The 115,343-nt window shown below is 69.2% G+C and carries 99 protein-coding genes and 1 pseudogene (1 of these 100 only partly in view); 49 read left to right on the forward strand and 51 right to left on the reverse strand.

Going from position 1 to position 115,343, the window contains the following annotated elements:
• Window positions 1-357, forward strand: the end of a protein-coding gene (locus FHR38_RS20090; RefSeq protein ID WP_184536123.1) for a 3-hydroxyacyl-CoA dehydrogenase family protein. Its footprint begins 492 nt before the window's first position; the window shows 357 of its 849 coding nt (coding positions 493-849); its start codon lies beyond the left edge, outside the window; the stop codon is at window positions 355-357.
• An 87-nt stretch (window positions 358-444) separates the two neighbouring features.
• Here the strand turns inward: FHR38_RS20090 and FHR38_RS20095 are convergent, their stop codons facing one another.
• Complete coding sequence (locus FHR38_RS20095) at window positions 445-684, reverse strand: hypothetical protein (protein WP_184536124.1); 240 nt, start codon at window positions 682-684, stop codon at window positions 445-447.
• Between FHR38_RS20095 and FHR38_RS20100 the strand changes: the two genes are divergently transcribed.
• The gene (locus FHR38_RS20100; RefSeq protein ID WP_184536125.1) at window positions 665-1,558 is read left to right on the forward strand and encodes an arginase family protein; all 894 of its coding nucleotides are present in this window, start codon (window positions 665-667) and stop codon (window positions 1,556-1,558) included. The two genes, FHR38_RS20095 and FHR38_RS20100, sit on opposite strands and share 20 nt — an antisense overlap.
• A 35-nt stretch (window positions 1,559-1,593) precedes the next feature.
• Here the strand turns inward: FHR38_RS20100 and FHR38_RS20105 are convergent, their stop codons facing one another.
• Together FHR38_RS20105 and FHR38_RS20110 are read right to left on the reverse strand one after the other, a co-directional pair.
• Entirely contained in the window at window positions 1,594-2,436 is an 843-nt protein-coding gene (locus FHR38_RS20105) for an ABC transporter permease (protein WP_184536126.1), read from the reverse strand.
• On the reverse strand, window positions 2,433-3,296 hold the full coding sequence (locus FHR38_RS20110; RefSeq protein ID WP_184536127.1) for an ABC transporter ATP-binding protein: 864 nt from the start codon (window positions 3,294-3,296) through the stop codon (window positions 2,433-2,435). The genes FHR38_RS20105 and FHR38_RS20110 overlap by 4 nt, the downstream gene beginning before the upstream one ends.
• A gap of 106 nt (window positions 3,297-3,402) precedes the next feature.
• Here FHR38_RS20110 and FHR38_RS20115 point away from each other — a divergent pair, with 106 nt between their 5' ends.
• Window positions 3,403-5,460, forward strand: a complete 2,058-nt coding sequence (locus tag FHR38_RS20115) for an ethylmalonyl-CoA mutase (RefSeq protein WP_184536128.1) — start codon at window positions 3,403-3,405, stop codon at window positions 5,458-5,460.
• A 64-nt stretch (window positions 5,461-5,524) separates the two neighbouring features.
• On the opposite strand, the gene FHR38_RS20120 is transcribed toward FHR38_RS20115, so the two are convergent.
• The 3 genes from FHR38_RS20120 to FHR38_RS20130 form a co-directional block, all read right to left on the reverse strand.
• Complete coding sequence (locus FHR38_RS20120; RefSeq protein WP_184536129.1) at window positions 5,525-5,821, reverse strand: DUF1540 domain-containing protein; 297 nt, start codon at window positions 5,819-5,821, stop codon at window positions 5,525-5,527.
• 50 nt (window positions 5,822-5,871) lie between these two features.
• Window positions 5,872-6,783 (reverse strand): polysaccharide deacetylase family protein, encoded by a 912-nt coding sequence (locus tag FHR38_RS20125; RefSeq protein ID WP_312882296.1) that lies wholly within the window; start codon window positions 6,781-6,783, stop codon window positions 5,872-5,874.
• Between the two features lie 241 nt (window positions 6,784-7,024).
• Window positions 7,025-7,642 carry a DUF4126 domain-containing protein gene (locus tag FHR38_RS20130; protein WP_184536130.1) on the reverse strand — a complete coding sequence of 206 codons (618 nt, stop codon included), beginning with the start codon at window positions 7,640-7,642 and terminating at the stop codon, window positions 7,025-7,027.
• A 131-nt stretch (window positions 7,643-7,773) separates the two neighbouring features.
• Here FHR38_RS20130 and nucS point away from each other — a divergent pair, with 131 nt between their 5' ends.
• Together nucS and FHR38_RS20140 are read left to right on the forward strand one after the other, a co-directional pair.
• Window positions 7,774-8,433, forward strand: coding sequence for an endonuclease NucS (gene nucS / locus FHR38_RS20135; protein WP_184536131.1), 660 nt, complete (start codon window positions 7,774-7,776; stop codon window positions 8,431-8,433).
• Between the two features lie 74 nt (window positions 8,434-8,507).
• Complete coding sequence (locus tag FHR38_RS20140) at window positions 8,508-9,965, forward strand: DUF2786 domain-containing protein (protein ID WP_312882297.1); 1,458 nt, start codon at window positions 8,508-8,510, stop codon at window positions 9,963-9,965.
• Here the strand turns inward: FHR38_RS20140 and FHR38_RS20145 are convergent.
• The 3 genes from FHR38_RS20145 to FHR38_RS20155 form a co-directional block, all read right to left on the reverse strand.
• Window positions 9,936-10,595, reverse strand: a complete 660-nt coding sequence (locus tag FHR38_RS20145) for a methyltransferase domain-containing protein (RefSeq protein WP_184536132.1) — start codon at window positions 10,593-10,595, stop codon at window positions 9,936-9,938. The two genes, FHR38_RS20140 and FHR38_RS20145, sit on opposite strands and share 30 nt — an antisense overlap.
• Before the next feature lie 538 nt (window positions 10,596-11,133).
• Window positions 11,134-11,319 (reverse strand): DUF397 domain-containing protein, encoded by a 186-nt coding sequence (locus tag FHR38_RS20150; protein WP_184539962.1) that lies wholly within the window; start codon window positions 11,317-11,319, stop codon window positions 11,134-11,136.
• Entirely contained in the window at window positions 11,316-12,095 is a 780-nt protein-coding gene (locus tag FHR38_RS20155) for a helix-turn-helix domain-containing protein (protein WP_184536133.1), read from the reverse strand. The genes FHR38_RS20150 and FHR38_RS20155 overlap by 4 nt, the downstream gene beginning before the upstream one ends.
• A gap of 336 nt (window positions 12,096-12,431) precedes the next feature.
• Between FHR38_RS20155 and FHR38_RS20160 the strand changes: the two genes are divergently transcribed.
• From FHR38_RS20160 to FHR38_RS20170, 3 genes are all read left to right on the forward strand, one after another.
• Complete coding sequence (locus FHR38_RS20160; RefSeq protein ID WP_184536134.1) at window positions 12,432-12,572, forward strand: hypothetical protein; 141 nt, start codon at window positions 12,432-12,434, stop codon at window positions 12,570-12,572.
• 202 nt (window positions 12,573-12,774) lie between these two features.
• Window positions 12,775-13,017: a hypothetical protein gene (locus tag FHR38_RS20165; protein WP_184536135.1), complete on the forward strand. Its 243-nt coding sequence runs from the start codon at window positions 12,775-12,777 to the stop codon at window positions 13,015-13,017.
• Window positions 13,010-13,315 (forward strand): hypothetical protein, encoded by a 306-nt coding sequence (locus FHR38_RS20170; RefSeq protein WP_184536136.1) that lies wholly within the window; start codon window positions 13,010-13,012, stop codon window positions 13,313-13,315. Before FHR38_RS20165 ends, FHR38_RS20170 begins: the two co-directional genes overlap by 8 nt.
• Window positions 13,316-13,604: 289 nt before the next feature.
• Here the strand turns inward: FHR38_RS20170 and FHR38_RS20175 are convergent, their stop codons facing one another.
• Window positions 13,605-15,104, reverse strand: a complete 1,500-nt coding sequence (locus FHR38_RS20175) for an aldehyde dehydrogenase family protein (protein WP_184536137.1) — start codon at window positions 15,102-15,104, stop codon at window positions 13,605-13,607.
• Between the two features lie 264 nt (window positions 15,105-15,368).
• Between FHR38_RS20175 and FHR38_RS20180 the strand changes: the two genes are divergently transcribed.
• Window positions 15,369-15,989, forward strand: coding sequence for an FHA domain-containing protein (locus FHR38_RS20180; RefSeq protein WP_184536138.1), 621 nt, complete (start codon window positions 15,369-15,371; stop codon window positions 15,987-15,989).
• Window positions 15,990-16,099: 110 nt separating this feature from the next.
• Window positions 16,100-17,890: a 3-hydroxyacyl-CoA dehydrogenase family protein gene (locus FHR38_RS20185; protein WP_184536139.1), complete on the forward strand. Its 1,791-nt coding sequence runs from the start codon at window positions 16,100-16,102 to the stop codon at window positions 17,888-17,890.
• A gap of 251 nt (window positions 17,891-18,141) precedes the next feature.
• Here FHR38_RS20185 and FHR38_RS20190 read toward each other — a convergent pair whose 3' ends face one another.
• Window positions 18,142-19,242: an FG-GAP-like repeat-containing protein gene (locus FHR38_RS20190; protein ID WP_184536140.1), complete on the reverse strand. Its 1,101-nt coding sequence runs from the start codon at window positions 19,240-19,242 to the stop codon at window positions 18,142-18,144.
• Between the two features lie 147 nt (window positions 19,243-19,389).
• Between FHR38_RS20190 and FHR38_RS20195 the strand changes: the two genes are divergently transcribed.
• The gene (locus tag FHR38_RS20195; RefSeq protein ID WP_376771490.1) at window positions 19,390-19,716 is read left to right on the forward strand and encodes an Rv1322 family protein; all 327 of its coding nucleotides are present in this window, start codon (window positions 19,390-19,392) and stop codon (window positions 19,714-19,716) included.
• 127 nt (window positions 19,717-19,843) lie between these two features.
• Window positions 19,844-20,665, forward strand: a complete 822-nt coding sequence (locus FHR38_RS20200) for an alpha/beta hydrolase (protein ID WP_184536141.1) — start codon at window positions 19,844-19,846, stop codon at window positions 20,663-20,665.
• Between the two features lie 46 nt (window positions 20,666-20,711).
• Here the strand turns inward: FHR38_RS20200 and FHR38_RS20205 are convergent, their stop codons facing one another.
• Genes FHR38_RS20205 through FHR38_RS20230 form a run of 6 tightly spaced genes read right to left on the reverse strand, consistent with a single transcriptional unit; the run spans window position 20,712 to window position 27,292 of the window.
• A complete protein-coding gene (locus FHR38_RS20205) occupies window positions 20,712-21,761 on the reverse strand; it encodes a glycosyltransferase family 2 protein (RefSeq protein ID WP_184536142.1) in 1,050 nt (349 codons plus the stop codon).
• Window positions 21,758-22,807, reverse strand: coding sequence for a glycosyltransferase family 2 protein (locus FHR38_RS20210; protein WP_246446659.1), 1,050 nt, complete (start codon window positions 22,805-22,807; stop codon window positions 21,758-21,760). The genes FHR38_RS20205 and FHR38_RS20210 overlap by 4 nt, the downstream gene beginning before the upstream one ends.
• Window positions 22,801-23,643 carry a glycosyltransferase family 2 protein gene (locus FHR38_RS20215; RefSeq protein ID WP_184536143.1) on the reverse strand — a complete coding sequence of 281 codons (843 nt, stop codon included), beginning with the start codon at window positions 23,641-23,643 and terminating at the stop codon, window positions 22,801-22,803. The genes FHR38_RS20210 and FHR38_RS20215 overlap by 7 nt, the downstream gene beginning before the upstream one ends.
• Entirely contained in the window at window positions 23,640-24,992 is a 1,353-nt protein-coding gene (locus FHR38_RS33285) for an O-antigen ligase family protein (protein ID WP_184536144.1), read from the reverse strand. Before FHR38_RS33285 ends, FHR38_RS20215 begins: the two co-directional genes overlap by 4 nt.
• 24 nt (window positions 24,993-25,016) lie before the next feature.
• Window positions 25,017-25,910 carry a hypothetical protein gene (locus tag FHR38_RS20225; protein ID WP_184536145.1) on the reverse strand — a complete coding sequence of 298 codons (894 nt, stop codon included), beginning with the start codon at window positions 25,908-25,910 and terminating at the stop codon, window positions 25,017-25,019.
• 41 nt (window positions 25,911-25,951) lie between these two features.
• Complete coding sequence (locus tag FHR38_RS20230) at window positions 25,952-27,292, reverse strand: glycosyltransferase family 4 protein (protein WP_184536146.1); 1,341 nt, start codon at window positions 27,290-27,292, stop codon at window positions 25,952-25,954.
• 343 nt (window positions 27,293-27,635) lie between these two features.
• Here FHR38_RS20230 and FHR38_RS20235 point away from each other — a divergent pair, with 343 nt between their 5' ends.
• Together FHR38_RS20235 and FHR38_RS20240 are read left to right on the forward strand one after the other, a co-directional pair.
• Window positions 27,636-30,476 (forward strand): NIDO-like domain-containing protein, encoded by a 2,841-nt coding sequence (locus tag FHR38_RS20235; protein ID WP_184536147.1) that lies wholly within the window; start codon window positions 27,636-27,638, stop codon window positions 30,474-30,476.
• A 290-nt stretch (window positions 30,477-30,766) separates the two neighbouring features.
• Window positions 30,767-33,583 carry a PQQ-dependent sugar dehydrogenase gene (locus FHR38_RS20240; protein WP_246446661.1) on the forward strand — a complete coding sequence of 939 codons (2,817 nt, stop codon included), beginning with the start codon at window positions 30,767-30,769 and terminating at the stop codon, window positions 33,581-33,583.
• Here FHR38_RS20240 and FHR38_RS20245 read toward each other — a convergent pair.
• The 4 genes from FHR38_RS20245 to FHR38_RS20260 are packed head-to-tail and all read right to left on the reverse strand — an operon-like array spanning window position 33,564 to window position 38,365.
• Window positions 33,564-35,117, reverse strand: a complete 1,554-nt coding sequence (locus FHR38_RS20245) for a lipopolysaccharide biosynthesis protein (RefSeq protein WP_184536148.1) — start codon at window positions 35,115-35,117, stop codon at window positions 33,564-33,566. The genes FHR38_RS20240 and FHR38_RS20245 overlap by 20 nt on opposite strands.
• A complete protein-coding gene (locus FHR38_RS20250) occupies window positions 35,117-36,055 on the reverse strand; it encodes a glycosyltransferase family 2 protein (RefSeq protein ID WP_184536149.1) in 939 nt (312 codons plus the stop codon). The genes FHR38_RS20245 and FHR38_RS20250 overlap by 1 nt, the downstream gene beginning before the upstream one ends.
• 13 nt (window positions 36,056-36,068) lie before the next feature.
• Window positions 36,069-37,274: a class I SAM-dependent methyltransferase gene (locus FHR38_RS20255; RefSeq protein ID WP_184536150.1), complete on the reverse strand. Its 1,206-nt coding sequence runs from the start codon at window positions 37,272-37,274 to the stop codon at window positions 36,069-36,071.
• On the reverse strand, window positions 37,271-38,365 hold the full coding sequence (locus FHR38_RS20260) for an NAD-dependent epimerase/dehydratase family protein (protein ID WP_184536151.1): 1,095 nt from the start codon (window positions 38,363-38,365) through the stop codon (window positions 37,271-37,273). Before FHR38_RS20260 ends, FHR38_RS20255 begins: the two co-directional genes overlap by 4 nt.
• 179 nt (window positions 38,366-38,544) lie before the next feature.
• Between FHR38_RS20260 and FHR38_RS20265 the strand changes: the two genes are divergently transcribed.
• From FHR38_RS20265 to FHR38_RS20285, 5 genes are read left to right on the forward strand one after another with little or no spacing between them, the layout of a single operon-like run.
• On the forward strand, window positions 38,545-39,774 hold the full coding sequence (locus tag FHR38_RS20265) for a class I SAM-dependent methyltransferase (protein WP_184536152.1): 1,230 nt from the start codon (window positions 38,545-38,547) through the stop codon (window positions 39,772-39,774).
• A complete protein-coding gene (locus tag FHR38_RS20270; protein ID WP_184536153.1) occupies window positions 39,774-40,589 on the forward strand; it encodes a glycosyltransferase family protein in 816 nt (271 codons plus the stop codon). Before FHR38_RS20265 ends, FHR38_RS20270 begins: the two co-directional genes overlap by 1 nt.
• On the forward strand, window positions 40,589-41,236 hold the full coding sequence (locus tag FHR38_RS20275; protein WP_184536154.1) for a PIG-L deacetylase family protein: 648 nt from the start codon (window positions 40,589-40,591) through the stop codon (window positions 41,234-41,236). The genes FHR38_RS20270 and FHR38_RS20275 overlap by 1 nt, the downstream gene beginning before the upstream one ends.
• The gene (locus tag FHR38_RS20280; RefSeq protein ID WP_184536155.1) at window positions 41,233-42,534 is read left to right on the forward strand and encodes a polysaccharide pyruvyl transferase family protein; all 1,302 of its coding nucleotides are present in this window, start codon (window positions 41,233-41,235) and stop codon (window positions 42,532-42,534) included. The genes FHR38_RS20275 and FHR38_RS20280 overlap by 4 nt, the downstream gene beginning before the upstream one ends.
• The gene (locus tag FHR38_RS20285) at window positions 42,534-43,862 is read left to right on the forward strand and encodes a Coenzyme F420 hydrogenase/dehydrogenase, beta subunit C-terminal domain (RefSeq protein ID WP_184536156.1); all 1,329 of its coding nucleotides are present in this window, start codon (window positions 42,534-42,536) and stop codon (window positions 43,860-43,862) included. The genes FHR38_RS20280 and FHR38_RS20285 overlap by 1 nt, the downstream gene beginning before the upstream one ends.
• A gap of 19 nt (window positions 43,863-43,881) precedes the next feature.
• Here the strand turns inward: FHR38_RS20285 and FHR38_RS20290 are convergent, their stop codons facing one another.
• The 6 genes from FHR38_RS20290 to FHR38_RS20315 all read right to left on the reverse strand — a co-directional run bounded on the left by FHR38_RS20290 (window position 43,882) and on the right by FHR38_RS20315 (window position 53,664).
• On the reverse strand, window positions 43,882-45,195 hold the full coding sequence (locus FHR38_RS20290) for a hypothetical protein (protein WP_184536157.1): 1,314 nt from the start codon (window positions 45,193-45,195) through the stop codon (window positions 43,882-43,884).
• A gap of 269 nt (window positions 45,196-45,464) precedes the next feature.
• A complete protein-coding gene (locus FHR38_RS20295; RefSeq protein WP_376771419.1) occupies window positions 45,465-46,640 on the reverse strand; it encodes an AI-2E family transporter in 1,176 nt (391 codons plus the stop codon).
• Between the two features lie 282 nt (window positions 46,641-46,922).
• Window positions 46,923-48,878 (reverse strand): coiled-coil domain-containing protein, encoded by a 1,956-nt coding sequence (locus tag FHR38_RS20300; RefSeq protein ID WP_184536158.1) that lies wholly within the window; start codon window positions 48,876-48,878, stop codon window positions 46,923-46,925.
• Between the two features lie 228 nt (window positions 48,879-49,106).
• Complete coding sequence (locus tag FHR38_RS20305; RefSeq protein WP_184536159.1) at window positions 49,107-50,354, reverse strand: DivIVA domain-containing protein; 1,248 nt, start codon at window positions 50,352-50,354, stop codon at window positions 49,107-49,109.
• Between the two features lie 448 nt (window positions 50,355-50,802).
• Complete coding sequence (gene ccrA, locus FHR38_RS20310; protein WP_184536160.1) at window positions 50,803-52,209, reverse strand: crotonyl-CoA carboxylase/reductase; 1,407 nt, start codon at window positions 52,207-52,209, stop codon at window positions 50,803-50,805.
• Window positions 52,210-52,584: 375 nt separating this feature from the next.
• Window positions 52,585-53,664 (reverse strand): TIGR03621 family F420-dependent LLM class oxidoreductase, encoded by a 1,080-nt coding sequence (locus tag FHR38_RS20315; protein WP_184536161.1) that lies wholly within the window; start codon window positions 53,662-53,664, stop codon window positions 52,585-52,587.
• Window positions 53,665-53,783: 119 nt separating this feature from the next.
• Here FHR38_RS20315 and FHR38_RS20320 point away from each other — a divergent pair, with 119 nt between their 5' ends.
• The gene (locus FHR38_RS20320; protein WP_184536162.1) at window positions 53,784-54,644 is read left to right on the forward strand and encodes a phytanoyl-CoA dioxygenase family protein; all 861 of its coding nucleotides are present in this window, start codon (window positions 53,784-53,786) and stop codon (window positions 54,642-54,644) included.
• A 74-nt stretch (window positions 54,645-54,718) separates the two neighbouring features.
• Here FHR38_RS20320 and mce read toward each other — a convergent pair whose 3' ends face one another.
• A complete protein-coding gene (gene mce / locus FHR38_RS20325; RefSeq protein ID WP_184536163.1) occupies window positions 54,719-55,216 on the reverse strand; it encodes a methylmalonyl-CoA epimerase in 498 nt (165 codons plus the stop codon).
• Window positions 55,217-55,320: 104 nt separating this feature from the next.
• Here mce and FHR38_RS20330 point away from each other — a divergent pair, with 104 nt between their 5' ends.
• The gene (locus tag FHR38_RS20330; protein WP_312882579.1) at window positions 55,321-56,526 is read left to right on the forward strand and encodes an acetyl-CoA C-acetyltransferase; all 1,206 of its coding nucleotides are present in this window, start codon (window positions 55,321-55,323) and stop codon (window positions 56,524-56,526) included.
• Between the two features lie 41 nt (window positions 56,527-56,567).
• Complete coding sequence (gene meaB, locus FHR38_RS20335; protein WP_184539973.1) at window positions 56,568-57,560, forward strand: methylmalonyl Co-A mutase-associated GTPase MeaB; 993 nt, start codon at window positions 56,568-56,570, stop codon at window positions 57,558-57,560.
• Window positions 57,561-57,617: 57 nt separating this feature from the next.
• On the opposite strand, the gene FHR38_RS32375 is transcribed toward meaB, so the two are convergent.
• Window positions 57,618-57,944: a transcriptional regulator gene (locus FHR38_RS32375; protein ID WP_184536165.1), complete on the reverse strand. Its 327-nt coding sequence runs from the start codon at window positions 57,942-57,944 to the stop codon at window positions 57,618-57,620.
• Window positions 57,941-58,498, reverse strand: a complete 558-nt coding sequence (locus FHR38_RS32380) for a hypothetical protein (RefSeq protein WP_184536166.1) — start codon at window positions 58,496-58,498, stop codon at window positions 57,941-57,943. The genes FHR38_RS32375 and FHR38_RS32380 overlap by 4 nt, the downstream gene beginning before the upstream one ends.
• Before the next feature lie 232 nt (window positions 58,499-58,730).
• On the opposite strand from FHR38_RS32380, the gene FHR38_RS20350 reads away from it, so the two are divergent.
• The 4 genes and pseudogenes from FHR38_RS20350 to FHR38_RS20365 all read left to right on the forward strand — a co-directional run.
• Window positions 58,731-59,201: an Asp23/Gls24 family envelope stress response protein gene (locus FHR38_RS20350; protein WP_184536167.1), complete on the forward strand. Its 471-nt coding sequence runs from the start codon at window positions 58,731-58,733 to the stop codon at window positions 59,199-59,201.
• 139 nt (window positions 59,202-59,340) lie between these two features.
• Window positions 59,341-61,029: a coenzyme B12-dependent isobutyryl-CoA mutase large subunit gene (gene icmA, locus FHR38_RS20355; RefSeq protein ID WP_184536168.1), complete on the forward strand. Its 1,689-nt coding sequence runs from the start codon at window positions 59,341-59,343 to the stop codon at window positions 61,027-61,029.
• Window positions 61,030-61,246: 217 nt separating this feature from the next.
• On the forward strand, window positions 61,247-62,188 hold the full coding sequence (locus FHR38_RS20360; RefSeq protein WP_184536169.1) for a tetratricopeptide repeat protein: 942 nt from the start codon (window positions 61,247-61,249) through the stop codon (window positions 62,186-62,188).
• A gap of 139 nt (window positions 62,189-62,327) precedes the next feature.
• Window positions 62,328-63,347: pseudogene (locus FHR38_RS20365) on the forward strand (arginase family protein); the annotation flags it as partial.
• A gap of 116 nt (window positions 63,348-63,463) precedes the next feature.
• On the opposite strand, the gene FHR38_RS20370 reads toward FHR38_RS20365, so the two are convergent.
• Window positions 63,464-65,428, reverse strand: a complete 1,965-nt coding sequence (locus FHR38_RS20370; protein ID WP_184536171.1) for a penicillin-binding transpeptidase domain-containing protein — start codon at window positions 65,426-65,428, stop codon at window positions 63,464-63,466.
• A gap of 320 nt (window positions 65,429-65,748) precedes the next feature.
• Here FHR38_RS20370 and FHR38_RS20375 point away from each other — a divergent pair, with 320 nt between their 5' ends.
• Complete coding sequence (locus tag FHR38_RS20375) at window positions 65,749-70,833, forward strand: NAD-glutamate dehydrogenase (protein WP_184536172.1); 5,085 nt, start codon at window positions 65,749-65,751, stop codon at window positions 70,831-70,833.
• A gap of 64 nt (window positions 70,834-70,897) precedes the next feature.
• Here FHR38_RS20375 and FHR38_RS20380 read toward each other — a convergent pair whose 3' ends face one another.
• Together FHR38_RS20380 and FHR38_RS20385 are read right to left on the reverse strand one after the other, a co-directional pair.
• On the reverse strand, window positions 70,898-71,623 hold the full coding sequence (locus FHR38_RS20380; RefSeq protein ID WP_184536173.1) for a class F sortase: 726 nt from the start codon (window positions 71,621-71,623) through the stop codon (window positions 70,898-70,900).
• Window positions 71,607-72,944, reverse strand: a complete 1,338-nt coding sequence (locus FHR38_RS20385; protein WP_184536174.1) for a putative sodium/potassium/calcium exchanger — start codon at window positions 72,942-72,944, stop codon at window positions 71,607-71,609. Before FHR38_RS20385 ends, FHR38_RS20380 begins: the two co-directional genes overlap by 17 nt.
• 551 nt (window positions 72,945-73,495) lie before the next feature.
• Between FHR38_RS20385 and FHR38_RS20390 the strand changes: the two genes are divergently transcribed.
• Complete coding sequence (locus tag FHR38_RS20390; protein ID WP_184536175.1) at window positions 73,496-75,241, forward strand: glycoside hydrolase family 6 protein; 1,746 nt, start codon at window positions 73,496-73,498, stop codon at window positions 75,239-75,241.
• Window positions 75,242-75,313: 72 nt separating this feature from the next.
• Here the strand turns inward: FHR38_RS20390 and FHR38_RS20395 are convergent, their stop codons facing one another.
• The 3 genes from FHR38_RS20395 to FHR38_RS20405 all read right to left on the reverse strand — a co-directional run bounded on the left by FHR38_RS20395 (window position 75,314) and on the right by FHR38_RS20405 (window position 77,389).
• Window positions 75,314-75,685 (reverse strand): hypothetical protein, encoded by a 372-nt coding sequence (locus FHR38_RS20395; RefSeq protein WP_184536176.1) that lies wholly within the window; start codon window positions 75,683-75,685, stop codon window positions 75,314-75,316.
• A 140-nt stretch (window positions 75,686-75,825) separates the two neighbouring features.
• Window positions 75,826-76,737, reverse strand: a complete 912-nt coding sequence (locus FHR38_RS20400; RefSeq protein ID WP_184536177.1) for a hypothetical protein — start codon at window positions 76,735-76,737, stop codon at window positions 75,826-75,828.
• A 10-nt stretch (window positions 76,738-76,747) separates the two neighbouring features.
• Window positions 76,748-77,389, reverse strand: coding sequence for a hypothetical protein (locus FHR38_RS20405; protein ID WP_246446664.1), 642 nt, complete (start codon window positions 77,387-77,389; stop codon window positions 76,748-76,750).
• 181 nt (window positions 77,390-77,570) lie between these two features.
• Here FHR38_RS20405 and FHR38_RS20410 point away from each other — a divergent pair, with 181 nt between their 5' ends.
• The 12 genes from FHR38_RS20410 (at window position 77,571) to FHR38_RS20465 (ending at window position 90,889) form a co-directional block, all read left to right on the forward strand.
• Window positions 77,571-78,011 (forward strand): Fur family transcriptional regulator, encoded by a 441-nt coding sequence (locus tag FHR38_RS20410; RefSeq protein WP_184536178.1) that lies wholly within the window; start codon window positions 77,571-77,573, stop codon window positions 78,009-78,011.
• Window positions 78,008-79,519 carry a catalase gene (locus FHR38_RS20415; protein ID WP_184536179.1) on the forward strand — a complete coding sequence of 504 codons (1,512 nt, stop codon included), beginning with the start codon at window positions 78,008-78,010 and terminating at the stop codon, window positions 79,517-79,519. Before FHR38_RS20410 ends, FHR38_RS20415 begins: the two co-directional genes overlap by 4 nt.
• A gap of 332 nt (window positions 79,520-79,851) precedes the next feature.
• A complete protein-coding gene (locus FHR38_RS20420) occupies window positions 79,852-82,407 on the forward strand; it encodes a sensor histidine kinase (RefSeq protein WP_312882301.1) in 2,556 nt (851 codons plus the stop codon).
• The gene (locus FHR38_RS20425) at window positions 82,407-82,832 is read left to right on the forward strand and encodes a roadblock/LC7 domain-containing protein (protein ID WP_184536181.1); all 426 of its coding nucleotides are present in this window, start codon (window positions 82,407-82,409) and stop codon (window positions 82,830-82,832) included. Before FHR38_RS20420 ends, FHR38_RS20425 begins: the two co-directional genes overlap by 1 nt.
• Window positions 82,819-83,217: a DUF742 domain-containing protein gene (locus FHR38_RS20430; protein ID WP_184536182.1), complete on the forward strand. Its 399-nt coding sequence runs from the start codon at window positions 82,819-82,821 to the stop codon at window positions 83,215-83,217. Before FHR38_RS20425 ends, FHR38_RS20430 begins: the two co-directional genes overlap by 14 nt.
• Window positions 83,198-83,800, forward strand: a complete 603-nt coding sequence (locus FHR38_RS20435) for a GTP-binding protein (RefSeq protein WP_184536183.1) — start codon at window positions 83,198-83,200, stop codon at window positions 83,798-83,800. Before FHR38_RS20430 ends, FHR38_RS20435 begins: the two co-directional genes overlap by 20 nt.
• A gap of 146 nt (window positions 83,801-83,946) precedes the next feature.
• Window positions 83,947-85,008: a lactonase family protein gene (locus FHR38_RS20440; protein ID WP_184539975.1), complete on the forward strand. Its 1,062-nt coding sequence runs from the start codon at window positions 83,947-83,949 to the stop codon at window positions 85,006-85,008.
• A gap of 167 nt (window positions 85,009-85,175) precedes the next feature.
• Window positions 85,176-86,990 (forward strand): substrate-binding and VWA domain-containing protein, encoded by a 1,815-nt coding sequence (locus FHR38_RS20445; protein WP_184536184.1) that lies wholly within the window; start codon window positions 85,176-85,178, stop codon window positions 86,988-86,990.
• A gap of 207 nt (window positions 86,991-87,197) precedes the next feature.
• Complete coding sequence (locus FHR38_RS20450; RefSeq protein WP_184536185.1) at window positions 87,198-88,679, forward strand: sugar transferase; 1,482 nt, start codon at window positions 87,198-87,200, stop codon at window positions 88,677-88,679.
• Between the two features lie 269 nt (window positions 88,680-88,948).
• Window positions 88,949-89,920, forward strand: a complete 972-nt coding sequence (locus FHR38_RS20455; RefSeq protein ID WP_184536186.1) for a trypsin-like serine peptidase — start codon at window positions 88,949-88,951, stop codon at window positions 89,918-89,920.
• A gap of 75 nt (window positions 89,921-89,995) precedes the next feature.
• On the forward strand, window positions 89,996-90,199 hold the full coding sequence (locus FHR38_RS20460; RefSeq protein WP_184536187.1) for a hypothetical protein: 204 nt from the start codon (window positions 89,996-89,998) through the stop codon (window positions 90,197-90,199).
• A 183-nt stretch (window positions 90,200-90,382) separates the two neighbouring features.
• On the forward strand, window positions 90,383-90,889 hold the full coding sequence (locus FHR38_RS20465) for a DinB family protein (RefSeq protein ID WP_184536188.1): 507 nt from the start codon (window positions 90,383-90,385) through the stop codon (window positions 90,887-90,889).
• A 3-nt stretch (window positions 90,890-90,892) separates the two neighbouring features.
• Here FHR38_RS20465 and FHR38_RS20470 read toward each other — a convergent pair whose 3' ends face one another.
• On the reverse strand, window positions 90,893-91,450 hold the full coding sequence (locus tag FHR38_RS20470; protein ID WP_184536189.1) for a hypothetical protein: 558 nt from the start codon (window positions 91,448-91,450) through the stop codon (window positions 90,893-90,895).
• A 109-nt stretch (window positions 91,451-91,559) separates the two neighbouring features.
• Between FHR38_RS20470 and xylA the strand changes: the two genes are divergently transcribed.
• Together xylA and xylB are read left to right on the forward strand one after the other, a co-directional pair.
• Entirely contained in the window at window positions 91,560-92,765 is a 1,206-nt protein-coding gene (xylA, locus tag FHR38_RS20475) for a xylose isomerase (protein ID WP_184536190.1), read from the forward strand.
• Window positions 92,762-94,207: a xylulokinase gene (xylB, locus tag FHR38_RS20480; protein WP_184536191.1), complete on the forward strand. Its 1,446-nt coding sequence runs from the start codon at window positions 92,762-92,764 to the stop codon at window positions 94,205-94,207. Before xylA ends, xylB begins: the two co-directional genes overlap by 4 nt.
• A gap of 69 nt (window positions 94,208-94,276) precedes the next feature.
• Here xylB and FHR38_RS20485 read toward each other — a convergent pair whose 3' ends face one another.
• A complete protein-coding gene (locus FHR38_RS20485) occupies window positions 94,277-95,020 on the reverse strand; it encodes an SDR family NAD(P)-dependent oxidoreductase (RefSeq protein ID WP_184536192.1) in 744 nt (247 codons plus the stop codon).
• A gap of 84 nt (window positions 95,021-95,104) precedes the next feature.
• Window positions 95,105-96,040: a DUF2332 domain-containing protein gene (locus FHR38_RS20490; RefSeq protein ID WP_184536193.1), complete on the reverse strand. Its 936-nt coding sequence runs from the start codon at window positions 96,038-96,040 to the stop codon at window positions 95,105-95,107.
• Between the two features lie 182 nt (window positions 96,041-96,222).
• On the opposite strand from FHR38_RS20490, the gene FHR38_RS20495 reads away from it, so the two are divergent.
• Window positions 96,223-97,656, forward strand: a complete 1,434-nt coding sequence (locus FHR38_RS20495) for an MFS transporter (RefSeq protein WP_184536194.1) — start codon at window positions 96,223-96,225, stop codon at window positions 97,654-97,656.
• A gap of 112 nt (window positions 97,657-97,768) precedes the next feature.
• Here the strand turns inward: FHR38_RS20495 and FHR38_RS20500 are convergent, their stop codons facing one another.
• The 5 genes from FHR38_RS20500 to FHR38_RS20520 form a co-directional block, all read right to left on the reverse strand.
• A complete protein-coding gene (locus FHR38_RS20500; RefSeq protein ID WP_184539977.1) occupies window positions 97,769-99,448 on the reverse strand; it encodes a glycoside hydrolase family 13 protein in 1,680 nt (559 codons plus the stop codon).
• A gap of 151 nt (window positions 99,449-99,599) precedes the next feature.
• Window positions 99,600-100,625 carry a LacI family DNA-binding transcriptional regulator gene (locus tag FHR38_RS20505; RefSeq protein WP_184536195.1) on the reverse strand — a complete coding sequence of 342 codons (1,026 nt, stop codon included), beginning with the start codon at window positions 100,623-100,625 and terminating at the stop codon, window positions 99,600-99,602.
• A gap of 56 nt (window positions 100,626-100,681) precedes the next feature.
• Window positions 100,682-101,647 (reverse strand): carbohydrate ABC transporter permease, encoded by a 966-nt coding sequence (locus tag FHR38_RS20510; RefSeq protein WP_184536196.1) that lies wholly within the window; start codon window positions 101,645-101,647, stop codon window positions 100,682-100,684.
• A gap of 1 nt (window position 101,648) precedes the next feature.
• On the reverse strand, window positions 101,649-102,701 hold the full coding sequence (locus FHR38_RS20515) for a carbohydrate ABC transporter permease (RefSeq protein ID WP_184536197.1): 1,053 nt from the start codon (window positions 102,699-102,701) through the stop codon (window positions 101,649-101,651).
• Window positions 102,702-102,770: 69 nt separating this feature from the next.
• Window positions 102,771-104,114: an ABC transporter substrate-binding protein gene (locus FHR38_RS20520; protein WP_184536198.1), complete on the reverse strand. Its 1,344-nt coding sequence runs from the start codon at window positions 104,112-104,114 to the stop codon at window positions 102,771-102,773.
• A gap of 280 nt (window positions 104,115-104,394) precedes the next feature.
• Between FHR38_RS20520 and FHR38_RS20525 the strand changes: the two genes are divergently transcribed.
• A complete protein-coding gene (locus tag FHR38_RS20525) occupies window positions 104,395-105,180 on the forward strand; it encodes a M23 family metallopeptidase (RefSeq protein ID WP_184536199.1) in 786 nt (261 codons plus the stop codon).
• A gap of 128 nt (window positions 105,181-105,308) precedes the next feature.
• On the opposite strand, the gene FHR38_RS20530 is transcribed toward FHR38_RS20525, so the two are convergent.
• Genes FHR38_RS20530 through FHR38_RS20545 form a run of 4 tightly spaced genes read right to left on the reverse strand, consistent with a single transcriptional unit; the run spans window position 105,309 to window position 107,084 of the window.
• Window positions 105,309-105,452, reverse strand: a complete 144-nt coding sequence (locus FHR38_RS20530; RefSeq protein ID WP_184536200.1) for a GPGG-motif small membrane protein — start codon at window positions 105,450-105,452, stop codon at window positions 105,309-105,311.
• A gap of 38 nt (window positions 105,453-105,490) precedes the next feature.
• Window positions 105,491-106,219: a metallophosphoesterase family protein gene (locus FHR38_RS20535; RefSeq protein WP_184536201.1), complete on the reverse strand. Its 729-nt coding sequence runs from the start codon at window positions 106,217-106,219 to the stop codon at window positions 105,491-105,493.
• Between the two features lie 10 nt (window positions 106,220-106,229).
• Window positions 106,230-106,499 (reverse strand): BON domain-containing protein, encoded by a 270-nt coding sequence (locus FHR38_RS20540; RefSeq protein WP_184536202.1) that lies wholly within the window; start codon window positions 106,497-106,499, stop codon window positions 106,230-106,232.
• A 12-nt stretch (window positions 106,500-106,511) separates the two neighbouring features.
• The gene (locus FHR38_RS20545) at window positions 106,512-107,084 is read right to left on the reverse strand and encodes a nucleotidyltransferase family protein (protein ID WP_184536203.1); all 573 of its coding nucleotides are present in this window, start codon (window positions 107,082-107,084) and stop codon (window positions 106,512-106,514) included.
• 187 nt (window positions 107,085-107,271) lie between these two features.
• On the opposite strand from FHR38_RS20545, the gene FHR38_RS20550 reads away from it, so the two are divergent.
• The gene (locus tag FHR38_RS20550) at window positions 107,272-107,970 is read left to right on the forward strand and encodes a dTMP kinase (RefSeq protein WP_376771491.1); all 699 of its coding nucleotides are present in this window, start codon (window positions 107,272-107,274) and stop codon (window positions 107,968-107,970) included.
• Here FHR38_RS20550 and FHR38_RS20555 read toward each other — a convergent pair.
• The gene (locus FHR38_RS20555) at window positions 107,961-108,653 is read right to left on the reverse strand and encodes an SDR family NAD(P)-dependent oxidoreductase (protein ID WP_184536205.1); all 693 of its coding nucleotides are present in this window, start codon (window positions 108,651-108,653) and stop codon (window positions 107,961-107,963) included. The two genes, FHR38_RS20550 and FHR38_RS20555, sit on opposite strands and share 10 nt — an antisense overlap.
• A 166-nt stretch (window positions 108,654-108,819) precedes the next feature.
• Here FHR38_RS20555 and FHR38_RS20560 point away from each other — a divergent pair, with 166 nt between their 5' ends.
• The 3 genes from FHR38_RS20560 to FHR38_RS20570 all read left to right on the forward strand — a co-directional run bounded on the left by FHR38_RS20560 (window position 108,820) and on the right by FHR38_RS20570 (window position 112,119).
• The gene (locus tag FHR38_RS20560; protein ID WP_184536206.1) at window positions 108,820-109,731 is read left to right on the forward strand and encodes a MurR/RpiR family transcriptional regulator; all 912 of its coding nucleotides are present in this window, start codon (window positions 108,820-108,822) and stop codon (window positions 109,729-109,731) included.
• On the forward strand, window positions 109,728-110,675 hold the full coding sequence (locus FHR38_RS20565) for an N-acetylmuramic acid 6-phosphate etherase (RefSeq protein ID WP_184536207.1): 948 nt from the start codon (window positions 109,728-109,730) through the stop codon (window positions 110,673-110,675). The genes FHR38_RS20560 and FHR38_RS20565 overlap by 4 nt, the downstream gene beginning before the upstream one ends.
• Window positions 110,676-111,117: 442 nt before the next feature.
• Entirely contained in the window at window positions 111,118-112,119 is a 1,002-nt protein-coding gene (locus tag FHR38_RS20570) for a sigma-70 family RNA polymerase sigma factor (protein ID WP_184536208.1), read from the forward strand.
• 92 nt (window positions 112,120-112,211) lie between these two features.
• Here FHR38_RS20570 and FHR38_RS20575 read toward each other — a convergent pair whose 3' ends face one another.
• A complete protein-coding gene (locus FHR38_RS20575) occupies window positions 112,212-113,174 on the reverse strand; it encodes a C40 family peptidase (RefSeq protein ID WP_184536209.1) in 963 nt (320 codons plus the stop codon).
• Between the two features lie 583 nt (window positions 113,175-113,757).
• On the opposite strand from FHR38_RS20575, the gene FHR38_RS20580 reads away from it, so the two are divergent.
• Window positions 113,758-114,282 (forward strand): DUF6232 family protein, encoded by a 525-nt coding sequence (locus tag FHR38_RS20580; protein ID WP_184536210.1) that lies wholly within the window; start codon window positions 113,758-113,760, stop codon window positions 114,280-114,282.
• Between the two features lie 22 nt (window positions 114,283-114,304).
• Here the strand turns inward: FHR38_RS20580 and FHR38_RS20585 are convergent, their stop codons facing one another.
• Window positions 114,305-115,168 carry a helix-turn-helix domain-containing protein gene (locus tag FHR38_RS20585; RefSeq protein WP_281384891.1) on the reverse strand — a complete coding sequence of 288 codons (864 nt, stop codon included), beginning with the start codon at window positions 115,166-115,168 and terminating at the stop codon, window positions 114,305-114,307.
• Window positions 115,169-115,343 lie beyond the last annotated feature (175 nt).

Consider the following 115,343-nt stretch of genomic DNA (forward strand, 5'->3'; position numbering starts at 1 on the left):
ACGGCCCGCGCCTTCGCCGAGGAGATCGGCAAGACCGTCGTGGTGGTCAACCGGGACATCGCCGGCTTCGTCACCACCCGGCTGATCACCGCCCTGGTGATGGAGGCGGTCAAGCTGGTCGAGTCCGGAGTGGTGTCGCCGGAGGACCTGGACATCGCCTGCAAGCTCGGCTTCGGGCACGCGATGGGGCCGTTGGCGACCACCGATTTGACCGGTGCCGACGTGCTGCTGAACGCCACCAAGAACATCTACACCGAGACCGCCGACGAGAAGTTCTTCCCGCCGGAGCTGCTCCAGCGCATGGTCACCGCCGGTGACCTGGGTCGTAAGACGGGCCAGGGCTTCTACTCGTACTGAGTTCGGGTCGCTGGTACCGCCCCTCGGGTCGCCCATACTGCTGGGGTCGCTGGTACTGCGCCTCGGGCCGGGTTGCCTCGGCTCGGCTCACCGCGCTGGCGATCGGGTACCCCTCGATTCTGGCTGGGGGTGCCCGATCAGGCCGGGGTGCCGGCGTCGAAGCAGTTGCCGGGCGAGCCGGATCCGGTTCGGGGAAACGACCGGCGGGCGTGCGGCGTCTGCGGCTACCGTGCGGGTGAGGTGTGTGGGCAGGTCGGCTACGACGACCGGGGCCGCCTGCTGTGCCTCGCTGGTGGGGGAGTCGAGCGTGCTGGAACTGGCGATCATCGAGGCGCCGTCGGTGCTGGGGCTGCGGCCCTCCGGCGTAGAGGACCTGCCGGCCGCGCTGCTCGACGCCGGTCTGCGGGACCTGCCAGGGGCGGTGGCGGGCGGCCGGATCGACGCGCCGGCGTACGACCAGAGTCGGGATCCCGAGACCGGGGTCCTCAACTCGCACGGGATCGCGCAGTACACCGTCGAGCTGGCTGATGCGGTGGCTGCGGTGCTGGCTCGTGGGGCCCTCCCGGTGGTCCTCGGCGGTGACTGCAGCATCCTCCTCGCCAACCTGCTCGCCCTACGCCGGCGCGGACGCTATGGCCTGCTCTTCGTCGACGGGCACACCGACTTCTACCAGCCTGCGGCGGAGCCGAACGGCGAGGCGGCCTCGATGGATCTCGCGCTGGCGACGGGCCGCGGACCGCAACTGCTCAGCGACATCGAGGGCCGTGGCCCACTGGTGCGGGACGAGGACGTCGTGGCCTTCGGCTTCCGTGACGGTGCGGAGTCGGAGCAGGCCGGGATGCAGCCGCTGCCACCGCAACTACGAACCATCGACCTCGCGGGGGTGCGCGGAGCCGGTGCGACGGCGGCAGCGCGGCAGGCAGTGGACTGGCTTTGTGCCGGACCCGGCTCCGGTTACTGGGTCCATCTCGATGTCGACGTCCTCGACGACGCGGTCATGCCGGCCGTGGACTACCGCCAGCCCGATGGGCTGACCTGGGCCGAACTGGAGACCGTACTGCGGACGGCGATGTCGAGCGGTCGAGCCGTCGGCCTCGACGTGACGATCTTCAACCCTCGCCTCGACCCCGACGGGCGAATCGCCGTACGTCTGGTCGAGTGCCTTCGCCAAGGTCTCTCAGCGCTGACCGACGGCAGCTGACCCTCAGCCCGGCCATATCCCGGCTGGCCCTCAGCTCAGCCGTCGCGGCGGGTGGTCCAGCGGAAGGTGAACAGGCACAGGACCAGCCCGATGACGCACCAGGCCGCCAGCATGATCGCGACCATGCCCAGTTCGTAGGAGCCGCCCGGTTCCTGGGCGCCGAACGAGGCGGGTAGGAACACCGACCGTAGCCCCTGGCACATCCACTTGAGCGGAAAGATGGCCGCGATCTGCTGCATCCAGCTGGGCAACTGGGTGAAGACGAAGAAGACCCCGGAGATGAACTGGAGCACCAGGGCGACCGGTGTCGCCGTGGCCGAGGCACCACGCCCGCTGCGGGCCAGCGACGAGAAGGCGATGCCGCAGAGCGTGCACGCGGTGATGCCGAGCAGCGAGACCCAGCCGAAGGTGAACCACTTGCCGGCCGTGTCGGGCAGTTGCAGGTCGAACAGCAGCACCGCGACCAGGAGCAGCAGCGCGATCTCGGCCACCCCGATGACCGCGACCATGACGACCTTGCCGGCGAAGTAGACCCACTTCGGCATCGGTGTGCCGCGTAGCCGCTTGAGCACGCCCCGGTCCCGCTCGATCGGGATCTGGATCGCCAGGCTCTGGAAGCCCACCGTCATCAGCCCGGTCGCGATCATGCCGGTGATGAAGTACTGGGTGTATCCCACCCCGCCGCCGATCTCGCCTTCGAAGATCGACGCGAAGATCAGGATCATGATGACCGGGAAGGCCATGGTGAAGACCACCGACTCCCGGCTACGCAGGAACTGCCGGATCTCCAACCGCCCCTGGCGCAGGCCGAGGGCGACCGGGCCGACCCGGCGGGGGGTGGTGGTCTGGCGCGACGGTGCCGCTGTCGTCGTACTCACCGGTGCCCAATCATCCGTAGGTAGACGTCTTCCAGCGTCGGACGGGTCACCGTGAGCCCGGGAATCTCCCCGTCCCCGCCGTCCGCCCGCAACCGCGCGGCCAACTCGGCCACCACCGCCGTCGGCGTATCGCTCTCCACCTGTTGCACCGTCCCGTCCGGGGTACGCCAGGAAACCGTCGCCATGGCGTTGTCCCGATCGCCCAGTGTGGCCGGGGTGGCCACCTGGACCAGCCGGCCGCCAGCGATTACCCCGACCCGGTCGGCGAGCGTCTCGGCCTCGTCCAGGTAGTGCGTGGTCAACACGATGGTGGTGCCACCTGCCGCCAGATCCCGGATCAGTTCCCAGAACTCCCGCCGGGCCTCCGGATCGAAGCCGGTCGTCGGCTCGTCGAGGAAGAGCAGTTCGGGCTGGCCGATGATGCCCAGCGCCACGTCCAACCGCCGCTTTTGTCCACCGGAGAGGGCGTGGGTGCGGGCGTCGGCCTTGCCTGCCAGCCCCACCCGATCGATCACCTTCTCCGGGTCGTCCGGCGTCGGATAGAAGGCCGCGAAGTGGTGTACCACCTCGCGTACGGTCAGCTCGTCGAACTCGCCGGTGCCCTGTAGTACGAGGCCGACCCGGGCTCGCCAGGAGGAGTCGGGTCGGGCCGGGTCCACCCCGAGCACGCTGACCTCACCGGCGTCACGGTGCCGGAAGCCCTCCAGGATCTCCACGGTCGTCGTCTTGCCCGCCCCGTTCGGGCCGAGCAGCGCGAACACCTCGCCCCGACGTACCTCCAGGTCGAGGCCGTCCACGGCGGGCTGTCCGGCGTACGACTTGCGCAATCCCCGTACGGCGATTGCGAGCTGGTCAGTCATGGGTCAACTATCCGCGTTGCCGGAGTCGGCACGGTAACCGGGGGTGGCCGCGAGCTGTGCGGTTTTTCACCGACTGATCTACTGAACGGTAACTTAGACTCCGGAAATGGACGAACGGATCGACGGTGCTCAGGTCGACACCGGCCGGTTGTCGGAGCGGGACCGCGCTGGCCGGCTGCCGGAGCGGGACCGACCCTGGGTGATGCGCACGTACGCGGGCCACTCGTCGGCGAGTGCGACCAACGCCCTGTTCCGGCGCAACCTGGCCAAGGGGCAGACGGGACTGTCGGTCGCCTTCGACCTGCCCACCCAGACCGGCTACGACCCCGACCACGAACTGGCCGCCGGTGAGGTCGGCCGGGTCGGGGTGCCGGTGTCCCATCTCGGCGACATGCGGACGCTCTTCGACGGCATTCCGCTGGCCGAGGCGAACACCTCGATGACGATCAACGCGACCGCGATGTGGCTGCTCGCGCTCTACGTGGTGACCGCCGAGGAACAGGGGGCCGCTGCCGACCGGCTCGCTGGCACCACCCAGAACGACATCGTCAAGGAGTACCTCTCCCGGGGCACGCACATCTTCCCGCCGGGTCCGTCACTGCGGCTGACCACCGACACCGTCGCCTGGACGGTGGGCAACGTGCCGAGGTGGAACCCGGTCAACATCTGCTCGTACCACCTTCAGGAGGCCGGGGCCACCCCCGTACAGGAGGTGGGGTTCGCCCTGGCCACGGCGGTGGCCGTGCTGGACACGGTGCGTGACTCCGGTCAGGTCCCGGCGGGTCGGTTCGGCGACGTGGTGCGCCGGATCTCCTTCTTCGTCAACGCCGGGGTGCGCTTCGTCGAGGAGATGGCGAAGATGCGGGCCTTCGCCGCGCTCTGGGACGAGATCGTCCAGACCCGGTACGGCGTCACCGACCCGATGGCTCGCCGGTTCCGCTACGGGGTGCAGGTCAACTCGCTCGGCCTGACCGAGGCGCAGCCGGAGAACAACGTCGCCCGGATCGTGCTGGAGATGCTCGGCGTCACGCTGTCCCGGGACGCCCGGGCCCGGGCCGTGCAGTTGCCGGCCTGGAACGAGGCGCTGGGCCTACCCCGACCGTGGGACCAGCAGTGGTCGCTGCGGTTGCAGCAGGTGCTGGCGTACGAGTCGGACCTGCTGGAATATCCGGATCTGTTCGAGGGGTCGCACGTCGTGTCGGCGCTGGTCGAGGAGATCGTGTCGGGGGCCCGGCGGGAGCTGGACCGGATCCTCGACCTCGGCGGCGCGGTCGCCGCGGTGGAGACCGGCTATCTCAAGAGCGCCCTGGTCGCCTCGCTGGCCAAGCGTCGCCAGCGGATGGAGGACGGCTCGGACGTGGTGGTCGGGGTCAACCGGTTCGTCGAGACCGAACCGTCACCGTTGACCGCCGCCGGCGCCGAGGCGGTGCAACGGGTCGATCCGGCGGTGGAGGTGGCCGCTGCTGTCGCCGTACGCGAATGGCGGGCCGGACGGGACGCGGAGGCCGTTGCCGCGGCACTGACCCGGCTGCGGACCGAGGCCGCGTCCACCGCCAACCTGATGCCGGCCACCATCGAGTGTGCCCGGGTCGGGGTCACCACGGGCGAGTGGGCGGGGGCGCTGCGGGAGGTGTTCGGCGAGTACCGGGCGCCGACCGGACTGGCGGGTGGGGTTGCCCTCGGCGGCGGGGACGAGATGCTTCTGCGGTCGGTACGGGAGCGGGTCCGGCGTACCGCCGGGGAGTTGGGCACCGGACGGCTACGACTCCTGGTCGGTAAGCCTGGCCTGGACGGGCACTCCAACGGCGCGGAACAGATCGCGGTACGTGCTCGGGACGCCGGCTTCGAGGTGGTCTACCAGGGGATCCGGCTGACCCCGGCGCAGATCGTGGCGGCGGCGGTGGAGGAGGACGTCGACCTGGTCGGTCTTTCGGTGCTCTCCGGATCGCACCTGGCCGCCGTGCCGGCGGTGCTCGACGGGCTGCGTGCCGCAGGCCGGGCGGACCTGCCGGTGGTGGTCGGCGGGATCGTCCCGGCCAGTGACGTCACCCAGTTGCGGGCGGCGGGAGTGGCCCGGGTCTTCACCCCGAAGGACTTCGCGCTGACCGAGATCATCGACGAGCTGGTGACGGTGGTCCGGGAAGCGAACGGACTCGACGGGTGACACGGCCGAAGCGACGATCAGGACGGGCCGAACAACGCGTACGGTGGCCGACGGTCGACCGGAATCAGGATGGGTCGTAGGTCATGCAGTCGGCCATCGCCTGCTCCGGGCTGACGTCGATGGCCGGGGCGCGGCACTCGAGTTCGGAGTTGTGCCGGCAGTCGGACCGTTGGCAGGCACCGACCAGGGCGATCATCGTGTCGACCCCGCCCCGGGTCGGCATCTCGACGAAGGTGCTGCACTGCGCGTGTCCGTCCTCGCCTCCGACGCTGATGGCGAAGGCGTGGCAGCCGTCCTGGTTGTAGGAACAGCTCGTGACGGTGCAGGACTGGACTCGGGGCATTTCCAAAGCGGTGGCCATTTCGTCCTCCTTATGAGACTTACCCCGATTTTAGGCTGTTGTGAGCCTGATTACTCCGGAATCGTCGAGCCTCCCAGTACCTCGGAGAGGGGAGCGGGGGTCAGCCCACGCGCGCGCAGGCCGGCGAGGATATGCGGCAGCGCCTCGTCGGTCATCGCGGCGTTCGCCTCGGTGACGTGCATGATGACCACCGAACCAGGCTGCACCTTCGACAGCACGGCGTCGACGATCGGTCGCCAGGCGGAGGCGAACGGGTCACCGCTGACCACGTCGCCGTCCACCACCGTCAGCCCCAGCGGGGCAAGGGCAGCCAGCGCCCCGCCGTCGTGGCAGAGACCGGGGAAGCGGAAGTAGCGGGTCTGCCGACCACCGTATGGCTCGATGACGCGGAAGGTCTTCGCGACGTCCTCGGTCATCTGCCGGCTCGGCACCCGGGGCAGGTCGTAGCAGTCCGAGGTGAACGCCAGGTGGCCGTAGGTGTGGTTGGCCAGCTCGAACCGGGGGTTGTCAGCGAGGCGGCGGGTCAGGTCGGGATAGCGCTCGACCCACTTGCCGGTCAGGAAGAAGGTCGCCGGGATCTGCTCCCCTTCCAGCAGTTCGATGATCCGCAGGTTGGCGTACGACTTCACCCGGCCGGTACGCAGGCTCTGCAGCATCCCGTCGGTCATGTCGGCGTCGAAGGTCAGCGCGACGCGGTTTCCCGTACGTGGGCCGTGGTCGACCACCGGCGGTCGGGTGCCCGGCCGGGTGGCCCCCGGTGTGATGGCCGCCTGTGGGGACGGTGTGGCGTTACGGGAGGTGGTCGGGGCGGCGCCGGTCGAGTCGGCGGTGTGCAGGGTCGCCGCCGCAGGCGGGGTGGCCGAGGAAAAGTGCCGGACCAGGCCGACGATGAGGGCGGTGCCACCGGCCAGCGTCAGTACGAGGAGGGTGGCGAGCAACAAACGAGTCTTCTTCGCGGACACGCCGCCGATGATCGCAGTAAGAGGTCGTCGGCGGGGACCGTGCGGCGCGCGCTCCCTCCTTCGAGGCGGCCAGTCAGCCCCGGGCCCCGGCTCTCAGGCCGGGATTCCGCTTGCTCGGAGTCCGATTCCCGCCTACCAAGGCCGGGACTCCACCTACCAAGGCCGGGACTCCGCCTACCAAGGCCGGGACTCCGCCTACCAAGGCCGGGACTCCACCTACCAAGGCCGGAACTCCGGCTGCTCAGACCTGGAAGCCGGCTGCTCGGGCCGCCTGCCGTTCCCGCCGCCGCCGGCCCCGTCGCCGGAGCACCCAGATCAGGAAGAGCACGAAGCCGACCAGGAAGGCCAGCACCAGCACCGGCAGGACGATCGCGACCAGGGACATGACGACGCTGGTGGCATCCTCCGCCGTACTGGCGACCGGGGCACCGAACCCGGCCGTGGTTGCGTTGATCACGGGCCGGGCGACCGCCTTCAGCGCGTGTACGCCGAGGGCGATGAGCACTCCGACGACCACCGGCACCCACTGGCTGGAGGAGAAGAACTGCCCCGGGTCGGCGACCGTGACCGTCTCGGAGTTGACTCCCGCCCCGAAGGCGAGCCCACCCGCAGTGGGTCGGACCACCGTCTGCACCACGTCGTTGACGTGGTCGACGACCGGCACCTTGTCGGCGACGAACTCGACGACCAGCAGCACCGCCAGGATCATCATCACCCAGCCGTTCGACAGCCACTGCCAGCCGCTCGGCAACTCGACCAGGCCGGTGTAGCGGGCGAGCAGGCTCATGGTGAGCAGGGGGATGTAGGCGTTCAGGCCCGCCGAGGCGGCGAGTCCGGTTCCGGTGAGGGCTTCCAGCACCGTTTCAGAGTCTCATTCACCTGCCACCCCGACCACCGGACGGTGGCTCGTCGGTGCAACCAGGCGAGGGGCGACCCGCCGCGCCTCCGGGGTCGACCAACTGGCGAAGCAGGCTCGGCTACCCTCGTCAGGTGCGGTTGGTGATAGCGCGGTGCTCAGTGGACTACGTCGGACGGCTTGCGGCGCATCTGCCGTTGGCGACCCGGTTGTTGATGGTCAAGGCCGACGGATCGGTCTCCATCCACGCCGACGACCGGGCCTACAAGCCGCTGAACTGGATGAGCCCACCCTGCAAGCTGGAGGAGGCCCCCGGTGTCTGGCGGGTGGTCAACAAGGCTGGCGAGGAGCTGCGGATAACCCTGGAGGAGATCTTCCAGGACACGTCGTACGAGTTGGGCATCGATCCCGGGCTCCGTAAGGATGGGGTGGAGGCGCACCTCCAGGAGTTGCTGGCCGCCAGCCCGGAGACTCTGGGTGAGGGATTCACCCTGATCCGTCGGGAATATCCGACCGCGATCGGCCCGGTTGACCTGCTCTGCCGGGACGGTGCCCACGGGACGGTGGCGGTGGAGGTCAAGCGGCGAGGCGAGATCGACGGGGTCGAGCAGTTGACCCGCTACCTCGAACTGCTCAACCGCGATCCACTGCTCGCGCCGGTCGCCGGGGTGTTCGCCGCCCAGGAGATCAAGCCGCAGGCCCGGGTGCTCGCCGGGGACCGGGGAATCCGGTGTGTCGTGGTCGACTACAACAAGCTGCGGGGCATCGAACGCGACGAGTTGACCCTGTTCTGATCCGCGTGGGAACAGGAAACTGAGTCAACTGGGAACGCGAGTTTGAGCCGTTTGGGAACAGGAATCTGATCCGCGTGGGAACGGAAGACCCGCCGCGGCGAGCGGCCGGTAAGAAGGCGCGGGAGCCTCGGCACCGCCATCGCGAGGGGGCTTCGGCCGGTCACCGCGGGGAGGCTTCGGCCGGTCACCGCGAACGGTACGACGCGGCGACGGGTGGGACCACCGGCCAGCCGCCTCCCGAGGAGCGGCTGGGCGATCTGCTGCGCGATGCGGTGACCGCGCTCCGCAGCGGCTCGGTGGATCACGTCGAGCGGCGGTTGGACCAGTTGACCGTCGAGGATCCCGCCCTGGTCGATCCGGTGCTGGCCGACGCGTTCCAGCGGGTCGTCGGTCGGCTGTGGCAGTACGGTTGGCTTCCCGCCGACCTGGTCCGGGTCGTCCGACGACGGCACGGCAACCGCGCTGCCGACCTGGTGATCACGCAGATCGTCGCCCAACTACACGGCTATCCGGCGACGACGGTGCCGCAGCGGTGGCAGAGCCAACTGCGCGAGTGGGGGATCACCGTCGGGGCGCCGGCCACCACCGACCATCGGTTGACCGCGTGGTCCGGACGGCAGCGGCTGGACCGGTCGGAGGCGCTACGCGACGCGGTGAACGTACTCGCCGTGCTGACCGGGCTGCCGGAGATCGGGCGGATCAGCCCGCTCCCCGGCACCCTACCGCCTGGTCTCCCGGTGGCCGGTGCCGACCGGTCCGGTGCGACCACCGCTCGAGCGATCGACGAGCGGGTGCTGGGCCGGGTCCGAGGGCTACTCGCCAAGGCCGAGTCCACCGAGTTCCCACAGGAGGCGGAGGCGCTCTCCGCCAAGGCACAGCAGTTGATGGCCCGGCACAGCATCGACCACGCCCTGCTGGACCTCGGGACGGATGGCGCACCGCGCCGGACGGTGGGTGTGCCGGACGGGACGGGTCACCAGCCGCTCGCCGTCCGGATCGGTGTCGACTCTCCCTACGAGCAGGCCAAGGCGCTGCTGTTGCAGGAGGTGGCGGCGGCCAACCGGTGTCGATCCGTGTGGTCCGGCGAGTTCGGCTTCGCCACGGTGCTGGGGTTCCCGTCCGATGTCGAGTCGGTGGAGCTGATCTACACCTCGTTGCTGGTGCAGGCGACGGCAGCGATGGTGCGGGGCGGATCGCGGGGTGGTTCCACCGGCCGGTCGTACCGGCAGTCGTTCCTCCAGGCGTATGCCGTCAGGATCGGGCAACGGCTGCGGGACGCCGCCGACGCGGCCCGACGCGAGGCGGTGGATGCGGCCGGGTCGGACCGGCTGCTTCCGGTGCTGGCCGCTCGGGAGGACGTCGTGCGGGAGACCGTCGACGCGATGTTTCCCGGGATCGTCGAGCGGCGAGTGCGGGGCAACGACGCAGCCGGTTGGGCGGCGGGTACGGCAGCAGCGGACCGGGTCGCGTTGGCCGACCGGTCGGCGGTCACCGGAGCTTCGTCAGGCGGCGGGGGCGATCGCGATCAGTGACTTGGGCAGCCCGGCCAGGCGTTCGACCCGGATGCGCGACTCGGGAAAGTAGTGCCGCATCTGCGTCTTGTCCACCAGTTCGGTCCAGAGCACCTGCTTGAGGGCACCGTCAAGGCTGCGAGCCGGGGTGTGGGCCAGTGGCCACCGGCGCGCCAGCGTCGTACGGATCCGGACCGGTAGGAACTGCATGCCGGGGGCGATCCAGTGGGGCTCGATGGGGAAGTAGCGGTAAGGCGTCTGCACCCAGTGCGCGTCGGCCAGCAGGTGCACCGACTCGGCGAACCGGAGCCGGCGTTCGTGCCCACCGACGTGCTCCAGGACCGAGTTGGAGAAGACCAGGTCGTAGCGGCGGTTGGTGATGCGTGCCGGCAGGGCACAGGCGTCACCATGGTCGACCTCAGCCCACTCGGGTATCTCGGCCGGTACGGGCTCAAGGTTGACCACGTGGACGTGCTTGGGGCGGACCGTCGCCCGCGCCCAGGTATCCACCCGCCCGCCGAGGTCGATGATGGACATCTGGGCCAGGTCCGGGAAGGTCTCCGCCAGCCACCCGGCTCGCCGTTCTCGCCGCCGGCCTCCCCAGGAGTCGGCGCCGTCAACCAGGCGAAACCGCAGAGCGTGTATCCCCACTGGACGGAATGTAGTGGGTGGGGCGTCCCAGTGCCATGTCTAAACCGGCGTTTTGCTCAGGATGATCGGCCACTGTCGGGTCCGGTCCGGTGACCGGCTCCTCCGGGGGCGTGTCGATCCCGAAGGCGGCTACGTCGAACTGGTGGGCGGTGATGCCGTCCTCCCCGTGCCCGTCTACGGCCGGCATCCGCGACTGGCCCGCCGCCGGCGCTCGTACCTGGTCGGCATCGCTCTCCGCTGAGGCCGGTGTGTGAACATCTGTTGCTGCTGGGGGGGGCAGCAACAGATGTTCACAAAGGCAGAGGTGCGAGCGGTGCCGCGGAGGGACTGATCAAATCGTGTACGGCTCTGCACGCGCTCGGCACGTCTGTGCTGTTTGCGGCAGCCGGCAGCCGGCACCCGGCACGCGAAAGCACCCCCGCACCGGTCGCCCGGTGTGGAGGTGCCTGTCGTTTCACACCCCGGATGGCGATCTTCGCGAAACGAGGACTGCTCATAGTGGAGTGACCGGTGTCGCCCTCCGGCCTCCGAACGGTGCTCAGCGCTGCGTTGCCATGAACCCTATGAACGACCGCCAGGCCGACGGGTTGAAGGCCAACGTTCCGCCGTCGCGGTCCTTGGTGTCCCGTACCAGCACGACGCCGGGCAGGTTGTCGGCCACCTCGACGCACGTCGATCCGCCGTTGTCGCTACGGGTGGACTTGCGCCACAGGGCGCCGGTCATGTCCATGATGTCGCCGCTTCCTTGATCAACGCTGCTGATGACTCACGTGGTAACGCTTCACTACGGATGCTCTCCCACCGTAGATCGAGCCTATCAATGTCAACCTGATCCGTGACCACGCCTGCGCGCAATGGGGTATCCACATGTCCTGCGTCGCCGGTCTTACCCCTTGCCAGGATGAACCCACCTGCAAGGCCAGCGTGTATACCCTCACCTGGGACAACATGGATTGCGACATGCGGAAAATCCAAGCAGGACAACAGTCGCTCGCACTGCCGGCGCATGATGTCGCGGCTTCCCGCACGTCGTCGGAGCACGCCGCCGTCTATGACGGCAATGAACTGGGGTGGCGAGTCGTCATTGAGGATCGATTGCCGTTCCATCCGTGACGCTGTGCGTTGCTCTACCTCGTCATCCGTCAGAAGACGACTGTGCGACAGCACTGCCCGAGCGTACTCCTCGGTTTGCAGCAGTCCAGGCACAAGCAGGGGTTCGAACCATCTCAACACGCGGGCCGCACGCTCGATCTCGATCCATTCTTGCAGCCAAACAGGGGTAGTCCCGTCGCTCACCAAGTCCTGCCAGAGCGCGACAAACAGACCGCCCGTCTCCAACGCGGCGTCTAGATCCTTCAGGTACCCCTCTTTCGGCGGTTTGCTGCCGGTCTCGATTGCGCTCACGACCGTGTCCGAGACGTAGATGCGCTCTCCGAGTGCCTGCTGAGTCAAGCCGGCCGCGATCCTCCGCTTACGCATCTCGCGAAGCAGAAATTCCATCGGCGAAATTCCCACACCTTCCTCGCTTTCCCGCGTTGCTCCCCGTCGGTTTCTGGCATTCCGTGATCGTCGAGCAAGGCTTCCGAGCGTAGTCGTCCACGCACCAGCATGTATCTATCGGATGTTGGCGCATCGCATCCGATCGGGGGCCACAGCTATCTCTCCCCCGTGCTGTGGTCCCTGTCCTATCTCCAGGTAGAGAGGACTGTCGCCATGCTCTACGGCCGACCGATATCCCTGATCGAGCACCGTCGTGACTGGCGTACCTTGGGCCGGCGCTGTGTGTGCGGTCTGCGATGGCCCTGCCCGGACCGTCACCCGTTCCCGGGCGAAGGGATGCCTCGGGTAAGCGCCGCCTTCCCGGTGTGCTGGAACGCCCCGACCACGCTGTTCGACCCGATCAGCCGGGCCGGCAGCCTCACCCGTGCCCAGAACCGCGGTGCCCAGGGCTACCGTCCCCGCCACGGTGCCCAGTAGTGATCCGCCGCCCGCCCATCTGCCTGCCCCGCTCCCGCTCCCGCCCCGACGAGATCGGACACGGCACCTGCCAGCGCGACCGACGCGGTTACCGAGGCCGGTTCCGGGCCGCACGCCCCTGCGGATGCCCATACCGACCATCGACAGCCCCTGTCTCCGCTCGCCGCCGACCACGGCCGATAAGCGGGAGGCTGGTCTAGTCATGCGTCCGCACGCTGGCGAGGTGTTCCGCGTGACCCGACAGGCGAGTGTCCAGTTTGCTGCGCCAATCCTGTTTCGGGTGATCCGTCCCCACGACTGGCCGACCTACCAGGGCTGGATATGGCTCGACGGCTACCAACTCGACGCGACCGGCGACGCCGTCGAGCGCCGATCGATCTTCGTACGCATCGCCGGACTACAGCCGGTCCCACCGCGTCGCGCCCAGGGGGATCTCCGTGGATGAGGAAACGTTCACCACCCATGCCGTACTCACCGCGTGGATCGATGAGCGTGTGCCGGTGGGCACCCTGATCGCGCTACCGGGCACCTACTACACACCCAGCGCCGGCCCACTGTGGCTGGAGGTTGACCATGTTGGGCTGATCACCCGGGCAGGCAAACGTACGTACGTGCTGGTGTCCGGCTGGGACATGACCGCCCGCGCCCGTGGCCAGCAGGTGCCCCGCGAGGTCTTCGTACGGCTCGACGCGCTGCATGTGCCCGGTGTAGTGGTGCACCCCGACCGGGAGCTTGAGCCGTGACCACACCGCACACCCCGATCCGCCCGCTCTGGATCTGCCGCAACTGCGCCGGCCCATGGCCGTGCGGCGCGGCCCGCCTGCAACTGTTCCGTGAGTTCGCCGACGACCGGATCGGGCTCTGCGTCTATCTCGCCAGTCAACTCGAGCATGCCCTAGTTGACCTTTGTCCCACGCCTCCCGCACTCATCCACGGCCGGATTCTCGGTTGGGTGCCTCCGATGGATTCCTATCGTCCGCGACTGAGGAACCGTGATGAACGGTTACCGTGACGCGTCCCTGGGTGACGTGGTCATCGCCCGTACCGGAGCTTGATCACCTTGACGATCCGATCCACCTGGGCGGGGGTCCGCTCGAAGGTCATCGCGGGGAGCAGGGACCGTGCCCGACGCCGGGTGATGGCCTTGGCCCGACCGAACTCGCGCAGTCCGTCGTCGCCGTGGATCCGGCCGAATCCGGAGTCGCCGACGCCACCGAACGGCAGGGAGGAGACGCCGACGAAGCTCATCACCGAGTTGACCGCCGCCATCCCGGAGCGCAGCCGGCGGGCGAGGTCCAGTGCCCGGCGGCGACCGAAGACCGAGCCGCCGAGGCCGTACGAGGTGGCGTTGGCCAGCGTCACCGCCTCGTCGGCGTCCCGGACCCGGGTGATGGTCAGGGTGGGGCCGAAGGTCTCCTCCCGTACGGCGGACGAGTCCTCCGGCACGTCGACCAGGACGGTCGGATGCACGAACGGGGGCTGTACGGCGTCCGGCCCGCCCAGCACCGCCCGCCCACCTCGGGCGACGGCGTCGTCGATGTGCCGGCGGATGATGTCGATCTGGCTGGGCATGGTGATCGGCCCGAGGTCCGCCCCGTTGCCCGCCCCGACGGTCAGCCGGCCAGCCTTCTCCACCACCTTGGCGACGAAGGCGTCGTGCACCGAGTCGACCGCGTAGACCCGCTCGATGCCGATGCAGGACTGGCCGGCGTTGGTGAGGGCACCCCAGACACAGGCTTCGGCCGCGGCGTCCAGGTCGGCGTCGTCGTCGACGATCATCGCGTCCTTGCCGCCGGCCTCCAGCAGCACCGGGGTCAGGGTCTCGGCGCAGGTGGCCATCACCTTCTTGGCGGTGGCCCCGGAGCCGGTGAACGCCACCTTGCCCACGCCCGAGCGGCACAGCGTGGCACCGACGTCACCGAAGCCATGGACCGCCTGGAGCACCGGGTGCTCCGGCACCACCTCGGCGAAGGCGTCGACCAGCCACTGACCGACCGCCGGGGTGTACTCGCTCGGCTTGAAGACGACGGCGTTGCCGGCGGCCAGGGCGTACGCGATCGAGCCGACCGGGGTCAGCACCGGATAGTTCCACGGGCCGATCACCCCGATCACGCCGTACGGCTGGTATTCGAGGTGGGCGGCGAACTCGGCGACGACGAGCCGGGAGCGGACCCGGCGCGGGCCGAGCACCCGGCGGGCGTTGCGGGCCGCCCAGTCGATGTGTTCGATCGCGGAGACGGTCTCGACGATGGCGTCGGCGATCGGCTTGCCGCCCTCCCGGTGGGACAGGTCGGCGATCTCCTCGATGCGCTGCGCCAGTAGCGCCCGCCAACGCAGTAGTCGCTCTTTGCGGCCGGAGTGGCCCAGTTGTGCCCACCACTCGGCCGCGTCGCTGGCCCGACCCACCGCCCGGCCGACGCTGTCGGCGTCGGCCACCGGGAACCGGCCGGCCTCCGCGCCGGTCGCCGGGTTGGTGGAGACCAACTCGCCATCCTCGATGACCGGAATCCCGGGGGCATGCGTGGCCGTCATGTGCGAAGTCTAAACCCGAAAATTACTCACCGGTACGCTCTGGGCTCGCGGCCCGCCGGTGCGACCGGGCTCGCTTTCGCCTCCGCTGATGACTACGTTAAGGCAGCGAACGGCTACTCATGGTCCGCCGAACCGGTAGCGGGATCTGCCCGACAGCATGGGCAACTTGGTACTGCGGTGCGTGGAAAACGCTGCGGGACGGTGGAAGGGTGCTTTCGGGGACCGGTGCGCGGACGGTTGGCGCGGGAGGCAGTGAACATGCCCATGGCGGACGAGATTGGCCTGTCGCCGCTGCTGACGGTGGTCAGCGGCGCACTGCGGGGCGCGAGCTTCCGGTTACGGTCGGGGCTGACGATGATCGGCCGGGGCGAAGAGGTCGACATTCGCATCGACGATCGTCGGGTCAGTCGACGGCATGCGACGGTGAAGTTGGTCGGCGGCCGGGTGCTGCTCAGCGACGCCGCCTCGACCAACGGCACCTGGCTCAACGACCAGCGGATCTCCGTTGTGCGGGAGGTACGCGACGGGGACCGGATCCGGATCGGCGGCGTCGAGCTACGGTTCTTCGACCCGGGCTCGGCTCCGACCGACCCAGTCGGCGCGCTGAGCTATCGCTCCCTGGTGGCCCCGCGCGCTCCGTTGGCGGACGAATCGGTTGCCCCGTTGGCGGATGAGCCGGTTGTCCCGCACGCCCCGTTGACGGGCGAGCCGGTCGCCTCGCGCTCCCTACTTGCCGACGCGCCAGTGGACGGGCAGACCGCACGGGCGTTGCGCGCCCCGACCCAGGCGATCGTCGCCCGTCGGCCCGGCCGGCTGCTGCTGGTGTTGGGCGGGGGAGTCGTACTCGTCGGTTGGGTGACCTGGGCCTATCTGATCTTTCAGTAGACCGGTGAAATACCCCACCGCATCTCGACATCTCCGGCGCACATGGCAGACTCGCCCGCATAACTTAGCGGCCGTTCACTCGGCTGCTCCGAGTAAGCGGGAGGCCAGCGGTGGCACGCGAGTTCGGCAGCGTCGGCGTGGTCGGGCTGGGCACGATGGGTGCCGGCATCGTCGAGGTGTTCGCGCGCAACGGCGTCGCCGTGGTCGCGGTCGAGATCAGCGAAGCGGCCCTGGACCGAGGTCGAGCCAACCTCACCAACTCCACCGACCGGGCGGTCGCCAAGGGCAAACTCGCCCCCGAGGCGCGGGACGCGCTGCACTCCCAGGTGACCTTCGCCGTCGGTCTCGACGCGTTACGCGAGGTCGATCTCGTCATCGAGGCGGTGCCTGAGCACCTCGACCTCAAGCAGCGGATCTTCGGCGAGCTGGACCGCATCTGCAAGCCCGAGGCCATCCTGGCCACCAACACCTCCTCGTTGAGCGTCACCGAGATCTCCGTCGCGACCCACCGACCCAACCAGGTCGTCGGCGTCCACTTCTTCAACCCGGCGCCGATCATGAAGCTGGTCGAGGTGATCCGGACGGTGGTCACCGAGCCCGAGGTGGTCGCCGACGTCGAGGCGCTCTGCGCCCGGCTCGGCAAGGTCGCCGTCACCATCAACGACCGGGCCGGTTTCATCGCCAACGCCCTGCTCTTCGGCTACCTCAACCGCGCGGTGGGGATGTTCGAGTCGCGGTACGCCAGCCGGGAGGACATCGACGCCGCGATGAAGCTCGGCTGCGGCCTCCCGATGGGGCCGCTGGCACTGATGGACCTGATCGGTATCGACACCGCGTACGAGATCCTCGACACCATGTACCGCCGGGGTGGTCGGGACCGCCGGCACGCCCCGGTGCCGCTGATCAAGCAGATGGTCACGGCGGGACTGCTCGGCCGCAAGTCGGGCCGCGGTTTCTACACCTACGAGAAGCCCGGCTCGCCGGTGGTCGTACCCGACGACCAGACGCCGAACTCGACGCCGGCCGAGGCCACCGACGCCGCCCGCGCGATAACCAAGGTCGGGGTGGTCGGCTCCGGGACGATGGCCACCGGCATCATCGAGGTCTTCGCCCGCGCGGGGTACGAGGTCGTCTCGGTGACCCGGGGTGCGGAGAAGTCCGCGAAGGTCTGCGAGTCGGTGAAGACCTCGCTCAACAAGGCGGTGGTACGCGGCAAGCTCGCCGAGGCCGGTCGCGACGCGGCGCTGGGCCGGGTCACCTGGTCCGCCACGCTGGACCACCTGACCGACGTCGACCTGGTGGTGGAGGCCGTGGTCGAGGAGCTGAGCGTCAAGAAGGCGCTCTTCGCCAGCCTCGACGAGATCTGCAAGCCCGGCGTGGTGCTCGCCACCACGACCTCGTCGCTGCCGGTCATCGACATCGCCATGGCCACCCAGCGCCCGGCGGACGTGGTGGGCCTGCACTTCTTCAACCCCGCCCCGGTCATGCCGCTGGTAGAGGTGGTCCGCACCATCCGCACGTCGGAGGAGACCGTGGCGACCGGGCGGGCGGTCTGCACGGCGCTGGGCAAGACCGGCGTGATATGCGCCGACCGGTCGGGGTTCGTGGTGAACGCGCTGCTCTTCCCGTACCTCAACGACGCGGTGAAGATGCTGGAGGCGAACTACTCCACGGCAGACGGTATCGATCACGCCATGAAGCTCGGCTGCGGTTACCCGATGGGTCCGTTCGAACTGCTCGACGCGGTCGGGCTGGACGTGTCGCTGGCCATCCAGCAGGAGCTGTACCTGGAGTCACGGGAGCCCGGGTTCGCCCCGGCGCCGCTGTTGGAACACCTGGTCACCGCCGGCTACCTGGGCCGCAAGACTGGCCGGGGATTCCGCGACCACACCAACCGCTGACACCGTCCCGCCGGAGAGCCGCCGGTGAGCCGCCGGGCTGGCCCGTCCGAGCGCGCTGAACCAGTTCGGTCCGGCTGGCTGGACCGGCCCGTCCGAGCGCGCTGAACCAGTTCGGTCCGGCTGGCTGAACCGGCCCGTCCAAGCGCGCTGAACCGGCCCGGTTCGGCTGGCCGAACCAGCTCGGGAGGCCGGTGTCTCCGTCGACATCGAAGACGCCAGCCTCCCGATGGTCGGCTTCCCCTGCCCGGCCGTCAGGGCCGGACGGTGACGTTCACCGTGGCGTTGCTGGTCCGGCCGTGCTCGGTCAGCCGGTAGACGAACCGGTCACTGGTGGCCTTTCCGGAACTCGGCGTGTAGAGGACCTTCCGGTCGCTGGTCACCCGGACCGTGCCGTGCTGCGGTGCCGTCACCACGCTGATCTTCGCCTGCGTGGTGGCGTAGTCGTTGTCGAGCACGGCGATCTTCGTCTTGCGACTGCCGTTGATCGAGACCTTGTCCCGGACCGCCCGGGGGGACTCGGTGAACGTGGCGTCCCCGTTGCCCAGGTAGTGCCGGACCTCGTCGCTGCCGTTGTCGGTGACGATCAGGTCGGGCCGGCCGTCACCGTTGAGGTCCTGGGTCTCCACCGACCAGTAGTTCTCGCCGGGGACCTCCCGTCGGATGTGATTCTTGGTGCCGTCGTCCCGGATCACGACCACGCCGCTGGCGGCGTCACCACAACCCTCGACGTACGAGATGACCACGTCCATCGCGCCGTTGCCGTTGAAGTCGGCGAGCCTGAACTGGGGCCACCCGGCGCACCACCTGACCGGACCGGGCGTCAGCCCGCCGCTCGAGGTGTTCAGGTAGGTGACGAATCCCTCGCCCTGATCGGTCCACTGGTAGACGTCCTGCCGTCCGTCGCCGTTGAAGTCGGCCAGTCCGATGTAACTGGGCTGGTGGATGGCGTCGAAGCCGGCCGCTGGCTGGTAGTTGCGCAGCACCAGCAGATCGTGGTCGGCCGTTGGCGGTCGCCCGGCGAACCACGCCAGCACCAGCTCCGTCGAGCCGTCCCCGCCGAGATCGACCGCGACGCCGAGGTCCGGACAACTGATCGGGTCGGTGCCGGTGTCCTCGAGATAGGTGTACGTCTTCGGAGACTTGTAGCCACCGCCGCGCTTGCCCAGCTCGACCTTGACCACGCACCGGTTCGGCTGGACGACGCCGAGCGAGGCGCGGTCGCGTAGTCCGTCGGCGTTCAGGTCGCCGTACATCGGGTCACCGACGCCGCCCGCCCATGCGGCCGGAGCTGCCCCGACAGCCACGGCCATTGTCACCACCACGACCGTTGTGGCGATGCGCTTTCCCCACATGACGCGCCTCCTCAGCGTCTCCCGTCCAGTCTCCATCTGCTGGCGCTAGGGCAACGTTAGTGCGATTTGTGGTTATCTAGCCTGTTCTGACCGTGATCCGACAAAGGCGGTAAAGGATGATGTTGAGTGCCCCGTACCCTGGAGAACGTGAGCCCGCGTCGTAACCGTCCACGTCAAGCAGAGATCCCGCCGCTTGCCAGCGAACGGGCCCGACAGGGCGTGGAATCGGTGCAGTCCTGGCGCGACGGCGAGTGGCAGGTACGCGGCATCCCGGGCGGTGGGGCGGTAAAGACGTACCGCTGTCCCGGCTGTGACCAGGAGATCCGGCCGGGCGTGGCGCACGTGGTGGCCTGGCCGGCGGATGGCCGGGGCGACCTTACCGATCGCCGACACTGGCACACCGGTTGCTGGCGGGCGCGGGACCGGCGGGCCCCCGGGATCCAGCGCTCCCGCAACGCCCCCCGACACGGCTGACCATCACCCCCGGCCCGGCGGTGCTGGTGCACGTCAAGCAGGCGGGGCGGATGCAGCATTCGGGATCTTCGTCACGCTGTTTCGGCCCCGGCTGACGTTCCGGCTGGATCAGGGCGAGACTGGAGCGGTGAGCACCGCCATCCGCGCCTCCTCCATCCTGCCCGGCAACCGGGAGGACATCGAACTGCACACCGCCGACGGACTGCGTCTGGTCGGGGAACTCGCCCGGCCGGTCGACCGGGACCCGGTCGGCACGCTGATCTGCCTGCATCCGCTGCCCACCCACGGCGGAATGATGGACAGTCACGTCTTCCGCAAGGCGGCCTGGCGGTTGCCCGCCCTCGCCGACCTCGCCGTCCTGCGCTTCAACACGCGGGGCACCAGCAGCGTGCGGGGCACCAGCGAGGGGGAGTTCGACAACGGAGTCGGCGAACGCTACGACGTGGCAGCCGCGATCGAGTACGCCGAGTTCGCCGAACTGCCCAACCTGTGGCTGGTCGGCTGGTCCTTCGGCACCGACCTGGCCCTGCGGTACGGCTGTGACCCGACGATCGCCGGGGCGATCCTGCTCTCGCCCCCGCTGCGCTACTCCACCGACGACGACCTGGCGGTCTGGGCCGAGACCGGTAAGCCACTGACCGCACTGGTGCCCGAGTTCGACGACTACCTGCGACCGGCCGAGGCGCGACGGCGGTTCGCGTCGATCCCGCAGGCCGAGGTGATCGGTGTGCCGGGTGCCAAACACCTCTGGGTCGGCAACGCCGAGACGGTGCTGGACGAGGTGGTCCGCCGGGTCAACCCGACGGTGCCGGTGCCCCTGCCCAACACCTGGGACGGTCCGATGGAGACCGGTGACGCCAGCGCCTACGCCGATCGTACGGTGGCGGCGTTCGCCGACCGGCCGGTCCCCGGGCCAGCACAGTCGCGAGCTGGGACCGAAGCGGAATAGACGGCAGCCGGTCGGCTCGGTCGGTACCGGGACCGACTTGGAGTAGTCACGACGTCTTCGCCGGCGGTCCGGGCGCGAGATCTGCGCCCGACGGGACCGTCGGGATCTCCCCGTCCGGCTTGCCTGCGACGATTCCCACGTCCGGCTTGCCTGCGACGATGCCCACGGGCGGCAGTTGGGATACCGGCGGCCAGCCGGGTAGCCAGTTCCGCCGTTGCGCCCACACGCCCCGCCAGTAACCGGCCCGACCGGTGAGCCGGGCGCCCAGCGCGCGAATGGCGATTCCGGTGGCCAACAGCGCCCGACCCAGCGCGGCCCGGGGCCGAGACCAACGAAGCCGTAGGTAGGTCGTCTTGCCGCGTAGCACCATGACCCGCTTGCCGACGCTTGTCGACGACGCCCCGCCGACGTGTCGTACCTGGGCGGACGGCACCAGGGCCGGGCTCGCGCCATGCTCTGTGGCGCGGGCGCAGAAGTCGATGTCCTCGCTGTACATGAAGAAGTCCGGGGCGAGGCCACCGAGTTCGGTGAAGAACGCCCGTTCGATGAGCAGCAGGCAACCGGATGCGGCCGGTACCGGGCCGCCGGTCGTGCGGTCCAGTCCGGGCAGCTCCTCCGGGTTGGTGAGCGGGGAACGACGAAACACTGTGGACAGTCCGGTAGCGAAGCAGACGTACGCCCAGAGCGACGGCAGGGCGAAGACCGACCGTCCGTCGTCCGTACCGTCAACGTGCAGCGTCCGGCCGGCGTAGATCCGATGTGCCGGATGGGCACGGGCGAACCTCACCAGCTCGCCGAGTACGTCCCCGACCGGCTCGGTGTCCGGGTTGAGGAGCAGCAGCCAGTGCCCGGTGGCCCGCGCCGCGCCCACGTTGACCGCCCGCGCGAAACCGACGTTGTGGGCCAGCCGGACCACCCGGACATCGGGGAACGCGCCGGCCACGGCATCGGCCGAACCGTCGGTGGATGCGTTGTCGACGACGATCACCTCGTACGACACGGTCGGACGGGACGCCCGCAGCATCGACAGCGCCCGCAGGATCAACTCCCGGGTCTGGTACGAGACGACGATCAGGCTCACCGCCGGCGGGGTCATCGGGTGCCCCCGCCGGCCATCGTCCGGCTCGACTCGTCCCGCCCCCATGTCGTCCCGGCCGGCGTCCGTCGGGCCGATGCCTCGGCCAGCAGGGTCAGCGCCACATAGCAGGCAGCGGCCGGTAGCAGCCACGGGCGGGGTAGCACCACGTGGACCAGCCAGGAGCCGCCCCGACTGGGGTGTGCCCGGCTGTCCATGGTGCGTAGTGCCGCGTTGCCGGCTCGGACTCGGGCCAGTCGGCGCAGCAGGTCGCGGGTCCGCATCGGACTCTCCGAGGCTGCCCCGGCCGAGGCGACCTCGACCCGCTCACCCACCTGGTAGATCGAGTCGAGGTAGAGGTCGTCGGCGAAGGTCTCCGGGAACCGCTCGAACCGCTCCCGCCCGGCCCGGGACACCGCGATCACCCCTCGGCCGATCAGGGCGTCTCGAAAGACCGGCAGCCGGCGGTTGATGGCGTAGTAGGCGCGTACCAGCAAGGGCCGGCCGGTGGTGACCACCACCCGGCGCGGGGCCACGGCGAGCGGGGTGGGGTGGTCGCCGGCTTCCCCCGGCGAGGATCCTCCGGATGGCGTGTCGACACCCGGCGGCCGGAGTGCCGCCGCGAGTGCCCGTGCATCGGCGGTGCCCAACTGGATGTCGGCGTCGAGGTAGATCCGCGGAAATCCGGTGGCCGTTTGATCGCCCGCGTTCAGTGCGGTGGCCTTGGACGACGCGGGTAGTTCGACCACGGTGACCCCGGCGAAGGAACGGGCCACCGACGCGGTGCCGTCGGTGCAGCCGTTGGGGACCACGACGACCTCGAACTCGCCCGGCTTGGCATCCTCAAGGAGCCGGCGTAGGCACGAGCCGAGCACCGCTTCCTCGTTGTGTGCCGGGACGACCACACTGATCGGCCCGCCGTCCGCCCTGCGGACCGAAGTCCTGTCCACCTCGCCGTCCGAAGCCCGGCCCGGTCCACCGAGCGAGGTCGCGTCCGACTTGCCGGCCGAAGCCATGCCCGCCCCGCCGGCCGAAGCCCTGCCCGCCCCGCCGGCCGGGGTCACCATGGGGCCCGCCCGGTCAGGGCGAGCCGGATCCGGCGGGCGGCGGTACGGCGACGCAGCCGCCAGCCCCGGTATTCGCGCAGGTCCAGCGAGGCGGCCTGGACGACCCGGGCCGAGTGGCGCATCTGTTCGGTCCACTCGGCGATGGTGGTGACGCCGGTCCGGCGGGCGGACAACGGTCGACGGGCCATGAAGTCGGCATCGGTACGGTAGATCGTGCGTGGACTGCGCGGGTCGTCCATGTGGTCCTCGCGCAGGAACGGGTGGTACCACCCGTTGATCCAGCCGTGCCGGGCAGCCCGCAGGCACCAGGTGCTGAACGAGTCGTCGTCGCCGAGCTGGCCGGTCTGTCGTACCATCTCGCGTTTGAGTAGGTAGCCGCTGCCCTGGACCCAGTGGTTGCGTAACAGTTGGTGCCCGCCCGGATAGTCGGCCAGCTTCGCCGCGATCAGCGTCTCGTCGGCGTCCTCGTCGGGGAACCGCCAGGTGCCGACGACCCCGAACCCGGGCACGTCGTCGTGGGCCTGCCGGAGTTTCTCCAGCCAGCCGTTCTCCGGCAGGCAGTCGTCGTCGACCTTGCTCAGCAGGTCGCCGGTCGACTCCTGCCACAACCAGTTCGTCGGTGCGTTCAGCCCGGCGTTGACCGAACTGTGGTGGAAGCGGTGGACCCGGGGGTGGTCCAGGTATTCCTCGACCGCGTCGAGCGTGGGTTGGTCAGTGCCGTTGTGCCACAACCAGACCCGGGCGTCCGGCGGGCAGGTGGTGAGCAGGTGAGGCAGGGAGAGCCGGACGTACTCCGGCCGGTCGTAGGTGATCATGAGAATGTCGATCCCGGTCACGGCGCCTCGCTCTGGTTGACTCGCTCCGCCCGGGTCACCCGCCACAACGCGCCGGCGAGCCCGAGCAGGAGATGCACGGTGAGGAAATAGGTCGAGAAGTAGAGGGCGTCGAAGGTGAAGGCGGTGACGGCGGCGACGCCGAGCGACACCGCCAGGACGGCGGCCAGGTCCCGGTCGCGGGGGCGCAGCGCGAACCGGCGGACCCGACCGGCGACCACGACGCCGAGCAGGAACAGCAGGGCGAGCCCGGCCACGCCGACCACCCCGGTGCTGACCAGGGTGACCAGCCACTGGTTGTCGAGCAGTTGGTATAGCTCCGGCAGCCAGGTGCCGAGCCCTCGGCCGAACCAGAGCCGCTCGCTGATGTAGGGCGCGACGAACTCGTAGTCCTCCAGCCGACCCCGCACGCTGGGGTCGTTCTCGCCGGCGAAGATCAGTGCCCGCAGGGTGGCGAGTAGCCCCGGCCGGACGACCTGGATCATCGCGGTGAGGAAGAAACCGATCACGAGTACGTTGAAGGTCGTGCGCAGCGGCCAGATCAGGACGAACAGCAGGATGGCGGCGGCCAGCGCCAGCACCCCGGTGCGGGAGAGCGAGATCGGGATGACCCCCGCCTGGATGATCGCCAGGGTGCCGTAGATCTGCCGGTTACGCCGGCTGGACGAGAACCTGGCGTAGTGGATGGAGACGATGAGACCGATCACCATCAGCACGCTGAACTCGATGTAGTGGCCAGCCGTCCCGGCGACCCGGACGAGGCCACCCCCACCGCGGTTGTCGAAGCCGATGAGGTCCCGCTGGAACATCAGCACCGGAGGCAGCTTGAGGTAGTTTGTCAGGTCGATTCGGAGGATGAACTGGCTCAGGGCGAAGAGCGCCATGACGGTGGCGCCCCAGGAGACCCAGCGCAGGACGTGGTCGATCCGCTTTCGGGTGAGCACCCCGTCGGCGGCGGCGAGCAGCACGCCGGCTCCGGCGAACGCCATGAGTACCGCGCGGTGCAGGCCGTTGGACTCCAGGCCGGGCATGCCCCGCGACTGCGCCGCGATGTACGACGTACCGATGGTGACCAGGTAGATCGCGATAGCCCAGCGCATCGGCTGACGGCCCCTGGTGACCAGTGCCGGGTGCAGGCGGCTCAACCCCCACCAGACGAGCAGCCCGAAGCCGAGCATGATGCCCGGCTTACCGAGGTCGCTCAGGGGCGGGAAGATCAGCCGGGACGGCAGCAGGTAGGCCAGCATGACCGCGATGACGAGGCCGGCGGTCGCGTCGGGAAAATGGTGTACGGCGGGGGTTATCCCGTCGTAGACGGTGACTGATCTCCGGGTGGAGAGATAGGTCGGCACGTCGCCCGCATCCTCAGCGCGTCGTCATGGGGTGGTCGAGTCCTCGACCGGCCCGCGGACCGTGGAGAGCAGGATCGTGTCGTCGGACTGTTGAGGCGGACCCGGGTCCGGGGCGTTTCGCGGACTGTTGGTGTCGCGGTTGCTCGTCCGGGCGTCGACCGCCGGTGTGACGGTGGCATCGGGTCGTGGTCGGGCCGACGGGGCGTGGGATTGGACGGTGGGGCTCGGCCGGCGGGACCCGACGGCCGCCTGCCCGCTGTTCCAGTTCAGCGGGGTACGGGCCGCCCGTTGGCTGTTCTGCCGTGCGGTGGCCCGGCGTCGCTGGAGGGCGTCGTAGCCGACCGCCGCCGCGGTGGCCAGCAGCAGGCCGATCGCCCCCACCACGATCTGCGCACGGAGCACATTGGACCGCGACTGGATGATGTTCAGACCTGGATCGAGGATCTCGGTGGTGATCTGCTCACCGGCCCGGGGCCGGTACTCGGCCTGCTTGCTGGCGACCACGTCCTCGATCAGCTTGGTCACCGAGGTGACCGTCGCCAGGGCGCTGGCGTGGGTCGACGCCGTGACCTCGATGGTCAGGATCGAACTGCGGTTGACCAGGCCGATCTCGTAGCTCGGGTCGCCACCGGCGGCCACCACCTGGGTACGCGCGTCGTGCGCGGAGACGGCGATCTGTACGGCCTGGGCCATCGCGTTCTCGCCGACGCGCAGCCACGGGTTGCCGGGTTGCGGGCTGGCGTTGGGCGCGGGTGCGGTGGCGGTGGTGGGCGGAACGAGCAGGACGGCCGCCTCGGTCTTGTATTCCGGCTGGATCGAGGCGCCGAGCACGAGCGCCGCGCCAAGGGTCAGGACTATCACGGGTGCCGTGACGTACCACCGCCGAAACATGAGCTTCAGCAGGTCGAGAAGGTCCATGGTGCTGACCCCTTCGCAAGGCGCAGGTGAGCTGTCGGGATTTAGTGGGACCGGCCCGAGAGCGGGGACGCGGCATCAACGTCGTCACTGTACGCGACCGAACGGTGACCAGCCTCGTGTCGTGGGAGCAATTGGTTCCACAGTCGGATGTACGACCGGACCTGGTGGTCCCAGGCGAGTCGCTCGACGAAGCGGCGGCGACCTGCCACTCGCATCGCGTTCCGGGCCGGTGCGTCGTCGAGCAACTGGTCGAGCGCCTTGGCGAACTCGTCGGGTCCCCCGGTCGGCAGGTAGCTGGCGGCCGATCCCGCGGTACGTCGGGTCTCCAGCAGGTCGACCGCGACGACCGGTACGCCCCGAGCGACGTATTCCACGGTCTTCGCCATTGTGGACAGCTCGGCCATTCTGGTTGGCGCGTCCGGTTGGATTGCCAGCGTCGCGGACCGCAGCAGCGTGTCGACCTCGGCGGCGTCCAACCATCCGGTGAACCGCACGACGTCGGCGAGACCGCGCTCGGCGGCGAGTCGACGAAGCTCCGGCAGGCAGTCCCCGTCTCCGGCGATCGACAGTTGCCAGTCGTCCGCGCCGCGTAGTGCGACGAGTCGCTCGGCGGCGAGGACGGCGACCTCGACGTGGTCCTGCGGGTTGATCACACCGAGGTAGACGATCCGCTTGGTCCGACCGGCCCGCTGAGGGCTACTGGGCACGCCCGGAGCTCCGGGCGATGTCGGCCCGCTGGTCCAGTCTCGGTCGTCGGTCGGCCCGAAGTCGATTCCGGTGGCGTCAACCTCCGCGATGGTTGGACCGTTGCGGACCACCACGACCCGGTCCGGATCGCAGCCGCCCCGGCTGATCGCCAGGTCCCGGTACGACTCGTTGGTGGAGACGACGGCTGAGGCGCTTCGCCAGGATGCCTTCTCCAGCAGGCGCAGGATACGCAGCACCACCGGATTTGGGCGCCCGGTCTTGCACTCGTACAGTTCCGGGCTCAGGTCGTGGTGGTCGAAGACGAACGGGCGGCCCAGCAGCCGCATCAGGAGACCCGGTATCCAGAAGATGTCCGGCGGGTTGCAGGCCTGTACGGCGTCGACCCGGTCGCGCGCCATGATGCCGACCAGTCGTGCGGTGACCGCGGTCAGCGCCCAGGTGAACTCGGCGGCGAAGGAGAGTAGTCCGGATCCGGCGAGTGGCTGGGGAAAGGAATGGATCCGGCTGGTCCTGGTGCCGGGGACCAGCCGTGGCCGGTCTGGTCCACGGGGGCAGATGACGCTGACCCGGTAGCCGGCCGCCTCCAGTGCCTGGCACTCTCGGATCACCCGGCGGTCCCGCTCGACGGGCAGATTGACCACCACGATGACAATGTGCGGGGATCGGTCGACCATCAACTGCTCCCATCCCGCGACAATGTCCTCTGCGAGACTGCGCTACCGAGGCGCGTGGGGCAAGGATGCTGATTCGCGAGTGTTGTCGGCTTGTTTACATGACGAAACCTGGTCGGGGGATTGCCGATTCATTCGATGATCTAAATGTGAATGGGTCTCTCGGTTCGGCGTGTCAACACCTCCCGAGGTCAACCTACTTCGATTGCTTACCTTCCGGATTTCCTGCCAGTAAAGACATGTCGCTTTCCCCTGGCCAACTGGTTAGCCTGTGCCTGCCGCCGTTGGCGGTCACCGGTGGCCGGCGTGGACCCCTGCCCTCGCCGCGTCTCTGGAGGGGTGGAATATGCGCCTTCGCCGTGCGTTCCGGCTCTTTTTCACAGTCGCTCTGCTCGTCACTATCGTCGTACCGCTGCGGGTTCCGGCAGCGGCTGCGGTGACCCTGCCCAACGGTTTCCAGGAACAGGTCGTCTTCAGTGGTCTCCAGCAGCCGACAAACATCGAGTTCGCGCCGGACGGGCGGGTGTTCGTCGCGGAGAAGAGCGGTCGGATAAAGATCTTCGAAGATCTTGCCGACAACAGCCCGACGCTCTTCGCCGACCTCTCCCGCAACGTGCACAACCAGTGGGACCGGGGACTGCTCGGGCTGGCCCTGCCTCCCGACTTTCCCGCCACGCCCTGGGTCTACGTGCTCTACACCTACGACGCCCCGCCCGGTCAGACCGCCCCGGTCTGGAACGACGTCTGCGGGGACGCCAACAACGGCCGATGCGTCGTGACCGGGCGACTCTCCCGGCTCCGGGCCAGCGGCAACGTCATGACCGGCGACGAGCAGGTCCTGATCCACGACTGGTGCCAGCAGTACCCCAGCCACTCCATCGGTGACCTCGGTTTCGGAGCGGACGGCATGCTCTACGTCAGCGCGGGCGACGGGGCCAGCTTCAGCGCCACCGACTACGGGCAACTCGGCAACCCGGTCAACCCGTGTGGTGACCCGCCCGGTGGCGCGATGACCCCACCGACCGCCCAGGGTGGCGCACTGCGCTCCCAGGACGTACGCACCACCGGCGATCCGACCGGACTGGATGGTGCCGTGTTGCGCCTCGACCCGGCCACCGGTGCCGCCGCGCCGGGCAACCCGCTGGCCGGCTCCGCCGACGTCAACGCCCGCCGGATCGTCGGGTACGGCCTGCGCAACCCGTACCGGCTGGCCATCCGGCCGGGCACCAACGAGGTGTGGCTGGGGGACGTCGGGTGGAACGCCTGGGAGGAGGTCGACCGGCTGGTCGATCCGACCGCCGCCCCCACCAACTTCGGCTGGCCCTGCTATGAAGGCGCGGGCCGGATGTCCAGTTACGACAACGCCAACCTGAACCTCTGCGAGGCCCTCTACAGCGGGGCCGGCCAGACGACTCCGTACTACACGTACCACCACAGCGCCGAGGTGGTGCCCGGGGAGAACTGCGCCCAGGGCGGTGACGCGGTATCCGGGCTCGCCTTCTATCCCGGCTCGGGTGGCACCTATCCAGCGGCGTACGCGGGGGCGTTGTTCTTCGCCGACAACTCGCGGGGCTGCATCTGGGCGATGCGGCCGAGCAGCCCCGGTGGCCTGCCCGCCCCGGGCAACATCGAGGCGTTCGGACAGGCCGCGGCGAGCCCGGTCGACCTCGCCATCGGCCCCGGTGCCGAGCTCTACTACGTCGACCTCGCCGGCGGCACGGTCCGCCGGATCCGCTACTACCCGGGCAACCAGCCGCCGGTGGCCCAGATCGAGGCCACACCCACCAGCGGACCCGCCCCGCTCACCGTCGACTTCGACGGCACCGCCTCCACCGACGCCGATCCGGCAGATGTCGGCCGGCTGACCTACCGCTGGGACTTCACCAGCGACGGTACGGTCGACGCGACCACGCCCACCGCCCGGTTCACCTATCCGGCCAACGGCCACTACACCGCGACGCTGACCGTCACCGACACGCTCGGTGTCACCGCTACGGCGACGGTCGAGATCCAACCGGGCAACAGCGCGCCCAGCGCGGTGGTGGACACGCCGACCAGCCAGACCCGGTGGCGGGTGGGGGACCGGTTGACCTTCTCCGGGCACGCCACCGACCCACAGCAGGGAACGGTGCCGCCGTCCGGCCTGTCCTGGCGGCTGAGCATGCGGCACTGCGAGTCGGTGGACAACTGCCACACCCACCCGCTCCAGGAGTGGCGGGGAGTGACGACCGGCTCGTTCGTCGCGCCGGACCACGAGTATCCGTCCCATCTGGAGCTGGAGCTCACCGCCACCGATGAGGAAGGGCTCACCGACACGGTGGTCCGCCGGTTGGACCCGGCGACGGTGGAACTCGACTTCGCCACCGATCCACCCGGCCTCCGGCTCAGCGTCGGGCCGTCGACGGCGGTCACCCCGTTCAGTCGTACGGTGATCGTCGGCTCGACCAACACGGTCAGTGCGCCGAGTCCGCAGAGCGCCGACGGTCTCACCCACACCTTCGCCAACTGGTCCGATGGCGGTGCCGGCACGCACGTGGTGATCGCCCCGGCGACGTCGACGACGTATACGGCGACCTACACCAGTGCCCCGGGTTGTGCCGACGCCGCCGGCTACACCTGTGCGACGACCACCGCCCGGCCGTTCGTGCCGGCGGACCAGACGGTGCTACCGCTGACCGGGGACGACGCCGCGACCCGGGTCGACCTGCCGTTCGGCTTCCCGCTGTACGGGCAGACCCACACCGCGGCCTGGGTCTCCACCAACGGGTTCCTCTCCTTCGTCGAACCGGAGGGGCCGTCCGCGGTCAACACGACGGTGCCGAGCGTCGACCGACCGAACGCGGCGCTCTACCCGTTCTGGGACGACCTGGTGGTACGGGACGACTCCAGTATCCGGACCGCACTGGTCGGTACGGGAGCGGAGCAGCGGCTCGTGGTGGAGTGGCGCAACATCGGCCTCTACGGCTCCACCTCGGCGCGGATCACCTTCGCGGTGGTGCTGGCCCCGGACGGCGAGGTGACCTTCCACTACGCCGACCTGAACACCAAGGGGCGGGAACGGGGTGACTCGGCGACGGTGGCGATCGAGGACGGCACCGGTGCGGTGGCGTTGAGCTACTCGACCGACCAGCCCAACCTCCGCAACGGCACCGCCGTGATCTTCACTCCACCACGGGGTACGCCGTAGTCGTGGTCGAGTCCCCACGGCGGGGTACGCCGTAGTCGTGGTCGAGCCGCGTACCAGGGGCCGGGTGGGCGAACGGAGCAGCCCGCCCGGCCGCCCGGCCTCCCGCGTCCTACTGAGTGGTCGTTAAGTCTGGCTGGTCGGACGACCACGCACGGTCCGCCAACTGACAGCGGGTTCGTCACCCGGCCCCGATGCTGTGACCAGGCAAAACGCGCCGAATTCGAGGGCGGCGCGGGCCGGGGGGATGGGGGGCGACCATGTCGCGTGCGGTACGACGAACACTGTCAACGATGCTGGCGGTCGTCCTCGGTGGGACCATGACGGTCGGGTCACCGGCCGGCGACGAGCGGCCGGCACAGGCCACCCCACCGGCCGGGTTCACCCAGCAGGTGGTCTTCTCCGGCCTGACCCGACCGACCAAGCTGGTCTTCTCGCCAGACGGGCGGATCTTCGTCGGGCAGAAGAACGGCATCATCAAGGTCTTCGACGGACTCTCCGACACCACCGCTACGGTCTTCGCTGACCTCCGGTCCAACGTCTACGACTTCGAGGACCTGGGGCTGATCGGGCTGGCCCTGGCCCCGGACTTCCCCGCCGACCCGTGGGTGTACGTCAGCTACAGCTACGACGGCATGATCGGCGGCAGCGCGCCGACGTACAACGATGCCTGTGCGGCGATCGGCAGTTGCCCGGCCAGCAGCCGGGTTTCCCGGCTCCGGGCTGACGGCAACGTGATGACCGGGACCGAGCAGGTGCTGCTGCACGACTGGTGCCAGCAGATCGAGAGCCACTCCATCGGTGACCTGGCCTTCGGTCCGGACGGCGCGCTCTACGTCACGGGCGGGGACGGGGCGTCGGGCACCTTCACCGACTACGGTCAGGCCGGCAACCCGACCAACCCGTGTGGTGACCCGCCGGCACCGATCGGTGGGGCGATGACCCCGCCCACCGCCGAGGGCGGCGCGCTGCGGTCGCAGGACGTCCGTACCCCGGCCGACCCGACCGGGCTCTCCGGAACGTTGATCAGGATCAACCCGACCACCGGGGCCGCGTTGCCGGACAACCCGTGGGCGAGCAGCGCCGACGCCAACACCCGCCGGATCGTGGCCTACGGGCTGCGCAACCCGTACCGCTGGGCGTTCCGACCGGGCACCAGCGAGGTCTGGTTGGGCGACGTGGGGTGGCGTGTCTGGGAGGAGATCAACCGGATCACCGACCCGGCCGGCGGACCGGTGCGCAACTACGGCTGGCCCTGCTACGAGGGCAACGTCCGGCAGAACGGCTACCGGGCCGCCGGGCTTGAGCTGTGTAGCAGCCTCTACACCGCGCCCGCCGGTACGGTCACGCCCCCGCACTACACGTACGCGCACAGCCAGCAGGTCGCGGCCGGCGACGGCTGCCCGACCGGTGGCTCGTCCCCGTCCGGGGTGGCCTTCTATCCGCGCGGCGGCGGCAGCTACCCGCCGGAGTACGCGGGCGCGATGTTCTTCGCCGACTACGCCCGGGGTTGCATCTGGGCGATGCGGGCCGGTCCCGACGGGGTGCCGGACCCGGCCGACATCGTCGCCTTCTCGGCCACCGCCGCCGGGCCGGTGGACCTGGTCGTCGGCCCGGACAACGACCTCTACTACGTGGACCTGGCCGGCGGCAGCGTGCGGCGCTTCCACTACAGCTCGGGTAACCAACCGCCGGTGGCGGTGGCTCGGGCCACCCCGACGTCGGGCAGCGCCCCGCTCGCTGTCGCCTTCGACGCGACCGGCTCCACCGACCCGGACCCCGGGGAGATCCTGACCTATCGGTGGGACTTCACCGGTGACGGCACCTTCGACGCGACCGGAGCCACGGCGAACCACACGTACCCGACGGTCGGCACCTATCCGGCGAAGCTGCGGGTGTCCGACGCCGCCGGTAGGACGGACACCGCGACGGTGCCGATCATGGTCGGTACGGACGCGCCGGTGCCGGTGATCGACTCACCGACCGCCGCACTGAACTGGGTGGTAGGCCAGCGGATCATGTATTCCGGACACGCCACCGACCCGCAGGACGGTGAGCTGCCCCCGTCGGCGCTCTCCTGGCACCTGATCAACCGGCACTGCACCGCACCGGACAACTGCCACACCCACGTGGTGCAGGACATCGCGGCGAGCGCCGCCGGCTCGTTCCTGGCCCCGGACCACGAATATCCGTCATACCTGGAACTGACCCTGACCGCCACGGACAGCGGTGGACTGACCGCCAGTACGACGGTACGGCTGGACCCGCGTACGGTCAGTCTCACCCTGGCCAGCGAGCCGAGCGGGCTGCAACTCAACCTGGACGGCACCAACCTGACCACGCCGGCCACCCGGCAGGTGATCGTCGGGGCGACCACCACGCTCAGCGCCCCGGATCCGCAGGCGTACCGCAGCAGCAGCTACACCTTCGCCGGCTGGTCCGACGGGGGCGCTCGGACCCGGGTGCTGACCGCGCCGGAGACAGCGACGACCTACACGGCGACCTTCACCGGTGCCCCGGGTTGTGGGGACAGCTTCGGTTACACCTGTACGACGGTCGGCGGTGCCCCGTTCGTACCGGCCGACCAGACGGTGCTGCCGCTGACCGGTGACGAGGCACTGACCCGGGTGGAGCTGCCCTTCCCGGTCACCTTCTACGGTCAGCGCTACACCAGCGCCTGGGTGGACGTGAACGGGCGGCTGTCGTTCCAGGATCCGGGCCGCTCGTGGGGGGTGAACACCCCGCTGCCGGACCCGGCCGCCCCGAACGCCGCGATCCATCCGTTCTGGGACGACCTGGTGGTACGCGCCGACTCGTCGATCCGGACGGCGCTGGTCGGGGCCGCGCCGGACCGACGGTTCGTGGTCGAGTGGCGCAACATCGGGCTCTACGGCTCGTCGTCGGCGCGGATCACCTTCTCGGTGGTCATCGCGGAGTCGGGACAGATCACCTTCCACTACGCCGACCTGAACACCAAGGGACGGGAGAAGGGTGACTCCGCGACGGTCGGTATCGAGGACCCGACCGGTACGGACGCGACGCAGTATTCCGTGAACCAGCCGGTGCTGGTCAACGGCCGGGCGGTGGTCTTCACTCCGCCGGCACCCTAGGCGTGGTGACCTCCTGCGCCGGCTGGGTACGGCGGACGGCCCGGAGCCGGACGACCACCAGCCGGCGCAGTCGACGGTCGGTGCCCCCCAGCACCGTCGCGGCGATCAGGCTGGCGGACCCGCCCACCAGCAACAGGTCCAGCAGCGGGGGTCCGGTGGCCAACCCGAGCCGGTCGGCGGCCACCGGCACGACCACGGCGGCCAGGGCAGCCAGGGCCGCCGGCCCGGTCGGGGCGAGGAACCGGGCCACCGAGGCCCCCACCGCCCGGTGCACGGTGACCCAGACCGCCGCCGCGTTCACGACCAGCTGTATCGCGATCCCGGCCAGTGCCACCGCGGTCGCCTGAGCCACCGCGTCGTCGCTGGTCATGAGCGTGCCGACGGCGGCGAGGGTGGCCACCCCGAGGACGCCCCGGCTCCACAGGATCGCGGCGAGCTTCGCCGGTCGACCGATCGCCTGGAGGGCCGGGCCGAGCAGCACCCCGTAGACGTTGACGGCACCGAAGAGACAGAGCAGTCGCAGCGGGATCTCGGTGCCGGCCCACTGCGGACCGAGGAACGTCACCAGGGGTTCGGCGGTGGCCGCCAGCACGCCCAGCACCGGCAGGCCGGCGACCGCGCCCAGGTGCTGCAACTGGACCAGATGGGCGGTGAACGCGGCCCGGTCCTGCTGGAGCCGGGACAGCGACGGCAGCGCCACCTGCTGGATCGAGCGGACCGTGACATCGACCAGCATGTCGGGCAGTCGGGCGGCCAGCCGGTAGATGCCGGTGGCGACCGGGCCGAAGAAAATGCCGGTGAAGATGATGTCCGCGCGGGAGCTGATCAACGACCCCAGGCCGGCGTTGGCCGCGTGTGCGGAGAAGGCCCACAGCTCCCGGATGGCACCGAGCCGGGGTCGGCGGCTCGGTCGCCAGGGGCAGACCACCCAGAGCACGACCAGACTCACCACGGCGTTGACCAGTTGCTGGCCGACCAGCGCCCAGATGCCGGCCCCGGCCAGCGCCAGTGCCACCCCGACGACGCCGCTCAGCACCGCGGCGAGCAGGGTCCGGATGGCGATCGCCCGGAATTGCAGCTCGCGGCGCAGCACCGCCTCGGGCACGATGCCCAGCCCCTGGATCAGCACCAGCGGGGAGAGCGCCAGACAGACCACGGTCAGCTCGGGGGCCCGGTTGACCAGTGCCCACAGGGGACTCGCCGCCGCCGTGAGCAGGCTGCCGCCCAGACCGGTGAGGAGCAGGACGACGAAGGCGGCGTCGAGGTGTTGGGAGGTGAGCTGGTCGCGCTGCACGATCGCCGCGACCAGACCCTGCTGGATGACGGTCTGCGCGACGGTGATGAAGACGGTGGCCATCGCCACCAACCCGAACTCGCTCGGCCCGAGCAGCTTGGCCAGCAGGAACGTCACCACGATGGAGGAGCCGACCCGGCCCGCCGTGAGCAGGTACGACCAGCCGATCGCGGACCGGACCCGACCTTGTGGCGGTGCGCTGGCCGGGCTGCTCGGCGCGGCGGACGTGGCGCCGCGCACTAGAAGGCACCGCTCGACGTGGTGGTGGCCCGGAACCGTCGGGTCAGCCGGCGTCGCCAGCGGCCGAGTCGTACCCGGATCCGCCGCGCCCACCAGATGGCGAGGAACGCCATCGCGGAGCTGAGCCGGGTGGTCAGCCGGGGTTCGCCGGTGGAGAGCATGCGCAGGGTCTCCATCAGCATCCGGAGCCGGGGTGCCCGGACCCGCCCGTCCTGCTGTCCGTACCAGGCCAGGGCGGAGGTGGGCGTGCTGTCCTTTGCCTGCCGGGTGGAGGCCCCGTGCATCCGACGCTGGAAGAGCGGCTGGTCCACCTCGTGGATCTCGCCGAGCCGGGCCACCTCGGCGAGCAGCGTGTAGTCGGAGGAGAGGAACGGTCGGATCATCCCGGTCCGCCGTAGTGCCGAGAGGCGGAACACTCCGAAGTGGGCGTGACAGAGGCTGAGGTGCTGGGCGACACCGGCCACCCGCCGCCAGGGCCGGTGGTCGCGCAGGTGCATGCCGTCGGCGTACGGGCCGATCATCACGCCCGCCTCGTCGATCAGCACGGTACGGGGATAGGCAAGCACCACCCGCTCACCGGCGGCGTCGAGCGCGGCCACACAGGTGCTCAGGTAGGACGGCAGGCAGACGTCGTCGTAGGCCACCCACTTGAACAGCTCGCCCCGGGCCAGCTCGACGACCCGGGCGTAGTTGACGTGACCGCCGAAGTTGCGGGGGTTCCGATAGAGCCGGATGCGGGAATCGCGGGCGGCGTACCGCTGGCAGATCTCCCAGGTCCGGTCGGTCGAGGCGTTGTCGCTGACGATGACCTCGAAGTCCCGGTAGTCCTGGGCGAGCAGGGCGTCCAGACAGTCTTCGAGATAACGCTCGGCGTTGTAGAGGGGGACACCGAGGCTGACCCGGGGGGTGCCGGGAGTCACCGGGGGCGTACCGGCCATCGAGTCCTCCCGCTCAGGCGATCAGCAGTTCGGCCTCGACGCCGAGTTCCCGCAGCGTCGCGCCGATCTCGTTACGATAAGCCGGATTGGTCCCGATGACCGTGCGGGTGCCCAGCGTGGCGAGCTCTTCGGGGGAAGTCACCCGGTGCCCGGTCACCGGCAGGTAGCGGCCCCACTTGCGCGGGTTGACGTCGACCACCGCGGCCAGCCGCCCCGCCGGGTCGGCCAGGTGCAGGAACTGCACCCCCCGGGAACCGGCCCCCCACAGCACCGGCCGGTCACCCGCGGCCAACGCCCGGTCGATGAGGGAGCGCCACCGTTCACGCTCGGTCGCGTGCCGGTCGGCGAAGCCGGCGATCGAGTCGAGCTGGCGGTCCCGGTCGGCCGGGCCGGGCAACTCGGCGCGGACGGCCGAGGCCGGCACCTTGCTCGCGATCTCGACGTACCGGAACATCCCTGAGAAGAGCGGCCCGGTGGCCACCACCCGCCAGCCGGCCCGCTCCACGATCCGGCACAACGAATGGCCGTCGAAGTAGGAGACGTGCGGGTAGATCACCTCCCAGCCGGCGGTGGCCAGGTCGTAGCCGGCGTCCGGCACCTCCAGGTAGCCGTGCACCGGCCGGTCACCGGCCAGCTCCCGCAGCCGTACCAGGAAGCCGTACGGGTCGTCGAGATGCTCGAACCAGTGCCGGGAGGTGACGAAGTCGAACGCCGGAAGGCGGTCGTCCAGGGGTGCCGGCCCGCTGTGGAAGGTCGCGCCGGACGGGTCCGGGCCAATCGGACCGGCGTACATCTGGTCGTAGCCCACCCCCCGGGCGCCGGCGACGTGGCACAGCTCGCGCAGGAACTCGCCCTGGCCACAGCCGACGTCCAGCACTGTCGCCCCGCGTAGTGGATAGCGCCCGGCCAGGTGCCGGACCAGCTCGGTGGAGAACGACTGGAACGCGGGGGAGTGGTGCAGGTTGGTGTCCATGGTCGTGTCGTAGACCAGGGCGGCCGGGTCGAAGGCGATGTTGCGCACGTAGGCGCAGTCCGGGCAGTAGGCCAGCAACATGGTGCCCAACGGCGAGGCGAGCGCCTCGGTCGGGCTGCCCCAGTGCACGCCGCAGAAGACCGGGATCTCCCCGAGGTCGGCGAAGGGCACCAGCACGGTGCCACCGCAGGCGTCACAGATCCGGGCTCCGCCTAGCTGGTCGGTCCGCCCGCCGGCGCGGATCACGCCGCCGCCCCCTCGGCCCTGCCCGTCCCCTCGGCCCCGCCCGTCGTGGCCGGGCGACCCTGGCTGTCGCGCCAGCGCAGGGCGGCGTCGATCCGGCCGGCGGAGCGCAGCGCCTGGATGCGGCGTAACCGCTGGTGCCGGTCACCGGTGAAGTCGGCCAGGGCCAGGCCGTGCCGCTGGTAGGCCTCGACCAGCTCCTCGATCCCCTTGCGTACCGTCCACCGGGGCTGGAAGCCGGGGACCTCGGCGGCGATCCGGTCGCAGTCGACCCGGTAGTTACGGGCATCGGCCGAGGCACCTCCGGCGAAGGTCACCGTCGAGCCGTCGACGATCTCGGCGACCAGCTCCGCCACGTCCCGGATCAGGTAGTTCTCGGTGCTGAGCCCGACGTTGTACGCCCGGCCGTGCACCACCTCGCGGGGCGCGTCGAGCAGCGCCAGGAAGGCGGCGCAGATGTCCTCGGCATGCACCAGGGGCCGCCAGGCCGAACCGTCGGAGAGGAGACGTACCTCGCCGGTGAGCAGCGCGTGTGCGGTGAGGTCGTTGACCACCAGGTCCCCACGTAACCGGGGCGAGAAGCCGTACGCGGTGGCGTTGCGCAGGAAGACCGGGGAAAAGTCGTCGTCGGCGAGTTCGGTCAGGCCCTGCTCGGCGCGGACCTTCGAGTCCCCGTACGGGGTGACCGGGGCGAACCCGGCGTCCTCGGTCAACGGCCGGTCGTCCAGCCCGGCCCCGTAGAGGCTGCACGAGGAGGAGAAGAGAAAGCGCGACACCCGGGCCGCCTTCGCCGCCATCGCCAGGCGCAGGGTGGCCCGGTGGTTGACGTCGTAGGTCAGCTCCGGGTCGAGGTTGCCGATCGGGTCGTTGCAGAGTGCGGCCAGGTGGCAGACGGCGTCGAAACCGGCACAGTGTTCGGGTAGGACGTCGCGTAGGTCGAGCCGGAGCGTCGGCACCTCGGCCGGAGCCGGCCCCAGCAGGCAGTCCGCGTAGAGGTCGGTGTCGAGCCCGGTCACCTCGTGCCCGGCCGCTTGGAGCATCGGGGTGAGGACGCTGCCGAGATAACCATGATGGCCGGTCACGAGAACACGCACGGCAGGGCTCCCGAATTGTGATCGGAATTGAGAAGGCGAGCTTATTGAGACCCCGCTGGTAGGCCGGCCTATTGTCGGACTTCTTACTGAACCCTCCGCTGCCTGGGTCGCCTGGCTAGCGTGACCGGAGCGTGTGGCTGGACCGCCGGTAATCCGATTCATATTCGGGGTGATTGGGCATGACCCTTGCCGAATGTCGGCTGTGCTCCACCGGATTGACCGAGACCTTTGTTGATCTCGGAATGTCGCCACTGTGCGAAAGCTACCTGCCGGCCGAGCGGCTGGACAGCGCCGAGACCTTCTACCCGCTGCACGTACGGATCTGTCCAGAGTGCCTGCTCGTGCAGCTGCCGGCGTACGTCCCGGGCGAGGAGATCTTCTCCGACTACGCCTACTTCTCCTCCTACTCGGACTCCTGGGTGGCGCACGCCCGGCGGTACGCCGACACCATGGTCGAAACGCTCGGCCTGGGGGCGGAGAGCCTGGTCACCGAGGTGGCCAGCAATGACGGCTACCTGCTCCAGCACTTCGTCGCCCGGGGCGTACCGGTGCTCGGCGTCGAGCCGGCGGCCAACATCGCCGAAGTGGCCCGGGGTCGGGGCGTCCGTACCGAGAACCGGTTCCTCGGTGCGGCGAGCGGGGTCGAGCTGGCCGACCGGTACGGGCAGGCCGATCTGGTGGTCGGCAACAACGTCTACGCCCACGTCCCCGACCTGGTGGGCTTCACCGCCGGGCTGGCCGCCCTGGTCAAACCGACCGGACTGGTCACCCTGGAGTTCCCGCACCTGCTTCGGCTCGTCGAGCGCCGGCAGTACGACACCATCTACCACGAGCACTACCAGTACCTGTCGCTGCTCACCGCGCGCCGGGCCCTGGCCACCGCCGACCTCTCCGTGGTGGACGTGGAGGAACTCTCCAGCCACGGTGGCTCACTGCGGGTGTACGCCCGACCAGCCACCGGTGCCGGTGAACCGTCGAGCAACGTCAAGTCGGTGCTGGAAGCGGAGGCCGAGGCCGGTCTGCACACCGTGGCCGGGCACCGGGGCTTCGCCGAGGCGGTCTTCGACATCAAGCGGGACCTGCTCGACTTCCTGCTCACCGCCCGCGCCCAGGGGCGGCGGGTCGTCGGGTACGGCGCACCGGGCAAGGGGAACACCCTGCTCAACCACTGCGGCATCCGGGCCGACCTGCTCGAATACACCGTCGACCGGAGTCCGCACAAGCAGGGGCGGTTCCTGCCCGGCACCCACATCCCGATCCACGCGCCGGAGCGGATCGAGCAGGACCAGCCGGACTACGTACTGGTGCTGCCCTGGAACCTGCGTACGGAGATCTCCGCGCAGCTCGACCACGTACGCCAATGGGGTGGCCGGTTGGTCTTTCCGATCCCGGCGCTGGAGGTCGTCTGATGAAGGTCGTCCTCTTCTGCGGTGGCCTCGGTATGCGAATGCGCGAGGATGCCGCCTCCGCGCCGAAACCCATGGCGATGATCGGTGATCGGCCGCTGCTGTGGCACGTGATGCGTTACTACGCTCATTTCGGGCACACCGAGTTCATTCTCTGCCTCGGTTATGGTGCCGCCGCGGTCAAGGACTACTTCCTGCACTACGACGAGACGTTGTCCAACGACTTCACCCTCAGCATGGGCGGTCGGGACGTCCGGCTCTTCTCCTCCGACATCACCGACTGGAACATCACCTTCATCGACACCGGTCTGCACGCCACCATCGGCGAGCGGCTGATGCGGGTGCGCGAGTACGTCGAGGACGATCCGCTCTTCCTGGCCAACTACGCCGACACGCTGACCGATGCGCCGTTGCCGAAGCTGATCGAGCGGTTCCGGGCCGGCACCGAGGTGGCCAGTCTGCTGGCCGTACCGGTGCAGTCGACCCACCACGTCATCGACATCGGCGAGCGCGACCAGGTCAGCCGGGTACACCCGATCCGGGACCTGATGCAGTGGGAGAACGGCGGCTACTTCATCCTCCGGCCGGAGATCTTCTCGGTACTGCGTACCAATGAGGACCTGGTGCCGCACGCCTTCGAGCGGCTGCTGCCCGGACGGCGGCTGCTCGCCCAGCGCTACACCGGATTCTGGCGCGCGGCTGACACCTTCAAGGACCGTGCGGAGTTGGAGGACCTCTACCGCTCCGGGCGATGCCCGTGGATGCTCTGGGACGCCAACCGCAACGGCCTGCGCCCGGTTCCGGTGGTGAGCCGCTGATGTTGTCGTTGCACCTGGCCGGGGTGCGGTCCGTGGTACTGCTCGGGGCGCATCCCGACGACATCGAGATCGGTGCCGGCGGTCTGCTGTTGGCACTGGCCGGCACGGCCCGTCCCGAGCCGCTACGCGTTCACTATGTCCTGCTCACCGGTGGTCCGGACCGCCAGGCCGAGGCCCGCGCCGCCGTGATGACGTTCCTGGCCGGTGCGCGGATCACTCTCGACCTGCACGATCTGCCCGACGGCCGGGTGCCGGCCCACTGGGGACGGGCGAAGGAGATCGTCGACCGGGCCGCCGCCGTCGTACCCGACGTCGACCTGGTCGTCGCCCCCGGTACGGACGACGCCCACCAGGACCATCGCCTATTGGCCGAGTTGGCACCCACGGCGTTCCGGGATGCTCCACTGCTGCACTACGAGATCCCCAAGTGGGACGGGGACCTCGGTCGACGCAACCTCTACCTGCCCCTGACCGAGGAGTTGGTCCGGCGGAAGCTGGAGTTACTCCACGCGTGTTTCCCGTCACAGAAGTCTCGGGACTGGTGGGACGATGAGGTGTTCCTCGGGCTGGCCCGGCTGCGCGGCATGGAATGCCGAGCCCGGTACGCCGAGGCGTTCCGGTGCGAGAAAGCGGTGATCCGGTTATGACCACGAGCCCGTTGTCGATCTGCCTCTTCGGGGTGCCCGGCTCGGGAAACAACCTGGGCGTCGGCGCGTTACGGGCCGCCACCCTCGCCGGTCTGCTCGGCCGGGAACCGCAGGCCCGGGTGACCGTCTTCGACGACGGCTGGGGCCAGCGTGCCGGGCGCGCCTACGTGGCCGGTCGGCCGGTCCCGATCGCGCTGGCCGGGGCCCGTCACTCCCGGCGCTACCACCGGCCCGAGTCCTATCTGAACATGCGGGTCAGTGCCGCACTCGGTGGCCTGGGGAACACCGGGGTGACCCGGATCGACGCCGCCGACGCGGTGCTCGACGTCAGCGGCGGGGACAGTTTCAGCGACATCTACGGCGAGCATCGGTTCCGATCGGTGGCCTGGCCCAAGCGACTGACCCTGTTGCGGAACCGGCCGCTGGTGCTGCTGCCCCAGACGTACGGACCGTTCCGGTCGGCCCGACTGCGCGCCGAGGCGGCCAACCTGATCCGGAGCGCGGCAATGGCCTGGGCCCGGGACCCGGAGAGCTTCCACGCGCTGAACGAACTGGTCGGCCCCGACCTCGATCCCCAGCGGCACCGCGAGGGCGTCGACGTGGCCTTCGCGTTGGAGCCGCGGGAGCCCGACGGTGCCTCGTACGAGCGGATGGCACAGTGGTTCGCCGCCGCGCCGGGGCCGGTGGTCGGGATCAACGTCAGTGGACTGATGGTCCAGTCGGAAGGGATGGCCCGGTTCGGGCTGACCGGGGACGGTGGCAACGTCGCCCAGCGCCTGTGTGAGCGGTTGCTCGCCGAGCCGGACACCCGGGTGGTCGTGGTGCCGCACGTACGCAGCCCGGGTGGGGTCGACTGCGACCTGGCGGCCAGCGAGCGGCTGCGGGACGCGCTCGCCGTCCGGTACGCCGACCGGGTGACGGTCGCGCCGACCGACCTGGACCCGCACCAGGCCAAGTGGGTGATCGCGCGGACCTCGTGGTTCTGCGGGATGCGGATGCACGCCACCATCGCCGCGCTCTCCTCGGCGGTGCCGGCCGCCAACATCGCCTACAGCCTGAAGGCGCGCGGGGTCTTCGCCAGCGTGGGGCAGGAGCGGCACGTCGCCGACGCCCGGCGGCTGACCGACGACGAGTTGCTGGGGACGCTCTGGTCGTCCTGGACGACACGGGCGGAGGCCGCTGCCGAGCTGGCGGTGCGTACCCCGGAGGCGATCCGGCGGGCCGCGGCGCAGATGGACGAGATCGTGGCCCTGGCCCGTGCCGAGCACACGGCGCGCGGCACCGTCGGGGTGCACTGATGGCGCGTCCCCGGACCGTGCACGACGTCGCCGCACACAAGCTCTGCACCGGCTGCGGGGTCTGTGCCTACCTGGCCCCGGACGAGATCCGCATGGTCGACGTCCTCGATCACGGTCGCCGGCCGCTGCCGGTGTTGCCGATCCAACCCAGTCGATCGACCCACACCCCGGGAACGTCCGGTGCGGCCAGCGCGTTGCGGTGCTGCCCCGGGGTACGGCTGGAGCACGAGACCAGCACCCCGGCGCCGGGCGAGATCGCCGAGTTGCGGGCCGGCTGGGGGCCGGTCCGGGCGATCTGGGAGGGGTACGCCGCCGACGAGCGGATCCGGTTCGCCGGCTCCAGCGGCGGGGTGGCGACCGCACTGGCCGCCTACTGCCTGGAGCAGGCGGGGATGGCCGGGGTGCTGCACATCGGGGCCCGATCCGATGTGCCCTACCTCAACGAGACCCGGTTCTCCCGTACCCGGGAGGAGCTGCTCGCGGCGGCGGGTTCGCGGTACGCACCGGCCAGCCCGTGTGACCGGCTGGACCTGGTCGAGTCCGCCGAGGTGCCCTGCGTCTTCATCGGCAAACCGTGCGACGTGGCGGCGGTACGGATGGCCCGGCAGGTCAAGCCGGAGCTGGATGCACGGGTGGGGCTGACCATCGCGGTCTTCTGTGCGGGCACCCCGTCCACCCGGGGCACGCTGGAGATGCTGCGTCAGCTCGGTACGCCGGACCCGCAGCAGGTGGCGTCGGTGCACTACCGGGGCAACGGCTGGCCGGGGCGGGCCCGTGCCCGCCTCGTGGACGATCCCCCGGGGCAGGAGCGGACGCTCAGCTACGAGCAGTCCTGGGGGGACATCCTGCAGAAGCACCGGCAGTGGCGCTGCTATCTCTGCGCCGACCACACCGGCGAGTTCGCCGACGTGGCGGTCGGTGACCCGTGGTACCGGCCGACCGGGGACGATCCGGGGCGCTCGCTGGTGCTGGCCCGCACCGAGCGGGGCGTACGCCTGGTGGAGGCGGCGATCGCGGCCGGCGCGCTGGTGCTGGAGCCGATGCCGGCGCGGATCCTGCCCGCCTCGCAACCCAACCTGCTGAGCGCTCGGGGTGCGGTCTGGGGTCGGCTGGTGACCCTGCGGGCGGCCGGTCTGATGACCCCCCGGCTGAAGCACCTGCCGATGGCGGGCATGTGGTGGCGGGCCCTGTCGGCCAGGCAGAAGTTCCAGTCGACGGTGGGCACCCTGCGCCGGATCCGACGGAAGCGGCTGCGGGTCCGGGCCGAGCTGATCCCGTACGGGGAGCGGTCGGCCCCGTCCGACGAGCAGCGGTCGCCGGTCAGCTGATCGGCACCGGTCGGCCCGGTCAGTCGACCGGTATCGGACGACCGTTGTCGAACCAGGCGTTGGTGCTGCGGTCCCAGGTGATGCCCGGGTGGTTGGGACGGGCGACCACCCCGTAGCGGTAGTCGCGGCCGAACTTGTTGTCGCGGATGACGATGTTGGAGGCGGTCAGGTCGTTCCGGATGCCGATCGAGTAGTTGCCGCCGTTGCAGTAGTTGCCCTCGAAGAGGAGGTTGCGCACGGCCGGGCCGGTGGTCGAGCCGATCATCAGGCAGGCGTTCATCGGGTCCCGGGTGCTCGCCCGGTAGGCGTCCAGCCGGTTGTGCCGGACCACGATGTTGACCCCGGCGGTGGTCTGGAGGGTGTCGTTGTGTGAGCCCTCGATCCGGTTCAGGTCGTGGATCCAGGAGTCGATGACGTTGGTGTTGTCCCCGAGCCGGGGGCCGTCGTTGACGTTGTAGATGTTGACCCGGCGCAGCGTGTAGTTGGCGCAGCACACCGCTGCCGCCGTCTTGTTGGTGCCGTTGATCTCGACGTCCTCGACCACCATGCTGGCATCGCCGAGGGTGCGGAGGGCGTAGGCCGGGCTGTCGCAGGTGATCCGGGACTTCCGGATGGTGACGTTCTTGGCGTACACGTTGACGCAACCGGTGATGTTGAGGTTGGAGACGACCTCGCCGTCCTGCCGGAGGCTGAGCGATCCGGAGTCGCGCAGGATGGTGCCGGCCGGTACGCCGGTGGTGGTCGGCCCGGGCCAGTAGCTCAACGGAGTGGGGGGTCCACCCGGGGTGGGGCTGCTCGGGCTGGGACCCGGGGACGGGGTCACGTCCGGGTACGGGTCCCCGTCGTGTTGCGAGTCGACGATGCTCGCCGGTGCGGACGGGCTGTAGACGAACGGGGTTCCGCAGTTGAAGACCTGCACCCGGACGGCGGAGTAGTTGCCCGGGGCGATGCCGTTGGTGCCGCGCCCGGTGCAGTAGACCTTGCTGTCCTCGATGAGGGTGCCGGTGGAGCCGGCGCGTACGGTGACGACGGCGGTGCCACCCGACTTGACCACGATTCGGCGAAGGGTGACGTTGTTTGCCGCGATCTCGATCGGGCGGATGATGGTCTGGTTGGCGAGTACCGTGCCGGGCGTGGTGATCACCATGGGGCCGGTGTCGGGGTCCTCGGGGTTGGCCAGGATCAGGTAGCCGGTGCCGGCGACGGCGGCCACGCCGAGGCCGACTCCGCCGGCGATCAGTCGCCGTCGGTTGCGGCGAGAGCGTCGGTCGCCGATCGGCTCGGTGTCGATCGGCTCGGCGTCGAATGGGCTCAGGGGTTCGGTATCGGACATGACTTCCCCTCGCAGAGATCGACTCTCGCTCGGGCTCGCCCCGCCGTTCGTCTGCCCCGAACCACCCGCCCGGTCGCCGCTGACCTGCCGCTTCGAGCCGCCATCCGGGTGGGGCCGCGCGTATCGGAAATCGACGGATATGCTGCCCCGTACACCTTGGATGCTACAAGGTGTACCGAGTGCGTTACATATTTCGATCTGACGGATTACGGACAGATTGGGCGGCGCGATCGGCGTGAGGACTGTCTTCCGGGGAGGGGTTTCCCTGGTCAACGAGCTTGTTGGCGGGGGAGTACCACCTCGCGCAGGATCAGTTGGACCGCCGCCACCGCCGGGATGGCGACCAATGCGCCGATGACCCCGAACAGGGCCACGCCCACCAGTGCGGCCACGATTGCCGCCACGTCGTTGACCTTGACCGAACGGCGCATGACCTTCGGGTAGATGAGATAGTTCTCGATCTGCTGGTAGACGATGAAGAACACCACGCTGGCGATGCCGACCTTGAAATCGGTGGCGAAGCCGACCAGGCTGACGATCACCGCGCCGAGCGTCGCACCGATCTGCGGGATGAGGTCACAGACCGCCACCACGACGGCGAGCGCGAACGGATAGGCCAGTCCAACGACGACCGCGAAGGCGAACGCCGCCCCACCGGCGACCACCGCGATGGCCAGCGCCCCCACCATGTACGCGCCCACCTTGGCGAGGATCTCATCCCCGATCAGTCGCACCCGCTCCCGTCGGGAGGCCGGCACCAGCGCGTAACCGAGGGACTTCATCCGGTCGAACGCGGACATGAAGTAGATCGTCAGCACCACCACGGTCAGGACGTTGAAGATCGTCCCGAAGATCCACCGGGCACCACCGAAGACCCCGCCCAGCGCCTGACCGACCGTCTCCGCGTTGGCCGCCGACTGCACCCGTTCCATCAGGTCGAATCGCTCGACCAGATCGTTGATCGTCTCGTTGCGGCGCAGCTCGGTCAGATAGGTGGGAAGCTGTTCGATGAACTGCCCGGACTGGGTCACCAGCGGTGGCACGAGCGCGAACAGGCCACCACAGAGCAACAGCACCACGGTCAGCGAGACCGTGGCGACGGCGAGCCAGTGCGGCAGACCCCACGAACGCAGCCGGGCGACGGCCGGGTTGAGTCCCATCGCCAGGAACAACGCGATGAAGATCAATACCAGCATGGACGCCGCGTTGCGTACGGCGAGGAAGGCGGTGTACGCCAGCAGCACGCCCAACGCGCCGGTGAAGCCGACCAGGAACGGGTTGCGGCGCAATGGTCGGCCTGGTTCACCGAACCGACCCGAGGGACCAACCGCGACGGCGGGCACCGGCTCGTCCGTACCGGCCTTCTCGGCTGCCGCCTCGCCGGCGGTGACGGTCGCCGCCGACGGCGGTCGAGCATCCTCGGCTGCCGGTTCCCTCTCCGTCACCAGACCCTCCCCGATGTCTGGCCCCGCCCGGTGCCGGCGGCCGGGCCGGCACACCGTACGCCGCTTTGGTGGGTGACGGCTGCGGGGATGTCCTTCGGGAGATTAGCCGGCCCGGCCGACCAGAGCCAGTCGTGGGAAGCGGCCCGGCTGCTGTTGATCGGTGTTGACCGTGGCGGCCGGACCGGTTGGTGTTGATCGGTGTTGAGCGTGGCGGCCGGACCGGCTGGCGTCAGGGCACGTCGATCGCGTGGGATGTCTCGCCGTCGGGTCGCCGTCCGTCCGTCAGTCGGACTCGACGCTGACCTTCTCCGCCTTGGTGCCCCGATCCTTCTCCGTGCCGCCCTTACCCGACCGCTTGCTCTTGGCCTCGCCCGATCCCGAGCCGGAGCCCGACCCGGTGCTGGCGGTAGCGCCGGAGACGGTCGACTTCACCGGCTCCCGGCCGCCCTCGACCGGGGCCGACACCGTGACCGGTTGACCATCGTCGGTCGTCGCGGCGGCCACCGGCTCGGTCGCACTCTGCCCCTCGACCGGCGAGCCGATCGGGTCCGGCTGGTCCGTCGGCGGCTCGGCCGGGTCCTCGGTCGCCCGCCGTACCTCCGTCTCGGCCTGGGTCACCTGCCGTTCCGCCTGGGCGGCCGAGTTCTGCACGTCGGTTAGTCGCTCACCCTCGCCCGTCATCTGCTTGCGCAGGTCGGCCAGCCGCTGTTCGAGCTGGTCGGACTCCTGCCGGGACAGCCAGGCCTCCTGCCGGATGTCAGCCAGCGTCTGCTGCGCCTGAGCGATCTCCTGCATCACCTCGGCGAGCTGCTGCCGTCCCGCGACCGCCTCCTGCTGCGTGCTCGCCAGATGCTGCTGGGTGGTGGCGAGGGCCTGCTGGGCCGTGGCCGCGTACTCCTCGTACTGGCGCTTCGAGACGGCCACGTGCTCGTCGGCCTTCCGTCGAATCTCCGCCGCCTGCTCCTCCGCCAGTCGGGTGATCTCCGCTGCGGCTACGGTCGCCTGCTGGCGGACCTCCTCGGTTTCCTCCTCGGCCTCCCGGCGTACCCGCTCGGCGTACTCGTCGGCCTGGCGGCGCAGGTCTTCGTCGTATCGTTCGGCCTGCTGACGCAGGTTGACCGCGTCCTCCTCGGCCTGCTGGCGCAGGTTGGCGGCTTCGCGTTCCAGCTCGGCCCGCTTAGCCGCGTACTGCTGCTCCAGACCATCCCGCCACTGGGTGAACTCCTGCTCGACGGCGGCCCGGCGGTCGGCGATCTCCTTCTCGCTGGTGGCCTGCCGCTCCTTGATCTCCTGTTCGACCCGGCTACGCCACGCGCTCAGCTCCTGCTGCGTCTGGGCGCGGGCCTGCTGCACGTACGTCTCGGTCTCGGTGCGCATGCGCTGCACGTACGCCTCGGTTTCGGCGCGGCTACGCCGGCCGGACTCCGCAGCCTGCTCGATGATCTGCTGAGCCTCGTGCTTGGCCTTGGCGTGCGCGGCCTTGCCGGCCTCACGCAGTTGGGCGACCTCCTGCTGGACCTGGGCGTGCGCGGCCTTGCCGGCCTCACGCAGCTGGGTGACCTCCTGCTGGGCCTGGGCGTGTGCCGCCTTGTTGGCCTCCTGGATCTGGGCCGCCTCCTGCTTGGCCTTGGCGATCGCCGCCCGCCCGGCCTCCACCAGTTGGGTCGCCTCGTCCTGGGCCCGGGTATGTGCGGCCTCGCCGGCCTCCCGGAGCCGGGCGGCCTCGTCGGCGGCCTGCGCCACCATGGCGTCGGCCTCGGCCCGCTTGGCGGTGCTGGCCCGATCCTCCTCCTCCCGACGCGCGGCGAGGGCGATCTCGAAGTCCCGCAGCGCGACGGCGGCCTGCTCCCGGGCGTCGGCGAGCAACTGCTCCGCCTCGCCCCGCTTGGTCTCGATGTCCTGCATGGCACTCGCCTGGATCGCGTCAGCCTGCTCCTCGGCGAGGGTCAGGATCTGCTCGACCCGAGGCCCGAGGTGCCGGAACGATGCCCGGTCCACCACCCCGACCTGGCGTCGCACGTTGGCCAGATCACGCTGGATCACCTCGACCTGGCCGGCGAGCTTGTGGATCTGGGTGTACGCCTGTTCGCGTTCGGCGGTCAGTGTCGCGATCTCGTGCTCGGCCCGAGCGACGTAGCGATCCACCTGCCGTTTCTCGTAGCCCCGAAAGGCCGGCTCGAAGCTTGGTTCCGTGGCAACGTCTCCGCCAAGAGCGAACAGTTCCTCGCCGTGCGACATGTCCCCATCCTCACATGCATCGTCCCGATCCGCGGCACATACAGATCGCTGACGACGCTTCTTCACGACCGGGTACGGGTGAGACCCGAAGGACTTCAGCTCAGACAGTATGCGGGGCCGCGCCCAGTTTCTCCGGTGCGGCCCCGCATCACCCACTTATGCCCCGCTTGGCGGAGCGTGCTCAGCCGGTCAAGCCGGGCGCACTCCGGTGCGTCTGTGTCGTAATCGTCAGGACGCGTCGGCGGCCTGCTTGTCGGCGTCGTCCTTGTCGGACTTCTTGTCGTCGGACGCTGCCGCGCCGACCGTCGGGACGATGCCAGCCAGGCCGGAGAGCATCTGGCCGAGCTGGGCGGTGACCGCGTTCTTCTGGCGGGTGAGGTCCTCGACCTCGCGGCGGGCGGTCTGGAGGGCCAGCTCAGCCTCGGTACGGGCCTCGCTCAACAGCCGCTGCGCCTCGGCACGCGCCTCGTTGACGGTCTTGTCGGCGAGCGCCTTGGCCTTCTCCACCGTCTCGGTGGCGGTGCGCTCGGACTCGACCCGCCGTGCCTCGGCCCGCTGCTCGATCTCCTTGGCTCGGTCCTGGGCGGCGCGGGCCCGCTGCTCGGCTTCGCTGACCAGCTTCTGGGTCTGCGCCACCTGGGTGGCGTGCCGCTCGGACTCCTCCCGCTCGGCCTTCTCCCGGCGCTCGGCGAGTTGCAGCTCCAGGGCCTGGAGGTCCTTGTCCCGCTTGTCCCGGGCATCGGTGAGCAGCTTGGTCGCCTCGGCACGCTTCTCCTCGGCCTCCCGGGCCGCCTTCGCGCGCTGTTGCGTGATCTCCCGCTCGGCGGTGGCGCGCAGGGTCGCGACCTCCCGCTCGACCGTCGACTTCAGTTCGGCCACCTCGTGGGCGGTCACCGTGCGCAGCTGCTTGGTCTCCCGCTCGGCGTCCGCGCGCAGCGTGTCCGCCTCCCGGCGCGCCTGCACCCGGACCTCGGCGGCCTCCCGTTCGGCGGCGGTACGGACGCTGCCCGCCTCCCGCTCGGCGGTGGCCTTCATCGCCGCCGCCTCGGCCCGCGCCTTGTCGGTGATCTCCCGCGCCTCCAACCGGGCGGCGGAGAGGATGCCCTCCGACTCGCGCTTGGCCTCGCCACGGTGGTCGTTGGCCTGCTCCTCGGCCAGCCGCAGGATCTGCTCGACCCGGGTGCCCAGTCCGGACAGCGTCGGTCGGTTGTTCTCCTCGAGCTGCTTGTTGGTGTCGGTGAGCTTCTGCTCCACCGCGGCGAGGCGCTGCTCCGCCTGGCGCAGTCGCCGCTGCGCGTCGTTCATGCGCTGCTCAGCCTCGCCCCGAGCCTGCTCGGACTGGGTCAATGCGGCGCTGAGCCGACCGAGGAAGTCGTCGACCTGTCCGCGGTCGTAACCGCGTAGGGCGACCGTGAAGTCGGGTTGCGAGTTCGCGTTATCGAAGAACGCGAGAGGGGAGGTCTGCTGCTGGGGCATTGGGACATACTGGCAGACGTACCAGGGTGCTTCGCAAGAGCCGGCTGGGCCGGTTGGTCCGGTTTCCCTGGTCGGATCAACCGGTGGACGGGCGGCCCGAGAGGGTGCCGTGCCCGGCGTACCAAATTTACGATCTTGGCAGCTCCGGGCCGCCGTCACAGTCGGTGAAAGTGGCGCCGGTGCCACCATGTCCTCAGTGTCGTGGGAAAACCGGAAACATCAGCCGGTTAAGCCTGGCAAATAGCCCGAACCGCCTTTCTTGCGAAAGCGAATCGAGTGGGGTAAACATCGACCGTCATCCCCAAGGAAACGCAATGCGTGACCGATGGAATGACCGCCCTGTCGCTGCCCGCTCGGCGGGGTGGCCTCCATCACCAACCCTGCCGACGTTCAGGCAACTCCCTCGGCCATCCCCGCAACCGCCCTCGGTGCACCCCGGAGTTTCCCCTCAGCGTCCCCGGAACCGGTTGATGGCCACCTCGTGCCGGGCCCGCAGTTCGTGGTCGCGTACCCCGAGCCCGTCCTCGGGGGCGAGGCAGCGGACACCGACCTTGCCCTGATGGGCGTTGCGGTGCACCTGGTACGCGGCCTCGCCGGTCTGCTCCAGCGGGAAGGTCCGGGATACGGTCGGATGGATCCGGCCGAGCGCGACGAGCCGGTTGGCCTCCCACGCCTCGCGATAGTTGGCGAAGTGGCTGCCAACGATGCGCTTGAGGTGCATCCACAGGTAACGGTTGTCGAACTGGTGCTGGTAGCCGCTGGTCGAGGCGCAGGTGACGATGGTCCCGCCGCGCTTGGCCACGTAGACGCTGACGCCGAAGGTTTCCCGGCCCGGGTGCTCGAACACGATGTCCGGGTCCTCGCCTACCAGGTGGGTTCGGCCACCGCGTCCCACGCGAGCGGCCGAACCCACCTGTCCGGTCAGCTCGCGGATCCGCTCGCCGAACCGTCGCCACTCGTCGGTGTTCTGGGTGTGCTCGTCGGACCAGAACCGGAAGCCCTCCGCCGCCCGGTCGATGACCAGTTCGGCGCCCATCCGCCGGCACAGCTCGGCCTTGTCGGGTGAGGACACCACGCAGACCGGGATGGCGCCACCGTGTAGCGCGAGCTGGGTCGCGTAGCTGCCCAGACCACCGGAGGCACCCCAGATCAGTACCACGTCACCCTGTTTCATGTTCGCGCCGTGGTGTGAGACGAGCTGCCGGTATGCGGTGGAGTTGACCAGCCCTGGGCTGGCCGCCTCCTCCCAGCTCAGGTGTCCGGGCTTGGGCATGAGCTGGTTGGCCTTGACGATGGCGAGTTCCGCCAGTCCGCCGAAGTTGGTCTCGAAGCCCCAGATCCGCTGCTGCGGGTCGAGCATCGTGTCGTCGTGCCCGGCGGCATCCTCCAGCTCCACGGACAGACAGTGTGCGACCACCTCGTCGCCGGGCCGCCACTTCGTCACGCCCGGCCCGACCCGCAGTACGACGCCGGCAGCGTCCGAGCCCACCACGTGGTACGGCAGGTCGTGCCGTCGGGTCAGCTCCGACAGCCGGCCGTACCGCTGGAGGAACTTGAAGGTGGGCAACGGTTCGAAGATGCTCGTCCAGACGGTGTTGTAGTTGATGGCGCTGGCCATCACCGCCACCAGCGCCTCGCCGGGGCCGAGTTCCGGGGTGGGCACCTCCTGTAGGTGCAGTGACCGGCGCGGGTCACGGTCACGGGGGGCGATCCCGTCGAACATGTCGACCTCGTCCGCGCGGACGACCATCCCGCGGTACGTCTCCGGTACGGGTAGGTGGGCGATCTCGGCCAGTTTCCGGCCCGGGTCGTCCGAGCCTTCCGCCTCCATGATCACTTCGAGGATGCTTCGCACGGCCCAACCTCCGTTCGTCCGGTGCCATCGGCACCCTCCGGCGCTGCCAGTCGCCGCGTACGACCGGTTGTCGACGCAGGTAGCGCCGGAGTGGAGGGAGGTTACTTAACGGTAGCTAGGGTCGGGAAGCGGTTTGTGAAAAACTGCATTGGTCGATGCGTGAAGCTGCGTGACCTCGCTGTCTCGTGAACCGGTACGCGCGCCGTCGGCCTGGTCGGCGCCGTCGACGGCCCCCCTCCGGCCACCTGGCGGGGTCGGCCACCCGGCCACCCGGCCTACCCAGCTACCCGGCGGGGTCGGCCACCCGGCCACCCGGTTCACCCGGCGGAGTCGGCCACCCGGCCACCCGGCCACCCGGTTCACCCGGCGGGTCGGTCAACGGCCGACGAGCCGGGCGACGATGGGAGCCGCGGCGGCCAGGTTGCTCCCCAGATGCAGGTAGCTGAAGCCGAACCGCTCCCGCACCGAGAGCAGTTTGTCGACACACTCGTCGACGCTGCCGTGCAGGGCCACCGGCGAGTCGGCCAACGTCGCCGGGTCGACCCGGGTGGCGTGACTGGAACTGGATCGATGGGTGAGACCCCGGTGCACCACCCGTACGTCGAACATCCGTACCTGGAACTCCAGGCCGGCCGGGTCGCGGCCGGCGCGTACGGCGGCCGCGCGGGCCCAGGCCACCTTGCGGTCCAACCGTCGCGGACCCATCTCGGTGATCGCGCTGAGCGGGTCGACATCCGGGGCGAGGCGCGGATTGATCCCGACGATGTCGGCGCACCGGCCGGCCAACTCCAGGATGCGACGGCTGCCCCCGCCGATCAGCAGGGGCGGGCGGGGTAGCTGCACCGGTCGGGGCACTCCGGGCAACTCCGTGACCTGGTAGTGCTGCCCGGTGAAGGTGACCGGCTTGTCACCGAAGAGTCCCGAGAGGAGTTCGACCGCCTCGGTCAGCCGGTCGACCCGTATGCCTGGCGGGTCGAACCGTACGCCGACCGCGTCGTGGTCGGCCCGTTGCCAGCCGGCACCCAGCCCGATCTCCACCCGACCACCGGAGAAGACGTCCAGGTTGGCCAGGGACCTGTGCAGCAGCGCCGGATGCCGGAAGTCGTTGCAGAAGACCAGGCCGAGCACGCGTAGCCGGGTGGTGGCCTCGGCGGCGACCGTCATCGCCACCAGCGGGTCCATGGACCAGCCGCCGGTCAGGTGGTCGGAGACCGAAACGGAGCTGAAGCCCAGGTCCTCGATTCGGCGGATCTCGTCGCGCCACCGGGCGACCGGCCGGTCGAGGGCCGGGGCGGAGGTGGTGAATCGGAACGGGCGTGGTGTGACGATCTCGTCCTCCCGGGGCTGGGTCGGCGGCTGTCCGGGTCGGTGCGGGGGAGCCGGGGCGGACTGGGTGTGTCCCGGTGTCGGCGGCCTGCCTGACTGTAGGCGCGGGCCGGTACGCCAGCGGCGCACCGCGCTCGATAGGGCCGGTCGGATTGACGACAGTGCGTCGTACCCCGGTGGCCCTGTTGAGTCACGGCACCGCCGCCTAGCGTGACCAGCGGCTGAGATCTTCTCGTAGGAGGCCCGCGATGACAGTGGTGTACTTCGACTCGCCGATCCCCGACGACGAACGCCGACGGAAGCTCTTCGGTGGCGACTTGTTCGTCTATTCACCGACTCCCGCTTCGCTGGCGCTGGTCGCCTTCGCGCGGGAGATGGCGGAGGCGGCGTTCGCGCCGCACTTTCCGCCAGATGCCCAGCACCACCTGGCCGGCCCGGCGTACGTCGACGTCCTCGCCAGCCTGAAACCGACCTTCATCAACCATCCGCACAGCAAGGAACTCGTCCGGCGGGTGCTCACCGACCTCGGTGTCGACCCGGAACAGACCTACTTCGACGTGCCCCGGCTCCGCACGATGACCAGCGACTATCTCAACGCCGGGCTGACCCTCCAGTTCGAACCGCACCGGGACACCTGGTTCTCCGCGCCGATGTGCCAGCTCAACTACTGGCTACCCGTGTACGACGTGGCGGAGGAGAACGTGATGGCCTTCCACCCGCCGTACTTCGACTGTGCGGTGGCGAACAGTTCCCGGGACTACGACTACGCTGAGTGGGTGGCGCACGGGCGTACCTCCGCCGCCCAGCAGATCGACGTGGAGACCCGTAAGCAGCCACAGATCGAGCAGGACATCGAGCGGCATCCGGACGTACGGGTGATCACCCCGCCCGGTGGCATCGTCATCTTCTCCGGTGCCCACCTGCACACGACGGTGCCGAACACCTCGGGGCGTACCCGCTTCTCCATCGACTTCCGCGTGGTCAACCGCACCGACGTGCGCGACGGCATCGGGGCGCCGAACGTCGACTCGGCGTGCACCGGCACCACCCTCGGCGACTTCCTGCGCGCCACCGACCTGACCCCGCTGCCAGCCGATCTGATCGGCTGAGGGGTGCGGAAGGGCCCCTTCCTATCGCTTTCCGCCTTGGCGGGGACCCTTCCCAGCCCCGGGCGTCGGCGTGCTCACGCCGCCGGAGCCGCCCCGGCACCGGTGGTCCGGGCGGGCTCGACCAGCTCCACCAGTACACCGCCGGCGTCCTTCGGGTGGACGAAGTTGATCCGTGAGCCGGCCGTACCGCGCCGGGCGGTGTCGTAGAGCAGCCGTACGCCCCGCTCGCGCAGCGCCGCGCTGGCGGCGTCCACGTCCTCGACGGTGTACGCCACCTGCTGCACGCCTGGCCCGTTGCGATCGAGGAACTTCGCGATCGTCGACTCCTCGGAGAGTGGGGCCAGCAGTTGTAGGCAACCGCCGTCGGTGCTGGGACCGACGGCCAGCATCGCCTCGCGTACACCTTGTTCGGCGTTGGTCTCGGTGTGCACGCAGCGCATCCCGAACACCCGCTCGTAGAACTCGATCGCCGAGTCGAGGTCGGCGACGGCGATGCCGACGTGGTCGATGCGGAGCAGGCCGATGCCTGTGAGATAGTCGGCAGAGGGCTCGACTGGGGAGTGGTCGGTCATGGCGCTAGTCTGACCTAACAATCGTTAAGTTGTCTGGTCAGTCCCACCCCTCGGAGGCAATAGCTATGGCTTCGGTGAGCGCGAGGAGCGAGCGGAACGAGTCCGTGTCGCGAGCGGGTTCGGTGATCGTCGACGGCGCTCGTACCCCGATGGGGCGGCTACTGGGCAACCTCAAGGACCTCTCGGCGACCGCCCTCGGCGGGATCGCCATCAAGGCCGCCCTGGAGCGGGCCGGTGTCGCCGCCGACCAGGTGCAGTACGTGATCATGGGGCAGGTGCTCCAGGCCGGTGCGGGACAGATCCCGGCCCGGCAGGCCGCCATCGACGCCGGCATCCCCATGTCGACCCCGGCGCTGACCATCAACAAGGTCTGCCTCTCCGGCCTGGACGCGATCGCCCTGGCCGACCAGCTCATCCGGGCCGGCGAGTTCGACATCGTCGTGGCCGGTGGCATGGAGTCGATGACCAACGCCCCGCACCTGCTGATCGGGCAGCGATCCGGCTACAAGTACGGCGACGTGGTGATCAAGGACCACATGGCGCTGGACGGACTGACTGACGCGTACGACTGCTGCTCGATGGGGGAGTCCACCGAGCGGCACGGGGCGAAGCACGGCATCACCCGGGCGGAGCAGGATGCCTTCGCCGCGGCCAGCCACCAGCGGGCCGCCGAGGCGCGCAAGAACGGCGTCTTCGCCGAGGAGATCACCCCGGTGCAGATCCCGCAGCGCAAGGGTGACCCGATCATGATCGCCGAGGACGAGGGCATCCGGCCGGACACCACCGTCGAGACGCTGGGCAGGCTGCGGCCCTCCTTCGCCAAGGACGGCACGATCACCGCCGGCAGTGCCTCGCCCATCTCCGACGGAGCCTGTGCCGTGGTGGTGATGAGCAAGGCCAAGGCCAAGGAACTCGGGCTGACCTGGCTCGCCGAGGTCGGCGCGCACGGCAACGTGGCCGGCCCGGACAACTCGCTGCACTCCCAGCCGTCCAACGCCATCACCCACGCCCTGCGTAAGGGTGGGTTGGGCATCGAGGACCTCGACCTGATCGAGATCAACGAGGCGTTCGCGGCGGTCGGCATCCAGTCCACCCGGGACCTCGGCATCAGCCCGGAGATCGTCAACGTCAACGGTGGGGCGATCGCCCTCGGCCACCCGATCGGCATGTCCGGCGCGCGGCTGGTGCTCACCCTGGCGTACGAGTTGAAGCGCCGCGGCGGTGGCACCGGCGCGGCGGCCCTCTGCGGCGGCGGCGGTCAGGGCGACGCGCTGATCATCCACGTCCCAGGTGCCGAGCAGGGGCAGTGAACGAGGTCGAGACACCGACAGCGAGCAGGGCCGGGACACCGGTGGCCAATGGAGCCGGGACGAGCGCACCGCCGCTGCGCCGCAGCCGGGACGTACCGCTGCTGGTGGAACGGGCCCGGCAGGGCGACCCGCGTGCGGTGGCCCGCCTGATCACCCTGGTCGAGTCGGGTGACGAGGTGCTGCCGCAGGTCGCGGCGGCCCTCGCGCCGCACACCGGCAGGGCGCAGGTGGTGGGGCTGACCGGGTCACCCGGGGTGGGTAAGTCGACCACCACCAACGAGCTGGTCCGGGCGCTGCGGGCGCGCGGTCACCGCGTCGGGGTGCTGGCCGTCGACCCGTCCAGCCCGTTCACCGGCGGGGCAATCCTCGGTGACCGGGTCCGGATGCAGGACCACGCCACCGACCCGGGGGTCTACATCCGGTCCATGTCCAGCCGGGGTCACCTCGGCGGGCTGTCGGCGGCCACCCCGGCGGCCGTACGGGTCCTGGAGGGCGCCGGCTGCGACGTGGTGCTGGTCGAGACCGTCGGCGTCGGGCAGGCGGAGGTCGAGGTCGCCTCGCTGGCCGACACGACGCTGGTGCTGCTCGCCCCCGGTATGGGGGACGCCATCCAGGCGGTGAAGGCCGGCATCCTGGAGATCGCCGACATCTTCGTGGTCAACAAGGCCGACCGGGACGGTGCCGACGCCACGGTACGCGACATCCAGGGCATGATCGCGCTGGGCGAGCGAGGGCCGGGGCAGTGGCGACCGCAGGTGGTCCGGGCGGTGGCCGTGCGCAGCGAGGGCATCGACGACATCGCCGCCGCGATCGACAAGCACCGCCGTTGGCTGGACGAGCACGGCGAGCTGCGGCGACGTCGGGAGGCGCGGGCCGCCGCCGAGATCGAGGCGATCGCGCTGGGCGTGCTCCGGGGTCGGATCGGTTCGCTGCGCGACGGTACGGCCCTGTCGTCGCTGGCGGCGCGGGTGGCCGAGGGCGCGAGCGACCCGTACGCCGCCGCCGACGAACTGCTGGCCGGCCTCGACGGCTGACTGTGGTTAGGAAGGGCCCCTTTCCATCGCTTCTTGCCGTGGAAGGGGCCCTTCCTTTCAGGCGTCCGCTGTCCAGGCTCGGGTGCGGTAGCGAAGATCATCGAGGCGGTGCCAGTGGGCTTCGACGGCCCGGTGGCCGGCTTTGGTGAGGCTGATCCAGGTCTGCGGGCGCTTGCCGGCGAACCGCTTGTCGATCTCGATCATGCCTGCGGTCTCCAGCTTTGCGAGATGGGCGGACAGGTTGCCCTTGGACAGGCCGGTGAGCCGCTGGAGGAACAGAAAGTCGGCTTCTTCGCAGGAGGCCAAGGCGGTGGTGATGGCGAGGCGGGCGGGCTCGTGGATGAGCTTGTCCAGACCGGCCAGCTCCTCGAACGGGCGGCTCACTGGCCCAGGGTACGGCGCAGCAGCAGGTGACTCCAGCCAGCCAGGACCGCGGTACCGGTGATGAAGGCGATGATCCAGTGCTCGGTGACCGACAGCGGATGGGGTCCGGCTGGACCGCCGAGCGGGAGCAGGCTCAGAACCGTTCCGGCGCAGCCGATGAGCAGCAGGGCCGGGGCGAGTGGACGCTCGAACCGGGCACCGGCGAGCGCCCCTACTGACAGGATCAGGGTTTCCAAGCTGACGGGCAGGGCCAGGTCGAGTGCGTGGACGAGGGCCGCCACCGTGAGCAGGCCGGTGACGGGCCACAGCAGCATGTGTTTGGCGCGGTGCTGGTAGCGCTGCCGCACCTGCCCGTAGGTTCGGCGGTAGTGAGCCACGGCAGCCAGCACCGCGAGCGCCGCCACCAGTGCGCCGGGAAGCAGCGTCCATCCGTTGACCCAACCGGCGGCCCAGCTCATGGCCAGGCCGCACCAGGCGATCGCCGGAAGCATGGCCAGGCCCTGCAGCATCTCGAAGTGTTCGGTGACGTAGCGGACCTGTGTCGAGTCGGTCATCGGCATCCTTCGTTCCATGCCATTTAACGTACAGATTCGCAAACCGGTTTGCAATGCAGACCGGTCTGTCGTGCGGTAGTTGCGGGTTCCAATCCGGACTGACCGCTTTCGACGCCCTGGCCGAGGCGCTGCGGGCTGCCGTTGGGTCGCCTCTGGCTAGTACGCTCGCTCATCGCGAATGGCATCGGGGCAGGCTGTCGATCCGGTGCCGAGACCAGGGGAGAAGTGAGCAATGACCGAGGTTGTGGATAACGGGCCGGCTGCCGAGGACGCTCCGGCCGCACCTGCCGCCGTTCCGACGGCTGCGCCGAGTGGAGCCGCCGTGCCGGGTGGAGCCACGCAGGGGGCCACCGCCGTCTCCGAGGAAGTGGTGGAGAAGATCGCCGGCAGCGCGGCGCGGAAGGTGCCCGGCGTCGCCGACCTCGGCGGCGACGTTGCTCGGTTCTTCAACAGTGTGCTCGACCGGGTCGGCCTGGAGCGCGTGGGTGACGCCCGCCGGGGGGTCTCGGCGGAGGTCGACGGCACGTCGGCCGTGATCAACGTCGTACTGGTGATCGCGGAGGGGCACGTCGTGGCCGAGGTGACCGAGGCGGTGCGCGCCGCGGTCGTCGCCGCCGTGCAGGGGTACGGCCTGACGGTCTCGGCTGTGAACGTCAAGGTCGACGACATCGAGTTGGGTACCGCGCCGGCTGCCGGCGCCTGACCGGCCGCGTACGGGTACGGGTGCGGGTCGTAAATGGCCCGGCCCGTACGTTACTGCTCGGTACGGACTTCCTTATCGATCGTTCAGGACTGCGCTCTACACTCGACGTGCAGTCGACGAGTCGAGGAGGACCCCGCCGATGAACGCCGACGAGATCGCCGCCGGACGGGCGCGCTGGCAAGCCAGGTACGACGCCGCGCGCAAGCGGGACGCCGACTTCACCACCCTTTCGGGCCTGCCCGTCGAGCCGGCGTACGGCCCACCCGAGGGCGTCGCCTATCCCGGGTTCGACCGGATCGGTTGGCCGGGCGAATACCCGTACACCCGGGGGTTGTATCCGACCGGTTATCGCGGGCGGACCTGGACCATCCGGCAGTTCGCGGGGTTCGGCAACGCGCAGCAGACCAACGAGCGCTACAAGATGATCCTCGGTGCGGGTGGCGGCGGCCTGTCGGTCGCCTTCGACATGCCGACGCTGATGGGGCGCGACTCCGATGAGCCGCAGGCGTTGGGCGAGGTCGGCCACTGTGGCGTGGCCATCGACTCGGCGGCCGACATGGAGGTGCTCTTCGACGGCATCGACCTGGCCGGCGTGACGACGAGTATGACCATCTCCGGACCGGCGGTGCCGGTCTTCTGCATGTACCTGGTGGCGGCCGAACGGCAGGGCGCTGACCTGTCCACCCTGGACGGGACCCTGCAGACCGACATCTTCAAGGAGTACATCGCGCAGAAGGAGTGGCTCTTCGACCCCGAGCCGCACCTGCGCCTGATCGGCGACCTGATGGAATACTGCGCCGCCGAGATCCCGCGCTACAAGCCGCTCTCCGTCTCCGGCTACCACATTCGCGAGGCCGGCTCGACCGCCGCGCAGGAGTTGGCGTACACACTGGCCGACGGGTTCGGCTACGTCGAGCTGGGGCTGTCGCGCGGCCTCGACGTCAACGTCTTCGCCCCCGGGCTCAGCTTCTTCTTCGACTCGCACGTCGACTTCTTCGAGGAGATCGCCAAGTTCCGGGCGGCCCGGCGGATCTGGGCCCGCTGGCTCCGTGAGAAGTACGGCGCCACCAGCGAGAAGGCGCTCTGGCTGCGGTTCCACACGCAGACCGCCGGCGTGTCGCTGACCGCCCAGCAGCCGGTCAACAACGTGGTCCGTACGGCGGTCGAGGCGCTGGCAGCGGTGCTCGGTGGCACCAACTCGCTGCACACCAACGCGCTCGACGAGACGTTGGCGCTGCCCACCGACGAGTCCGCCGAGATCGCGCTGCGGACCCAGCAGGTGCTGATGGAGGAGATCGGGGTCACCAACGTGGCCGACCCGCTGGGTGGCTCGTGGTACGTCGAGGCGTTGACCGACAAGATCGAGGCGGAGGCCGAGGCGATCTTCGACCGGATCCGCCAGCTCGGCGGGGACGGCCCACACAAGATCGGCCCGATGACCTCCGGCATCCTTCGCGGCATCGAGGACGGCTGGTTCACCGGTCAGATCGCCGAGTCCGCCTTCACCTACCAGCAGGCGCTGGAGAAGGGGGACAAGAAGATCGTCGGAGTCAACTGCCACACCGGTACGGTCGCCAAGGAACTGGAGATTCTGCGCATCTCGCACGAGGTGGAGTTGGAGCAGCGTCGGATGCTCGCCGAGCGCAAGGCCGGACGGGACGACGCGGCCGTCAAGGCGGCGCTCGCTGCGCTGATCGACGTGTCCCGTACCGAGGGGAACATGATCCCCGCGATGCTGACGGCGGTACGGGCCGAGGCAACCCTTGGTGAGATCTGCAACGCGCTGCGGGACGAGTGGGGCGTCTACCGCGAGCCGGCCCGCTTCTGAAAGTGCCCGCCGAAAGGTGGGGCACGCCCGCCCCGTTCCTGCCCTCGCGCAACTGCCCGGAGGGAGTGGTCACCCGGCTGCCGGTTGGCCACTCCCTCCGGGCGAGTTCGTGCACGGTGAGCGGGGATCCGACGACGATGCGGACTGCCGGGGCGTCGGGTTTGTGGCGGTGGCGGTTGGTCTGGGTTGACCGGCGAGCGTGCAAGACTAGACAACCATGAGCGAGCCACGGATCAACCCGTCGATCTTCACCCGCGGCGCGGTAGACCTCGGCGCACTACGCAGCGCCGCCCCGACCCCGTCCCGCCCCGCCACCGCCGCCCCGGCCACCCCGGGCGCGCCTGGCACCCCGTCGACCGGAGCCCCGCCGACCCCGACTGCGAGCGGCGTTGCCGTGATCGATGTTACCGAGGCGACCTTCCAGACCGAGGTGCTGGAACGGTCGCTGACGACTCCCGTCGTCGTCGACTTCTGGGCCGAGTGGTGTGAGCCGTGCAAGCAGCTCTCCCCGATGCTGGAGCGGCTGGCCACGGCGGACGGCGGTGCCTGGGTGCTTGCCAAGATCGACGTGGAGAGCAACCCGCGCCTCGCGCAGATGTTCCGGGTGCAGAGCATCCCCACCGTCTACGCGGTGGTGGGCGGGCAGCCGGTGGACGCCTTCTCCGGAGTCGTCCCCGAACCACAACTGCGGCAGTGGCTTGACGCCGTACTCAAGGCGGGGGGTGTGGCTACCGCCGCACCCGAGGACCCGCGCCTCGTCGACGCCGACGACGCACTGATGAACGGAGACCTCGACGCGGCCGAGCAGGCGTACAAGAAGATCCTTGCGGACTCTCCTGCGGACGCGGTCGCCGAGGCGGGCCTGGCGCAGGTCGAGCTGACCCGACGGGTGATCCAGGTCGCCGACCCGGCCGCCGCGCTGACCGCGGCAGCGGCGGATCCCGACGACGTCGCGGCACAATTGCTGGCCGCGGACGTCGAGGTGCTCAGTGGACGGGCCGAGCAGGCGTACGCTCGTCTGGTCGACCTGGTCCGACGGACCTCGGGTGACGATCGGGAGACGGCCCGGCAACACCTGGTCTCGCTCTTCAAGGTCGCCGGTCCCGATGACCCCACGGTAGCCAGCGCCCGGCGGGCCCTGGCCCGAGCCCTGTTCTGACCGGACGCCCGCGTTCCGGGCACCGACCCGAGTCACCACATCGCTGACCCGAACCAGCGGCACCGCCGACCACGAGCCGACACCGACGACGAGAAGCGAGTCCACCAGCCTCGAACGGCCACGACCAGGACGGGAGCCCATGATGCGCCGGATCGCCGTCCTCGACGCACCGTCCAACCTCGGGCTGCGCCCGCCGACGCTCTCCTCGGTGCCCGGCTGTGCCAAGGCACCCGGGGCGTTGCGGGACCATGGCCTGATCGCCCGGCTCGGGGCTCGGGACGCGGGCTGCCTCACGGCACCGCGATACGACCCTGGTGACTGGCGCCCCGGTGACGGGGTCTGCCACGCCAGGTCGATCGCGGGCTATTCCATGTCGCTGGCGGAACGCATCGAGTCGATCATCGAACAGGGGGAGTTCCCCGTCGTGCTCGGCGGGGACTGTTCGATCGTGCTCGGCTCGGCGTTGGCGATGCACCGGCTGGGCGAGTCGGTGGGGGGCCGGATCGGGCTGGTCTACGTCGACGGCCATTCCGACTTCCGGCACCCGGGCAACGCCTCGTACGTCGGTGCCGCCGCAGGCGAGGGACTGGCCCTGGTCACCGGCCGGGGGCAGGCGGACCTGGCCTCGATCGAGGGCCGCCGACCGTACTTCCGGGACATCGACGTGGCGGTGCTCGGCATCCGGGCCCAGGACGACTACCGACTGGATCTCCAGGCGGCCGGCATCGTCACCCGGCCGGTGCCGACGCTGCGGGTGGAGGGGGCCGCCCGCAGCGCCCAGTGGGCCCGGGACCAACTGTCCGACTGCGCCGGCTACTGGGTGCACGTCGACGTCGACGTCCTCGACCCGGCGGTGATGCCGGCGGTCGACGCGCCCGACCCGGGCGGGATCGCCTTCCCCGAGTTGGAGTTGCTGATCGCCGGTCTGGTCGAGACACCACACTGTCTGGGCCTGGAACTCACCGTCTTCGATCCGGACTACGATCCGGACGGCAGCTATGCCGCCGAGATCGTCGCCGCCCTGGTCGCCGGGCTCGCGTCGGTCGTCGCGCCGGATGCGGGCTCGCTTCGTCCATTGCCGGCCCAGTCGGGTACGGCGGCCCGCCGGGGACTGCGGGCGGTCACCGGGGTGGCCGAGTCAGCCAGAACCGACGGTGCCCCCGTGACGGACGGGGCGGCCGACGGGGCCGGCTGACGGGCGTACGCCTGGCTGACCGACCGATACGGCGGGCTCGCCGCGGGGACAGGGCTCGCCGGGCCAGGCGACCGACCGGCTCAGCGGGGCAGGCCGCGCAGGAACCGTTCGGCGATCGGCACCGAGGTGGCCCCGCTCGATCCGCCCTGCTCCACGAAGATGGCGAAGGCGATGTCGCCCTGCCAGCCCACGAACCAGGCGTGGGTGTTGGCCGGGTTGTCGTCGTACTCGGCGGTGCCGGTCTTTCCGTACACCGGCTTGCCCGGCACGTCGCGCAACATGGTCGCGGTGCCCTTGGTGACCACCTCACGCATCATCGTCCGCAGCGGCTCGACCGAGGTGGTCTTGAGCTGCGGGCCGGGCGGCGCGTTCAGGTCGGCCCCGGCGTCGGACAGCAGCCGCGGCTGGTGCCACCGACCCTTCGCCACTGCGGCGGTCGCGGCGGCCATGGCCAGCGGGCTGACCAGGGTGGTGCCCTGCCCGAACGAGGCGGCGGCGCGCTCGGCGGGGGAACCGCCGGTGGAGACCTTGCCGGTGAACGCCTCCGGCCCGACCTGCCAGTTACCCTCCAGGCCCAGGCTCCGACCGGCCTCGGCCAGCCCGTCGGCACCGAGTTTCGGGGCCAGCGCGGCGAAGGCGGTGTTACACGACTTGGCGAAGTCCGTCCGGAACGGCACGGTGCCGAGTTCGAACCAGTCGGAGTTCTTGAACGACCGACCGTCGACGGTGAACGTCTTCGGGCAGGCGACCGGGGTGTCGAGGCCCACCGCGCCCTGGTCGAGCAGGCCCAGGGTGCTGACCATCTTGAACGTCGAGCCGGGTGGCACCTGGGCGGTGAAGGCGAGGTTCTCGCCCCCGCCACCCGGACCGTTGGCGGCCGCGACGACCGCCCCGTCGCTGATCCGCATCGCCACCAGGGCGCTGCGCTGCGACGTACCCTTCAGGGCCGCGTCGGCGGCGTTCTGTGCCCGTACGTCGAGATTGGTCTTCAGCGGCGTTCCGGCCTGCGGCTCCTGGCGGAACACCTCGGCGACGGTCTCGGCTGGCGCGTCCCCGGACTGTCGGGTGACCGACACACTGACTCCCGGGATTCCGGCCAACTGCCGCTCGTAACGTCCCTGGAGTCCGCCGTGTCCGATCAGGTCGCCCACCGCGTAGCGGCCGGGATTCTTGTCGAGGTCGTCCTTCTGCACCGGGTCGACGGTGCCCAGCAGGGCCCGGGCGAACTCCCGGGTCGGTGCGAGTGAACGCTGCTCGTCCCGGAACTTCGTGCCGGGCAGGTCGTAGATGCGGGACTTGATCTGTAGGTACTGCGCCCGCCGCAGGCTGACGACGTCGACGAAGGCGTTCGTGTCGGCGCTCTTGATCCGGTCGGGGAGATCGCTCAGGTCGATCGGTGGGTCGAGCGCCGGCCGGACCGCCCGGAAGGCGCTGTTCAATTCCTTGACCAGCGCGGGGACGTCGGTCACCTCACCGGGCTGTACGCCGATCACGACGACCGGTTGTGGGCTGACGACCGGCTGTCCGGTGCCGTCGAGGATCGCGGCCCGCTGCGCGGGTGCCAGTCGCCGCACCGACAGGCGGGTGCCGTCGGTGAGTTGTTCCTGCACCATCCGAGGCTCCCACACCACCTGCCACTCGCCATCCTTGTCGGTGAGCCGTACGGAGGTGGGGTAGCTCCAGTGCTGTCCGCCGGGCAGGGTCCAGTCGATGGTTACCGGAACGATAGCTGTGTCCTTGGTCACCTTGGCGTCGCCGGCCCTGCTCAGCGCCGGTGGCGTCTCGGACAGATCGCCGGTGAGCGTCTTGATCTGCGCGTCGACCTCGGCCCCGCTGATCCGCTGACCTGCGGGGCCGACGAAGGAGAGGGAGGCGAGCCGACCATCTCGCCAGCCGGTGAGGAAGGAGTCCAACCGTTCCTCCGGGCGGTCACTGCCCGAACATCCGACCAGAGCGCCCGCGAGCAGCCCTAGTCCGGCGAGCGCGGCGACGGTCCGCTGCCCGGGTCGGCGATGGGAACGACAGAAAGGGTACGGCCGGCGCATCAGATGATCACCTTCCGTGGCGATCGGGGATGGGACGCCCCCGACGGTAGTACGTGACCGTTTCGGCGAGGGGTATGGTCGGCCCGTGCCACCGCGACAAGATCGCACACGGGCTGCCGAAACACGGCCCTGCACGGGTGTGATGACCTCCTCAGCCTGGGTACTCAGCGCCGCAGGGTCTGTCTCGCGTTTTCGCGATGGGTGGTACCGACGGAGTCCGGCTCCGGACGTCCGGTCGGCAGTTCGCCGACAAATCCAAGAACAGCTAGCACATAGGCTGGACAGGCCCACAACGAAGTGGGTTGAGGGGAGTGGCACCGATGGACCGGCGTCCGGCGACTAAACCGAGACCCGATCTCCGGCCGGGTACGAGCCGGGACGACGACTTCGACACGGCGACCGACAGCGACGGCGATGGTGCCGGCGTCACCGGACTCACCGGCGTCAGCGTCGACACGCTCTACGATCCGGCGCTACCCAGCGAGGCGCTGGGTGACGATGTGGATGACTCCGATCTCGACGAGCCGGTGCCGAACGCGGAACGACTCGTCGCTCAGGCCGTCGTGCTGGCCGGGGACGACCACGACGCGGCCACCCTGGTCGACCGGTTCTGGCGGTTCGCGCCGGACGAGGAACTGATCGGGTTCACCGCCGAGGAGATGCTGGTCGCCGCCCGGGACCACCGGGACCTGGCCCAGCAGCGGGTGCCCGGCGAGCTGAAGCTACGCATCCACGAGCCGGCCGCCGAGCAGCAGCACACCGTCATCGAGATCGTCACCGACGACATGCCGTTCCTGGTCGACTCGGTGACCGCCCTGCTCACCGCCCAGCACCTCGACGTCCACCTGCTGGTGCACCCACTGGTCGTGGTGCGCCGGGAGCCGTTGGGCAAGCTGATCGAGGTCGCCGCCGACGTCGAGCCCGACGACGCCATCGACGGCGACCTCGTCGAGAGCTGGATGCACATCGAGATCGATCCGGTCCGTGACCCGGAAGTCCGGGATCGGCTGCGCGCCGAGTTGCAGCGGGTCCTCACCGACGTACGCGAGGCGGTGGAGGACTGGCCGAAGATGCGCGAGCGGGCCCTCGCGCTCGCCGACGAGCTGGCCGCCGCCCGTACCTCGGACGCCCGGCCGCCGGTGCCGGAGAAGGACATCACCGACTCGGTGGAGCTGCTGCGCTGGCTTGCCCACGAACACTTCACCTTCCTCGGCTACCGGGAGTACCGACTGGCTGACGCCGACGCCGACGCCGACGCCGACGAGGCAGCTGGCGGCGCGGGCGACAAGGTGCTGGAGGCGGTGCTCGGCACCGGGCTGGGCATCCTGCGCCAGGATTCCACCCAACCCCGGGCGCTGTCGTCGATGACGCCGGAGGCGCACGACAAGGTGCTGGAGAAGCGCCTGCTGATCATCACGAAGGCGAACTCCCGGGCGACCGTGCACCGTTCCGCCTACCTGGACTACATCGGCTTCAAGATCTTCAACGAGGCCGGCGAGGTGGTCGGCGAGAAGCGCTTCCTGGGCCTGTTCTCCACCGCCGCCTACCGGACCAGTGTGCGTGAACTGCCGGTGGTCCGCCGTAAGGTCGCCGAGGTGATGGAACGCTCGGGCCTGAGCCCGCGCAGCCACTCCGGCAAGGACCTGCTCCAGATCCTGGAGACCTACCCCCGCGACGAGCTGTTCCAGATCAAGACCGACGACCTCTACCACGCGGTCGTCGGTGTGCTACGGATGGCCGGGCGTCGTCAGTTGCGGCTCTTCCTGCGCCGGGACGGCTACGGCCGGTTCATCTCCTGCCTGATCTACCTGCCCCGGGACCGGTTCACCACCCAGAACCGGCTGCGTATGCAGGAGATCCTGCTGCGCGAGCTGAACGGGGTCGGGGTCGACTACACCACCCGGGTCACCGAGTCGATGCTCGCCCGGGTCCACTTCATCGTCCGTACCGACCCGGGCAACCCGCCCGGTGAGGTGGACGCCGACGTGCTGGCCGAGCAGCTGGCCGAGGCGACCCGACTCTGGGACGACGACTACCGGCTGGTGCTCGAACGCAAGCTCGGCGACGAGCAGGCCAAGCACCTGTTCACCCGGTACGCCGACGCGTTCCCAGAGGGCTACAAGGACGGGCACACGCCGTACGAGGCGATGAAGGACCTGGCCAAGCTGGAGCTGCTGGAGGAGCCCGGCCAGCTGGAGATGCACCTGTTCCGCAAGCAGCACCCGGCCCGGGCGACCGCCAGCGGCTGGACCGCCCCGGAGCCGCCCGACGAGATGGACGTCCGGTTCAAGGTCTACCGGTACGGCGAGCCGATGGTGCTCTCCGCGGTGCTGCCGGTGCTGCACTCCCTCGGCGTGAGCGTGGTGGACGAGCACCCGTACGAGGTGGACCGGATCGACGGCCGGATCTACCTGTACGACTTCGGGCTGCAACTGCCCGAGGGGGCGCGGGAGCTGATCGAGGTACGGGCGCACGTGGAGAACGCCTTCTCCGCCACCTGGCGGGGCGAGGCGGAGATCGACGGCTTCAACGAGCTGGTGCTGCGGGCCGGGCTGACCTGGCGGCAGGTGGTGGTGCTGCGGGCGTACGCGAAGTACCTGAGGCAGGCCGGCACGGTCTTCTCCCAGGAATACATGGAGTCGACCTTCATCGCCTACCCCAACCTGGCCGCGCTGCTGGTGGAACTCTTCGAGGTGCGGTTCTCCCCGCTGCTGGAGTTGAGCACCGAGGAACGCAACCTGCGCAGCAAGGAGCTGGTGGCCACCGTCGGGCGGGAGCTGGACGAGGTGTCCAGCCTGGACCAGGACCGGATCCTGCGGTCCTACCTGACGCTGATCCAGGCCACCCTGCGGACCAGCTTCTACCAGCGCCGTACCGACGGGCGGCCCAAGCCGTACGTGGCGTTCAAGCTGGACCCGCAGGCGATCCCGGACCTGCCGGCACCCCGCCCGAAGTTCGAGATCTTCGTCTACTCGCCGCGCTTCGAGGGCGTGCACCTGCGGTACGGGCCGGTGGCCCGGGGCGGGTTGCGCTGGTCGGACCGGCGGGAGGACTTCCGTACCGAGGTGCTCGGCCTGGTCAAGGCGCAGATGGTGAAGAACGCCGTGATCGTGCCGGTGGGCGCCAAGGGCGGCTTCGTGCTCAAGCAGAAGCCGGGGGACCGGGACGAGGCGGTCGCCTGCTACCAGGAGTTCATCTCGGCGCTGCTGGACGTGACCGACAACCTGGTCGGCGGGCAGATCGTGCCGCCGCACGAGGTGGTCCGGCACGACGGTGACGACCCGTACCTGGTGGTGGCGGCGGACAAGGGCACCGCCAGCTTCTCCGACATCGCCAACGAGATCTCCACCTCGTACGGCTTCTGGCTGGGCGACGCGTTCGCCTCCGGCGGCTCGGCCGGCTACGACCACAAGAAGATGGGCATCACCGCCCGGGGCGCCTGGGAGTCGGTGAAGCGGCACTTCCGGGACATGGGCATCGACACCCAGACCCAGGACTTCACCGTGGTCGGGGTCGGTGACATGTCCGGTGACGTCTTCGGTAACGGGATGCTGCTCTCCGAGCACATCCGGCTGGTGGCCGCCTTCGACCACCGGCACATCTTCGTGGACCCGTCGCCGGACTCCGCACGTTCCTACGTGGAACGGAAGCGGCTCTTCGACACGGAGCGCTCCTCCTGGGCCGACTACGACCCGACGCTGATCTCCGAGGGCGGTGGCGTCTTCCCGCGTACCGCCAAGTCGATCCAGGTGTCGCCGCAGATACGGGCGGCGCTCGGCCTGGAGCCGGACGTCGAGTCGATCTCGCCGCAGGACCTGATGAAGGCGATCCTGATGGCGCCGGTCGACCTGTTCTGGAACGGCGGGATCGGCACCTACGTCAAGGCGTCCAGCGAGTCCAACGCCGAGGTCGGGGACAAGTCCAACGACGCGATCCGGATCAACGGCAAGGACCTGCGGGTCAAGGTGGTCGGCGAGGGCGGCAACCTGGGCTTCACCCAGGTGGGTCGGATCGAGTACGCCCTGGCGGGCGGCCGGATGAACACCGACTTCATCGACAACGCCGCCGGGGTGGACTGCTCCGACCACGAGGTCAACATCAAGATCCTGCTCGGCGCGGTGGTGGCCGACGGCGAGCTGACCGGCCCGGAGCGGGACACGCTGCTGGCGGAGATGACCGACGAGGTCGCCGAGCTGGTGCTGCGGGACAACTACGACCAGGCCCGAGCGATCGGCAACGCGATGGCGCAGGCCGGCTCGCTGCTGCCGGTGCACCGCCGGATGATCTCCGACCTGGAGCGCTCCGGCCAGCTCAACCGGGAGTTGGAAGCGCTCGCCTCGGACGAGGAGCTGGCGGCCCGCACCGAGACCGGGCTGACCGCGCCGGAGTTCGCGGTGCTGCTCGCGTACACGAAGATCGCCCTGGAGCGGGAGATCCTCGAAGACGGGCTGGCCGACGAGGAGTGGACGGCCGAGGTGCTGGCCAACTACTTCCCGACCCCGCTGCGGGAGCGGTACGCCGACCGGATGGCCGGTCACCGGTTGCGCCGGGACATCGTCACCACCGTCCTGGTGAACGAGGTGATCAACCGAGGCGGAATCTCGTTCATCTACCGGGTGGTCGAGGAGACCGCCGCCAGCGCGGCGGACGTGATCCGCGCCTACGTGGTGGTCCGCGACGTCTTCCGGCTCGGTGAGGTCTGGGAAGCCATCGAGGCGCTGGACAACAAGGTGCCCACGGACGTGCAGACGGCCGTCTACCTGGATGCCCGCCGGCTGCTCGACCGGGCGGTCCGTTGGCTGGTCACCAACAGGCGCTCGCCGCTGGACGTGCCGGGGGAGATCCGCCGACTGCGCGACGGCGTCTCCCAGCTCCTGCCGGACCTGGACCGGCTCTTCTACGGCAGCGAGCGGCAGGCGCTGGAGGCACACGTCGAACTGCTCCTTGGGCGTGGACTGCCCCGGGAACTGGCAGCACAGGCGACCCGCCTGATGTACAGCTTCGGCCTCCTCGACGTGGTGGAGACCGCGGCCGCGACGGGGCGCGACGTGAACGAGGTCGCCTCGGTCTACTTCGTGCTCTCCGACCGGTTCCGGGTCGACTCGCTGCTGTCGAAGATCTCGCTGCTGCCGCGGGAGGACCGCTGGCAGACCCTGGCCCGGATGGCGTTGCGTTACGACCTGTACGCGGCGCTGGCGGCGCTCACCGCCGAGGTGCTCGGCTCGACAGCCGACTCCGCGCCGGCGGAGGACCGGGTGCAGGAGTGGGAGCAGTCCAACGCCACGTCGGTTGGCCGGGCCCGTAAGGCGATGGGCGAGTTCGACGAGTCACGGGCGGATCTGGCCGCGTTGTCGGTGCTGCTGCGTCAGATCCGTACCCTGGTCCGGACGTCGGCGGCCAGCTGACCGCCGGTTGCACGCACGAGCCGGGGCCCGGATCTGATTCCGGGCCCCGGCTCTTTCCGTCCCGTCAGGGCACGAGGGTGGCGAACACGATGATGTTGTTGACGTAGCTGCGGGTCCGCTCGTCGAACTGTCCACCACAGGTCACCACCCGCAGGGCGGCCTTCTCCGTCGGACCGTAGACGAGTTCGGTGGGAAAGCCGGTCTTCGGGTACGACTCGACGGAATCGACCCTGAACTTCGCGATCGTGCGGTCCTTGCGGGTCACCTGGATCTTGTCTCCGGGTTGCAACGCCCCGAGGTGGAAGAAGACCGCGGGGCCGATCACGGCGGAGTCGACGTGCCCCACGATCACCGAGTTTCCGATCTCCCCGGGGCTCGGCCCCGGCTGGTACCAGCCGGCCAGTTGTGCCTGATCCAGCGGTGGGACCTGGATCGTGCCATCCGGGTTCACCCCCAACGACATGATCTTCGCGGCGACCCCGATCCGCGGGATCGTGATGTCGGTCGGTTCGGATCGGGCGAAGACGGTCGAGCCGGCGGGCAGAAGGTCGTTGCCCCCCTCGTCGCCAGCGTCGTCCAGCGACTGTTCATCGGTGACGTCAGGGTTGGAGGGCCCGGCCTCGGCGCGGGGCTGTGGAGGTCGTAGCGGCGGCGAGGCGTTCAGGGCGGCGCCGATGAAACCGGCGCCGAGCAGGGCCAGCAGGGCGATGAGCGCGACGCCGACGGCGCGCCACGATGATCCGTGACGGCCGTCGGCTCCACTCGTCGCCGGCTCAGGCCAGCGTGCCATCGGCCCGCCGCCGCCGCATCAGGACGATGCCACCGAGGGCTGCCGCCCCCAGCATGCCGGCACCGCTCGCAGCCAGACTGGTGTCGGTACCGCTGGCGCCACCGTCACCACCGTCGACCCAGCCACGTGGTGCGACGACCAGCTCACCCTCGCCGCACGAGCCCTTCAGCTCGTAGGTGCCCGGCTCGGCGTCCTCCGGGATCTCGACGGTGGCCCAGTACTTCCAGCCGTCCTCCTCGTGGCCCTGGTCACCGCTGCGGCGCTCTTCGCCGTTCTCGCTGTCGTGGCCGTTCTCGCCACGCCCGTTGTGCTCGTCCTTCTTGCCGTCCCAGCTGCGCTCCTCCTGGGCGGCTTCCTCGCCGTTCTCGTGCCCGTTGCCGTTCTCGCGCTTCTCGCCGTGCTCGCCGTTCGCGCCGTTCTCGCGCTTCTCGCCGCGCTCACCGTTTTCGCGCTTCTCGCCGTGCTCGCCGTTCGCGCCGTTCTCGCGCTTGGCGTCCTCGGCAGTCGGCTCGCCGTTCTCCTGCTTGGCGCCTCCGCCGGCGTTGCCGCCGTTCTCGGCCTCCTCGCGAGTCCAGCTCTTCTGGTCCTTCTCTTCCTTGCTGGCGTGCTCGCCCGTCTGGTCGTTCGAGCGACCGTTCTCGCCGGCCTTCTGGTCGTCCTTGCTCGCCTCTTCAGGCCGCTGACCGTTCTCGCCGTCCTTCTGGCCGTGCTCGTCCTTCTGGCCGTGCTCGTCCTTCTGGTCGCGCTCGTCCTTCTGGCCGTGCTCGTCCTTCTGGCCGTGCTCGTCCTTCTGGCCGTGCTCGTCCTTCTGGCCGTGCTCGTCCTTCTTGCGATCGCTCGCGGAGCCAGTGCTCTCCCCGTTGGCACCGTTGCTTTCGGCGTCGGTGCTTTCGGTTGAGTCGCCGTTCTCGTGAGCCTTCTTTTCCTTGTACTTCTTGTACTCTTCGTACTCTCTGTTCTCATGGCGCGAGTTCTCGTGCTCGCGACGCTCAGCGCCCTCTTCGCTCGCCTCCGACCGGTATTCGTCGTCGTTCTCGCGAGAGCCCTGCCAGTCGTGGCTCTTGGGCTTGAGCTTCACCTTGCCGGTGACCTTCGACCACACCCAGGCGTGTTCCTGGGGCGCGTCACAGACCTCGATGATGGTCAGTTCCTGCCCAGGCTTCGCCCAGTGCGGCTTCGTGTAGACGTGGCCGCCGTTGTCGCTTCCGTTCGTGCCGTTGGAGCCGCTATCCGCCAGCGCGATGCCAGGCGCGCAGACGAGCAGGGAGGCGCCACCGAGCGCCGCGCCAGCGACTACCTTGCCGAGGAACTTCTTAGACATGACTTACGTCACTTCCTTCCCCTGTTTCCCGTTGCCGCCACTGCGGCCGAGCCATGACTGACGCTAGCGGTTTCGCGAGCTTTGATCGGATTAATGCGGCAATTAGATGAAATAGCTCCGCGTCCGGCTTGCAGTGTGCTATCGGAGCAAACGACCGCTACCGGCGGCGGAGGGGTCAATCGCGCCTGCGGTGCGGAGCTGGGCAGGATGGGAAGAGTCGCCGCGGTGGTCCGGCTTGCGTGGGCAAACGGCCCTTCTTCACCGGATCGGGGTCTTCGCCGAGGGGTTGCCTTGGAAGCGCTCCCATGTAGAATTCAGACAGTGTTGGCGGGGCCACCACACGCAGTCGACGCCGAGGGCATCCGGATCTCCGGGCGGCGTCCGGCATCGGCCACCAGCTATGGCCGACCATCACATTCCGCCTGTCCGGGCCGGGCAGCACCGTCACCCGAGAGCAGCCTCAACCGATGCGACCGAGGGTCGCCGTCGATGAGGTTGCCGCGCCGGGCTCCGCCCCCGTGGACCCGGCTTGGCCCAAGGAGATCAGTGGCATGAAGCTATGGAGCAGATCGAGTAGCTCGTCTGGGCGGTACAAGGCGGCCGCCATAGCCGGGGCGAGCGGACTGGTGGCGGCCGGTCTCATCGGCCTCCCGGCCGGCATGGCCCACGCGGCGACGCAGTGCGACGTCGCCTACACGACCAACCAGTGGCCGGGCGGGTTCACCGCCAACATCACCATCAGGAACCTGGGAGACCCGATCAACGGGTGGACCCTCGGCTTCACCTTCGCCAACAGCAGCCAGCGGGTCCAGCAGGGCTGGTCGGCCACCTGGACCCAGACCGGCAGCCAGGTGGCCGCGCAGAACATGTCGTACAACGGATCGTTGGCCACCGGAGCTTCCACCAGTATCGGGTTCAACGGCGAATGGAGTGGCAGCAACCCCGCTCCGACCTCGTTCACCATCAATGGGGTCTCCTGCAACGGGGGGACCAACCCGACCACGCCGCCGCCCACGAGCACCCCACCGCCGACCACCACCCCACCGCCCGTCGGTGACCGGGTCGACAACCCGTACGTCGGCGCACGTGGCTACGTGAATCCAGAGTGGAAGGCGAAGGCGGACGCAGAGCCTGGCGGCAGCCGGATCTCCAACAATCCGACCGGCGTCTGGCTGGACCGGATCGCGGCGATCAACGGTGTGAACGGGGGGCGGGGTCTGCGGGGGCACCTGGACACGGCGCTGGCCCAGGGGGCCGGCTACATCCAGTTCGTGATCTACAACCTGCCCGGTCGAGACTGTGCCGCACTGGCGTCCAACGGTGAGTTGGGACCGACGGAGCTGCCCCGGTACAAGACCGAGTACATCGACCCGATCGCGGCGATCATGGCCGATCCGAAGTACCGCAACCTTCGGATCATCAACATCATCGAGATCGACTCACTACCCAACCTGGTCACCAATGTGACGCCTCGCCCGACCGCCACGCCCATGTGCGACACCATGAAGGCGAACGGCAACTACGTCAACGGTGTCGGCTACGCGCTGGCAAAGCTGGGCGCGTTGCCCAACACCTACAACTACATCGATGCCGGGCACCACGGCTGGATCGGCTGGGACGACAACTTCGGGGCCTCGGCGACCCTCTTCGCCCAGGCTGCCCGGGCATCCGGAAGCACCGTCGACAACGTGCACGGTTTCATCGCCAACACGGCCAACTACGGCATCCTGAAGGAGTCGTACTACACCATCGACAGTACGGTGAACGGCACCTCGGTACGCCAGTCGAAGTGGGTCGACTGGAACCGCTACGTCGACGAGCAGTCGTTCGCCCTGGCGTTCCGGCAGCAGCTGATCGCCGCCGGTTTCAACTCCAACGTCGGCATGCTGATCGACACGGGGCGTAACGGCTGGGGTGGCGCTGCTCGACCTACCGGTCCTGGCCCGCAGACCAATGTGGACACTTTTGTCGACGGTGGCCGCCTCGACCGGCGGATCCACCTCGGCAACTGGTGCAACCAGTCGGGTGCCGGCATCGGTGAGCGGCCCACGGCAGCGCCGGCTCCCGGCATCGACGCCTACGTCTGGATCAAGCCCCCGGGTGAGTCGGACGGTGCCAGCCGGGAGATCCCGAACGACGAGGGTAAGGGCTTCGACCGGATGTGCGACCCGACCTACCCCGGCAACCCGCGCAACAACAACAACATGAGCGGCGCGTTGGGCGATGCGCCGCTCTCCGGGCACTGGTTCTCCGCCCAGTTCCAGGAGCTGCTGCGCAACGCGTACCCGCCACTGTGAGCGGAACCATCGGTAATCGCTGAACGACAGCAGAAGCCCTGGTACGGCGTCCGCCGTACCAGGGCTTCTGGATCATGGAACAGTCTTCTCGATCGCTGCGGGTCCGTCCTGCTCCAGTTCGCGTCTGGCCCGCTCGACGCTGCGCGGGTCCGGATCCGCGCCCTGGGCTCGCGCCAGGTCCTCCGGCTCCCAGGGCTGCTCCGCTCCGGTACGGGCGACCCGTTGCTGCGGACCCTCCCGGCCCCGACCGGCCGGATCGCCGATCCACTCATCGGTCTCCGGAAAGTCCCCGGGTACCTCGCCAGGTTGCCCGAAATCGGGATTCTCGGGGCGAGTGGCGCCACCGGTGACGAACTGGGGGACAGTCGTCTCGTCGTCGACCGCCGCCGCCACCTCCGGAGTCTCCTCCAACGGCCGATCCAGGTCCGGATCACGCTGGGTCATACCTTCTGCCCTCCTGTCCGGTAACGGCGTTGCTCCTACCCGGTGGGCTACCCAGGATCGTCCGGTCCATGCCGAGCCAGCGGTCCGGGGTGACGTACCCGTGGACGGCATGGGCCACCAGCGATCCGCGGGGATGCGAGTCACCGGTTCAGCAACTGATCCAGCAGGTCACGGTGCCGTCGGATCGCCATCCGCAGCTCTTCGGTGTCCACCGAGTCGCCGTCCGATACCTGACCGATCTCGTCCTTGCGTGCGGCCAGGGCTGCGGTCAGCGAGTCGATCACCTCTTCGACCAGCTGGCGGGACTCGGCCACGCTGCCCTGCGGGTCGTCGACGAAGCGCAGTTGGATCTCGCGCCACCGGTCGTGGAAGCCCTGCCCGGCCGTCTCGGGGAGGAGGGTGAGGGCTGCCGGCCCGTCCGGCCGCGTCGGCCCACCCGACTCACGGTGCCGTGCCGACTCGTCGGTCTCTGCGGGCGTACCAGCGATGTGGGGTGACTCGTCGGACCGCGCCGTCACCGCCTTGGCCGGCGGCTGGTAGCGCGTCTGCGTCTGGAGCCGGTCCACCTCGTCGCGGTCGCCGCTGACGGTGCCGGCGGTGAGACCGTCGCCCTTGGCGACCATGTCCTTGTCCTGGTCGTCGCGCTGCACCGCACCGGTGCCGCCAGCCATGGCGGAGGCGGCCACCGCCCCACCGACAGTAGTGGCACCGAGCGCGCTCGGCTGTGGGGCGGGCTCGTGGAACTTGCCCCGATCCGGGTCATCGGCGAGCTGGTCGAGCCGGTCGGGGCGGTCGGGGCGTACGTCGCGGTCCGCGTGCTCGTCCTGCTCCCGGTGGGTCGGGGCGGTGCGCTCGGGGTCGGTCGACTCGACCCAGGCCGTGGTCTCCGCCTGTGTGGGGGTGGTTGCCCACGCCGACCGCCCAGCCGGGCGACCCGCCTGCGGTTCCGGTGTGTCGGACGATCTTGCCGAATCATCCGGATGGGGGTTGTCCTGGGCCAGATCCGTCTCGACGACGTCGGTACGGCGATTCAGCTGGTCCTGGTCTCGCATGGGGATCTCCTCACCGCGTCGTGACATGGGGGGTGTCCGGACGGTTCTCGTCCGCGTTGCTCCGGTGGTGCTGGTCCGGCGCTGTCGGTCGGGCCGGCTCCGCCTCCTGGTGGTGCCGTACCGGGTCTGCGCCGAGCAGGTCGGCGAAGAGTTCCCGGTAGTGCACGACGGCTTGGCGCAGATCTTCGGTGCTCGCCTCGCCGCGCTGGTTGCGTAGGTGGATGTCGTGCGCCTCGCGATAGCTGGTCAGTGTGCGGGCGTGCTCGACGGAGAGATGGGCGAGTTGGTCCGAGTAGTCTCCGGTCGGGTATCCCCGCTCGGAGATCAACCGGGTGACCAGGTCGTCAGCGGCACCCACCGCCTGGTCCGGAGCATCGATGAAGCGGGCCTGGATCTCCTCCCAGGCGGTGGCGTAGCGACGACGGGACTCGTCGGACAGCGGGGTGATGGTGAGCTCGGCGTGCCGACGCTCACGGTCGCGCAGTTCCTGCTCGGCGGCGGAGCGGCTGCTCTGCTCGGCGACGACCCGGTCGTATTCCGGGCCGAACCGGGAGCGCAGGGCGCGGCGGCGTGCCGACGACCAGACCACGATCCCGATGACCACGACGATGACGATGGCGAGAGCGGTGATGACTATCCCGGTAGGCGACATGTCTCCTCCTTCGCTGCCTGGTATTCCCGCTGAGCCCTGATCGCCAATCCCGATCCGGTGCACTTTCCGACTTCAACCTGTCGGCCCGTTTCAGCCGGTTAGTCCGCTCCGACCGGCTAGGTCCGTAAGTTGATCTCGGTAAAAACTTGACTCATTCCAGAAGACGCGCTTGGCTAGGGCGATGCCGATCGAATCCGACGCGGAACGCCTGCGGGCGGCTGGGTTGCGGGTCACCGCAGGTCGCCTCGCGGTGCTCGCGGCGATTCGCGGGCGACCACACCTGGATGCCGAGGCGATCACTCGTTCGGCGCGACGGCAGCTGGGTCGCCTCTCCGCTCAGGCGGTCTACGACACGTTGCACGCGTTGACCGACGCGGGCCTGGTCCGCCGGTTCCAGCCCGCTCGCGGGGCGGCCCGCTACGAGTTGCGTGTCGGTGGTGGCCACCACCACATGGTGTGTCGAAAGTGCGGATCGATTCGCGACGTCGGTCGGGTGGTCGGGCCGGCGTCATGCCTCGCGCCAGAGCGGACCCACGCCTTCCAGGTGGAGGAGATCGAGGTCACTTTTTGGGGGCACTGTCCCGGTTGTCAGGAAGATCAGCTATCAGGAGGAGACGAATGAGCGAGTCGCAGGCCAACAAGCCGCCGCTCACGACCCGCCAAGGTCACCCCGTGCACAACAACCAGCAGCAGCGCACCGTCGGCTCGCGTGGCCCGGCGACGCTGGAGAACTACCACTTCCTGGAGAAGATCAGCCATTTCGACCGGGAGCGGATTCCCGAGCGGGTGGTGCATGCCCGGGGCTTCGTCGCGCATGGCGAGTTCGAGGCGTACGGGACGATCGGAACCGGCGACGACGCGGTGCCGGCGTCCGTTTACACGAGAGCCAAGCTGTTCCAGACCAAGGGCAAGAGGACGCCGGTCACGATCCGCTTCTCCACCGTCATCGGTGGGCGGGACTCCTCCGAGGCAACTCGCGACCCTCGCGGCTTCGCGGTCAAGTTCCGTACCGAGGACGGTAACTGGGACCTGGTCGGCAACAACCTGCCGATCTTCTTCATCCGCGACGCGATCAAGTTCCCGGACGTGATCCATGCGCTGAAGCCGGACCCGGTCACCTTCCGTCAGGAGCCCAACCGGATCTTCGACTTCATGTCGAACACGCCCGAATCGATGCACATGCTGAGCTGGCTGTTCAGCCCGCGCGGCATCCCGGCCAACTACCGGACGCAGGACGGCTTCGGGGTCAACACCTACCGGATGGTCAATGCCGCCGGCGAGGGTGTGCTGGTCAAGTACCACTGGAAGTCGCGGCAGGGGATCGAGTCCCTGACCGAGGAGCAGGCGGCGGCGATCCAGGCCACCGAGCTGGGCCACGCCTCGAAGGACCTCTACGAGGCGATCGAGCGCGGCGAGTACCCCCAGTGGGAACTCAACGTCCAGATCATGAGCGACGACGAGCACCCCGAACTGGACTTCGACCCGCTGGACGACACCAAGACCTGGCCGGAGGACGTCTTCCCGCTGCGCCCGATCGGGATGATGACGCTGAACCGGAACGTCACCAACTTCCACAACGAGAACGAGCAGATCGCCTTCGGTACCGGCGTGCTCGTCGACGGGCTGGACTTCAGCGACGACAAGATGCTGGTCGGACGGACCTTCTCCTACTCGGACACCCAGCGTTACCGGGTCGGCCCGAACTACCTCCAGCTCCCGATCAACGCCCCGCGCGAGGACGTCCAGGTCAACACCAACCAGGACGGCGGCCAGATGGCGTACGGAGTGGACAACCGGGGAACCAACCCGCACATCAACTTCGAACCCTCCTCGGTGGCCGGGCTGCGGGAAGCCGACGAGTCCTACCGGGAGTACCGACCGCACGTCTCGGGGCAGATCATGCGAGCCCCGATCGAGCGGGAGAACAACTACGCCCAGGCGGGGGAGCGGTTCCGCACCATGCCCGACTGGGAGCGGGACGACCTTGTCAAGAATATGATCAACTTGCTGGGCCAGTGTGACAAGCACATCCAGGAGAAGATGGTCTGGCACTTCAGCCAGTGCGACGAGGCGTACGGCCAGCGGGTTGCCGATGGCCTCGGCCTGACGGTCAGCGGCGCAAGAGCCTGACGGTCACCGACCGAACAGATTGAGTCGATCAGGGCGTCCCCCGTGCGGTCATCGTACGGGGGACGCCCCGTCGTATCTGCCCGCCGAACGGTGTGGTGCGGGCAGAGCTGTCCGGGCAGCGACCGATCTGCCCGGAAATCGAACTTGGGGTCTGGTAGTGCTTACGTTTCCGATTACGTATCCTGCCGAGGGCGTACGCCCGTGACTCGCGACTCAGGTCGGAGCCCGCGGACCGTTCCGGCTCGGTGTCACTGCCGCCATACCCCTCCGGCGAGGTCCGATTGAATACCCGCAACTGGCCGATCCGCTCAAAGGTCATCACGCTCGTCACCGTGCCCATCGCCGCCCTCCTGGCGTTGTGGATCTTCGCGACCACGCTCACCGTCGGGCCGGCGCTGAGCCTGCTCAACACCCGTCAGCTACTCAACGAGGTGGGGCAGCCGGGCGAGGCGTTGGTCGTCGAACTACAACGGGAACGCCGGCTCACCACGATCTACCTGGCCGGACCCGGGCCACTGCCGGCCCTCGACGAGCAGCGGGCCCGTACCGACCAGGCGATCGTCGACTTCCGGCGGCGGGCCTCCCGGTCCGACGTACGCGACGTCGCGGGTGACCTGCTCAACGAGCGGATCACCCAGTCGTTCACCGCGCTGGAGTCGCTGATCCCCGGTCGTACCTCCGTGAACCAACGCAAACTCGACCGTCCGGGCGCCGTGGGCCTGTACAGCGCCACCATCGACTCGATCTTCATGGCGTTCACGGCGATGACCTCCCTGCCCGACGAGGGGCTCAACCGTGAGGCCCGGGCCGTGATCGCGCTCATCCAGGCCCGGGAGAAACTCAGCCTGGCCGACGCCCTGCTGGCCGGTGCGTTCACCGCCGGGCGGTTCGCCGACGGGGAGTACAACGGCATCGTCCAGGCCATCGGCAACCAGCAGATCCTGTACGCCACAGCCGTGGCCGAGCTGCGGCCCAGCGACCGGGTCGCCTATCAGAAGATGACCGAGGGTGCGGAGTTCACCCAGATGCGCGGGCTGCTGGAGCAGTTGGTCGCCCGAGGCCGGGCCACGGGCGTGCCGCCGGTCACCGCCGCCAACTGGCAGCGCAGCCACGACCCGGTCCAGGAGCAGCTGCGGACCTTCCAGTTGACCGCGGCGGACACCCTCGTCAAGCGCACCAAACCCATCGCCAACCGCATCCTCATCCAGCTCGGCCTGGCCGGTGTCCTCGGTCTCGTGGCGATCGTGGCCTCCGCGGTCATCGCCCTGCGGATCGGCAGCTCGCTGGTACGGCGGCTGACCGCCCTGCGGGCGATGGCCCTGGACATGGCCGGGGAGCGCCTCCCCGCCATCGTCGGCCGGCTACGTCGGGGCGAGGAGGTCGAGGTCGCCCGCGAGGCGCCCCCGATGGACTTCGGCACCGACGAGATCGGCCAGGTGGGGCACGCGTTCACCGAGGTGCAGCTCACGGCGGTGCGCTCCGCCGTGGACGAGGCCGCGTTGCGTCGTGGGATCAACGAGGTCTTCCTCAACATCGCCCGACGGAGCCAGACTCTGCTGCACCGGCAGTTGGCGCTGCTGGACCGGATGGAGCGGCGTACCGAGGCACCGGAGGAACTGGAGGACCTGTTCCGGGTCGACCACCTTGCCACCCGGATGCGTCGGCACGCCGAGGACCTCGTCATTCTCGCCGGTGCGGCCCCCGGCCGAGGATGGCGCAATCCGGTACCGATGATCGACGTGATCCGGGGCGCGATCTCCGAGGTGGAGGACTATGCCCGGGTGGACATCGTCACCGTACCGCCCGCCGCGATCGCCGGCCGGGCCGTCGGCGACGTCATCCACGTGCTTGCCGAACTGATCGAGAACGCCGCCTCCTTCTCCCCACCGCAGACTCGGGTACAGGTCACCGGCCAGATGGTCGGCAACGGTTACGCCATCGAGGTCGAGGACCGGGGACTGGGCATGGCCCCCGAGGCCATCGAGGACGCCAACCGGCGACTGGCCGACCCGCCCGAGTTCGACCCCGCCAACAGCGCCCGGCTCGGCCTGTTCGTGGTGGCGCAGCTCGGGGCCCGACACGGCATCCGGGTACGCCTACGCCCGTCGCCATACGGCGGAATCACCGCGGTGGCCCTGGTGCCCGGCGATCTCGTGACCACCGAGCCACCTGCGGTTCCCCCGTCCCGGCCCACCGCGTCCGCCGCAGGCGTGCCGGTCGGCCCACGGTACGGGGCGGCGACGGAGGACGCCGGAAAGGCGCGACTGGCTGTGGTGCCGGACCGCCCCTCGACCCGGTCCGGGGCCACCACCCCGGTACTGACCCCGGACGGATTGCCCAGCCGGCGTAGCCCGGCCCTGACCGGCGTACCGAAACCGGATCCGGCGGCGTCCCCCGGCGCTGGCCCGGCCATCGGCGGTCCTGGCCTGCCCGGTTCCCCCGCCCGCCCGGTCCACGGTGTGGGCGACGACGGACTGCCCCGGCGGGTCCGGCAGAGTAGTCTCGCGCCGCAGCTGCGGGTGGATCGGACCGGTGAGGTGTCAGCGACCAGGAAGGCGGCGGGGAGCAGACCCGACGAACCCGCCCTCCGCTCGCCGACCGAGGTCCGGACGTTGATGTCGGCGTTGCAGGCCGGCACCGCACGGGGACGGCAGGAAGCTGGCTGGCCGTCCGCCGGCTCAACTCCGGCATCACCGGAACCGACGGCTTCCGCTGTCCAGCCCGATCTGTCGGCTACCGCTGTCCAGCCGGAACCGACGGCTTCCGCTGTCCGGCCCGATCTGTCGGCAGTGGCCGACCAGTGGGGTGCGGCGAAGCCCGTTCCCGCTGACCCCGATGACTCCCCGGTCGCCGACCTGGGATCCACCGAATCTGGAAGGGACGCGTAGTGGTGCACACGACGAGGCCGGCCGCGAATCTCGACTGGTTGCTCGACGATCTCGTGGATCGCGTACCGACCGCGCGGCAGGCCGTGGTGCTCTCGGCGGACGGCCTGCTGATGGGCTCGTCCCGGGACCTGAGCCAGGAGGATGCCGAGCACCTGTCCGCGATGGCCGCCGGCTTCCAGAGCCTGGCGAAGGGCGCGAGCCGGCACTTCGCGGCCGGACCGGTCCGGCAGACCGTCGTCGAGATGGAGTCGGCCTATCTGTTCGTCACGGCCGCAGGTCAGGGTGCCTGCCTGGCCGTGCTCAGCGACGCCGAGTCCGACATCGGGCTGATCGCCTACGAGATGGCGATGTTGGTGACCCGAGTCGGGCAGAACCTGTCCGCGCCGACCCGAAATCCCACGGAGGGCACCGATGACGCGGGCTGAGCCGCCCGTACCCCATCACGACTGGCTCGACGACGAAGCCGGGCCGGTGGTCCGGCCGTACACGATGACCGGTGGTCGGGTACGGCCCGCCACCGGTGGGTTCGACCTCGTGGCATTCGTGATGGCGGTGGTCCCTGCCACGGAGGCCGGGGACCAGCCTCATCGGCAGCTGCAGCCGGAGCACCGGATGATCATCGAACTGGCCCAGGAACCGCTCTCCGTCGCCGAGCTCTCCGCCCACCTCGACCTGGCGCTAGGCGTGGTACGAGTGCTGCTGGGCGACCTACTCGCCGTCGGTTTCATCGAGATGCACGAGCCTCCGGCGCAACAGTTTCCCGACGACAACATTCTCAAGGCGGTGGTGAATGGACTCCGGGCGCTCTGACCGGAACGGGTCCGGTCAGCGGATCCCGCTTGCTCTGAAGATCCTGATCGCCGGTGGTTTCGGGGCGGGTAAGACCACGCTGGTCGGCGCGGTCAGTGAGATTCGACCGTTGCAGACCGAAGAGGTGCTGACCAACGAGAGCGTCGGCACCGACGATCTGTCCGGGGTCGAGGGGAAGACCACCACCACGGTCGCCATGGACTTCGGTCGAATCACGATCAACGAGGATCTCCAGGTCTACCTGTTCGGCACGCCGGGGCAGGACCGGTTCTGGTTTCTCTGGGACGAGCTGGCCTTCGGGGCGCTGGGGGCGGTGGTGCTCGCCGACACTCGCCGGCTCGCCGACTGCTTCCCTTCGGTCGACTACTTCGAGCAGCGGGGTACGCCGTTCGTCGTCGGAGTCAACTGTTTCGACGGGGCGCAACGGTTCACCACCGAGGCGGTGCGTGCCGCCCTCGACCTCGATCCGGACGTGCCGGTGGTGCTCTGTGACGTGCGGCAGCGCCAGTCGGGTAAGGCCCTGCTGATCGCACTGGTCGAGCACGTCGCGCAGCGTCGGGGTGAGCCGGTTCCGGCCGGCTGATCGTGCTTTGGGGTTAGAAAGGGTCCCTTTTTGTCGCTCTCTGTCATGAAAGGGGCCCTTCCTAACCCGGCAACCGAGCACTCACCCGCATCCTCTGCTTGGATCTAGGACGGGAGCACACCCGACGGGTCGAGGAGGGGCACCGGATGGCCAGCAGTGGCGAACTCGTCTACCTCGGCTGTTACACCAGGGAGAGCGGCGGCGGCGGGCAGGGCATCGTGGCCGCTCGCCGGGACCCGGTGGGCGGTGGCCTCGACGTACTCGGCACGGCGGCGATCACGCCGGCACCCTCGTTCCTCGCCTGGCATCCGAGCCTGCCGGTCCTGTACGCGGTCAACGAACTGGACGAGGGCAGGGTCAGCGCCTGGGCGGTGGCGGACGACGGGGCGCTGACCGGGCTCGGTACCTGGTCCACCGAGGGTGCCGAACCCTGCCATCTGGCGGTCTCGCCCGATGGCGCGCAGTTGTTCGTCGCCAACTACGGCAGCGGCAGTGTCTGCGTACTGCCACTGGACGAGGCGGGGATGCCGGGGGAGCACACCGATCTGGTGACCCACGAGGGGCACGGTGCGGATCCGGAGCGCCAGGAGCAGGCACACGCCCACATGGTCTCGCCCGAGCCGCGGGGAGGCGGGTTGCTCGCGGTGGATCTGGGGACCGACGCCATCTACCGGTACGACGTCGACCCGGTCGCCGGTCGGCTGCTGCCCCGGCTGCCGCCGGTACGGACCGCCCCTGGCACCGGCCCCCGCCATCTCGCCCGGAATCCGGACGGACTGCACTGCCATGTGGTCGGGGAGTTGGATGCGACGGTGACCACGTACGGCCTGGACCTCGGCGGGACGCTGCACGAGCGGGGTCGAGCCGCGACCAGCACCCGGCCGGGGAAGGCCCAGCCCTCCGAGATCGCGGTGGGACGCGATGGGCGGTTTCTCTACGTCGCCAACCGAGGGGTGGGGACAGTGTCGGTGTTCGCGGTCGCGGACGGGCTACCGAGTTACGTCACCGAGGTGGAGACCGGTGGCAGTTGGCCCCGACACTTCGCGATGGTGGGCGACCATCTCTATGTCGTCGACGAGCGGGCGAACACGATCGAGATCTTCGCGGTGGACCCGGGGACCGGGGTGCCCGCGCCGGCAGGTGGCCCGGTGTCGGTGCCGAGCCCGACCTGCGTGCTGCCGCAGCGGCAGACAGTGCAGTCGTACTGACCCGGTTTATCGGATACGCAAGGACCGTACGTCAATGCCGGAATGTGCGGGCGAATAGTAGTCGTCCGGCTACGTGCAGCTATGAGACCTGGTCGAAGTGTTACTGGTGCGTAACATTCGGGTGAGGGCTCGTGGCAAGGCCTTGACCAGGTACGCAAGATGGTTTCGTGTCTGGTCGCCACCGTAATACCAAGAGGCTCCGCGGAGCACGAGCCGTCGCCGCCGCCACGGCCCTCGTCGTCGTCACCGCCGGAGCATGGTTCGGATATCGGTGGCTCGCCGAGCCAACCTGTACCGGCGAGATCCGGATCAACGTGGCCGCCGCCACCGAGATCGCCCCGGCGGTGAGCGCCGCCGCCGAGAAGTGGACGGTGGACGGTGCGGCGGTCAACGGTACGTGTGTGGCGGTCGACGTGGTCAGTGCCGACCCGGTGGACGTGGCGGCGAAGGTAGCCACGCAGCACGGCGTCACCCTGGCCGGCGTCGGTCAGGCCAGTGGTGCCGCTGAGCTGCCCGACGTGTGGCTGCCCGACTCCTCGACCTGGCTGACCCGCCTGCGTACCGCCGGGGCGTCCGGGTTCACCCCCACGAACGGCGGGTCGGTGGCGCACAGCCCCGTCGTGGTGGCGATGCCAGAGCCGGTCGCCGGCCGGCTGGGCTGGCCGTCCACCCAACTCACCTGGGCGGACCTGCTCAAGCAGGTGACCACCGGCTCCGGGCTGCGGGCCGGCACCGTCGACCCGGCCCGGGATCCGGCCAGCCTCTCCGGGTTGCTCGCGCTGACCCGAGCCGCTGCCGCCGGCTCCGATCCGGCCGGGGTGCGGGCGACGACCACCGCCGTTCTACGGGCGCTCGCCACCGGCGGTTCGGTGCTGCGACAGGATCTGATCGCCCGGTTCCCGCGCGCCTCCGACGCGTCGTCCATCGCCTCCGCGCTCAACCTCGCCGCCCTTTCCGAGGAGAACGTCATCGGATACAACGCGGTGGACCCACCGATCCGGCTCGCCGCGCTCTACCTCGACCCGACCCCGATGGGCCTGGACTACCCGTACGCGGTGATGCCGGGCAGCCCGCCGGCGAAGGTCGCCGCCGCCGAGGGGCTCTACGCCACGCTGCGCGGCAAGGAGTTCCGTGACCTGCTCGCCGCGCACGGCCTGCGTGCTTCGGACGGCACCTGGGGGAACGGTTTCCAGGCCCCGCAGGGCGCGCCGAGCACCGTCCACACCCCCCGGCCGGGAACGCCCGGTGCCACCCCGGCCGCCCCCGGCGGTACGGCGGGTACGAGCAGCCCGGAGCCGACCGGTACGGCTGACGGAGTCCTCGACCCGGTCGTCATCGACCAGGCGCTCTCCACCTGGACCGCGGTCACCCAGCCGGGCCGGATGCTCGCGGTCATCGACGTTTCCGGTTCGATGCGACAGCGGGTGCCCACCGCGGGAAACGCCACCCGGCAGCAGGTGACCGTGGCGGCGGCCCGCCGTGGGCTGGCGCTCTTCGACGACTCGTGGTCCCTCGGTCTGTGGACCTTCTCCACCGACCTGGTGGGGGAGCGGGAATACCGCGAACTTGTGCCGATCGGGCCGCTGAGTAGCCAGCGTGGCCGGCTGGAGGGCGCGTTGCGTGAAGTCACGCCGAAGGAGAACGGCGGGACCGGCCTCTACGACACCGTGCTCGCCGCCTATCGGACGGTGCAGGACGGCTGGGAGGCGGGGCGGGTCAACTCGGTGGTGCTGTTCACCGACGGACGTAACGAGAACTCCAAGGGCATCACCGAGCAGAAACTCCTGACCGAACTGAAGCGGCTCGCGGACCCGGAGCGTCCGATCCAGGTGGTCATCATCGGCATCGGCGGTGATGTCAACCGGGACGAACTGGACGGTATCACCAGGGTCACCGGCGGCGGGGTCTTCGTCACCGCAGACCCGGCGAAGATCGGGGACATCCTGCTCAAGGCGATCGCGCTCCGTCCGGCCCCGCGCTGACCTTCCTCCCCTCGGCCGTCCGCCAGTACGCGCCGTTGGCACGCGGGTGACGGTTGCAGCGCTTTCCAAGTAAGTGACAGTAATCTGTCGGAAGCGCTGCGTAGTCAGCTGGCTGGGCGAAGATGTCGGGGTGCCCGGTGTCAGCCGGCTCCGCGACGGGGTCGGCGACTGACCCGGGGTATGCCCTGAGCGAATTGGGGAGGGCCGGTGCCGACGGCGACACTGCTGAGCCCAGCGACCAGTTCCCCGGCTTCCACGCCGGGCACGACCATCCAGGGTCGACTCCGACAACGTGCCTACCTCCGGGCCATCGTCGTCCTCGACGCGACGATCCTCGGGCTGGCGGTGCTGGGCGGCTACTTCGCCCGGTTCGGTGGGGACGAGCCTCGTGGCTCGGACATCCCGTACGTCGTGGTCGCTCCGGCGCTGGTGCTCGCCTGGCTGCTCTCCCTCAAGGTGCAGCGCTGCTACGACGACCGAGTGCTCGGTTACGGTGCCGACGAGTACCGTCGGGTCACCTCGGCGAGTCTCCGGCTCGCCGGAGCCGTCGCCATCACCGGATACATCGCAGACGTCGGGGTCTCGCGGGGATTCCTGGGCATCTCGTTCGCGGTTGGCACGATCGGCCTGGTGGTCGCCCGGTTCGGGGCACGTAAGCACCTGCACCGGTCCCGGTTGCGGGGGCGTGGCTGGTCCCGACGTGTGCTGGTGGTGGGTGACGCGGCGCACGTCCTGGAGTTGGTGCACACCCTGCGGCGGGAGCCGTACGCGGGTTATCACGTGGTGGGTGCCTGCATCCCGGATGCGTTGCTGGCGCCGGTGCCGCAGCGGCTGGGTGACGTACCGGTGGTCGGGTCGTTCCGGGGGATTTTCGACGCCGTGGCGACCACCAGCGTCGACACGGTCGCGGTGACCGCCTCGGGCGAGTTGACCGCGACCCGGCTGCGGCGGCTTGGCTGGCAGCTGGAGGGCACCGGCGTCGACCTTGTTCTGGCGCCTGCGTTGACCGACGTAGCTGGTCCGCGTATTCACACCCGACCGGTCGCGGGGTTGCCGCTCATCCACGTGGAGGCACCCGAGTTCCGCGGCGTGCGTAAGATCGTCAAGGGTTTCGTGGACCGATCCCTGTCGTTTGCGGCGCTTGCCCTGGCGCTGCCGGTGCTGGCAGCGATCGCGTTGGCCATCAAATTGGACAGTCGAGGACCGGTGATTTTTCGGCAGACCCGGGTCGGGCAGGGCGGCAGCGAGTTCGCCGTCTACAAGTTCCGTACGATGGTGGTCAACGCCGACACGTTGCTTTCCGAGCTGACCGCCCAGAACGAGACCGACGGCCTGCTGTTCAAGATGCGTGCCGATCCTCGGGTGACCCGGGTTGGTCGGTTTCTGCGCAAGTGGTCGCTGGACGAGCTGCCCCAACTGGCCAACGTCCTCTTCGGACATATGAGCCTGGTCGGTCCCCGCCCGCCGTTGCCTACCGAGGTCGCGCGCTACGACGGTGACGTGGCCCGGAGGCTGCTCGTCAAGCCGGGCATGACCGGGCTGTGGCAGGTCAGCGGTCGGTCCGACCTCAGCTGGGAGGATGGCATCCGGCTCGACCTCTACTACGTGGAGAACTGGTCGCTTGCCGCTGACCTGACCATCATGTGGAAGACCTTCGGGGCGGTCGTCAACAGTCGAGGTGCCTACTGACCATCGGTCAGCCGTAGCGGCATAGCTCGGGTTGGTGGGGATGCCCCCGAAGTCAGCGCCCGGCCGGCCGTGCTCGACTAGCCCAACCGTCCAGTCGTACTCGCTGGAATTCGGCGGGTAAATCGTCGATCGCAAATTCGACACAGCCGCGAACCGACGGTTTCACTCATTGACATACATCTATGTTTGTCGATATGTTGCCGGTATCGCGATGAACCACGGGGGCGCTCCAGTTTTCGATCCGAGAATCGAACGCTGGGAAGGATTTCATGAGAACGTCAAGACGGCTTCTGGCCCTGTCGGCCCTGATCCTGCCGGCGGTCCTCGCCGGTACGCCGGCGCAGGCCGCCACCAACATCGACACCACGCTGGGCGCGGCCGTGCCGGCCGGTGTCACATCGATCGAGCGCGAGGCCGGGTCCACCTCGCAGGCCGCTGCATACTGGACGGCCGACCGGATGGCGGCGGCCACACCGGCGGACGAGGTGGAGAAGTCCGCCGGCCCAATCGCCCAGAGTCCCGCGCCGGAGCAGGTGCGGCGCTTCGCGGAGGCCGTGGCGCCGAAGGATGGCGGCGACTTCAACACCCAGCTGAACGAGTCGATCACCGTGGGGAAGATCTTCTATACCAGTTCCACAGACGGTCGCGGCCACTACTGCTCCGCAAGCGTGGTCAACAGCACGGCACGCAACATGGTCTTCACGGCCGCGCACTGCGTACACGACGGGCCGGGCCGGGACTGGCATACCGCGAACTGGATGTTCGTGCCGTCGTACCGCAACGGTGCACAGCCGTACGGCACCTGGGACTGGTCCACGCTTGCGGTGCCGAGCGGCTGGATCAGCACCCGTGAGCGGCAGTACGACGTGGCGATCGCACTCGTCCACGGCAGTCGATCCATCGTGGATGCGGTGGGTGCCAACGGGCTGCTCACCGGCGGTGGCCGTGAGTACCACTACGACATCTTCGGCTACCCGAGCAACAAGGACAGCGGCCAGATTCAGTGGGTCTGCTCCGGCACGTCGCGGGACGCAGGCAGCAACCGGATCGAGATGGACTGCGGATTCGGCGGCGGTTCCAGCGGCGGTCCCTGGTACTACAGCTACAACAACACCACCAGACGTGGTGACGTGCACGGGGTGATGAGTTACAGCAGCGGCTCGAACACGAACGGCTCGCCGTACTTCTCCGCAGCGGTAGTGGGGACACTTTACGATACGTATGCGAACGATACCTGGTGAGTGACAGTCTGCCTGGTGTGCCGCGTGGCACACCAGGCAGACTGGTATGCAACCCACCCGACCCAGGGAGGCGACATGTCACTCCGCGTACTGCTGGGTGCGGCCGGAGCCGCAGCGCTGGCAGGGGCCGCAGCTATCGTGATCATCGCGATGCGCGACACCGAGGCGCCACACCCCGCGCCCGGCCCGGTTGTCGCGACACACAACTCGAGCCCCGGCGCCACGGACCCGTCCGGTTACTGGACCGAGGAGCGCATGAAGGACGCGATCGGCGGTTGAACCGCACTCCGCTCGGGTGACTCGTCGTAACGGGCGGTCCGGGTTTCGACTGTTGTGGCGCAGGGGCCCACTCCGAGACCCGCCGTGGGCCGGTGTCTGGCGCCGGTAGTATCGGACGTCTTTATGATCAGGTGCGTTGACCGCAGTCGCGGCCGGTGACATCGCAGGTGAGAGAGGTCAGCGGTGACCATCGAACGACTTGGACCGCCGTTGCGCGCAGGCGAACGCGAGACACTGCGCGCCTTCCTCGACTTCCACCGGGCGACGCTCGCCATGAAGTGCGAAGGACTCACCGACGACGAGCTGCGCCGCCAGTCGATGCCGCCGTCGACCCTCTCCCTGCTCGGCCTGGTACGACACATGGCCGAGGTGGAACGCACCTGGTTCCGTCGCGTGATCAACGCAGAGGACATCCCACTCGTGTGGTCCGCGGAGGGCGACTTCCAGGTGGCGTACGACGCGAGCGCCGCCAGCCGTCCGGAGGCGTTCGACGCCTGGCAGCGCGAGGTCGAGCACGCTCGCCGCATCGAGGCGGCGGCGGAGTCGCTGGACGTGACCGGTCACCAGGCCCGATGGGGTGAGGATGTGTCGCTGCGACTGGTGATGCTGCACCTGATCCACGAGTACGCCCGGCACAACGGGCACGCCGACTTCCTGCGCGAGGGGATCGACGGCATCGTCGGTGCCTGAGTTCTACTCCGCACCTCTGAGTGCGTGCAGGGAGGAACGTCGTCCCGCCAGGTAGGGCTCGATGTCCTCGACCCGGACCAGGGTGATCTGGTCGGGGGTAACGCCACAGACCTCAAGTACCACGCAGTGACCGTGGTAGGCGCTGCTGGCGTACCAGTGGGTGTCGTCCTGCCACCGGGTGAACCGCTCTAGCCGGCCGTCGATCGAGATGTCGACCTCGGTGCTCGGTGATGTCGCGAGCCGCTGCTCTCGTTCGAGCAACTCGGTCATGTCGCACGGGTGGGGCGGTGTGGCCATCCGGAGGAGCCGGACGGCGGTCGCCGGCTCTTGGACGGTGGTCCGGCTGTGGACGTACGGACCGCCGTCGAGTCGATCACCGTATACGAGCCCGACTGTGACGAGACGGTCGTCCTCCCATGACCAGTCACCAGTCGAGATCGCCCCGGTCCATCCGGCCAGCCCGTATCGGGGCAGCAGGTGCGCGGAGGAGCGTATCTGCTCGTCATGTTGGGCCATCTGTGCCCAGAACTCGTCCGGGCTGAGCCGACCGGCGACATGCATATCCGGAGTATAGCGGCCGGGAGCGATCCCACGTCGATGCTCGACTGACCGGTCCGATTCGGGAAAGCTGGGGTGGACACGCCGATGCGTCGATATCCCAGGAGGCGGCATGGCAACCTCGCCCACCCCGGCGGACAAGTTCTCCTTCGGACTCTGGACGGTGGGCTGGCAGGCCCGTGACCCGTTCGGTGACGCCACCCGCCCGGCACTGGACCCGGTCGAGGCGGTGCGCCGGCTCGCCGAGCTGGGCGCGTACGGCATCACCTTCCACGACGACGACCTGATCCCGTTCGGCGCGGGCGAATCCACCCGGGACGGGCACGTCAGCCGGTTCCGTAAGGCGTTGGACGAGACCGGGCTGGTCGTACCGATGGTCACCACCAACCTCTTCACCCACCCCGTGTTCAAGGATGGCGGCTTCACCAGCAACGACCGGGACATCCGCCGGTTCGCGCTGCGCAAGGTGCTGCGTAACGTCGACCTGGCGGCGGAGCTGGGGGCCCGGACGTTCGTACTGTGGGGCGGCCGGGAAGGCTCCGAGTACGACCTGGCCAAGGACGTTCGGGCGGCACTGGACCGCTACCGTGAGGCCCTCGACCTGCTCACCGCTTATGTCCTCGACCAGGGCTACGACCTGCGTTTCGCTATCGAACCCAAGCCCAACGAGCCGCGCGGCGACATTCTGCTGCCCACCATTGGTCACGCCATCGCCTTCATCAACTCCCTGGAGCGTCCCGAGCTGGTGGGGATCAACCCCGAGGTCGGGCATGAGCAGATGGCCGGGCTCAACTACACGCACGGCGTCGCGCAGGCGCTCTGGCACGGCAAGCTGTTCCACCTCGACCTCAACGGCCAGCGGGGCATCAAGTACGACCAGGACCTGGTCTTCGGCCACGGCGACCTGATGAACGCGTTCACCCTGGTCGACCTGCTGGAGCATGGTGCGCCCGGTGGCGGGCCGAGCTACGACGGGCCCCGGCACTTCGACTACAAGCCGTCCCGGACCGAGGACTTCGACGGTGTCTGGGCCTCTGCCGCCGCCAACATGCGCACCTATCTGCTGCTCAAGGAGCGGGCTGCCGCGTTCCGGGCCGATCCGCAGGTGCAGGAGGCGCTGACTGTCAGCAAGGTCGCCGACCTCGGCACGCCCACCCTCGACCCGGGTGAGGGGTACGCCGATCTGCTGGCCGACCGGAGCGCCTTCGAGGAGTTCGACGCCGACGAGCGGGCGGCCCGGGGCTTCGGCTTCGTACGACTCAACCAGCTCGCGGTCGAGCACCTGCTCGGTGCCCGGCCGGGTGGCGGTCCCGAATGACCCTGGTCGCCGGGGTCGACTCGTCGACCCAGTCGTGCAAGGTGGTGGTCCGTGACGCGGAGACCGGAGCGCTGGTCCGGCAGGGGCGGGCCGCCCATCCGGACGGCACCGAGGTCGACCCGCAGGCCTGGTGGCAGGCGTTGCGGCAGGCCGCTGCCCAGGCGGGCGGGCTGGACGACGTGGCCGCGGTCTCGGTCGCCGGTCAGCAGCACGGCATGGTCTGTCTCGACGACGCCGGTACGGCCGTACGCCCGGCCCTGTTGTGGAACGACACCCGGTCGGCGCGGGCGGCGGCCGACCTGGTCGCGGAGCTGGGCGGCGGACAGGCCGGGGCCAGGGCCTGGGCGGAGGCGGTGGGCAGTGTCCCACTGGCTGCCTTCACCGTGACCAAGCTGCGCTGGCTGGCCCGGCACGAGCCGGAGCTGGCGGCGCGGGTGAGGGCCGTCTGCCTGCCGCACGACTGGTTGACCTGGAAACTGGGTGGGACTGGCGGCGTCGCGGCTGACGACACCAGTACGGGCGACATCGGGGCGCTACGTACCGACCGGGGGGATGCCAGCGGCACCGGCTACTGGTCCCCGGCGACCGGCGAATACCGGCTTGACCTGCTGGAACATGCCTTCGGTCGGTCTCTCGTCGTGCCCGAGGTGCTTGGACCGACGGGCCGGGCCGGAGAGTTGCGCAGCGGCGTGCCGATCGGGCCGGGCACCGGCGACAACGCCGCTGCGGCGCTCGGGGTCGGTGCGGTCCCCGGCGATGTGGTGGTCTCCATCGGCACCTCGGGCACCGTGTTCAGCGTCGCCGACACCCCGGCGGCGGACGCGTCCGGCGCGGTGGCCGGTTTCGCGGACGCGACCGGGCGATTCCTGCCGCTGGTCTGCACACTCAACGCGGCCCGGGTGTTGGATGCCACCGCCACGATGCTCGGGGTGGACCTGGACGAGTTGGCCCGACTGGCGCTGTCGGCACCGGCCGGCGCCGACGGGCTTGTCGTCGTGCCGTACCTGGAAGGGGAACGCACCCCCAACCGGCCGCAGGCCACCGGGTCGGTGCATGGCCTGACCCTGCGTACCGCCACCCCCGCCCACCTGGCTCGGGCAGCGGTCGAGGGACTGCTCTGTGCGCTCGCTGACGGGCTGGCGGCGCTGGTCGCGCAGGGAGCCACCGTCGACCGGATCATCCTGGTGGGTGGGGGAGCACGTTCCGAGGCGGTCCGCCGGATCGCGCCGCAGGTCTTCGGCTGTCCTGTCCGGGTGCCGCCGCCGGGGGAGTACGTCGCCGACGGGGCGGCCCGCCAGGCCGCCTGGGTCGCCCTCGGTGGTGCGCAGCCACCGTCGTGGACCATCGAAGAGGCACCCGAGTACGACGCGACGCCCGTCCCGGCCATCCGCCACCGGTACGCCGACGTCCGCGACCTGACCGCGAGCCGCCCCACCGTCTGAGGTGTTAGGAAGGGCCCCTTGCTGTCGCTTCCTGTATAGCAAGGGGCCCCACAGGATGCGGCGTGCCGCCTAGATGCTGAAGCCCCCGTCCACGTTGATCGACGCGCCGGTCACGTACCGGCCCTGCTCGCCAGCGAGGAAGGCGACCGCAGCGGCGATGTCCGCCGGCTCCGCGTACCGACCGAGGGCGGTGAAGCCCTTGATCGTCTCGGCGGTGGGACCGTCGGCTGGGTTCGCGTCCGTGTCGGTCGGACCCGGGTTGACGATGTTGACGGTGATGCCTCGCGAGCCCAGCTCACGGCCGAGTCCCTTGGTGAGCCCGACCAGGGCGGTCTTGCTCGTCGAGTACGCGGCGAATCCGGGGAACGGGACATGCTCGGCCATGTTGCTGCCGATACTGATGATCCGCCCGCCTTCGGTCATGTGCCGGACCGCGGCCTTCGCCGCGACGAACGGCCCCCGTACGTTCACCGCCATCGTGTAGTCGAACTCCTCCAGACCGAGGTCTTCGAGGGGCGCCACGATGAAGGCACCGGCATTGTTGACCAGGATGTCGAGCCGGCCGAACTCCTCGGCCACCCGGTCCACGACGGCAGTGAGGCCGTCCGGGTCGACGTTGTCCGCCTGCACCGCCAGCCCCCGGCGGCCGGCCGCCTTGATCCGCTCGACTACCTCTGCCGCCTGGTCGGCCCGGTGCTGATAGGTGAATACGACATCGGCACCATCCTCGGCCAGCCGCAACGCCACCGCCGCACCGATGCCCCGGCTACCACCCGTGACCAGTGCGACCTTGCCATCAAGAACTCTGCTCATGACCATCATCCTGGTCAGCGAGTAGCCGTACGTCTGGCGCGAAACGGACGTCGCGTTGGGGTGCAGCGGATCGGCTGGCTTCCATCACCCGAACCACGTCATCGACTCTCCGTGCCCCCGGGTCCAGGCCAACGGTCTACCGTCCAGCGCCAGTACGTTGTGCAGCGCCCCCTCCGGTGGGCGCGGTAGTCCGTCGTAGGGCAGCACGTCCGAGCCCTCGATGGCGATCCAGTGACCGGGCAGTCCCCGTACGATCTCGACGAACCGGACCCGACGGTCGGGCACCACCTGATAGAGCACGGAGCTGTGGAATACCACCAGCGTCGCGTCGGGCGGTGCCTGGGCGGCCAGGGCCGGGAGGTCGTCCACCAGGTCACCGCGGACGAGTAGCGGTGGATCCGCTGCGGCGATCGCAGCTGAGGCAAGCAGTCGGGTCCGGCGATGGGTGTGCTCGGGCCAGATGAGCGCTTCCAGCCATGCGACATCCTTGGGATTCGTGACGTCGAGCGGGTTCACGTCCAGGCCAGCCCGCCACACCACCTCGGGAAGGCGTTCCGGTGGCGTTATTCCGCTGGCTACGCAGTCGAGGACCGGTCCGCTCGAACCGACCATGTGCTCGCCGTAGCGGTAGGTGTACCGGTCGGGATAGAGGCAGAGACCGGCTGAGGTGCCGACCTCCAGCAGGGCCAGTGGCTGCGGTAGTGCGGCGAGCACCGGCAACAGCAGGGCACACCGTCCAGCCTCGTTGGTCTGGGTGGCCCGGGTGCGAAGCTCCGCCTCGACGGCCGACCAGTTCGCCAGCGTGAAGTCGTGAAAGGCCACCGGATCGTCGACCGGACCGGCGAGCATCCGTACGGTGCCGAAAAGCAGATTCGGCTGTTGTTTGGCCGGTGGCAGGGTGCCGAGCAGCGCCAGGATCTCCGCATCGTGGGAGATGGCGAGCGACAGTCGCTCGTACGTGGGGGAGACCCCTCGCGCCTCCCGCGCGGCGAAATCGACATACCTCGTTGCGATGGTCACGTCGGTATGCTTCCATGCGACACGCTGGCATAGAGGTTTGCGAACGGTGATTGTCGCTACAGCCCGACAACTGTTCTCAAAGGCCGCTACTTCGGCTGGTCAGCCAGCCCGGTCGCGGCGCACCCCGTCACCTGGCTGTTATCCGGCCCTGGTTGTCTGCCGGACATGGTTGGGTGGCGAGGATGACCAGTGATGGTGAGGGTATGACCCGAGGTGGTCGGGGCGGTGGTGCGGCGGTGCACCGCGTCTACAGCGTGGTGGTCTTCGTCGTACTCGCCTCGCTGGACAACGTGGCCATCGGCCTGGTCCCGCCGCTCTACAAACCGATCAGCGGCACCCTTGACGTCGACGAGTCCCTGCTCGGGCTCGTCACTGCGGTCAGTTTCCTGGTCAGCGCGGTGGCCGCGGTCGCCTGGGCGTACGTCGGGGACCGCGCCAACCGTAAGCCACTGCTCATGATCGGCACGCTGCTCTGGGCCGCCGGTACGGCCGGCAGCGCCTTCGCCGACGGTTACCTGCTGTTCTTCGCCGCGCAGATGGTCGCCGCGATCGGGTTGGGCGCGGTCGGCTCGGTCGGCTTCTCCGTGGTCACCGACCTGATCTCACCGCGTCGGCGGGGCCTGGTGATGAGCTTCTGGGGACTCTCCCAGGGAATCGGCACCCTCGCCGGGACACTGCTCGGCGGGGTGCTCGGGGCCGCCGACTGGCGTCGTCCGTTCCTGCTGCTGAGCGTCGTCGGCCTGGCCGCCACGGCGGCCTACCTGTTCACGTACGACGTCCGGCGCGGCCAGAGCCAACCCGAACTGGCGGCCACCCTCGCCGACGGCACCGAGTACGACTATCGCATCACCCGGCGGGACCTGCCGAAGATCCTCGGCCGGCGGACCAACGCCTGGCTCATCCTCCAGGGGCTGCCCGCACAGGCGGCCTTCGGGTCGCTGGTCTGGCTGCCGGTGCTGTTCCAGCAGCGGGCCGAGGACCAGGGCTACTCCACGGAGACGGCGATCGTGGTGGGCAGCGTCTTCGCCACCCTGTTCCAGCTCGGCGGGGCACTGTCCATCGTCGGGGGACTCGTCGGCGACGCGCTGCAACGTCGTACGCCCCGGGGGCGGGCGCTGGTGGCGGCGGTAGGCATCCTGGCGGCCGTACCGTTCTATGTGGTGTTGTTCTTCGTGCCGATCAGCATCGACGTGCCGGACGGCGCTGGCGCGGGCGCGATCATCGGCGCGGTGCTCGGCAGCGTGGTCACCGAGCCAACCGTCGGTCTGAGTCTGCTGACGGCGATCCTGGCGTTGGCGTTGACCTCGGCCAACTCGCCCAACTGGTTCGCGTTGATCGCCGACGTCAACCCACCCGAGCACCGGGGCACCGTCTACAGCCTCGGCAACCTGGTCAACGGCGTGGGGCGGGCCACCGGCAACGGGCTGGTCGGTGCGGTGTTCCAGGGGCTGCGTACGGCGTTCCCGCCACCACTCAACTTCGCCGTCGGGCTGGCCGCGTTCCAGCTCTTCTTCATCCCTACCGGGATCATGTACTGGCTGGCGTCGCGTACCGCGCCCCGCGACATCGAGGACGTACACGACCTGCTCACCGAACGCGCCACCGCCGCCCAGTAGACCGTCTCCGCCTGGCTCCGCCCGCCCGGGTTGAACACGCCCCGCCCTCAGGTGGGTGAGGGAGGGCCCCTTCCAGGGTAGAAAGCGCTAAGAAGGGGCCCTCCCTCACACCTCAGCCGAGTAGCCAGACCGTGACGTCGGTCGGGATGTGGCCGTCGGTGTCGAGCGGGGCGCTGGCGTGCAGCAGTTCCGCGCCATCGGGCAGCGGGATCGGGGCGTCCCCGAAATTGGTGATCACCCGCAGCCGGCCGTTGCGGAACGCGAGCACCTCGTCGGGGCTCTCCAGCCAGCAGAGTGCCCCGGTGCCGAGCGCCAACTCGCGGCGCAGCCGTAGCGCCGTGCGGTACATCTCGTAGGTCGAGCCGGGCACCCCGCGCTGCCGGTCCACGGCGTACTCGGCCCAGATCGCCGGCTGGGGCAGCCAACTGGCGTCGGTCGGGCCGAAGCCGTACGACGGGCTGTCCGCCTGCCATGGGATCGGCACCCGGCACCCGTCCCGGCCCCGCATCGCGCCACTGCTACGGGTCCAGGTCGGGTCCTGCCGGGTCTCGTCGGGCAGTGCCATGTGCTCCGGCAGGCCCAGTTCCTCGCCTTGGAAGAGGTAGGCCGAACCGGGCAGGGCGAGCATCAGCAGGGTGGCCGCTCGGGCCCGACGCAACCCGAGTACGCCGTCCGGCTGCGGGTCGCCGATTCCGATGCCGTTGGGTCGGGTCTGCCCGACCGGCAGCCCGAGCCGGGAGGCGTGCCGTAGCACGTCGTGGTTGGACAGCACCCAGGTGGTGGGGGCATCGACGGCTTCGCTGGCGGTCAACGAGCGGGTGATGACCGCGTACTGGGCGGGTGCGGTCCAGGCCGCCTCCAGGTATTCGAAGTTGAACGCCTGGTGCATCTCGTCCGGCCGGACGTACGCGGCCAGCCGCTCGGCGGGCTGCACCCATGCCTCGGCGACGAGGATCCGGTCACCGGGGTAGCTGTTGAGGAGCCCGCGCCACTCCCGGTAGATCTCGTGTACCCCGTCCTGGTCCCACATCGGCGGGCGCTGGCCCTCCCTGCCCTCACCGGAGAGCGGCTCCTGTGGGTAGTGCCAGTCCGCCAGGTCGGCCTGTTTGACCAGGCCGTGGGCCACGTCGACCCGGAACCCGTCGACGCCCCGGTCGAGCCAGAACCGCAGGATGTCGAGGAACTCGGCCCGTACCTCCGGACGGTCCCAGTTCAGGTCGGGCTGGCCGGGGTCGAACAGGTGCAGGTACCACTGGCCGGGGCGGCCGTCGGACTCGGTGATCCGGGTCCAGGCCCCGCCGCCGAAGACGCTCTGCCAGTCGTTGGGCGGTTCCTCGCCGTTTGCGCCGCGGCCGTCGCGGAAGATGTAGCGCTGGCGTTCGTGGCTGCCCGGCCCGGCGGCCAGGGCGGCACGGAACCAGCGGTGTTCCGACGAGGTGTGGTTGGGCACCAGGTCGACGATGACCCGCAGCCCTCGCGTGTGGGCCTCGGTGATCAGCTTGTCGGCGTCGGCCAGTCGACCGAAGATCGGGTCGACGTCCCGATAGTCGGCCACGTCGTAACCGGCGTCGGCCTGCGGGGAGGGATAGAACGGTGACAGCCAGACCGCGTCCACGCCGACTTCGACCAGGTGGTCGAGGCGGGCGGTGATGCCGGGCAGGTCGCCGATGCCGTCGCCGTTGGAGTCGGCGAACGACCGGGGATAGATCTGATAGATGACGGCATCCTCCCACCAGTGGGTCGGAACGGACGCCGAGTCGGATGCCGGGGCATTTTTCGCGTTGGTGTTCAGGACGCTCTCCGCTCTCCCATGTTCTGTCGTCGTACGTACCCATCGGGGTGCGCCGGACCCGCAGCGGGTCGCAGCAGGCCCGTCGGGTGGAACCGCATGTGCCCACGGTGGGCCGGTCGGTATCAGGTTGCCCGCGGTGGGCCGGTCGGTATCAGGTTGCCCGCGGTGGGCCGGTCGATTCGCGTACGACCAGCCGGGTGGGCAGGATCACGGGTGCGAGCTCCCGATCGTCGGGGAAGGTGCCGCAGAGCTGGTCGAGCAGCATGCCGGCGGCGAGGCGGCCCTGTTCGGTGACGGGTTGGGCGACCGTGGTCAGTCCGACGGCACCGGCGAGGTCGTGATCGTCGATACCGATCACGCTGATGTCCTCGGGTACCCGCAGGCCGGCCAGGCGCAGCGTGGTCATCGCCCCCATCGCCATCTCGTCGCAGGCCGCGAAGATGGCGGTGGGCGGTTCGCCGCGTCGGAGCAGTTCCTCGGTGGCCCGGGTGCCGCCGGCCACGGTGAAGTCGCTGTCGATGTCGAGCTGGGGGTCGGCCGGGATGCCGGCGTCGAGCAGTTCCTGCCGGTAGCCGAGCCGTCGGTCGAGGTGGGCGGTGTGCGGGAGTTCGTCGTTGGGCTCGCCGGAGATGTGGGCGATCCGGCGGTGGCCGAGCGCCAGCAGGTGGGCGACGGCGGTACGGGCGGCGGCCACGTCGTTGATCCGTACTCCCGGCCAGCCGGGTACGACGGTGCCGGAGCTGATCGTGACGCCGGGTAGCATCCGCCGGGTCGCCGTCACGAAGTCGGCGGCCTTCAGCGGCATGGCGACCAGCATCATCGCGTCGACCCGCTTGTGCAGATCGGCGGTCCGGAACAGCCGTTGCCGGATGTGTTCCCGTCCGCCGAGGGTGTAGAGCAGCAGGTCGTAACCGGCCTCGTGGAGGACCGCCTCGGCGGCTTCGACGACGGTGCCGAAGAACCAGCGAGTGATCAGTGGCACCACCACCGCGATGGTGCCGGTCCGGCCGCCCGCCAACCGGGAGGCGCTGGGTGACACGGTGTAGCCGAGTTCGGTGGCGGCGGCCAGCACCCGGGCCCGAGTGGCTGCCGACACGGTCGGCAGGCCGCGCAGCGCCCGGGAGACGGTGGCGGTGGAGACTCCAGCGTAGCGAGCGACATCGTCGATCCTGGTCACTGTGTTACTCGCTTCGCTCGATCACCCCGCCACCGCCATCGGTTCGTGGCGGGAACTCAACCCTTGACGCTACCGGCGAGCAGGCCACGTACGAAGTATCGCTGTAGGGAGAGGAAGACGATCAGCGGAACCAGGATGGAGATGAACGCACCCGAGGTCAGTCGTTGCCAGTCGTTGCCCCGGGTTCCGGCCAACTCCGCCAGGCGTACGGTCAGCGGCGCGGTTTCGTTGCCGCCTCCGGCGAAGATCAGCGCGACCAGCAGGTCGTTCCAGACCCAGAGGAACTGGAAGATCCCGAAGGCCGCGATCGCCGGCGTGATCAGTGGCAGCACGATCGTACGGAAGATCTTCGGGTGGGTGGCGCCGTCCACCCGGGCCGCCTCCATCAGCTCGGTGGGCAGCTGGGAGATGAAGTTGTGCAGCAGGAAGATGGCCAGGGGCAGCGCGAAGCAGGTGTGCGCGAACCAGACCTGGATGAAGCGCTGCTCGTCCTCCAGCTGCCAGGCCGGCATCAGCGTCACGCCGCCCACCGTCACGCCGGTGGAGAAGAACCGCAGCAGCGGGACCAGCGCCATCTGCAACGGCACGATCTGGAGGGCGAAGATGCCGATGTAGACCCAGTCGCGGCCCCGGAAGTTGATCCAGGCCAACGCGTACGCCGCGAGGGTGGCGAAGGCCAGCGGGAACAGCACCGAGGGAATGGTGATCACCAGCGAGTTGATGAAGTAGCTGGCGAGCTGGCCGGAGGAGGCCGACTGGCCGAAGAGCACATCCTGGTAGTTGTCCAGGGTGACCTGCGGGTCGGTGAAGAAGGTCCACCAGCCGGTGGTCTTGATCTGGTCCTCGGGCCGGAACGACGAGACGAAGAGGCCGAAGGTCGGGATGGTCCAGACCACCGCGATGACGATCGAGACGATCGTGGCGGCCCGGGTGTTGAGTCGTTTGCGTACCCGGCCGACGGTGGTCTTCGGCTGGTCGCTCGTGGTGGCGGTGCCGGCGAGCGGGGGTGTGGTCGTCGTCATGTCATACCTCCCGCTGCTTGCGCAGGTTGCGGATCTGGTAGATCACGATCGGGACCACCAGCACGAAGAGGATCACCGCCAGGGCCGAGCCCTGGCCGGTCTCGCCGGCCCGGAAGGCCTGGTTGTACATCTCGTTGGCGACCACACCGGTCTCGTAGTTGCCGTTGGTCATGGTCCGGACGATGTCGAAGACCTTGAGCGTGGCGATCGAGATGGTGACCACGACGACGATGAGCGCCGGCCGGATGCTCGGCAGGGTGACCCGCCAGAACATCTGCCAGGCGTTGACTCCGTCGAGCCGGGCGGCTTCGACGATGTCGGCGGGGATCGCCTTGATCGCGGCGGAGAGTACGACCATGGCGAAGCCGGCCTGGATCCAGACCATCACGACGATCAGCAGCAGTGTGTTGAGTGGGGCGTTGAGCAGCCACTGCCGGGGTTCACCGCCGAAGAAGACCACGATCTGGTTGAGGAGACCGATCTGGTCCTGTTCCTCGGAGCGGTAGGCGTAGACGAACTTCCAGATGATGCCGGCACCGACGAACGAGATGGCCATCGGCATGAAGATCAGTGACTTGGCGATCGACTCGAACCGGGCCTTGTCCACCATCACCGCGTAGATCAGACCGATCGAGGTGGCGATCAGCGGGACCAGGATCACCCAGAGCAGGGTGTTGGTCAGCACCTTGACGATCTCGTCCTGCGAGAACATCCAGTCGTAGTTGGCCAGTCCGACCCAGTTCGTGCCATCGCTGTCCATGAAGGACAACACGAGGGTGCGGACCGCCGGGACCACCAACCCGATGAGTAGCAGCAGCACCGTCGGGAGCAGGAAGAAGAGCCCGAGCACGCCTTCCCGCGGTTTCAGCCTGCCGATGGTCACGGTTCCGCCACTGGCGGACGCCGCGATGAGCCGGGCGTCGCGCCGGCGTGCGAACCAGGTGGGTACGGCGTCCAGCAGGAACAACAGGCCGCCCACCACGACGACGAAGGCCACCAAGCCGTAGAGCAGGATCATGAGCTTTGGGGCTTCGTCGGCGAACTCGAAGTTCATCCGCTCTCCCTAGAGGGGTTGTCTGCCGGATCGGGTGGCCCGGACCGAGCCGGACCACCCGATCAGGGATCACTTCGGCCAGGTGCCTTCGATGAAGGTGAGCGTGGCAGCGGTGTCCTTACCGTTGATCCACTCGATCATGCCCTTCCAGAACGAGCCCGAGCCGACGGCGGCCGGCATCAGGTCGGAACCGTCGAACCGGAAGACGGTCTTCGGGTCCTGGAGGATCTGGACTGACAGCTTGTCGATCGGGTTCGCGACGTTGGCGAGGTCCAGGCCCTTGTTGGCGGAGACCCAGTCACCGATCTTGGCGCGGCTGTTGGCGTGCTCGGCCGAGGCGAGGTACGTCTGCACCGCCTGGACCTCGGGCCGGTCGGCGAAGGCCACGGTGAACTCGCCGCCACCCAGCACCGGCTTGCCCTTGGCGGCGTCGATGCCCGGGAAGTAGAAGGCGAAGACGTCGCCGTCCTCGGCCACCTTGGTACCTTCCGGCCACTGGTTGGCGTAGAACGACGCCTGCCGGTGCAGGGTGCACTTGCCCTGCGTGATGGGCAGGCCGCCCTCCTGGAACGAGGTGGTGGCGATGCTCTTGACGCCGCCGTAGCCGCCGTTGACGTACTTCTCGTTCTTGAGGATGGTGCCGGCCTTGTCCAGCGCCTCGGCGACCTTCGGGTCGTTGAACGGGATGCCGTGGGTGACCCACTGGTCGTAGACCTCGGGGGTCTGCGTACGCAGCATCAGGTCTTCGATCCAGTCGGTGGCCGGCCAGCCGGTGGCGTCACCGGACTCGATCCCCGCGCACCACGGCTTCTGCCCGGTGGCGGCGATCTTGTCGCTCAGGGCGATCAGCTCGTCCCAGGTGGTGGGGACCGTGTAGCCCTTCTCCTTGAAGGTCTTCGGCGAGTACCACACGAAGGACTTGACGTTGGAGCCGAGCGGTGCGCCGTAGAACTGGCCCCCGACGGTGCTGTACTTCAACCAGTCCGGGGAGTAGTTCTTCTCCGCCATCGCCTTGGTTTCCGCCGAGACGGGCTTGAGCTTGCCAGCCTCGGCGAACCGGGTCAGCAGGCCCGGCTGGGGGATGAAGGCGATGTCCGGCGCGTTGCCGCCGTCGACGCGTACCTGGAGCTGCGCCTCGAACTCGCCGCTGCCCTCGTAGTTAATCTTGATGCCGGTGCAGTCAGCGAACTCCTTCCAGGAGTTCTGTAGCCGGTCTGCCTCGAGGTCCCGAATGGACGCGTAGATGGAGACCTTCTTACCGCTGTGGCCCTGATACTCTTTGTAAGCGGCACACTCCGGAGAGTCTGCCTTGTCGTTCTTGCTGTCGCTGCCACCGCATGCGGTGGCGGTGAGCGCCAGGCCCAACACGCTGGCGATCGCGAAGGCTTGGCGTGGTCTGGTAGAGACCGCCATGCCGTCCTCCTTCCTCTGCCGGCGCGCCGATAGCCGTGGCTCAGTTGCCCGTGGCTCCGTGCCGGCCTCGATGGGCGTCACCACATGTAAGCGCTTGCAAGGAAACTTCGTCTATACCCATGAGGCGGCACAGGCGTAACGATTCGGAAACCTAGCGGCCACCGATGGTCTGGTCTCGTGTCAGCCATCCCAGATCATCGATAGTTAGCCCTTCCGATGCATGTAGTTTTCTGTCACCCTCATCTGCGACAAAGAAGATTTTCGCCACGAAGGGTGCGGTATGCGTCCACGCCTGCTCACGCTCGTCAGCACGACACTGCTCCTCGCCGTCGCGGCACTGGCCCCAGCCAGCCCCGCACTCGCGGCCCCCACCTTCAAGGTTCCGTTCCCCTGTGGACAGAGCTGGAGCGGACAGACCCGACCCGATCACAGCCCGACCAACGCCATCGACTTCAACCGGACCAACGACGAGGGCGACCCGGTCGTGGCGAGCGCGCCCGGCACGGTGGACCGGGTGACGAATCTCGGCGACACCAGCTACGGCCGGTACGTACGGATCGACCACGGGGGCGGTTACACCACGTACTACGCCCACCTCAGCGCGTTCGCGGCAGGGCTCTCCGTCGGGGACACCGTCGGCTACGGCACGGTGATCGGCTACGTCGGCAACACCGGCAACTCGTACGGCGCCCACCTGCACTACGAGCAGCGCTCCGGCGGCAGCGACGTCCAGATCCGGTTCAACGGCAGCCTCGCGCTCTACTGGGGTGCACAGACCTACACCAGCGACAACGGCTGCTCCAGTGGCGGCACCGCCACCGGGACCGTCCGCACTGCCGGCACCCCGCTGACCGTACGCTCCGGGCCGGGCACCGGCTATTCCTCGGTGGGTACGGTCGCCACCGGCACCACAGTCACGATCTACTGCCAGACCACCGGCACCACGGTCACCGGGACCTACGGTACGAGCAACATCTGGAACCGGATCGGCACGGGCCGGTTCATCGCCGATGCGTACGTCTACACCGGTAATGACGGATTCATTCCCGGCGTTCCCCGCTGCTGATATTTCTCATTGACGAGACAGAAAGCGCTGATCCCGGTGCTCGGAGTCCAGGCCAGTGGACTTCGAGCACCGGGATCAGCGGCCTGAGCAGTGTGATCAGCGTTGTGCGGGGGTCAGTCGCGGGGGCGTCAACTGAAGATGCTGACACCACCAGGTCCAACGAGTAGCCCGATGATGATGAGGACAATTCCCCAGAGCAGCTGCCGCCGGAAGAGGGCCAGCACACCGGCGACCACCAGTACTACCGCGAGAATCCAAAGAATCAGTTCCATGGTCGGTTGAATACCCTTTCTGTTGCGTCTGGAAACCTTTAGCCAATCGCGTGCTCGGCGAGGTGGAACACGCTGTATGCCTGTTTGATGACCGGATGGGCGACGTTGCGGACCCGGACGCCACCCGGTGTCGTACCCCGTTCGGAACCGGCGTGCGCGTGGCCGTGCAGGGCCAGCGCCGTGGGGGCCGAGTCGATGGCCTGGGCGAGCAGGTACGACCCGAGGAACGGATAGATCTCCAGGGGCTCGCCGGCCAGGGTGTCCGGTACCGGGGCGTAGTGCGTCAGCGCCACCCGCACGTCGCAGTCCAGCTCGCGTAGCGACTCGCCGAGTTGGTCGGCGACCACGCTGGTGGTACGGATGAAGGCCTTCATCTCCGGTTCGCCGAAGTCACTGGCGCAGCGGCCGGCAAAGCCACCACCGAACCCCTTCACCCCGGCGATGCCGAGCCGGGTCCCCCCGCAGTCGAGCACCGTCGTGTCCCCCTCCAGCACGGTGATACCGGCGTCCTGGAGCACCCCGACGAGCTGTGGCACCTCGTCACAGTGGTAGTCGTGGTTACCCAGTACGGCCACCACGGGCACGTCCAGGCCACCGAACTCGGTGGCGACGCACCGGGCCTCCTCCTCCGTACCGTGTCGGGTCAGGTCGCCCGCCAGCAGTAGTGCGTCGGCGTGCTCCGACAGGCGGTCCAGGGCCGGACGGAACCGTCCCACCACATCCTTGTCGACGTGCACGTCGCCGACCGCGGCGATCCGGATCGTCATCGTGCTCTCCTCACGGCAACTCCTCGGCCTCGCTTGGCTCCTGGGCGCGAATCACCCCGATGTCCACCAGCAGCGGCAGATCGGGAAAGGCCTCGGTCACCAACTGGAGGATCTGGTCCCGGCGGCGGTGGCTCTCCACCTCACCGGAGAGGACCAGCGAATGGTCCCGACGAACCACCGCGATGCCCTGTTCGGCGATGCCGGGGTTCTCGGTCAGCAGCCGGTGGACCGCCGCCTCGAGGTACTCGTCCGGCGGCTCGGTTCCGCTCCGCTGCGGCACGCCATCACCTCCTCAGTCTTCGCGCGCCCCCGGAGAGGGCACGACGTCCAGTCGGTCCAGCAGGACGAGGAACGCCTCCGCGTACGGCGAATGTGCCGTCTCCTTGCGTACCCGCTCCCAGTCGATCTGTTCCCGCAGCGAGCGGGCGAGCGGTAGCCCACGGGCGAAGTCGCAGTAGTGCTGCGAGAAGCTGAGCAGCTTGTGCACCATCAGCTGGGTGGCGGAGAGCACCGGCATGTGGATGGCGTCCACCGGTCGTACGACGGTGTCGCCGAAGGTCTCGTCGGTGACCGGGGTTTCGATCGGGCGGTGGATGAGGTCCACCAGGCGTCCCTCGTCGTAGACCTTCACCAGCCAGTCCTCGGGGGGCCGTTCCGCCACGAAGCCCTCCGCCACGAGTGTCTCCAGGGCCCGGTCCACGTCCTGTCCCCGGATGAGGAAGTCGACGTCATGGTCACTGGAGTGGCCGCCGTGTGCGTAGACGGCGAAACTGCCGCCGAGAGCGAACGGAATCTCGGACTGTTTGAGGACAGCGGCGACCCGCTTGAGGGTATGCAACAGCCCCTCGTCCTCGCGGTGCGCCATGGGTATCTCCCTGAGATCGTGGGACGGCAAACCGGTAGCTGGGATGGCGATCTATCCGGCAGGTGGGATGGCGAATTATCGGTACCCGGTGCGCCGGTCGCTCACACCTGTGACCGGAGTAGGGGGTCGTGCCCGTATGGTGAACCGCTTCCCTTCTGGTAACGATCGCGTGCTCTCGGGCGGTACCGTGGCCGAGGTGGCCACATCTGCGCGGAAGCGGCATGACGGCATCTCCGACGACAGTGACAGACGGCTGCGGGCGGTAGCCCTGGTCGGCATCGACGGGTCCGGCAAGACCACCCAGGCACACCGATTGGCCGACACGCTGGTGGCCGCCGGGGTGCCGGCCGACTACTGGCAGAACGCGGGTGGTCGGCGCTGGTTCGGGCGGATCGCCCGGCGGCTCGGCCGCCGGGACGCCCAACGGCTGTTGGGCCGCAACGGCATGCTGGTCGCCGAGTCGGTGCTGCGTTGGCTGGCCATCGCCCGGGCCCTGGTCCGGTCGACGCTACGCCGGCGGGTGGCGGTGATGGACCGCTACGCCGTCTGCCAGTACGCCAGTATCCGAGCCCATCGGGGGGACCGCTGGGAACCGTTGGCCCGGCTGCTCTACCGGATCTTCCCGGCCCCGGACGTCACGTTCCTGCTCGCCGTGGACCCGGCTGAGGCGTACCGGCGGATCGAGCGGCGTGGAACCGACCACGAGAGCATGGAATACCTGGTCGCGGCGGATGCCGCGTACCACTCGTTGCCCGAGTTCCCCACCTTCGTGGTCATCGACGCCAACGCCACACCGGACGAGGTGAGCCGGGCCATCCAGGAGCGGCTGCGGCACTGGTCACGGGAGGCGGTGGTGGCGACCGCCTCGACCGTGGGTCAGGCCTGACCATGGACCGGGATGGTCGCTCCGCTCGTCGGAGCCGACTCCGGGCCTGCCAGGAACCGGATCACCGCCGCGATCTCGGCCGGGGGCACCCAACGGGAGTGGTCGGCGGTGGGCTGGGCGGCCCGGTTGGCCGGCGTGTCGATGACGCTCGGGGCGACCGTGTTGCACCGTACCCCTGATCGTCGGTATTCGACCGCGACGGCGGCGGCGAACGCCTGCACGGCGGCCTTGGCCGTCACGTAGCCCGCAGCCCCGGGGAAGGGCGCGACGGCGGCGCGGGACGAGACGCAGACCACCGCGCCGCCCCCGGCGGCGACCAGGTGGGGCAGGGCGGTGTGGGTCACCAGGTAGGTGGGGCGCAGGTTGAGCGACAGCATCCGCTCGAACTCGGCTATCGGGGTCTCGTGCACCAGCCCGCCGCTGGCGTACCCGCCGACCAGGTTGACCACGGCCCGCAACGGCGCGTCCGGGTCGGCCGTCGCGGCGTCCACCGCCCGTGCCACGGCGATCGGATCGGTGAGGTCAGCCACCGGTCGGAGCACGCCGCCGGCCGCCGGCACGGTCGTCGGTCGGGCCTCCCGGACCGGTACGACCACCCGCCAGCCCGCCTCGACGAAGCTGTCGGTGACCGCGGTCCCGAGTCCGCCGGTGCCGCCGGTGATGAGGACGCTGCGATTCGCCATGTGCGTCACGGTAATGCCGGTCGCTCCTTGGTCGGCAATGACTGGCCACGGGGCCGGTACGCGGGACGGGGCGAGGGATGGGACCCTTGCTATCGGCCCGGCGTGATTTTCCCGATACCCCGTGTCATGGTTGACGCTCCCGGCTTCATGAAAGTAAGTTTCATCCGTGGCGAAGAGTGCGAAGGTTTCTGTGAACCACGAGACCGGTGGATTGATAGTCCACATCAGTGGTCTGCTCCCGTCACTGTCCCCGGCCGAGCAGCGGGTCGCCCGACTGGTCGTGGCCAACCCGGCGGACGCGGCGCGGCGCACCATCACCGATCTCGCCACCGCCGCCGAGACCTCCGAGGCCACCGTCATCCGGTTCTGCCGGTCGGTCGGGATGGAAGGCTATCCGCAACTGCGGATCCGCCTGGCCGCCGAGGCGGCCCGACGGGTCGAGCCGCCGGACGCGCGGGTCGTCGGCGGTGACATCCCGCCCGGGGCCGACCTGGCTCAGATCATCGCCACCATCGCCTTCAACGACGCCCGAGCCGTCGAGGAGACCGCCGAGCAACTCGACCCCGCGATCTGCGAGCAGGTCGTGGCGGCAGTCGCCAACGCCGGCCGGATCGACATCTACGGTGCCGGCGCGAGCGGTTTCGTCGCCTCCGACTTCCAGCAGAAGCTGCACCGGATCGGGCGTACCGCCTTCTACTTCCCGGACATACACACGGCGCTGACCTCGGCGGCCCTGCTCGGCAAGGGGGACGTCGCCCTGGGCATCTCACACACCGGCACCACCTCGGACGTCGTCGAGGTGCTGGAGCAGGCGAGAGCCCGGGGGGCGACCACCGTCGCGTTGACCAACTTCCCCCGCTCGCCGATCACCGACGCGGCGGACTTCGTGCTGACCACGGCGGCCCGAGAGACGACCTACCGATCCGGTGCGATGGCCAGCCGGCTGGCCCAGTTGACCGTGGTGGACTGCCTCTTCGTCGGAGTGGCCGCCCGGAACCGGGCCCGGGCGAAGAAGGCACTGGAAGTAACCGCTGAGGCGGTCGCACCACACCGCGTGGGTAGTCGGAGGCGGGCATGACCAGCGACGTGGCGGTGGACGACAGCGGCGAGGGATACCCGGACGTGGTCCGGGTCGGGGCACCGACCGAGCGACGCAATCCGCTCAGTCTCGACCTCGATCTGATGCCCACCCGGGACGTACTGCGGGTGATCAACGAAGCCGACCGACGGGTGCCCGAGGCGGTGACCGCGGTGCTCGACGAACTCACGGAGACGGTCGAGTTCGGCGTACGGGCGCTGCGGGCGGGACACCGGGTGCACTACTTCGGCGCTGGCACATCGGGACGCCTCGGGGTGCTCGACGCGGCGGAACTCGCCCCGACCTTCAACTCGCCCAAGCACTGGTTCTGCGCGCACATCGCGGGCGGGCCGTCGGCGATGTGGCAGGCGGTGGAGAACGCGGAGGACGACGAGGCGGCCGGTTCCGCCGAGGCGAAGGACTGCGTGCAGGACGGTGACCTGGTGATCGGCCTGGCGGCGAGTGGCCGTACGCCGTACGTGCTCGGCGCACTGCGTACCGCCCGGGCGCTGGGCGCGGCCACCGTGCTGCTCTGTGCCAATCCCGCTGCGGATGCGGCCGGTGAGGTGGATGTCTTCATCGGCGTCGCAACCGGGCCCGAGGTGGTTACCGGCTCCACCCGGATGAAAGCCGCCACCGCCCAGAAACTGGTGCTCAACGCCTTCTCCACGGCGGTGATGGTCCGGCTCGGCCGGGTCTACTCCAACCTCATGATCGACGTGGTGGCCACCAACGCGAAGCTCCGGGGCCGGATGATCTCCATCCTGATGGAGGCGACCGGCTGTTCCGAGGACGTCTCCCGGCAGGCGTTGACCGACACCGGCGGAGACCTGAAGATCGCTTTGGTCTCGCTCGTCTCCGGCGCGGGCGTCGACGAGGCACGTACCGCGTTGGCCCGCTCCGCCCACCAGGTACGCGGGGCACTTGCTCTTCTTGCCCCCTGAGGCTGAGTTGTCCTGCTCGCCTCCTGAGGCTGAGTTGTCCTGCTCGCCTCCTGAGGTAGAGTTGCCCGGCGCCACCGGCCGGATTGTTCATCCGACGTGGGGGTAATCCATGTCCCGTGGATGGGCCGATCAGCTGTATCGGTACGTATTGCGGTAGTGACGAACATCGCAGTACGCGCGGTGGCATCGGCTGCGGTGTGATCGGGGTTCCGCGATTTCGCCACTTTCCGGGCGAAACACCGCGACAAACTCGCGCTGGTTGGCGGGATCCCACGTTCTGGTCGCGCAACGCGGGGACCTGACAGCAAACGTCGATCTCGCTCTCAGCAACTACTCAGGCATTCGTGACACTTTCGACTCACGAGACGGAATCCCCAGCACGTCTCATCTGTTGTGTAGGTGTCGGCACCACAGGGCACAGCGGAAGTACGGGGGAGGGCTGATGAACGTGGGGACCGCAAGAAACCGGGCAGCCGGCGCGAGCGAGGGGATCGTGAGCAACGTGGAGAAGAATGTCGTGATGCGTACCGACGAGGTCGCCGAGGAACGCGATCTGGTCGGCGTCTACCTGCACGAGATCTCCCGTACGCCGTTGCTCGACGCAGCCAAGGAGGTCGACCTCTCCAAGGCGATCGAAGCGGGCCTCTACGCGGAGCACCTGCTCGACGAGGACCGGGTTCCGGAGGGCGTCGAGCGAACGGAACTGGAGCGGGTGGTCGCCGAGGGGGAGCGGGCCAAGGACCTGTTCATCCGGGCCAACCTGCGGCTGGTCGTGTCGATCGCCCGGCGCTACGTGCGCTCGGGGATGCCGATGCTGGACCTGATCCAGGAGGGCAACACCGGCCTGGTACGGGCCGTGGAGAAGTTCGACTACGAGCGTGGCTACAAGTTCTCGACGTACGCCACCTGGTGGATCCGCCAGGCGATCAGCCGGGCCATCGCCCAGCAGGAGCGCACCGTACGACTGCCGGTGCACCTGGTCGAGGACGTCAACCGGATGCGCAACGTGGCCCGTCAGCTGACCCGCGAGCTGGGCACCGACCCGGAGCCGGAGCAGGTGGCAGCGGCCCTCGGGGTGCCCGTCGAGCGGGTGCGGGAGCTGATCCGCTGGTCGCAGGACACCGTATCGCTGGACACGCCGGTCGGGGACGACGGGGACACGAACCTCGGTGACCTGGTCGCCGACAGTGACGCTCCCTCGCCTGAGGAGATCGTCCTGACCGCGCTGGAGCGTCAGCGGATCGAAGGACTACTCAACCACCTCGACGACCGGTCGGCCGGCATCATGCGGGCCCGCTACGGTCTGGAGGACGGCCGGGAGCACTCGCTCACCGAGGTCGCCTCGCGTTTCTCGCTCTCCCGGGAGCGGATCCGCCAGCTGGAGATCCAGGCCCTGGGCCGGCTGCGTGAGCTGGCTCGCGCGGAGGGCCTCCGGGCGGCCTGATCTCCGATCTGCCTGAACCCCGTACGGCGAACGGCCGGCGTCCCCAAGCGGGACGCCGGCCGTTTCCATGCTGCGGGCCGGTACGGCGGTGGCTAGCGCACCCGGCCGTAGCCATATGGCGACATCATGTCCACGCTGGATAGTTTGACGTTTTCCCCGAAGGTGGGGGCATGGATTACCTTGCCGCCACCGACATAGAGCGCGACGTGCCCGAGTTTGTTGTAGAACACCAGGTCGCCGGGTTGGAGCGCGCTGCGGTTGATCCGGGCCACCCGACCCCACTGCATCTCGGCGTTGTGCGGCAGGGACTTGCCGGCGGCCCGCCACGCCGCCTTGGTCAGTCCTGAGCAGTCGTAGCCGTTGGGGCCGTCGGCGGCCCAGACGTACGGCTTGCCGATCGCGCCGTACGCGTACCGCACCGCCACACCGGCCTGGCCGGAGACTGCCGGGATGCTGCCCCGGTAGGCAGTTCCCTTCGTGGTGGCCGAGCCGTACGCCTGGCGTCGCAACTGATAAAGCCGGGCGAGGTCAGCCTCGATCTTCTTCTTGCCGTCAGTGAGCTGTTTGGCCTGGGCGGTCTGCCGGGCCAGCGTGTTGTCCAGGCGGGCCTTCTCGGCGGTGTAGCGGCGCTGCGCCTGGTCGAGCGCGGAGACTCGCTGCTCCCGGTCTCGTGCCAACTGGTCCAGTGCGCCCAGCCGGCCGGCGAGGTTGTCAGCGCTGCCCGGATCGAGCAGGATATCGGCGGTACGGAGCCGGCCGCCCTTGTACGCGGCGACGGCCAGTCGGCCGACCTCCGAGCGGGCCTGGGCGAGCTGTTGCTCCAGTGGTCCGAGTCGCTTGCCCACCTCGGCTGCCGTGGCCTTGGTGGCCTTGATCTCCTCGTTGAGCCGGTTGTACGACTCAACGATCCGTTCCAACTCGACCGAGGCCTTGTTGATCTGTCGGGTCAGTTCGCTGACCGACGGTGCGGCCCGTACGACCGAACCGGGGGCGAGCAGGCCGATCGAGAAACCGACCAGCACGATGGCTCGTAACAGGTTTCGCGCGGACGACAAGAGTGGGGGCACCCTTCCTTCCGGCCGCCGATCCGGCTGACAAAGCGGCGGCACCGGGCCGGAGCCACAGGGATGGCGGACGGCCGGACCGGCGGGACCAACCTAACCCGATGATCGGGATGACCAACAGTGACGCGGCAGCGATAAGAGCTGTTGACGGCTAATAGGCGAAATGTCGAAATCACCCAAAGTATCTATTTGGCGGCTCAAGGTGAGGGGTCGTTTCGATCGGCTGTGGGTCGCTCCGCCCCGCTGGCAGATTGTCCATTTAGTCGCTCGTGGCGGATGGTCGGTGGGTTTTTGGTGTCGCAAAATAAGGCAAAGTCGTACGTAAATGCGTCCAGGGAGCTAGCTGCTGCCTGGAAATCTGCCAGGTGGCTAAGGGGGCCCTTCCCTTTTCTGGCGCGGCCTTCGCACAATGGCAGCGAAAGCCGAAGAGGTCTTTCGAAAGCTTCTGGGAACGGAAGCGTCCCACGAACGATGATCGGCACCTGGCTGCCACCAGATGCCGATCTTCACAACCGTCCACACCAGCCCGCCTCACGAGTGGTTGGAGGCACGTGTGAATCCTACTCGCCCCTCTTTGCGCTCACCAGATCTACTCTCCGTAGCGCCGGATGGCGCAAAAGGCAGGATTTCGGTCACGCTGTATCGGCAGCCCGGTATTTGCGTCACCTCCACCTGGTTCACCGTCGGGGGCAACCGATACCCGGTCAGCGAACTCAGCGAACTGCACACCGCCCGGGGGCCCCACGACCGACTGACGGTGCGGGCGGTGGGGGTGACCGGGGTACTGCTGGCGGCCATCGGCATCACGCTCGGCTACACCGGCGGGCTCTACCGGTTGACCGCCCTGGCCTATCTGACGCTCGGGATCCTGACGCTCGTACCGGTGCTGCTGGCCGTCGCCGGTAACCGGTGGCGGCCACCCGCCTACGAGCTGTGGGGCACCTACCGGGGCACGACGACGCTGCTGTTCACCAGCGACCAGGAGCGGGAGTTCGGCCAGGTGACGAGGGCGCTGGTGCGGGCCCGGGAGGTCGCGCGGCTCGGCGGGCTGGCGGACCCGGTGGCCATGGGGGAGGTCTGGCGTCCGCTGCCGCGGTAAGGGGGGAGGCTGGCGGGCGGGCTCAGTCGAGCTCGCCCGCCAGTTTTGCGATCCGGGCGAGGGAGTCGGTTGGACTCAGTGCCGCCTGCCGTAGCCCGGCGAAGGTCTGCATGTGCGACATCACCGCCTCGGGCTGGTCGAGTACGTCCTCCAAGCCGGTGCTCTCCAGGTAGACCACGTCTGGGTCCTCGGCGCCCGCGAAGCTGATGATCACGAACTGGCCGAGCGGGGTGTAGATCGGCGATGTGAACGGCAGTACCTGGATGGTGATGTGGTCGTTTTCGGCCAGAGCGATCAGGTGTCGAAGCTGACCCCGGATGACGTCGGTCCCACCGGTCTGTCGGTGCAGGGTCGCTTCGTCGAGGACCACATCGAGCGTGGGCGGGTTGGCTCGGTCCAGCACCTCTCGTTGTCGGCGGATACGCAGGGCGACCGACGCCTCCGCCTCGCTGGGGTCGTTGAAGTTCGGTATCACGATCTTCGCGACGGCCTGTGCGTACTCCGGGGTCTGGAGCAGCCCGGGCATTCCGACCGACTGGTAGAAGGAGAGTCCCGACGCCTCCGCCTCCAGCCCGATGTACGAGAAGTAGGCCGGCGGGACGCTGTCGCGGTATTGCGACCACCAGGTGCGTTGCCGGGCGACCCGCGCCAGGCTGACCAACTCGGCCACCTCGGCTGGGTCGGTGACCTGGTAGTGGAGCAGCAGGGCCTTCACATCGTTGGTGGAGATGGAGACGTATCCGGCTTCGATGCGAATGAGCTTGGAGAGTGACCAGTCCATGGCCGTGGCGACCTGCTCTTGCGTCAACCCGGAGGCCTCACGAGCCCGACGAATGGCCGACCGAAGCTTTCGCCGGCCGACTTTCGGTCCGTATGTAGTGGCCATCGCGGTAACCCTTCCTTCAACGGCGCGAGGCGGCCGAGCGAGGGGTCACATGGTCGTGTGCGAGGGTTGCCACCTGGCTACCCGCTACCTATCAATTGGCCAGGCTCTTGTGCAGGCTACACCGCGTTGTTTGGCAGCACCAGCTATCGACGACTGTCGCAACTGACCGATCACG

The organism is Micromonospora polyrhachis (assembly GCF_014203835.1).
Classification (GTDB): domain Bacteria; phylum Actinomycetota; class Actinomycetes; order Mycobacteriales; family Micromonosporaceae; genus Micromonospora_H; species Micromonospora_H polyrhachis.

Coding starts and splice junctions, on each gene's coding strand:
- FHR38_RS20095 (WP_184536124.1), bottom strand. CDS start 684: ATGATCGCCAGTTCCAGCACGCTCGACTCCCCCACCAGCGAGGCACAG.
- FHR38_RS20110 (WP_184536127.1), bottom strand. CDS start 3,296: ATGACTGACCAGCTCGCAATCGCCGTACGGGGATTGCGCAAGTCGTAC.
- FHR38_RS20115 (WP_184536128.1), top strand. CDS start 3,403: ATGGACGAACGGATCGACGGTGCTCAGGTCGACACCGGCCGGTTGTCG.
- FHR38_RS20120 (WP_184536129.1), bottom strand. CDS start 5,821: ATGGCCACCGCTTTGGAAATGCCCCGAGTCCAGTCCTGCACCGTCACG.
- FHR38_RS20150 (WP_184539962.1), bottom strand. CDS start 11,319: ATGACCGGCGCCCTGTGGCGCAAGTCCACCCGTAGCGACAACGGCGGA.
- FHR38_RS20155 (WP_184536133.1), bottom strand. CDS start 12,095: ATGGAATTTCTGCTTCGCGAGATGCGTAAGCGGAGGATCGCGGCCGGC.
- FHR38_RS20160 (WP_184536134.1), top strand. CDS start 12,432: ATGCCTCGGGTAAGCGCCGCCTTCCCGGTGTGCTGGAACGCCCCGACC.
- FHR38_RS20165 (WP_184536135.1), top strand. CDS start 12,775: ATGCGTCCGCACGCTGGCGAGGTGTTCCGCGTGACCCGACAGGCGAGT.
- FHR38_RS20175 (WP_184536137.1), bottom strand. CDS start 15,104: ATGACGGCCACGCATGCCCCCGGGATTCCGGTCATCGAGGATGGCGAG.
- FHR38_RS20180 (WP_184536138.1), top strand. CDS start 15,369: ATGGCGGACGAGATTGGCCTGTCGCCGCTGCTGACGGTGGTCAGCGGC.
- FHR38_RS20190 (WP_184536140.1), bottom strand. CDS start 19,242: ATGTGGGGAAAGCGCATCGCCACAACGGTCGTGGTGGTGACAATGGCC.
- FHR38_RS20205 (WP_184536142.1), bottom strand. CDS start 21,761: ATGACCCCGCCGGCGGTGAGCCTGATCGTCGTCTCGTACCAGACCCGG.
- FHR38_RS20210 (WP_246446659.1), bottom strand. CDS start 22,807: ATGGTGACCCCGGCCGGCGGGGCGGGCAGGGCTTCGGCCGGCGGGGCG.
- FHR38_RS20225 (WP_184536145.1), bottom strand. CDS start 25,910: ATGGACCTTCTCGACCTGCTGAAGCTCATGTTTCGGCGGTGGTACGTC.
- FHR38_RS20230 (WP_184536146.1), bottom strand. CDS start 27,292: ATGGTCGACCGATCCCCGCACATTGTCATCGTGGTGGTCAATCTGCCC.
- FHR38_RS20235 (WP_184536147.1), top strand. CDS start 27,636: ATGCGCCTTCGCCGTGCGTTCCGGCTCTTTTTCACAGTCGCTCTGCTC.
- FHR38_RS20240 (WP_246446661.1), top strand. CDS start 30,767: ATGCTGGCGGTCGTCCTCGGTGGGACCATGACGGTCGGGTCACCGGCC.
- FHR38_RS20250 (WP_184536149.1), bottom strand. CDS start 36,055: ATGGCCGGTACGCCCCCGGTGACTCCCGGCACCCCCCGGGTCAGCCTC.
- FHR38_RS20265 (WP_184536152.1), top strand. CDS start 38,545: ATGACCCTTGCCGAATGTCGGCTGTGCTCCACCGGATTGACCGAGACC.
- FHR38_RS20270 (WP_184536153.1), top strand. CDS start 39,774: ATGAAGGTCGTCCTCTTCTGCGGTGGCCTCGGTATGCGAATGCGCGAG.
- FHR38_RS20275 (WP_184536154.1), top strand. CDS start 40,589: ATGTTGTCGTTGCACCTGGCCGGGGTGCGGTCCGTGGTACTGCTCGGG.
- FHR38_RS20280 (WP_184536155.1), top strand. CDS start 41,233: ATGACCACGAGCCCGTTGTCGATCTGCCTCTTCGGGGTGCCCGGCTCG.
- FHR38_RS20285 (WP_184536156.1), top strand. CDS start 42,534: ATGGCGCGTCCCCGGACCGTGCACGACGTCGCCGCACACAAGCTCTGC.
- FHR38_RS20290 (WP_184536157.1), bottom strand. CDS start 45,195: ATGTCCGATACCGAACCCCTGAGCCCATTCGACGCCGAGCCGATCGAC.
- FHR38_RS20300 (WP_184536158.1), bottom strand. CDS start 48,878: ATGTCGCACGGCGAGGAACTGTTCGCTCTTGGCGGAGACGTTGCCACG.
- FHR38_RS20305 (WP_184536159.1), bottom strand. CDS start 50,354: ATGCCCCAGCAGCAGACCTCCCCTCTCGCGTTCTTCGATAACGCGAAC.
- FHR38_RS20320 (WP_184536162.1), top strand. CDS start 53,784: ATGACAGTGGTGTACTTCGACTCGCCGATCCCCGACGACGAACGCCGA.
- mce (WP_184536163.1), bottom strand. CDS start 55,216: ATGACCGACCACTCCCCAGTCGAGCCCTCTGCCGACTATCTCACAGGC.
- FHR38_RS32380 (WP_184536166.1), bottom strand. CDS start 58,498: ATGACCGACTCGACACAGGTCCGCTACGTCACCGAACACTTCGAGATG.
- FHR38_RS20350 (WP_184536167.1), top strand. CDS start 58,731: ATGACCGAGGTTGTGGATAACGGGCCGGCTGCCGAGGACGCTCCGGCC.
- icmA (WP_184536168.1), top strand. CDS start 59,341: ATGAACGCCGACGAGATCGCCGCCGGACGGGCGCGCTGGCAAGCCAGG.
- FHR38_RS20360 (WP_184536169.1), top strand. CDS start 61,247: ATGAGCGAGCCACGGATCAACCCGTCGATCTTCACCCGCGGCGCGGTA.
- FHR38_RS20370 (WP_184536171.1), bottom strand. CDS start 65,428: ATGCGCCGGCCGTACCCTTTCTGTCGTTCCCATCGCCGACCCGGGCAG.
- FHR38_RS20375 (WP_184536172.1), top strand. CDS start 65,749: ATGGACCGGCGTCCGGCGACTAAACCGAGACCCGATCTCCGGCCGGGT.
- FHR38_RS20380 (WP_184536173.1), bottom strand. CDS start 71,623: ATGGCACGCTGGCCTGAGCCGGCGACGAGTGGAGCCGACGGCCGTCAC.
- FHR38_RS20385 (WP_184536174.1), bottom strand. CDS start 72,944: ATGTCTAAGAAGTTCCTCGGCAAGGTAGTCGCTGGCGCGGCGCTCGGT.
- FHR38_RS20390 (WP_184536175.1), top strand. CDS start 73,496: ATGAAGCTATGGAGCAGATCGAGTAGCTCGTCTGGGCGGTACAAGGCG.
- FHR38_RS20395 (WP_184536176.1), bottom strand. CDS start 75,685: ATGACCCAGCGTGATCCGGACCTGGATCGGCCGTTGGAGGAGACTCCG.
- FHR38_RS20400 (WP_184536177.1), bottom strand. CDS start 76,737: ATGCGAGACCAGGACCAGCTGAATCGCCGTACCGACGTCGTCGAGACG.
- FHR38_RS20405 (WP_246446664.1), bottom strand. CDS start 77,389: ATGTCGCCTACCGGGATAGTCATCACCGCTCTCGCCATCGTCATCGTC.
- FHR38_RS20410 (WP_184536178.1), top strand. CDS start 77,571: ATGCCGATCGAATCCGACGCGGAACGCCTGCGGGCGGCTGGGTTGCGG.
- FHR38_RS20415 (WP_184536179.1), top strand. CDS start 78,008: ATGAGCGAGTCGCAGGCCAACAAGCCGCCGCTCACGACCCGCCAAGGT.
- FHR38_RS20430 (WP_184536182.1), top strand. CDS start 82,819: ATGACGCGGGCTGAGCCGCCCGTACCCCATCACGACTGGCTCGACGAC.
- FHR38_RS20435 (WP_184536183.1), top strand. CDS start 83,198: ATGGACTCCGGGCGCTCTGACCGGAACGGGTCCGGTCAGCGGATCCCG.
- FHR38_RS20440 (WP_184539975.1), top strand. CDS start 83,947: ATGGCCAGCAGTGGCGAACTCGTCTACCTCGGCTGTTACACCAGGGAG.
- FHR38_RS20455 (WP_184536186.1), top strand. CDS start 88,949: ATGAGAACGTCAAGACGGCTTCTGGCCCTGTCGGCCCTGATCCTGCCG.
- FHR38_RS20460 (WP_184536187.1), top strand. CDS start 89,996: ATGTCACTCCGCGTACTGCTGGGTGCGGCCGGAGCCGCAGCGCTGGCA.
- FHR38_RS20470 (WP_184536189.1), bottom strand. CDS start 91,450: ATGCATGTCGCCGGTCGGCTCAGCCCGGACGAGTTCTGGGCACAGATG.
- xylA (WP_184536190.1), top strand. CDS start 91,560: ATGGCAACCTCGCCCACCCCGGCGGACAAGTTCTCCTTCGGACTCTGG.
- xylB (WP_184536191.1), top strand. CDS start 92,762: ATGACCCTGGTCGCCGGGGTCGACTCGTCGACCCAGTCGTGCAAGGTG.
- FHR38_RS20485 (WP_184536192.1), bottom strand. CDS start 95,020: ATGAGCAGAGTTCTTGATGGCAAGGTCGCACTGGTCACGGGTGGTAGC.
- FHR38_RS20495 (WP_184536194.1), top strand. CDS start 96,223: ATGACCAGTGATGGTGAGGGTATGACCCGAGGTGGTCGGGGCGGTGGT.
- FHR38_RS20510 (WP_184536196.1), bottom strand. CDS start 101,647: ATGACGACGACCACACCCCCGCTCGCCGGCACCGCCACCACGAGCGAC.
- FHR38_RS20515 (WP_184536197.1), bottom strand. CDS start 102,701: ATGAACTTCGAGTTCGCCGACGAAGCCCCAAAGCTCATGATCCTGCTC.
- FHR38_RS20520 (WP_184536198.1), bottom strand. CDS start 104,114: ATGGCGGTCTCTACCAGACCACGCCAAGCCTTCGCGATCGCCAGCGTG.
- FHR38_RS20525 (WP_184536199.1), top strand. CDS start 104,395: ATGCGTCCACGCCTGCTCACGCTCGTCAGCACGACACTGCTCCTCGCC.
- FHR38_RS20530 (WP_184536200.1), bottom strand. CDS start 105,452: ATGGAACTGATTCTTTGGATTCTCGCGGTAGTACTGGTGGTCGCCGGT.
- FHR38_RS20535 (WP_184536201.1), bottom strand. CDS start 106,219: ATGACGATCCGGATCGCCGCGGTCGGCGACGTGCACGTCGACAAGGAT.
- FHR38_RS20545 (WP_184536203.1), bottom strand. CDS start 107,084: ATGGCGCACCGCGAGGACGAGGGGCTGTTGCATACCCTCAAGCGGGTC.
- FHR38_RS20555 (WP_184536205.1), bottom strand. CDS start 108,653: ATGGCGAATCGCAGCGTCCTCATCACCGGCGGCACCGGCGGACTCGGG.
- FHR38_RS20565 (WP_184536207.1), top strand. CDS start 109,728: ATGACCAGCGACGTGGCGGTGGACGACAGCGGCGAGGGATACCCGGAC.
- FHR38_RS20570 (WP_184536208.1), top strand. CDS start 111,118: ATGAACGTGGGGACCGCAAGAAACCGGGCAGCCGGCGCGAGCGAGGGG.
- FHR38_RS20585 (WP_281384891.1), bottom strand. CDS start 115,168: ATGGCCACTACATACGGACCGAAAGTCGGCCGGCGAAAGCTTCGGTCG.